The organism is Stutzerimonas chloritidismutans (assembly GCF_038562055.1).
GTDB classification, from domain to species: Bacteria; Pseudomonadota; Gammaproteobacteria; order Pseudomonadales; family Pseudomonadaceae; genus Stutzerimonas; species Stutzerimonas chloritidismutans_A.
In genome coordinates, this window is the sequence record NZ_JBCFXD010000016.1 from 1 (window position 1) to 87,696 (window position 87,696).

General features: G+C 61.9%; 80 protein-coding genes and 2 pseudogenes. 43 read left to right on the top strand and 39 right to left on the bottom strand.

What is annotated here, in order from left to right; genetic code table 11:
• Positions 1 to 608: 608 nt before the first annotated feature.
• Entirely contained in the window at positions 609 to 1,256 is a 648-nt protein-coding gene (locus tag AAGW23_RS19035; RefSeq protein ID WP_342407864.1) for a serine hydrolase domain-containing protein, read from the bottom strand.
• Positions 1,257 to 1,406: 150 nt separating this feature from the next.
• A complete protein-coding gene (locus tag AAGW23_RS19040; RefSeq protein WP_342407865.1) occupies positions 1,407 to 1,853 on the bottom strand; it encodes a DUF2147 domain-containing protein in 447 nt (148 codons plus the stop codon).
• A gap of 198 nt (positions 1,854 to 2,051) precedes the next feature.
• On the opposite strand from AAGW23_RS19040, the gene AAGW23_RS19045 reads away from it, so the two are divergent.
• Positions 2,052 to 2,510 carry a DUF3859 domain-containing protein gene (locus AAGW23_RS19045; protein WP_342407866.1) on the top strand — a complete coding sequence of 153 codons (459 nt, stop codon included), beginning with the start codon at positions 2,052 to 2,054 and terminating at the stop codon, positions 2,508 to 2,510.
• Between the two features lie 6 nt (positions 2,511 to 2,516).
• Here AAGW23_RS19045 and AAGW23_RS19050 read toward each other — a convergent pair whose 3' ends face one another.
• The 3 genes from AAGW23_RS19050 to AAGW23_RS19060 are packed head-to-tail and all read right to left on the bottom strand — an operon-like array spanning position 2,517 to position 5,966.
• Positions 2,517 to 3,440 (bottom strand): alpha/beta hydrolase, encoded by a 924-nt coding sequence (locus AAGW23_RS19050; protein ID WP_342407867.1) that lies wholly within the window; start codon positions 3,438 to 3,440, stop codon positions 2,517 to 2,519.
• Positions 3,437 to 3,754, bottom strand: coding sequence for a DUF2218 domain-containing protein (locus tag AAGW23_RS19055; protein WP_342407868.1), 318 nt, complete (start codon positions 3,752 to 3,754; stop codon positions 3,437 to 3,439). The genes AAGW23_RS19050 and AAGW23_RS19055 overlap by 4 nt, the downstream gene beginning before the upstream one ends.
• 46 nt (positions 3,755 to 3,800) lie before the next feature.
• Positions 3,801 to 5,966, bottom strand: a complete 2,166-nt coding sequence (locus AAGW23_RS19060; RefSeq protein WP_342407869.1) for a TonB-dependent siderophore receptor — start codon at positions 5,964 to 5,966, stop codon at positions 3,801 to 3,803.
• A gap of 167 nt (positions 5,967 to 6,133) precedes the next feature.
• Here AAGW23_RS19060 and AAGW23_RS19065 point away from each other — a divergent pair, with 167 nt between their 5' ends.
• The 4 genes and pseudogenes from AAGW23_RS19065 to AAGW23_RS19080 all read left to right on the top strand — a co-directional run bounded on the left by AAGW23_RS19065 (position 6,134) and on the right by AAGW23_RS19080 (position 10,284).
• Positions 6,134 to 7,102 carry an AraC family transcriptional regulator gene (locus AAGW23_RS19065; RefSeq protein WP_342407870.1) on the top strand — a complete coding sequence of 323 codons (969 nt, stop codon included), beginning with the start codon at positions 6,134 to 6,136 and terminating at the stop codon, positions 7,100 to 7,102.
• Positions 7,103 to 7,432: 330 nt separating this feature from the next.
• Positions 7,433 to 8,199 (top strand): annotated as a pseudogene (locus AAGW23_RS19070) (substrate-binding periplasmic protein).
• A complete protein-coding gene (locus AAGW23_RS19075; protein ID WP_342407871.1) occupies positions 8,196 to 9,539 on the top strand; it encodes a diguanylate cyclase in 1,344 nt (447 codons plus the stop codon). Before AAGW23_RS19070 ends, AAGW23_RS19075 begins: the two are co-directional and overlap by 4 nt.
• A gap of 16 nt (positions 9,540 to 9,555) precedes the next feature.
• Entirely contained in the window at positions 9,556 to 10,284 is a 729-nt protein-coding gene (locus AAGW23_RS19080) for a transporter substrate-binding domain-containing protein (protein ID WP_342407872.1), read from the top strand.
• 26 nt (positions 10,285 to 10,310) lie between these two features.
• Here AAGW23_RS19080 and AAGW23_RS19085 read toward each other — a convergent pair whose 3' ends face one another.
• The 3 genes from AAGW23_RS19085 to AAGW23_RS19095 all read right to left on the bottom strand — a co-directional run bounded on the left by AAGW23_RS19085 (position 10,311) and on the right by AAGW23_RS19095 (position 15,875).
• Entirely contained in the window at positions 10,311 to 13,121 is a 2,811-nt protein-coding gene (locus AAGW23_RS19085; RefSeq protein ID WP_342407873.1) for an AsmA family protein, read from the bottom strand.
• Between the two features lie 236 nt (positions 13,122 to 13,357).
• Entirely contained in the window at positions 13,358 to 14,977 is a 1,620-nt protein-coding gene (locus AAGW23_RS19090; RefSeq protein ID WP_342407874.1) for an NAD(P)/FAD-dependent oxidoreductase, read from the bottom strand.
• A gap of 166 nt (positions 14,978 to 15,143) precedes the next feature.
• Positions 15,144 to 15,875 carry a carbonic anhydrase family protein gene (locus AAGW23_RS19095; protein WP_342407875.1) on the bottom strand — a complete coding sequence of 244 codons (732 nt, stop codon included), beginning with the start codon at positions 15,873 to 15,875 and terminating at the stop codon, positions 15,144 to 15,146.
• 270 nt (positions 15,876 to 16,145) lie between these two features.
• Here AAGW23_RS19095 and AAGW23_RS19100 point away from each other — a divergent pair, with 270 nt between their 5' ends.
• Positions 16,146 to 16,604, top strand: a complete 459-nt coding sequence (locus AAGW23_RS19100; RefSeq protein ID WP_148923984.1) for a DUF1456 family protein — start codon at positions 16,146 to 16,148, stop codon at positions 16,602 to 16,604.
• Between the two features lie 68 nt (positions 16,605 to 16,672).
• On the opposite strand, the gene AAGW23_RS19105 is transcribed toward AAGW23_RS19100, so the two are convergent.
• Positions 16,673 to 17,056, bottom strand: coding sequence for a DUF4168 domain-containing protein (locus AAGW23_RS19105; protein WP_342407876.1), 384 nt, complete (start codon positions 17,054 to 17,056; stop codon positions 16,673 to 16,675).
• Between the two features lie 151 nt (positions 17,057 to 17,207).
• Between AAGW23_RS19105 and AAGW23_RS19110 the strand changes: the two genes are divergently transcribed.
• Entirely contained in the window at positions 17,208 to 18,695 is a 1,488-nt protein-coding gene (locus AAGW23_RS19110; RefSeq protein ID WP_342407877.1) for an ATP-binding protein, read from the top strand.
• On the top strand, positions 18,682 to 20,085 hold the full coding sequence (locus AAGW23_RS19115) for a sigma-54 dependent transcriptional regulator (protein WP_342407878.1): 1,404 nt from the start codon (positions 18,682 to 18,684) through the stop codon (positions 20,083 to 20,085). The genes AAGW23_RS19110 and AAGW23_RS19115 overlap by 14 nt, the downstream gene beginning before the upstream one ends.
• A gap of 82 nt (positions 20,086 to 20,167) precedes the next feature.
• Here the strand turns inward: AAGW23_RS19115 and AAGW23_RS19120 are convergent, their stop codons facing one another.
• The 3 genes from AAGW23_RS19120 to AAGW23_RS19130 form a co-directional block, all read right to left on the bottom strand.
• On the bottom strand, positions 20,168 to 22,540 hold the full coding sequence (locus AAGW23_RS19120; protein ID WP_342407879.1) for a putative bifunctional diguanylate cyclase/phosphodiesterase: 2,373 nt from the start codon (positions 22,538 to 22,540) through the stop codon (positions 20,168 to 20,170).
• Positions 22,527 to 23,606: an ABC transporter substrate-binding protein gene (locus AAGW23_RS19125; protein ID WP_425540840.1), complete on the bottom strand. Its 1,080-nt coding sequence runs from the start codon at positions 23,604 to 23,606 to the stop codon at positions 22,527 to 22,529. The genes AAGW23_RS19120 and AAGW23_RS19125 overlap by 14 nt, the downstream gene beginning before the upstream one ends.
• Positions 23,607 to 23,819: 213 nt before the next feature.
• Positions 23,820 to 24,395: an antibiotic biosynthesis monooxygenase gene (locus AAGW23_RS19130; protein ID WP_342407881.1), complete on the bottom strand. Its 576-nt coding sequence runs from the start codon at positions 24,393 to 24,395 to the stop codon at positions 23,820 to 23,822.
• Positions 24,396 to 24,863: 468 nt separating this feature from the next.
• Between AAGW23_RS19130 and AAGW23_RS19135 the strand changes: the two are divergent.
• The 15 genes and pseudogenes from AAGW23_RS19135 to AAGW23_RS19205 all read left to right on the top strand — a co-directional run bounded on the left by AAGW23_RS19135 (position 24,864) and on the right by AAGW23_RS19205 (position 39,895).
• A pseudogene (locus AAGW23_RS19135) lies at positions 24,864 to 26,415 on the top strand (phospholipase effector Tle1 domain-containing protein).
• Positions 26,415 to 27,074 carry a DUF2931 family protein gene (locus AAGW23_RS19140; RefSeq protein ID WP_342407936.1) on the top strand — a complete coding sequence of 220 codons (660 nt, stop codon included), beginning with the start codon at positions 26,415 to 26,417 and terminating at the stop codon, positions 27,072 to 27,074. The pseudogene AAGW23_RS19135 and the gene AAGW23_RS19140 overlap by 1 nt, the downstream one beginning before the upstream one ends.
• A 196-nt stretch (positions 27,075 to 27,270) precedes the next feature.
• Positions 27,271 to 27,843: a CDP-alcohol phosphatidyltransferase family protein gene (locus AAGW23_RS19145; RefSeq protein WP_342407882.1), complete on the top strand. Its 573-nt coding sequence runs from the start codon at positions 27,271 to 27,273 to the stop codon at positions 27,841 to 27,843.
• Positions 27,843 to 28,442 (top strand): lysophospholipid acyltransferase family protein, encoded by a 600-nt coding sequence (locus tag AAGW23_RS19150; protein ID WP_342407883.1) that lies wholly within the window; start codon positions 27,843 to 27,845, stop codon positions 28,440 to 28,442. Before AAGW23_RS19145 ends, AAGW23_RS19150 begins: the two co-directional genes overlap by 1 nt.
• On the top strand, positions 28,439 to 29,383 hold the full coding sequence (locus tag AAGW23_RS19155; protein WP_342407884.1) for a phosphatidate cytidylyltransferase: 945 nt from the start codon (positions 28,439 to 28,441) through the stop codon (positions 29,381 to 29,383). The genes AAGW23_RS19150 and AAGW23_RS19155 overlap by 4 nt, the downstream gene beginning before the upstream one ends.
• Positions 29,384 to 29,636: 253 nt before the next feature.
• Positions 29,637 to 30,596 carry a PfkB family carbohydrate kinase gene (locus AAGW23_RS19160; protein ID WP_342407885.1) on the top strand — a complete coding sequence of 320 codons (960 nt, stop codon included), beginning with the start codon at positions 29,637 to 29,639 and terminating at the stop codon, positions 30,594 to 30,596.
• Positions 30,589 to 32,988 carry a glycoside hydrolase family 65 protein gene (locus AAGW23_RS19165; protein WP_342407886.1) on the top strand — a complete coding sequence of 800 codons (2,400 nt, stop codon included), beginning with the start codon at positions 30,589 to 30,591 and terminating at the stop codon, positions 32,986 to 32,988. The genes AAGW23_RS19160 and AAGW23_RS19165 overlap by 8 nt, the downstream gene beginning before the upstream one ends.
• A 103-nt stretch (positions 32,989 to 33,091) precedes the next feature.
• Positions 33,092 to 33,583 (top strand): Na+/H+ antiporter subunit E, encoded by a 492-nt coding sequence (locus tag AAGW23_RS19170; RefSeq protein ID WP_342407887.1) that lies wholly within the window; start codon positions 33,092 to 33,094, stop codon positions 33,581 to 33,583.
• Entirely contained in the window at positions 33,583 to 33,834 is a 252-nt protein-coding gene (locus AAGW23_RS19175) for a monovalent cation/H+ antiporter complex subunit F (protein WP_342407888.1), read from the top strand. Before AAGW23_RS19170 ends, AAGW23_RS19175 begins: the two co-directional genes overlap by 1 nt.
• Positions 33,827 to 34,123, top strand: a complete 297-nt coding sequence (locus tag AAGW23_RS19180) for a monovalent cation/H(+) antiporter subunit G (RefSeq protein WP_342407889.1) — start codon at positions 33,827 to 33,829, stop codon at positions 34,121 to 34,123. Before AAGW23_RS19175 ends, AAGW23_RS19180 begins: the two co-directional genes overlap by 8 nt.
• Positions 34,116 to 35,027 (top strand): hydrogenase subunit MbhD domain-containing protein, encoded by a 912-nt coding sequence (locus AAGW23_RS19185; RefSeq protein WP_342407890.1) that lies wholly within the window; start codon positions 34,116 to 34,118, stop codon positions 35,025 to 35,027. Before AAGW23_RS19180 ends, AAGW23_RS19185 begins: the two co-directional genes overlap by 8 nt.
• Positions 35,024 to 35,329: an NADH-quinone oxidoreductase subunit K gene (locus tag AAGW23_RS19190; protein WP_342407891.1), complete on the top strand. Its 306-nt coding sequence runs from the start codon at positions 35,024 to 35,026 to the stop codon at positions 35,327 to 35,329. The genes AAGW23_RS19185 and AAGW23_RS19190 overlap by 4 nt, the downstream gene beginning before the upstream one ends.
• Positions 35,326 to 36,750: a complex I subunit 5 family protein gene (locus AAGW23_RS19195; RefSeq protein WP_342407892.1), complete on the top strand. Its 1,425-nt coding sequence runs from the start codon at positions 35,326 to 35,328 to the stop codon at positions 36,748 to 36,750. The genes AAGW23_RS19190 and AAGW23_RS19195 overlap by 4 nt, the downstream gene beginning before the upstream one ends.
• Entirely contained in the window at positions 36,747 to 38,243 is a 1,497-nt protein-coding gene (locus AAGW23_RS19200; protein ID WP_342407893.1) for a complex I subunit 5 family protein, read from the top strand. The genes AAGW23_RS19195 and AAGW23_RS19200 overlap by 4 nt, the downstream gene beginning before the upstream one ends.
• A complete protein-coding gene (locus AAGW23_RS19205; RefSeq protein ID WP_342407894.1) occupies positions 38,240 to 39,895 on the top strand; it encodes a proton-conducting transporter membrane subunit in 1,656 nt (551 codons plus the stop codon). The genes AAGW23_RS19200 and AAGW23_RS19205 overlap by 4 nt, the downstream gene beginning before the upstream one ends.
• Before the next feature lie 88 nt (positions 39,896 to 39,983).
• Here the strand turns inward: AAGW23_RS19205 and AAGW23_RS19210 are convergent, their stop codons facing one another.
• The 8 genes from AAGW23_RS19210 to AAGW23_RS19245 form a co-directional block, all read right to left on the bottom strand.
• Positions 39,984 to 41,627 carry a methyl-accepting chemotaxis protein gene (locus tag AAGW23_RS19210; protein WP_342407895.1) on the bottom strand — a complete coding sequence of 548 codons (1,644 nt, stop codon included), beginning with the start codon at positions 41,625 to 41,627 and terminating at the stop codon, positions 39,984 to 39,986.
• A 309-nt stretch (positions 41,628 to 41,936) separates the two neighbouring features.
• A complete protein-coding gene (locus tag AAGW23_RS19215; RefSeq protein WP_342407896.1) occupies positions 41,937 to 42,428 on the bottom strand; it encodes a hypothetical protein in 492 nt (163 codons plus the stop codon).
• 40 nt (positions 42,429 to 42,468) lie between these two features.
• Positions 42,469 to 43,122, bottom strand: coding sequence for a DUF2238 domain-containing protein (locus AAGW23_RS19220; RefSeq protein ID WP_342407897.1), 654 nt, complete (start codon positions 43,120 to 43,122; stop codon positions 42,469 to 42,471).
• Positions 43,123 to 43,224: 102 nt separating this feature from the next.
• Positions 43,225 to 43,668 (bottom strand): ketosteroid isomerase-related protein, encoded by a 444-nt coding sequence (locus tag AAGW23_RS19225; protein ID WP_342407898.1) that lies wholly within the window; start codon positions 43,666 to 43,668, stop codon positions 43,225 to 43,227.
• A gap of 85 nt (positions 43,669 to 43,753) precedes the next feature.
• Positions 43,754 to 45,151 (bottom strand): ATP-binding protein, encoded by a 1,398-nt coding sequence (locus AAGW23_RS19230; RefSeq protein ID WP_342407899.1) that lies wholly within the window; start codon positions 45,149 to 45,151, stop codon positions 43,754 to 43,756.
• A complete protein-coding gene (locus AAGW23_RS19235; protein WP_342407900.1) occupies positions 45,148 to 45,825 on the bottom strand; it encodes a response regulator in 678 nt (225 codons plus the stop codon). Before AAGW23_RS19235 ends, AAGW23_RS19230 begins: the two co-directional genes overlap by 4 nt.
• Positions 45,826 to 45,907: 82 nt before the next feature.
• Positions 45,908 to 46,513: an outer membrane beta-barrel protein gene (locus tag AAGW23_RS19240; protein WP_342407901.1), complete on the bottom strand. Its 606-nt coding sequence runs from the start codon at positions 46,511 to 46,513 to the stop codon at positions 45,908 to 45,910.
• Positions 46,514 to 46,648: 135 nt separating this feature from the next.
• Complete coding sequence (locus AAGW23_RS19245; RefSeq protein ID WP_342407902.1) at positions 46,649 to 47,659, bottom strand: SDR family oxidoreductase; 1,011 nt, start codon at positions 47,657 to 47,659, stop codon at positions 46,649 to 46,651.
• A 341-nt stretch (positions 47,660 to 48,000) separates the two neighbouring features.
• On the opposite strand from AAGW23_RS19245, the gene AAGW23_RS19250 reads away from it, so the two are divergent.
• Positions 48,001 to 49,152, top strand: a complete 1,152-nt coding sequence (locus AAGW23_RS19250) for an acyltransferase (RefSeq protein ID WP_342407903.1) — start codon at positions 48,001 to 48,003, stop codon at positions 49,150 to 49,152.
• On the opposite strand, the gene csgH is transcribed toward AAGW23_RS19250, so the two are convergent.
• From csgH to AAGW23_RS19275, 5 genes are all read right to left on the bottom strand, one after another.
• Entirely contained in the window at positions 49,138 to 49,563 is a 426-nt protein-coding gene (csgH, locus tag AAGW23_RS19255) for a curli-like amyloid fiber formation chaperone CsgH (RefSeq protein WP_342407904.1), read from the bottom strand. The two genes, AAGW23_RS19250 and csgH, sit on opposite strands and share 15 nt — an antisense overlap.
• 22 nt (positions 49,564 to 49,585) lie before the next feature.
• Positions 49,586 to 50,515: a hypothetical protein gene (locus AAGW23_RS19260; RefSeq protein ID WP_342407905.1), complete on the bottom strand. Its 930-nt coding sequence runs from the start codon at positions 50,513 to 50,515 to the stop codon at positions 49,586 to 49,588.
• Positions 50,516 to 50,546: 31 nt separating this feature from the next.
• Positions 50,547 to 51,032, bottom strand: a complete 486-nt coding sequence (locus AAGW23_RS19265; RefSeq protein WP_342407906.1) for a curli production assembly protein CsgB — start codon at positions 51,030 to 51,032, stop codon at positions 50,547 to 50,549.
• A 116-nt stretch (positions 51,033 to 51,148) separates the two neighbouring features.
• Positions 51,149 to 51,559 (bottom strand): CsgE family curli-type amyloid fiber assembly protein, encoded by a 411-nt coding sequence (locus AAGW23_RS19270; RefSeq protein WP_342407907.1) that lies wholly within the window; start codon positions 51,557 to 51,559, stop codon positions 51,149 to 51,151.
• On the bottom strand, positions 51,547 to 52,131 hold the full coding sequence (locus AAGW23_RS19275; protein WP_102837838.1) for a helix-turn-helix transcriptional regulator: 585 nt from the start codon (positions 52,129 to 52,131) through the stop codon (positions 51,547 to 51,549). The genes AAGW23_RS19270 and AAGW23_RS19275 overlap by 13 nt, the downstream gene beginning before the upstream one ends.
• A gap of 761 nt (positions 52,132 to 52,892) precedes the next feature.
• Here AAGW23_RS19275 and AAGW23_RS19280 point away from each other — a divergent pair.
• Positions 52,893 to 53,222: a hypothetical protein gene (locus AAGW23_RS19280; protein ID WP_342407908.1), complete on the top strand. Its 330-nt coding sequence runs from the start codon at positions 52,893 to 52,895 to the stop codon at positions 53,220 to 53,222.
• Between the two features lie 483 nt (positions 53,223 to 53,705).
• On the opposite strand, the gene serA is transcribed toward AAGW23_RS19280, so the two are convergent.
• Positions 53,706 to 54,935, bottom strand: a complete 1,230-nt coding sequence (gene serA / locus AAGW23_RS19285; RefSeq protein WP_342407909.1) for a phosphoglycerate dehydrogenase — start codon at positions 54,933 to 54,935, stop codon at positions 53,706 to 53,708.
• 196 nt (positions 54,936 to 55,131) lie between these two features.
• Here serA and AAGW23_RS19290 point away from each other — a divergent pair, with 196 nt between their 5' ends.
• The 3 genes from AAGW23_RS19290 (at position 55,132) to AAGW23_RS19300 (ending at position 58,223) form a co-directional block, all read left to right on the top strand.
• Entirely contained in the window at positions 55,132 to 56,526 is a 1,395-nt protein-coding gene (locus AAGW23_RS19290; RefSeq protein ID WP_342407937.1) for an FAD-binding oxidoreductase, read from the top strand.
• 17 nt (positions 56,527 to 56,543) lie between these two features.
• Positions 56,544 to 57,209, top strand: coding sequence for a fumarylacetoacetate hydrolase family protein (locus AAGW23_RS19295; RefSeq protein WP_342407910.1), 666 nt, complete (start codon positions 56,544 to 56,546; stop codon positions 57,207 to 57,209).
• 102 nt (positions 57,210 to 57,311) lie between these two features.
• Positions 57,312 to 58,223 carry an SdiA-regulated domain-containing protein gene (locus AAGW23_RS19300; RefSeq protein ID WP_342407911.1) on the top strand — a complete coding sequence of 304 codons (912 nt, stop codon included), beginning with the start codon at positions 57,312 to 57,314 and terminating at the stop codon, positions 58,221 to 58,223.
• 122 nt (positions 58,224 to 58,345) lie between these two features.
• Here AAGW23_RS19300 and rpiA read toward each other — a convergent pair whose 3' ends face one another.
• On the bottom strand, positions 58,346 to 59,017 hold the full coding sequence (gene rpiA, locus AAGW23_RS19305) for a ribose-5-phosphate isomerase RpiA (RefSeq protein WP_342407938.1): 672 nt from the start codon (positions 59,015 to 59,017) through the stop codon (positions 58,346 to 58,348).
• 174 nt (positions 59,018 to 59,191) lie between these two features.
• Between rpiA and ilvA the strand changes: the two genes are divergently transcribed.
• Together ilvA and AAGW23_RS19315 are read left to right on the top strand one after the other, a co-directional pair.
• Positions 59,192 to 60,706: a threonine ammonia-lyase, biosynthetic gene (ilvA, locus tag AAGW23_RS19310; protein ID WP_342407912.1), complete on the top strand. Its 1,515-nt coding sequence runs from the start codon at positions 59,192 to 59,194 to the stop codon at positions 60,704 to 60,706.
• 21 nt (positions 60,707 to 60,727) lie between these two features.
• On the top strand, positions 60,728 to 61,168 hold the full coding sequence (locus AAGW23_RS19315; protein ID WP_342407913.1) for a DUF2269 family protein: 441 nt from the start codon (positions 60,728 to 60,730) through the stop codon (positions 61,166 to 61,168).
• Between the two features lie 8 nt (positions 61,169 to 61,176).
• On the opposite strand, the gene AAGW23_RS19320 is transcribed toward AAGW23_RS19315, so the two are convergent.
• Positions 61,177 to 61,830, bottom strand: a complete 654-nt coding sequence (locus tag AAGW23_RS19320) for an HAD family hydrolase (protein WP_319297558.1) — start codon at positions 61,828 to 61,830, stop codon at positions 61,177 to 61,179.
• Between the two features lie 180 nt (positions 61,831 to 62,010).
• Between AAGW23_RS19320 and AAGW23_RS19325 the strand changes: the two genes are divergently transcribed.
• Both AAGW23_RS19325 and ptsP read left to right on the top strand, forming a co-directional pair.
• On the top strand, positions 62,011 to 62,490 hold the full coding sequence (locus tag AAGW23_RS19325) for an RNA pyrophosphohydrolase (protein ID WP_102837835.1): 480 nt from the start codon (positions 62,011 to 62,013) through the stop codon (positions 62,488 to 62,490).
• Between the two features lie 19 nt (positions 62,491 to 62,509).
• Positions 62,510 to 64,783, top strand: a complete 2,274-nt coding sequence (gene ptsP, locus AAGW23_RS19330; RefSeq protein WP_342407914.1) for a phosphoenolpyruvate--protein phosphotransferase — start codon at positions 62,510 to 62,512, stop codon at positions 64,781 to 64,783.
• Here the strand turns inward: ptsP and AAGW23_RS19335 are convergent.
• Positions 64,780 to 65,559 (bottom strand): NRDE family protein, encoded by a 780-nt coding sequence (locus AAGW23_RS19335; protein ID WP_342407915.1) that lies wholly within the window; start codon positions 65,557 to 65,559, stop codon positions 64,780 to 64,782. The genes ptsP and AAGW23_RS19335 overlap by 4 nt on opposite strands.
• A gap of 159 nt (positions 65,560 to 65,718) precedes the next feature.
• Between AAGW23_RS19335 and AAGW23_RS19340 the strand changes: the two genes are divergently transcribed.
• From AAGW23_RS19340 to AAGW23_RS19350, 3 genes are all read left to right on the top strand, one after another.
• Positions 65,719 to 66,501, top strand: a complete 783-nt coding sequence (locus tag AAGW23_RS19340) for a sulfite exporter TauE/SafE family protein (protein ID WP_342407916.1) — start codon at positions 65,719 to 65,721, stop codon at positions 66,499 to 66,501.
• Between the two features lie 11 nt (positions 66,502 to 66,512).
• Positions 66,513 to 67,313, top strand: a complete 801-nt coding sequence (gene lgt / locus AAGW23_RS19345) for a prolipoprotein diacylglyceryl transferase (RefSeq protein ID WP_342407917.1) — start codon at positions 66,513 to 66,515, stop codon at positions 67,311 to 67,313.
• Positions 67,314 to 67,421: 108 nt separating this feature from the next.
• Positions 67,422 to 68,216, top strand: coding sequence for a thymidylate synthase (locus AAGW23_RS19350; RefSeq protein WP_342407918.1), 795 nt, complete (start codon positions 67,422 to 67,424; stop codon positions 68,214 to 68,216).
• A gap of 12 nt (positions 68,217 to 68,228) precedes the next feature.
• On the opposite strand, the gene AAGW23_RS19355 is transcribed toward AAGW23_RS19350, so the two are convergent.
• A complete protein-coding gene (locus tag AAGW23_RS19355; protein ID WP_342407919.1) occupies positions 68,229 to 69,293 on the bottom strand; it encodes a transporter substrate-binding domain-containing protein in 1,065 nt (354 codons plus the stop codon).
• A 139-nt stretch (positions 69,294 to 69,432) separates the two neighbouring features.
• Between AAGW23_RS19355 and AAGW23_RS19360 the strand changes: the two genes are divergently transcribed.
• A complete protein-coding gene (locus tag AAGW23_RS19360; protein WP_342407920.1) occupies positions 69,433 to 70,206 on the top strand; it encodes a ParA family protein in 774 nt (257 codons plus the stop codon).
• 168 nt (positions 70,207 to 70,374) lie between these two features.
• On the opposite strand, the gene AAGW23_RS19365 is transcribed toward AAGW23_RS19360, so the two are convergent.
• Positions 70,375 to 71,169: a universal stress protein gene (locus AAGW23_RS19365; protein ID WP_342407921.1), complete on the bottom strand. Its 795-nt coding sequence runs from the start codon at positions 71,167 to 71,169 to the stop codon at positions 70,375 to 70,377.
• Between the two features lie 183 nt (positions 71,170 to 71,352).
• Here AAGW23_RS19365 and AAGW23_RS19370 point away from each other — a divergent pair, with 183 nt between their 5' ends.
• On the top strand, positions 71,353 to 72,267 hold the full coding sequence (locus AAGW23_RS19370) for a response regulator (RefSeq protein WP_342407922.1): 915 nt from the start codon (positions 71,353 to 71,355) through the stop codon (positions 72,265 to 72,267).
• A 164-nt stretch (positions 72,268 to 72,431) separates the two neighbouring features.
• On the top strand, positions 72,432 to 73,328 hold the full coding sequence (locus tag AAGW23_RS19375; RefSeq protein ID WP_102837776.1) for a peptidoglycan DD-metalloendopeptidase family protein: 897 nt from the start codon (positions 72,432 to 72,434) through the stop codon (positions 73,326 to 73,328).
• A gap of 82 nt (positions 73,329 to 73,410) precedes the next feature.
• Here the strand turns inward: AAGW23_RS19375 and AAGW23_RS19380 are convergent, their stop codons facing one another.
• From AAGW23_RS19380 to glcC, 8 genes are all read right to left on the bottom strand, one after another.
• A complete protein-coding gene (locus AAGW23_RS19380) occupies positions 73,411 to 74,754 on the bottom strand; it encodes a hemolysin family protein (RefSeq protein ID WP_342407923.1) in 1,344 nt (447 codons plus the stop codon).
• Between the two features lie 98 nt (positions 74,755 to 74,852).
• A complete protein-coding gene (gene phoR / locus AAGW23_RS19385) occupies positions 74,853 to 76,154 on the bottom strand; it encodes a phosphate regulon sensor histidine kinase PhoR (RefSeq protein WP_342407924.1) in 1,302 nt (433 codons plus the stop codon).
• Positions 76,155 to 76,234: 80 nt separating this feature from the next.
• Positions 76,235 to 76,924: a phosphate regulon transcriptional regulator PhoB gene (gene phoB, locus AAGW23_RS19390; protein ID WP_342407925.1), complete on the bottom strand. Its 690-nt coding sequence runs from the start codon at positions 76,922 to 76,924 to the stop codon at positions 76,235 to 76,237.
• 161 nt (positions 76,925 to 77,085) lie between these two features.
• On the bottom strand, positions 77,086 to 77,982 hold the full coding sequence (ubiA, locus tag AAGW23_RS19395; RefSeq protein WP_342407926.1) for a 4-hydroxybenzoate octaprenyltransferase: 897 nt from the start codon (positions 77,980 to 77,982) through the stop codon (positions 77,086 to 77,088).
• A gap of 50 nt (positions 77,983 to 78,032) precedes the next feature.
• Complete coding sequence (locus tag AAGW23_RS19400) at positions 78,033 to 78,572, bottom strand: chorismate--pyruvate lyase family protein (RefSeq protein WP_342407927.1); 540 nt, start codon at positions 78,570 to 78,572, stop codon at positions 78,033 to 78,035.
• Positions 78,573 to 78,824: 252 nt separating this feature from the next.
• On the bottom strand, positions 78,825 to 79,562 hold the full coding sequence (locus AAGW23_RS19405) for a hypothetical protein (RefSeq protein WP_342407928.1): 738 nt from the start codon (positions 79,560 to 79,562) through the stop codon (positions 78,825 to 78,827).
• 161 nt (positions 79,563 to 79,723) lie between these two features.
• Positions 79,724 to 79,945: a hypothetical protein gene (locus tag AAGW23_RS19410; protein WP_342407929.1), complete on the bottom strand. Its 222-nt coding sequence runs from the start codon at positions 79,943 to 79,945 to the stop codon at positions 79,724 to 79,726.
• Positions 79,946 to 80,215: 270 nt separating this feature from the next.
• Positions 80,216 to 80,983 carry a transcriptional regulator GlcC gene (gene glcC, locus AAGW23_RS19415; protein WP_342407930.1) on the bottom strand — a complete coding sequence of 256 codons (768 nt, stop codon included), beginning with the start codon at positions 80,981 to 80,983 and terminating at the stop codon, positions 80,216 to 80,218.
• Between the two features lie 235 nt (positions 80,984 to 81,218).
• On the opposite strand from glcC, the gene glcD reads away from it, so the two are divergent.
• Genes glcD through AAGW23_RS19440 form a run of 5 tightly spaced genes read left to right on the top strand, consistent with a single transcriptional unit; the run spans position 81,219 to position 87,650 of the window.
• The gene (glcD, locus tag AAGW23_RS19420) at positions 81,219 to 82,718 is read left to right on the top strand and encodes a glycolate oxidase subunit GlcD (protein ID WP_342407931.1); all 1,500 of its coding nucleotides are present in this window, start codon (positions 81,219 to 81,221) and stop codon (positions 82,716 to 82,718) included.
• The gene (gene glcE, locus AAGW23_RS19425; protein WP_342407932.1) at positions 82,718 to 83,776 is read left to right on the top strand and encodes a glycolate oxidase subunit GlcE; all 1,059 of its coding nucleotides are present in this window, start codon (positions 82,718 to 82,720) and stop codon (positions 83,774 to 83,776) included. The genes glcD and glcE overlap by 1 nt, the downstream gene beginning before the upstream one ends.
• Before the next feature lies 1 nt (position 83,777).
• Positions 83,778 to 84,995: a glycolate oxidase subunit GlcF gene (gene glcF / locus AAGW23_RS19430; protein ID WP_342407933.1), complete on the top strand. Its 1,218-nt coding sequence runs from the start codon at positions 83,778 to 83,780 to the stop codon at positions 84,993 to 84,995.
• A gap of 53 nt (positions 84,996 to 85,048) precedes the next feature.
• Positions 85,049 to 85,453: a heme-binding protein gene (locus tag AAGW23_RS19435; RefSeq protein WP_342407934.1), complete on the top strand. Its 405-nt coding sequence runs from the start codon at positions 85,049 to 85,051 to the stop codon at positions 85,451 to 85,453.
• A gap of 16 nt (positions 85,454 to 85,469) precedes the next feature.
• Positions 85,470 to 87,650, top strand: coding sequence for a malate synthase G (locus AAGW23_RS19440; RefSeq protein WP_342407935.1), 2,181 nt, complete (start codon positions 85,470 to 85,472; stop codon positions 87,648 to 87,650).
• Positions 87,651 to 87,696: the final 46 nt, after the last annotated feature.

Consider the following 87,696-nt stretch of genomic DNA (forward strand, 5'->3'; position numbering starts at 1 on the left):
CCATGTGAGAGTAGGTCATCGTCAAGCTTCTACACCAAACCCCCGATCTTCGTAAGAGGATCGGGGGTTTGTCTTTGAATGCAAGAAAAAATGACGTCTCTTCTGCGTTGAGCATGGCGCCCGCAAACTCTGCGTCCAGCTGGCGCACAGTTTAAGTTGAGCTAGTTAAAGGGACTGACCTAAATGCTCTGAGCCGCTTGCAAAGGCCCGCTCATAGCAACCAAAGCCCTGTTGGCAAGTGCCTTTACAGTTATGTTGAACGGCGTTGGTTGCGCTGTAGCTACCTCGACGCTTCCGTTTTCTGGCGCTCTAACTGTCGGAGCGCACCGCCTCAATGATGTCACCGAGAAGCTGATGGAGGGCGTCGCGGTGGCCTGAGGCTCCACCGGAAGGTTGTGTATCAGAAGTCATAACGACGGACATATCGAGCCCCGGAACCACGTAAAGCATCTGCCCGCCGAAGCCCCAGCCGTAACGGATATCTTCGCCGCTCAACTTGGTAATGAACCAGCCATAACCATAGCCATGACCGGTGTACCGCGAGTGGGTGCTGGGCGTCCAGGGCGCTTCGATCCAGTCCTTGGACAGCAGCCTATCCTCAGATGCTGTTATGCCTCCGCGTCGATATAACTCGGCAAAAGCCAACGCGAGCGAGGGGTCATCGCCATCTCGTTACCGCCCAGGTAGATGCCTTGCGGGTCGCGAGTCCAAGCGCTGATATCAAAGCCGTCGAGCGGTGCCAGCCACTCGCGCGCAAGCTGGAGCGTGGATTTGCCGGTGCTGCGGGTGAGTATTGCTGAGAGTAGGTGGCTTGATCCGGTGGAGTAAACCATTGCCTCACCAGGCTCTTCTTCAAAAGGTCGCGCCAGTGCTGCACGTACCCAGTTCGGACTGGCTACCCAAGCCCCATAGTTAGCCCCTGAGGTTGAACCTAGGCCGGCCTGCATTGATAAGAGATTGCCTACGGTGACCTGCTGGAGTCGAGGATCCGGCTTCGCTGGGAAATCACTTCCAATCAGATCAGCGATCGGCTGTTCAGTCCCTATAAGAACATCTCTTTCGATGGCAATCCCAACCAAGGCTGAGAGTATCGTCTTGGAAGCCGACCTTATGTTGGTCGGAGAGCTCGTTTTGTGGCCGCGGTATCCCCGTTCGGCAAGTACCTTGCCATGCCGGGCCCCTATTAACGTCTCAAGTTGCTCCAGGCGTTCAGCTTGATTGGCGATTGCGTCAAGGTTCTCGGCTGCGATGGTCACTGGACCAATGCAGAGCAGGCATATGGTGCACAAGGCACGATACAGCGGCAGCTGGTTCTTATTCAGGGACACGAGAGGAAATTAAGGCATAGCAAATGTGACAGCGGATTAGCTATGCCGTGCAGCGCACTGCCGGGCGTTTGTTAGTCGCTATTGTCGAATCCAGGTCTGGGTGCGTCCCAAGGCTTCGATGCCAATATAGCCACGCATCTCAAGTTTTTCTCCGCCTTGAAGCAGCGTGACCTTAGCGCTATAGGTTTTGCCTTTGGCGGGGTCCAGAATAGTCCCGCCGCTCCAAACGTTCTCACCGTCCGGTTTCAGGCCCCATAAGATCGTCATGCCTGTAATTGGCTGATCTTTTCGCTCACCTTCGCAGGCGCTACAGACCGGGTTGGCGCCATGCTCGGACTGGAGAATCTCCGCGACTTCGCCGCTTAGCAAACCGCCACCGGTCTGCCGAATCTCGACGATAGATTTAGGTTTGCCTGTGTCATCATCAATGGTCTGCCAGCATCCAACAGGGGACTCGGCGGCAAAGGACGCTGAGCTAAAGGCCATCGGCAACGCCAGTAACACGGCTGTAAACAATGCGCGCATGGTTTCTCCTTCTTTAGTTATCAAGGGTTGCGACCCTATCACCGCATGGGACCCACAGCAGCCGAACGAGTTTGCGCCGTTAATGCCAAGTTCTAGGACCTTTCGACCCAAGCTTTAGTCATCTCGCCGAAGTTGGCTGTCACGAGGTTGTCACGCCATGGTCATAGGCTGTGCTCATTTGCTGCCAGGAAACTCGTAATGCCCATAGGTCGTCCGCTGCTGTTCGCGATGTTATTAACCGGCTTAGCACATGCAGATGTGCACGTAACCGGCCCGATTGAAGTGGGTGTGTTTGAAAGCCGATATCAGAACCAGCAGCCCGGTGAGCGCGTTCTCTTTACTGGAGAGCAACGCATAACTAAGACTGAGCAGGTTCCCCTGAAGATTGGTACCAAGTTCGGTCTGCGCTATCGGCTTGAGGGCAAGCATGCCGACGACACGCCGCTGACTTTGCTATACCTCACCCCTGGCGTCATCGATCCGAGTGGTCAGCGGCACGATCGCTACGAAGTCGTACAAAAGCTTGTGCCGGACGCAACGCAGGACGTCATGGCATTCGAATTCACTGAATCACACGAACTGGTGCCAGGTGAGTGGCATTTCATAGTCTTTCAGGGTGATCGAAAGCTTGCCGAGCAGCGCTTCCAGGTTCGCTAATCGCGCTTAGCGCGTGGGCACCTCAGGCTGCAGTGCGAAACTGATCGCGCCTGCTGCCGTAAGCGTAGCGTTCTCGCTGTGACCGGCGTTGGGATAAATGATAAGGATGCGCTTAAGGCCTTGGCGCTCCAGCGGCTTCAGGCGCTCGTACAACGCCTGCACGTTGCTGCGCATTCGGCGCTCGGTCAGGTGTCGCTCACGCTCCGATGTAGGAGCAGTGCCGATCTCGGGCTCCTCATTACCGCCCACGGTCAGCGATAGCTGCTTCAGGTGTGGGGATGAAGCTGAAAGCACTTCAAAGCTTTGTTCGAGCAGCTGACCATCGTTCCACCAGATCGAAGGGCTGGCCGCCAGGTAGTTCTGAAAGGCGTCAGGCTGTGTCATCAGCGCATACAGCGTGAGAAGCCCACCGTGTGAGTGCCCGAATAGCGTCTGTCGGTGAGGGTTAATCGGATATCGGGCTTCGATCAGAGGTTTCAGCTCGGTTCGCACGAATGCCAGAAACTGGTCGGCTCCACCGTAGCGAGCATCTTCCCTGTCATGTTTCGCCGCTTTGGCTGGGGGGGTGTAGTCTCTGGCTCGTCTGTCGACGTCATACAGCGCGTCGCCGGGATAGCCTATACCCACCACTACCACCGAGGCGCGTGTTGCGGGATCCGGGCGGCTTTCACGCGCGTTGGCTTGCACTGCCAGCATTGGAAATAAAGCATTGCCATCAAGCACGTACAGCACTGGATAGCCACCCGGTGGCGCCGGCTGCTGCGGCTGGGAAATGAAGATCCTGTAGTCGTCGCCCGTGTTGTGCGAATGGATGTCGCGCTGTTCCGTCTGTGGCAGCACTACCGATGTCCATTCATCCGCCTTGGCGGTTTGGGCCGAGGCAATGGTGAGCCCTAGACTCGCGATCAGCAGCGCCATCGACGCATTCATGCAGGCTGCTCGCCTGATGCGTCTGGTAGCGGGCCTTCCTGCCATTCGACCTGCAATGCCTCGTCACCGGAAAAACGGGTGAGATGGTCCGCGATCACAAAGCGCAGGCGTTTTTCGGATTCGCCGGCTTCTGCCTGGCAGTCGATCAACAGCTGCTCTGTTCCGGCAAACATACGGCACTCGCCAAAGCCGAATACGACCTCCGCTTGTTGCTCGTCGATTCGGACTTCGCCTTTGTGGGCAAAATGCTTGAACAGGCGGTTCATGTTGCGTGATGCGCGTGGCGTTACGACGCGTGCGTGAAATCTGGGCATGAATGTCTCCTTTAAGTGCCGCCGACCCCGGCCGGCGGCGAGGGGATCAGAACTCGTAGCGCGCACCGATGGTGAAATTGCGCGACGGGCCTTGGAAATTAAAGGTTGAGGTGCTGCCAACGCGCGACACGTAGTCGCGGTCGAGCAGGTTGTTTACGTCGAGCGTGGCCGTGAGCTGCTCAGTGATGGGGAACGACACCTTGGCATCGACCACGGCATACCCCGGTGCGCTGACGGTGATCCCTTGGCGCTCGTAAGAAAAGTCGCTCATGGCGCTGATGCCTGCGCCCAGCGCCAGCCCACGCAACGCTCCGTCCGCGAGGGTGTACTTGCTCCACAAAGAGGCCTGGTGCGTAGGCATGAGCACGAACAAGACGTTATCGTCACCCGCCAGGTTGTCAGTCTCCATGTAGGTGTAGCCTGCAATCAGCTCCCACTGAGGCGTGAGGTAGCCGCTGACCTCAAATTCACCACCGCGGATACGCGCCTTCCCGGCCGCTGCGTAATCGGCCGTGCCGGACAATCCGTCGGCATCGGTGGCGCGGTTCTCGTCGGTCAGTTGAAAGGCCGTGATTCGGGCGTTCAGGTCGCTACCGTAATAGCTGCCCTTGACGCCAACTTCGTATTGTTCGCCTTCGCGTGGCTCGATGAGCTGGCCGTTAGCGTCGGTCTCGGACTGAGGCTTGAAGACCTGCGAATAGCTGGCATACAGCGAGTGCCGATCGTCGAGGTCGAAGACCACGCCGCCGTAAGGCGTGACGTGACCGTTTTCATGCTGCTCATCCGAGGCCTCGACGCCTGTTTTAAGGTTCGTTGAGGTCGCGTCACCTTCATACCAGCTGACACGGGCACCACCGATGAGCGCCAACCTTTCGATCGGGCGGAACGTCAGCTTGGCGTAGAGACCGGCTTCCTGATCGTCGCTACTAACGCGTGTTGAATAGCTCAGGTCCGGTTTGGCAAAGCGCGTGGGCTGATAGCCAAAAATATTGACCGTGCCGAGGACAGCACTGCCGTTGCGATAGTCACTGTCGTAGCGTTTGAAATCGCTGCCGACCACGAACTCGCTGACCTGCCCCAGCAGCTCGAACGGCTGGCTGTAGCTGGCATCGACGGCCAGTGCGTCTTGCTGAAAATCACGCCCGGCGGCGACCATTCGCGTGTTGCCATTGGCTGCTACAGCGCTGCCGGTATAGGCGTACAGATAGTCTGTGTCACGCGTGGAGGCCCGCACGGCCAGTCGGCCATAGCCGCCAGTATCGAAACGGTGAGTCAGCTCGGCGATAGCATCGGTGGTGCGACCGTTGAAGTCGTTCCAGTCGGCGCCCAGGTAGGTCGAGTGGCTCCAGTCCAGTAAATTTCCAGCCGCATTGGTTGGGTAGCCGTTATGGGGAGCGATGTTCTTGGATTGGTGAATCAGTCCTAGCGAAAGCGAGGTTGTGTCGCTCAGGTCAATGTCCAGCGCGCCGTAAAAGCTTTCGCTGGTGTTCTCGTTGTAGTCCACCTCGCCATTGCTGTCGGCGCGCGAAATGACTGCGCGTCCGCGTATGTGACCGGCTTCATCGAGCGGACCGGAGAGGTCGGCTTCCAGATAGTTCTGGTCCCAACTGCCGTAGCGGCCAGTCAGGCTGCCCTGGAACTCGCTGGTTGGGCGCTTGCGTACCATGTTGACGACGCCGCCCATTTCGCTGGTACTGCTGAACAGGCCCGAAGGGCCGCGCATGATCTCGACCCGGTCGAACGGCGAAAGCGACGGAACCGTGCCGTGGATGCTGGCCATGGGTGCAGGGAGACCGTCGATATTGAATTCATCGTACTCATAGCCGCGGGCATAGATCGATGAGCGACCGCTGTCGTTGGTCAGGGTGCGTAGGCCCGCAGTGTACTTGGCCAGGTCGTCGAGGTTCACGAACTGGCGGTCCCTGATGTAATCGTCGGTGTAGACCGTGATCGACTGCGGGATATCGCGCAGCTCGGCCGGCGTCTTGGTCCCCACCGTCGCCGCTTGCACCGTGTAGCCGCCGGTCTGCTCCGACGACGGCATGTCGTACAGGCGGTTGCCCTCGACCGTGATGCTTTCCAATTCGACCGGCTCGTTCTGCACGGAAACGCTTTGCGCCAGCGCGCTTAACGGGAAAGGCGCAAGCAAGCCGGCCAGCAGCAGGCGCCGCGAACGTTGTCCGAGGCTGAGGGTGCGAGGGGTTCTGTCCATGGGTCGGCTCCTGTCGCGGGCATTGCGTAAATGGCAAAGATTCGCGGCGCTTAATGATAACGATTTGCATCAAAAGATGTCGGGGCGTAGTCTGCCACGCGTCCGGGTCGCGAACCTTTGCGCGGCCGAGTATTTGCTTTGCAATCGCGTGCGAGGAGCAGCGCTCCATGAACCAACCCGATCACATCATCCGTGGCGACGAGCTGCCGGCGACTAGCCGGACGGGCCTGCACTTGCCTGACGGCGGAGATGACCGCCTGTTCTATGGCCGGGTGAAATGGGCACAGCTGCGTGACGGTCTTTCGCTGCACTGGTCCGATTGCGAGGAGCTACAGGACTTTGTTACCGAAAACACCGTGGGCCCGCGAGTGTCCTTTGTGCTCTTTCTTCAGGGGCAGAGTCAGGTCAGCTATGGCGACTTGTCGCTGACGCTCGGTCATCCTTCAAGCCGGCGCATGCCCGATGGCGTCGCAGTCTCGATGAACGAGCCGGTGCAGTTCCGCCGTCAGGCACGCCGTGGTAGTCATATTCGGAAGTTGGTGGTGAGCCTGACGCCCGACTGGTTTGAAGGTCGTGGCGAAGGCGTGGGTGCGACAGACGGCGCAATTCGACGCTTCATGGGCAGTCACCTGACGCCTCGTCTCTGGAAACCCTCGTCGCGCCTGCTGACATTGGCTGACCAGATGCTCAACCCACCCGGTTACGACGCCTTGCTTGCCAGCCTGTACCTGGAAAGCCGGGCGCTGGACATTGCCTGCGAAGCACTTGCCAGCCTTGGCGAGGCCGCGACCCCGGTAGAACCCGGTTTGAGGCCCCAGGAATACCGCCGGCTGCAGCGCCTCGTCGAGATGCTTGATAGCGGCGAAGCCGACAGTTGGAGCCTTGATCACATTGCACGCGAAACGGGTGTCAACGCGACGACGTTGCAGCGCCAGTTCCGTTCGCTCAAGGGCATGACGGTATTCGAATACCAGCGCGGGCGGCGTCTGAATAGCGCACGCGAGGCACTGGAGCGAGAAGGCGCAACCGTCACTGAAGCGGCCTGGCGCGCCGGTTACAACAGCCCAGCCAACTTTGCCACAGCCTTCAAGCGGCAGTTCGGCATCAGTCCGCGGCAGGTGCGTTCGCGGGTTTGAGTGCTGAGCGGAGTTGCCACTCCGTTGCGACGACGGATGAGCCTGGATGCCGACCTTCGTGACGTCGGTACAGCATACATTGCGGTAAGCAAAGGCGACTGGCCGAGCAGTCCATGAAGTTGTGTAGAAAAGCCCCTCGGGGCGCTCTTTCCAGATCGTTCGAACAATCACACCTCCCGCCCGTCACCGGGCTTGAAGTAGAGACGTCCCTGCGTTCAAGTCAGCCCCGCTTGTGCCGACTAAAGAGTGCTCAGCTGCCGTTTGAATGATGCCATTATGATGGCTCTCTCCTGTTGCTCGCCGGACGTCAGTCGTCCGGGAGGTCGCCCGATGCTTCGAACTTCGCTCCGCCGCCTGACACTAGCCTCGTGGCTAGTCGGATCGCTATTTGGCGTCCAGGCCGCCTGTGCACACGGTGTCACGGTCGTCACGGAGGAGCTGCCACCCTATAACATGACGGTCGACGGCAAGCTCACCGGTATGGGGACCGAGGTGGTTCAGGCTGTTCTGGACGAAGTGGGGGAGGCTGCGCGCATCCAGTCGATGCCGTGGGCACGCGCGTACGACATCGCGCTGAACTCGGAGAATGTGCTTATCTATTCCATTGCCCGCACCCACAGCGCGAGAATCTGTTCAAGTGGGTGGGCGTGATCGCGCCGACGCGCTGGTTTCTGTTCTCGCTGCCTGGCACCGAGTTCAACCTCAAGAGCCTCGACGACGCCCGCCAGTACCAGATCGCCACCGTGAAAGAAGATGTCGGTGAGCAGTATCTGATCGATAAGGGATTCGCCATCGGCCGCAACCTGCAGTCGAGCAACAAGTACGAGCACAACTACGAAAAGCTCAAGGCCGGGCGAGTAGACTTGTGGATCTCCAACGAGCTGAATGCTCACTATCTGGTCCGTCAGGCCAGTGGCAGCCCTGACGATACGACTGTCCCTCAACTGAATCTGGACGACCTCGGCGGCGCGAACGGCTTGTGCATGGCCTTCAGCCGCAACACGCCAGATGAGGTGGTCGAGCGCTTTCGCCAAGCGCTCGACCGTGTCCGTGCCGATGGACGCTATGACGCCATCGCTGCCCGATGGCTGAAATGAACGTCAATACATCGGCCCCCGCTACCTCAGCGAGCGCGCAGCGGCCCAGCAGCTCGCTCGGGCGTCGGCTGGTGCTGGCGACGCTCGGCTTCTGCCTGTTGTTTACCGCCGCGACTGTGGGTTTGCGGACCTGGCTGGCCTGGGAGGATGGCCGCTCGGCCATGAATGCCGAGTTGGTGCTGATCGACCAGGTATTCCAGAGCAATCTGGCCAAAGCGATCTGGGAAATGGACAGCGATGCACTGGAAACGCAGCTGGATAGCGTGGCCATGGCTGAGCCGGTTGGCCGCGTCGAACTGCGGATCTTCCGCGCCGGTCGCGCACCGGAAGTCATCCAACGCCAACGCCCGCAGCAGCAGCCTCAGCACCGCGCGCCGGTGCTGCAGCGTCGTCTCACCTACGAAGCCTACGCCGGGGCCCGCGAGACGGTGGGCGAGCTCAGGCTCGAAGGCGACGAAGGGCTGCTGTGGAAACGGCTCGTTGACGACGTGACCAATATCATCATCACCCAGGTCATCCAGTCGCTTCTGCTGGCCGGGTTGATCATGTGGATGTTCAACAGCACGGTCACGCTGCACGTGCGTCGGATCGCCCAGCACCTAACCCGCCTGAGTCCGGAAAATCTCGACCAGACCCTGCGCCTCGATCGGTCGGTAAAACGCCAGGATGAGCTGAGCCTGCTGGAGGCGGGCATCAACAGTGTCCAGCTAAAACTGTCGGCTTACCTCGAACGGCAGCATCAGGACGAGCTGGCACTGGCCGCGCACCGCGACCGCCTCGCCGAACTGGTCGAGGAACGTACTGCTGAATTGCGGACTGCCAACGTGTTGCTGGAAGAACTCTCACGTAGCGATCCGCTGACCGGCTTGGCCAATCGCCGGCATTTCGACGAAATCAAGGAAGTCGAATTCCGCCGCGCAATGCGTCTTGCGCAACCGCTGACCGTGCTGATGTGCGATGTGGATTTCTTCAAACGTTACAACGACCACTACGGCCATGCGCAGGGCGACCAGTGCTTGCAATGGGTAGCCGATACGCTCAAGTACGTATTTGCCCGTGCCGGCGAGCTGGTCGCACGGCTCGGCGGTGAGGAATTCGTCGTACTGTTGCCCGGCGTGGATGCCGAGTCCGCGTATCGTTCAGCTGTGCGACTGCAGCAACGGCTGGCCGAGCGGGCGCTGCCGCATGCAGCCTCGGCCGTTTCGCCCCAGGTCACGCTGAGTATTGGCCTCGCCGGCTTCGACGCGGACAGCATGGACCAATTCGAACAATTGCTGCGCCGCGCCGACGAGGCTCTCTACCGAGCCAAGACGCAGGGCCGCAACCGTATTTCCGACTGATGATCGCGAGGACCGCATGATGCGCCCGATTGCCTGGATCGCTGTTTCCCTGGGGTTACTTGGCGCGGTGGCACATGCCGGGCCATTGCGGGTGGTGACCGAGGAGACGGCCTACAGCTACCTGCAAGCGGGCAAGGTCAGCGGCCCGGCCACCGAAGTGGTCGAAGCAACCTTGCAGCGGGCAGGGCTGGATGACTACCAGATCGGCCTGTATCCCTGGGCGCGTGCCTACGACATGGCGCTGCAGGAGCCCGGCGTACTGATCTACCTCATCGCGCGCACCTCGGAGCGCGAGGCGTTGTTCCGCTGGGTGGGGGAGATCATGCGCATCGACTATCACTTCTACAGATTACGCGAGCGAGACGATATCGAGGTGCCCGACCTGGAAGCGGCGAAAGCCTATCGGGTCGGTGTGCTGCGCGACGATGTGCGCCATCAGTATCTGCAGGCCAACGGTTTCAAGAAGATCGTGGTGACGGCGCACAACAGCGACAATTTCAAACGGCTGCTCAATGGTCAGGTTGATCTGGTGCCGATGCCCGAGCAAGACATGCTTGCGCAATGCAAAGAGGCCGGCCTGGACCCGAACGAGGTAGAGCGCACCCTCACCCTCGGAGATTCGACACAGCTGTATATGGCGTTCAGTCTTCAAACCGACGATGCCACCGTCCTGCGCACGCAGGCCGCGTTCGAAACGCTGCAGGCAGACGGTACGCTCGCTCGCCTCATGGGCGGTTCGCATTGACCGCCGCTACCTGTCGTCTGGCGGATTCAGTTACCGCTCTGCTCGAATTCACTGAGCGCCTTGCGACAGCCAATGCCGGAGCCCTCGCCGAGGCCCGCTTCCAGCCACGGCAAGATGGCCAACGGTGGCGCGACCAGTGCGCCGACCACACTGGCAATGGCACGGGCGGCTAGCTCGCCGGTCACAACGCTGACCTGCGGATCGCTGAGCGTGCCCTGCAGTTCTACGGGTGAGTTGCCGGACAGCAGGCTGAAGTCCTTGGCGCGAGCTTCGAACGCAAGGTCCAGCCGTTCACTGTCGAGCTTGATGGTGCCGCCGCCGGTGATGTTGCTGTCGGCTGTGCTGATAAAGAATTGCTCCAGGTTCGCGGTGCCGGCAGTCGAGTCGAAGCGCAGGTAGGTGCAGTTCATCTCCACCTGATCCGCATTGGCTAGGGCAGCGAGTGCCGCTTCGCCTGCATCCAGGCCAAGCAACTCCACCGCCAGCATGTCGAGCTTGCCTCCGGACATGGCGAGCTCCAGTTTGCCGTCGAGGTTGGCTGCCATCTCGCCCAGCGACTGCCCCTCGAGCGTGACGTCCAGCTGCCCACCGATGGTGCCTGCGGAGTCTTGTGCGACCTTGGACAGGTCGGCCTCGCGCAGAATCGGGGAGAGGTTGACGCTGGTGATATCCAGACGCAGCTCGCCCGTGGGTTGCTGCGGGCGAACGTCCAGTCGCAGCCGGCCATTGGCTTTCCCTTTGCCTATCGAGAGGGTCAGGGGTTCGGCGACCAAGACACCGTTGTCCAGTTCGGCTTTGAAGTCGACCGCATTCAACGGAATTGCTTCTGCCAGTACCTGGTCGGCCTCGTAGCGAATAATGGCATCGCGGTCGCGAAGGGCATCCAGTCCCAGCGGCTCGCTGGAAAATACCTGGCCGTCATTCGGGTCGGTCGGCGTACCGGGCGCCTTCAGATCCGAGGTCTCAAGCGTGTCCGAGTGCAGGTTGGCCCAAAGCATCGGGCGGCCACGAAGGCTAAGGCGAAGGTCGCCGCTCACGTCGCTATCGCCCCAGTTGGCGCGCAGATCCTGCAGCCGCAGTTGCTGGTCTTCCCACAGTAGCTGACCGTTCAGCTGGTAACCGGTCAGCGACGGCAGGCTCCATCCGGTCAGAGGGTTGAGGTTGGCCGGGTTCGGCCCCTCAAGCGAGATCGCAAGGTCCGCCGCCTCCAGCTGCAAGGGGTCGGTAACCGTGCCCTTCACCGTCAGTTGGCTTTCGCGCGAGGTGACCGAGCCTTCGACGGGGTAGGGTTCATCAACGAACAGCTTCTCCAGCGCGCCGACATCGATCTCGAACTGCAACGGTACGTCGTTGCGCCAGGCATCGCCCGTCAGTTGCAGGCCGGCGTCGGTGGAAGTCGCGTCGGCCTCGACCCGCAGATCGCGTGTCGGGTTTTCATAGCGCAGGTGCGTGTCGCTGAGACGGGCCGCGTTCTGCGCCAGCCGGGTGTGCAGTTCCCCGTCTAGCGTACCGAGCCTGGGATAGCCCAAGGGGGCGAGGGCACGGCCCAAGTCCAGCTGTTCAACGGTCAGGTCGACCGTTCCGCTCAGCGAATTCTTGGTCAGATCAAGCGAGCCGCTGGCATCTACAGCCCCTTCGCCTTGGGCTGCGTGCAGGCGTTCGATGTTCAACTGCTGTTCGGCCAGGGTGGCCTTGAGCACGATGTCGCTCAGTGCGGCATCGCCATACAGGAGCTGCTCCAGGTTGAGGTCGAGCTCACCGCGATAGCGGCGCAAAGGCTGCAGCAGGTTCTGAGCGCGTTGTTGCGGCGACTCGTCGTTGTTGGCTTGCGACTGCGTGCCGCTCGGTTCCGATTCGATTAAGCGCATCACGCCCCAACGATTGAGGTCGAGTCTGTTGCCCTGCAGCTGTGCGGTCAGTTCGGGCGTATCGCCACGCGCCAGGACGAGTGAGCCGGTGAGGTGGCTTTCGCCCGTGTTGAGGTCCATGTCCTGCAACGCCCAACGCTGCCCATCACGCTTGAGCTGGGCGTTGAGGTGGAAGGCCGGCACGTCGATGGCTGGGCTCTCAAAGCTCATCAGTTCGGCTGAGTCAGGCGCGCTCACCGTCAGTTTGCCCTGCAGGGCGTCGAGTGAGGGAAGCTGCTTGGCTTCACCCTTGAAGCTCGCCTGAATCTTGCCCAGTTGCGCATCGAGCGATACCGCATAGGGTGCGCCGCTGGCCAATGCCTGGGACGGGGGCTCGCCCGTCAGGCTCAGGGTCAGTGGCTTGCCTTGTACAGTACCGGAGCCTTCGATAGACAACCGGCGTTCATTCGGATCGTTATCGGTCGTCTCGATGTCGAGTGCAACCTGTGCGTCCAGTTTGGCGTCGCGATAGGTCAGCTGGCCGTTTTGGATGCGGATCGTCTCCGGTTGGATGGGAGGCTCGCTGCTGTCGCTTTCGCTGCCGGTCAAGGCGGCCCAGTTGGAGCGCCCGTCTTGCTGCCGTGCGAGATGAACCTCGGGATTGTCGAGCTCCAGCAGTTGCAGACTGAGGTCACCCGTCAACAGTGCGCCCACATCGATTTCTGCCTGCATGGCCTCAAGCTTGAGCATATAGGGGTGTTCGGCCCACTCGGGATTGGCGACCTGCACATCGCCAACGCTGATTCCCAGCGGGAAGCCCCAATCGATGTCGAGGCTGCCGATTTCAACGGCGCGCCCATCCAGGCGCTCGCTAAGTTGGGCTTCGATCTTTTCGCGGGCCCACTGGGTTTGTACCAGCACTGCCGCGATCACTACCAGCAGCACCAGGGCCGCCAGCACGATGCCAATGATTTTTGCTGCCTTCGCCACCCTTGCCTCCTGATCCGGTCCGCTCGCGCATGAGAGAGGGACAGCTGCATCGGGAGCAGCCTTATAAAGGTGTCGACCTCGCACGGGCCGAAAAAGGTCACTGCCAATTTGCCGTGCGGTTACTCGACGTGCAGCGGTTAGCGCCGCAAACGCAGGCAGCGAAAGGGTGTGATGGCCAGGAAGCAGTGTGAGGAACACGGACGAACGGCATCGCCGTTGTCCGTGGTGAACGGTGTTCAGCCTTGAAGGTCGGCCATCATCGCGGTGGCGACCGCTTCGGCAACCTTGATGCCGTCTACACCCGCTGAGAGGATGCCCCCGGCGTATCCAGCCCCTTCACCGGCGGGATACAGACCACGGGTGTTGATGCTCTGCAGGGACTCGTTGTCGCGCTTGATCCGCACCGGCGAAGAGGTGCGGGTCTCGATGCCGGTAAGCACCGCATCGGCGCGGTCGAAGCCGCGGATCTGCTTGCCGAAAGCCGGCAGTGCTTCGCGGATGGCCCCGATCACGTAGTCGGGCAGCGAGGGCGCCAGGTCGCCCAGCTTTACGCCGGGCTTGTAGGACGGCTCGACCTCGCCGAATGCGCTCGACGGCTTGCCTCGAATGAAATCGCCCACCAACTGCCCCGGCGCGCAGTAATCGCGACCGCCCAGCTCGAAGGCGCGCGATTCAAGCCGCTCCTGCAATTCGACGCCGGCCAGCGGGCCGCCAGGGAAATCCTCGTCCGGATTGATGCCGACGACGATACCGGCATTGGCGTTGCGCTCGTTGCGCGAATACTGGCTCATGCCGTTGGTTACCACACGCTCGGGCTCGGAGGTGGCCGCCACCACCGTGCCGCCCGGGCACATGCAAAAGCTGTAGACCGCGCGGCCGTTCTTGGCGTGGTAGACCAGTTTGTAGTCGGCCGCGCCGAGTTCCGGGTGGCCGGCGTACTTGCCCAGCCGCGCGTTGTCGATCAGCGACTGCGGGTGCTCGATGCGAAAGCCCACGGCGAAGGGCTTGGCCTCGATATAGACGCCGCGTTCGTGGAGCATGCGGAAGGTGTCGCGCGAGCTGTGACCCAGGGCGAGCACCACGTAGCGGCTACGCAGCTCTTCGCCATCGGCCATGCGCACGCCCTGAATGCGCCCGTCCTCGATGATGAAATCGACCACACGGCTGTCGAACCGTACCTCGCCGCCGAGCGCCTTGATCTCCTCGCGCATCGTTGAAACCACGCCGGTCAGACGAAAGGTGCCGATGTGCGGCTTGCTGACAAACATGATCTCTTCCGGCGCGCCGGCGCGGACGAACTCGTGCATCACCTTGCGGCCGTAGAACTTCGGGTCCTTGATCTGGCTGTAGAGCTTGCCGTCGGAGAACAGTCCCGCGCCGCCTTCACCGAACTGCACGTTGGACTCAGGGCTCAACACCTTCTTGCGCCACAGCGCCCAGGTGTCCTTGGTTCGGCTGCGCACATCGCGGCCGCGCTCCAGCACGATTGGGCGAAAGCCCATCTGCGCCAGGGTCAGCGCCGCGAAAAGGCCACAGGGGCCAAAGCCGATCACCAGCGGGCGCTCGCTCAGCCCTTCCGGCGCCTGGCCGACCGGGTAGTAGCCGGTGTCCGGCGAGACGCGAATGTTGCGGTCATCGGCCAGGCGCGCCAGCACCTTCGGCTCGTCCACCACGCTGGCATCGATGATGTAGACGAAGGTGATCTCGCTGTTCTTCTTGCGCGCGTCGTAGCTGCGCTTGAACACCGTGAAGTCGAGCAGCTCGGTATCGCTGATTCCCAGGCGCGCCACAATGGCGTGGCGAAGGGCCTCGGCGGGATGGTCGAGCGGCAGTTGCAGTTCGTTGATGCGAATCATGACAGGTCCTGGCCGGTGGCCCCGGCAGAGGTGAGGTGGCGACGCGGCGAAACCGGGTGGCTCGCGCGGCGCGCAGTTTAGCGGCGGTGAGGCAGGCTGTCATGAGCGAGGATTGAGTGCGACGCACCGGCCGCCGCGGAGGCGATGGCCGGTCGGTCAATCGGGCTTACTGCAGGATTATCCGGGCGTTGACCGGCTGCAGTGGGCGGTTGTTGGCATGCCCCACGGCCTCGGTCAGGGCTTGGATTTGCGCGCTTGAGGCGACGATGGGCTGCTTGAGTACCAGCCAGCGAACCCCTTCCGAGCAGGGCGGTGTGGTCAACGAGCCGTTGAAGCGGTAGTAATCCAGATCAGCTGGCAGCATGTTGCGGATGTTCACCTGTTGCGCCACCGGCTGTTTCGTACCGCCTGTCGGTGGAGTGTTCCAGAGATCGGCAAGCACAGCGTTCTGCTGGCCTTCCTTGAACATCACCGCCACGACCGCCAGCTTGCCGTTTTCGTCGGCATGCACCAGATGACCTTCCAGCGGATAGGACTGGCCTTTGATGTGGTTTTCACTGGGCATGTGAAAGTGAAACTGGATGAGCTGGAACGTCTCGCCATCCAGCGTGAGCGAGCTGCCCGGCTTGTAGGCCACTTGCACCGTATGGCCGTTGTTAGCGACCTCGCTGGCGCCGGCCTTGTAGTCGACTGTCAGGGGTTTCAATTCCGCTTCCACGAAGCCCTGCAAATTGACAGGCGACTGATTTTCGCCGGCGCAAGTGTTGAATTCAGGAGTGAGCGTCGCCCAGTTCTCTGGCCCTTTTTCGCCTGAATAGCCCCACTGCGTGCCGGGGGTGATGGCGAGCGCGCTGGTGCAAAACAGCAGGGTGGCCAACGAAGGGGTGATTGTTTTCATGTCGATTCTCCTCGGCTGGGGTATCTGCGCCGCCATCTCCGGCCTGGCAATATTTGACGGCGGCGGGTGTTAACCACAGCCTCAATGGCTTTAAGGCGCAGGTGCTGCAGCTTTTTCACTGCTTTCTATATTTGTCGACCAAAGCCCGGCCCTGTTCGCCTGATCCGACGGGGTGTGGCAGTTATTTGGCTGGCGAGCTTTTCGCTTCCCTTTCTGGTTCACGAACTTCACCATGCGGGCCTTGTTTAGGTTCTGAAGTCGGAGCGACTCATGATCAATAACGATGTGATGCGCAGCGTGCGCTACATCCTCAACGTCAACGACGCCAAGATCGCCGAGATCACTCGGCTTACGGGTTGCGAGATTCCCGACAGCGAAGCGGTGGCCTATCTGAAGAAGGAAGACGAGGACGGTTTCAAACCCTGTCCCGATCGGATCATGGCGCACTTCCTCGATGGCCTTGTGATTTACAAGCGCGGCAAGGACGAAAGCCGGCCGACGCCGCCTATCGAGCTGCCGGTGACCAACAACATGGTACTGAAAAAGTTACGCGTCGCCTTCGAACTGAAGGAAGACGACATGCATGCGATCCTCCAGTCGGTTGACTTCCCGGTATCCAAACCGGAACTCAATGCACTGTTCCGCAAGGCCGGGCACAGCAACTACCGGGTCTGTGGCGACCAGTTGCTGCGTAACTTCCTCAAGGGCCTGGCGCAGCGGGCCAACTGAACGCCCGTGGAGCGCCCATGTAAAAGCCCCGCTCTGATGAGCGGGGCTTCTGGTCACGCTGACAAGCTTTAGCTCTGAATCATCGAAATGACCTTGTCACGCAGCTGAGGGTTGTTCTGCACTGCCTGGTTGATGGCGTTGTATTCCTCGATGCTCAGCTCATTGTTCTGCACCGTCTCCAGCATTTTCTCGTTGGCCTGCTGCTGCAGCTGTTGGGCTTCGGCCGGGTCACCGGTTTTCTCCAGCTTGGCCGTGAAGTCCTGGCGGATCTCCATGATCTGATCGAGAGACTCGGCGAATTTCTCCAGTTTCTTATCGCTGATGTCCGAGGCTTGCATGGCCGGTGCGGCCTGCGGCTCGCTGGCCTGCTGGGCCAACACCTGTGAGCTGCCTGCTGCCATGAGCAGGGCAAGAAGGCTGGCGGAAACGACGCGAGAGTTGAACATGGTCATGAGCTTGGTCCTGGTTCTGAGAAAGACGATCAGGACTTTGCATCAGCTATGCCAGTTCGCGCTTTTATTTATAAGCTATTGATTTATAGCTGTTTTAACCGTCGGTCTCCTGTGCCTCGACAGGTTTTTGCGCGCTCTGTATCGTGCCAAAATGGCACATGTAGCAGTTTGGCAAAGAACTTCAACCCTGCGCGGCGCGCTGTTGTTGAAGGTGGTGATTCCCCTGGTCGCGATCATGCTCGGCTTCAGTTATCTGCTGCTGTGGACGGTCGAGCGCAACAGCGAGCGGCGTCTGCAGGAAGAAGTCGAACTGGTGGCGCGGGCGGTTCGGCTGCCGCTGAGTGACAGTCTGGAGAAGAAGCACGAGCGCACCTCGCAGCAGGTGCTGGAGTCCGTGCTCGGCGTTGGTCGTGTCTACGGTGCCTACCTTTACGACGATCAGGGCGAGCTGGTGGCCTTCGCCGGCGCCATCGAGCCGGATCAGGACCAGACTTCGATTCAGGAACTCACTGCCGACGGCAAACGCCGCGGAGGCTATCAACGCATCCGCGGGCGCGAGGTGTATTCCTACTTTCTGCCATTGGAGCAGAGCGGGGGTCGCATCAACGGGCTGCTGCAGGTGACCCGCCGCTGGAACGACTTCGAGCGTGACACTCGCAGGCTGAGGTTTATCGCCGGTATATCGGCGGCGGTGCTGGCGCTGGCAGCTGTCTGCATCGTCTTGCTCGGGCACTGGTCGGCCATTGGTCGCCATTTGCAGCAACTGACCCAGAGCATGGCCCGTGTCGCTGACGGCGACCGCCAACACCGCGCCCCGCGCAGTGGGCCGCAGGAAATCGCGGTGCTTGGCCAGGCGCTCAATCAGATGCTCGACAGCATCGCCGATGCCGAGCAGCGCATGGCCGAACAGAAAGCGCGCGAAGCGGAGCTCGAAGCACGCTTGCGGCGTTCCCAGCAACTCGCCGCCGTGGGTCGGCTGGCGGCAGGCGTTGCCCATGAGCTGGGCAGTCCCTTGAGTGTGATCGACGGCAAGGCCCAACGCGTGCTGCGCAGTGAGACGCTGGACGATGGCCAGCGCAAAGGGTTGTTACAGATCCGCAGTCAGGTTCAGCGTCTGAGCGAGATTGTTCGCCAGCTCCTCGACTTTGGTCGTGCTGCCGGCCGACCTGTTCGACGCATGCCCGCCGAGGTGCTGGCGCATTCATCGGCTGCCGCGGTGGCGGACGAGTTGGCCGTCCTGAACGTGACCCTGCAGTTGGCGGCAGCGCCCGAACCCTTGTTCTGCGACGTCGATCCGCCGCGTTTCGAGCAGGCGCTGACCAACCTGCTGCGCAATGCTGCCCAGGCCAGCCCCGGCGGGCAGGTGCTGCTGCGCTGGTGGCGCGAAGACGACTGTTTGCTGTTCCAGGTCGAGGATGACGGTACTGGGGTCGCCGAGCAGCATCAGGCGGCGCTGTTCGAGCCGTTCTTTACCACCAAACCGGTGGGCCAGGGCAGCGGGCTCGGCCTGGCTGTGGCTCACGGCGTGGTCGCTGAATGCGGTGGGCGGATCGAATTGGTCGAGAGCTCGCTCGGTGGTGCGGCATTTCGTATTTCGTTGGCGCTGGCCGGTGAGGAGGATGGCGATGCAAAGGGATGACAGCACACCGCAGCGGGTATTAGTGGTGGAAGACGATGATGGCCTGCGCCAGCTGCTGGTCGAGGAGCTGGAGGATCGCAAACTCAGCGTAAGAGCCGTGGCCAGTGCCGAGGAGGCGGTGCCGTTGCTGGAGGGCTGGGAGCCGGATCTGGTCGTCAGCGATCTGCGCCTGCCGGGTGCCGATGGCATGGCGCTGCTGCGACGGGTCAAGTCGATGCAGGCCGCCCCGGCTTTTTTGGTGATCACCGCGTTCGGCAGCATCCAGCAGGCGGTGGCCGCACTCAAGGAAGGCGCTGATGAGTTCCTGACCAAGCCGCTGGATCTCGATCATCTCGGCCTCGCGGTGTCGCGCGCCCTGGAAACGCGACATTTACGTGATGAGGTACGGCGCTTTCAGCAGTTGCTCAGTGACGACCGCTTTCACGGCATGCTTGGGCGCAGCCGGGTGATGCGCGGGCTGTTCGATCAGATCCGCCAATTGGCCCGTGCCGCCGGGCCGGTGCTGGTGATTGGCGAAAGTGGCACAGGTAAAGAGCTGGTGGCGCGCGCCGTGCACGCCGAAAGCGAGCGGGCCGGGCGCCCGTTCCTCGCGATCAACTGCGCCGGGCTGCCGGCCGAACTGCTGGAAAGCGAATTCTTTGGTCATGCCGCGGGTGCTTTCACCGGAGCCAGCCGCGCCCACAAGGGGCTGTTTCAGCAGGCCGATGGCGGCACCCTGTTTCTCGACGAGATTGGCGAGATGCCGCTGCCGCTGCAGGCCAAGCTGCTGCGCGTGCTGCAGGAGGGCACCATCCGGCCGGTGGGAGGCGAGCGCGAATTGAGCGTCGATGTGCGCATCATTGCTGCCAGTAACCGGCCGCTGGAGACCGCCGCCGGGCGGGAGTCCTTTCGCGAAGACCTGTTCTTTCGCTTGGAGACGTTCATCCTGCAGGTGCCGCCGCTGCGTGATCGCGAAGAAGACCGCGAATTGCTTGCTGCCGGTTTCGTTGCGCACTTCGCCGCACGCGACGGCCGCCCGGTGCGAGGCCTGTCTCCCGCCGCGCTGGAGCAGCTCCGGCGCTATCCCTTCCCCGGTAACGTACGCGAGCTGCAGAACGCCATGGAGCGCGCGGTGACCTTTTGCCACGGCCGCAGTATCGAGCTGGAGCACCTGCCGGCGCGCATCGGCAACTTTCAGGACAACCCGCCCGAGCGCCAGGCTGACGAACTGCTCGGCTTGATGATCGACGGCCCCTTGCTACCGACCCTCGAGGAGCTGGAGTTGCGCTACATTCAGCACGTGTTGGAGCGGGTCGAGGGCAACAAGCGCCGCGCTGCAGCCTTGCTCGGCATCGGCCGGCGCACCCTGTACCGGCGCCTGGGCGAAAAGGAGCAGGACGACAATGGCTGATCCGCGCCGGGGTCTTGGAGGGCAGCCCATGCGCTGGCTGAGAACAGCCGCCCGAGACGAGTCGCTCGCAGCGAGGCACCGGTTAGCTGGGCTGCACCGCCGTGCGCGGCGGCAACCGTTCTAGGCGCAACTCGACCTGTGGCTGAGTACGCACCGCTACCCACTCCGCCAGCGCCGCTACCGTACGCGGCGGCGAGATCAGGTAGCCCTGGAACAGGTCGCAGCCGGCCCGCAGCAACGCAGATTGCTTTTCCAGGCTGTCGACACCCTCGGCATTGACCCGTTTGCCCTGGGCCTGACAGAACGCGACGATCGCGGTGAGGCTTTGCTGCATCTCCGGGCGGGTCAGTCGCTCGACGATCGCCATGTCCAGCTTGATGGTATCGGCCGGGTATTCGAGCAATTGCTGGATCGAGGTGTAGCCCACACCGAAATCATCGATGGCGACACGGAAGCCGGCCATCCGAATCGCATTCACCGCCGCCATGGTGCTGCTGCTGAGTTCCGCGGCGAAGGTCTCGGTGAGCTCGATTTCGATGAGGCTGGTGCAGATACCATGATGCGCGGCGCGTTCAGTCAGGTAGCTGCACAGGCGGTCATCGTCCAGTTGCGCCGACGACACATTGATCGCCAGGATGACGCCCTCGCCGAACAGGCTGACCAGTTGCGGGTAACTGGCCAGCGCGTGGTCGATCACCCAGCTGTCGATCTTCGGGAACAGCCCTGCACGCTCGGCGATGGGAATGAATTCGCCTGGTGAGACCGTGCCCAGCAGCGGCGAGTGCCAGCGCAGCAATGCCTCGCAGCTGACCACCGCACCTTCACGGTCCACCGCCGGCATGTACACCAGACGGAATTGGTCGTCGCCGTTGAGGCTGCGCAACTGCTCCTCGATCAGGCGGATGCGCTGATCGCGTTGCTCCAGCTCTGCCGAGAATGCCACCGCAAAGTTCTTGCCCATGGCCTTGGCCTGGTACATCGCGCTGTCGGCCCGCGTCAGCAACTGAGTGACCGAGGTGGCATCGTCGGGATAGCGGGCGGTGCCGATGCTGACGCTGACCTGATAGAGGCGGTCCTCCACCCGGAAGCCGCCTCGGCACAAGCCAAGCAAGGCGTCAGTGAGTTCGGCCAGGCTGTCGTTTGCGGCCGGCGACAGCAGCAGGACGGCGAACTCGTCACCTGAGAGCCGGGCAAAGGCCGTTTCGGTCTCAGGATGGGATTCGCAATGCCGCTCAAGCGCGCGCTGTGCACGCAGGGCGAAAATCCGCAGCAGCGCATCGCCGGCATCATGGCCGTGTTGATCGTTGACCTGTTTGAAGTTGTCCAGGTCGAGAAACAGCAGCGCCAGATGTTGTCCACCTTGCTCGCACTTCGCATGCATGGCCGCCGCCAGGATGCCGAAGTGGGCGCGGTTGCTGATGTGGGTCAGGCTGTCGGTCCAGGAGATCTCCTGGATGCGCTGCAGTGCTTCTGTGTTGCGCTCGTGGAGCGTCTTCATGTTCAGCGTCAGGCGGCCGATTTCACCGCCGTCAGTGGGCTCGTCGAGTGCCGTCCGTTTGCACAGCAGCAGGTCGGTGAGCTGCTTGTCCAAGTGGCTGATGGGGGCGGTGACGTAGCGGCGGATCAGCAGCAACAACAACCCGCTGGTGATCAGGCAGATCAGCGAACCGCCGATGAGAAAGGCGAGGCTGAGCTTGCGCAAGCGCTCGGCGAGGTAGTGCGGCGGAGGCGTCAGGCGTGCCTGCACTGATGCCGACAGTTTGACGTCTGCGGACAGGCGTGACGTCTCGGCGTCCAGCGTCGGAGCGATCTCGACCGCCGCATCGTAGTCGGCCTCGAGCTGGTTCTTCAGGGCGATGAACCGCTCCGGCCGTACGGCCAGTTGCAAGGTAAACGCCTCCTCGCGCTGGCTGGGCAGGGGGCGGGTGGCCGAGGCCGGCAGGATGAAACCGGTGGCCAGCAGCAGTGGTCCGCCTTCAGCGTTCTCTACATAGACCATTTCGTCGGTGTCGGCGGCCTGCTTGGCCTCCCTCACGATCCGCTGCTGGGTGGCATTCATCCTGGCGAACGGCGACAGGCTGCTTTCGAAGTAATAGGCGACGTCGTCATCCGGCTCGACGATGGCAAAGGAGACGAACGACAGCCGCGCACTGGACAGTGAGCGGATGCTCTGCTGGATGCGCAAGCCGAGGGTTTCGTTGCGGTAGGCGATGTCCGACTCCCGCAGGAATGCCAGCAGCGCCTCGCTATCGGTGATCGAATAAAGCGCGCTGCGATTGAACGCCTGGTAATCCAGATAAGCCGATTTCAAGGCCGACAGCCGTTGCGCCAGGCGTGCCTGTTCGAGGCCCAGCAGCGATGCTCGCTGGGTCATGTAGGCCATCGTGGCGGCCAGCAGCTGGACGATCAGGATGACCGGAAAGATCACCAGCAGTGCGCGCTTACCGAGCGTCATGAGCGTTGATCAGAGCGCTGATGATGCGTCGCCGTGTCTGCGTCGCTTCCAGCGGCCGCGTCTCGTATACCTGGCTGTTTTGCAGCACCGCTTCGGGTGGGTAGATGGTCGGGTCCTGGCGTATCGCCTCAGGCAGCAGCGCCTTGGCGGCGACGTTGGTGGTGGCGACGCCGAGCTCAGCGCTGTTCAGCGCCGCAGTTTGCGGGTTGTTAAGGAAATTCAGGAAGCGATAGGCCAATGCCTTCTGCGCGCCCTTGGCCGGAACGGAGAGGCAATCCACCCATAGCAGCGTGCCTTCCTCGGGCACCATGTAACGCCAGGGTTCGCCGTCGATGCCTTCCACTGCGTTGAGTACTTGCTGATCACCGCTGTAGGCCAGCGCCATGTCGGCCTTGTCGAGGTAGCGCTGACTGCGCAACGAGGTGATCACGTACTCGTAGGTCAGCACCGCAGGCGATTGCGCCTGCAGCAACCTGAAGGCTGCCTTCAGTTCGTCAGTATCTGCAGTGTTGATGGAGCGTTGTTGATAGAGCAGCGGACCGGCGAGGATGTCTTCATGGTCCTCCATCATGATGATGTGCGGCTCGTCGCGGTTGGCCGGCTCAAGCAGGTCCGCCCAGGACTGTGGCGCCTTGGACAGGCGGTCAGCCCGATAGGCGATGCCCAGTGTGCCCCAGAGGTAGGGAATACCGTGCACGCCGCAGCTATCGCGCCAACGCTTTGGAATGTGCTTGAGATTGGGCAGCGCTTGCTCATCGAGCTGATCAAGCAGCCCGCGTTGGCCGAACCGCGAGGCACTGATCCGCTCGGTCAGGGCGATGTCGATCAGATGGTCGGGTTTGGCCAGGACTTCGTCGCGTTTGTCACCGCTATCGAAGTACACCTGCTCGATCTTCACGCCGGTTTTGGCTTCCCAACGCTCTATCACCGCTTCGCTGAGATATTCCTCCCAATTGAGCAGGTGCAGGGTCTGGGCCGCGTGTGGGGCCGTCGACGGAAACAGCACGCAGGCCAGGGTCAGCAGAGCGGCGGGGGCTCGGAATAGTAGTTTCAGGTTGTTCATCAGGCTGTCCATCCGCTGCGGCATGTCCTTATCGACCCGTTGCGGTAACCCCTATTGTCGCGGGGCGTCTCGACTGGGTTTCGTGCTCTGCGGTGCGCCGGGCGGGCGCACTCAGGCGCGACCGTCCAGTCATATTATCGACAGGCATTGATGGCACTTTAATGGCGCCAGGCGAATGACGGCAACAAGTTTGTCATGTTGCCGCAGCTGTTCCGATCAGCGGGCCGTGATTGGTTGTTTAGCGGGCATTGCCCGTGGACGTGGCGAGCTTTGCAGCCAGGGTGCGAGCAGCTTCGTGGAAAGCGGGATGAACAGGTAGGTCATCAACGGCGTCAGCGCCAGAGTGCTCAGCAGTATCCGCATCACCAGACTCAGCTCGGCGAGCATGCCGCCGAACATCAGGTTGAACAGCAGCGAGACCGGGAAGAATGCCAGCCAAATCGCAATGCTCTGCTTCCAGCGCGGCGGCGGCGGGCTGTCGGCGCCGCCAAACCAGGCGTCGATGCCACGCGCACGCTGCTCGTGCGGCTGGCCGAAGAGTTCACTGCCACGCTGCAGCCAGGCCCGACGCGAAGCCGAATGTTCCCAGGAGTCCAGGGTTTGCTCGTCGGCGAAGCGAAAGACGATCTGAAATTCATCGTCACCAGGCGGGGGCGCCAATACGCCGGAGCCAAGGTAGCCGGGAAAGTCAGCGGCCAGTTGTTCGCCTTCGTGCAGCCAGGCGAGGAGGTCGTGGTAGCGGCCATCGCGCACGCGGCGGGCCACCATCAGAGTGACGGGTTCGGTAGACATTGTGTATCTCCAGCATCAGGCCGGCCACCCGGGTAGGGCATTCGGCAAACGCAGCGCCGGGATGGTGGGCTGCGAAACAGTTCAGGCAAGGATCATGCCCGAGTCTTCCGGCCGCGGCGGACCCGGTAAGGTCGGTAGGGGCGGAAGACGACAGCGCACTATACGGAGATTCTGTGCACTTGAAAGGGGCAATCGCCCGCTGTTGGGCTTGGCAGGTTTAACCAGGTCGAGCTGACTGGCTCAATCGGTTCTGCGTTGATCATTCCAGGAAATGGCATCGTCACCTTTCCGGCCTGCTGGTTACTGCACAGATCCGCAACGCTGGCTACGCACAGTGTGAACGATGCGCTTGAAACAACCCCGGCGCTCGGCCCTACTAGCACACCATGGCGTGGCGCCTGATTCATCGTGACCGCGTCCAGTTCGCCTACACACGGCCACAGACTTCCAACCATGGACGGTGGAACAATGAGCGGTTACGTACCCAATATCCCCAGAGCCAAGCGCGAAGCCGAGTTGAAGGGCGTCCAGCCCGTCGATATCCATGCCGAGCGCTGGGCTGAATACGAGAAACACGGCAGCCAACCGGCCACACCTCCCGAGAAGGTCAAGCTGGCCTTGCGTATCGGCATGTTCTTCGATGGCACCCTCAACAACGCCACCAACGCCGCGCTCGGTCTGGCCTGCGGCGCTCACCACCCCATAGCCGTCGAGGACCTGGATTCGAACTGCAAGCCCTATATGGCCGAGCCGGATAGCAGTTATGGAAAATGATGTGACTAATGTGCGGAAGTTGATGAGCCTCCATGTCGACCGGATCGAAGCCGAAGGTTCAGGCCCGCAAAAGCATGTTTCGCTGAGAATCTATGTTGAGGGTATCGGTACGCAAAGTGGTGAGGAGGACAGTGCGTTGGGTTATGCCATGGGGCGGGGCGCTACTGGCGTTCGCAACTGCGTTCAGCGAGCATTCACCATGATCGGTGCAGCTATAGGGCGCGCCAAGGCTGGGAATCCCAGCGGCGAAATTACCTCCCTGACCTTTGATGTGTTCGGTTTTAGTCGCGGTGCTGCAGCGGCGAGGCATTTCGCCAATGAGGTGGTCAAGGGCAAGCAAGGCCCTCTTGGTGCGGTTTTGCAAGGCAACGCGAGCGCGTTTGATAAAGGCTTCGTCGACCGCTACGGGCGGGATATCACTGTCGGCTTTATTGGCCTGTTCGATACGGTCGCTTCGGTGGGTGGCCTGGCTAATCTGGGCAATGTCAGAAGCGCTACCGCACCGGGATTGAACCTGTATCTGCCGCGCAAGTACTTTGCGAATGTGGTCCAGTTGGTCGCGCGCGACGAGATACGTGCCAACTTTCCGCTAAGCGAGGTCAGCCCGGATCATCCGGAAATCATCCTTCCAGGCGTGCACTCGGACATCGGCGGTGGCTATCTGGACGAGGCCGAGGAGCGGGTGTTGGTCTGCCCCATGCAGGCTCTGGTGGTGGGTCAGCGCGTTGATGTGACCACAACCGCTATCTACCAGGATGCGGCCGACGCCCGGCAGCGAATGATTGACGCGGGTTGGCCTGCAGACATGTTAGAAATCGTCACGCCAGAGCCGCAACTCCTGCCTACCGATCCGCTTGATCGTCTGGCGCCTCGGCAGAAGCGGGTGTATGCGGGCCTGCAACTCAAACGGCGGGTGAGTAATGGGCTATCGCGTGTCTATCTTCGCGTCATGCATGAATTGGCTAGAAGGAATGGCGTTATGCTCGACGATATTCCCGATGAGCCATCTTATTATCATCCTAATGAACTCCAGTCCTTATGCGATCGCTTCGTTCGCGGAGAATATATGCTTACTGATAACGAAGAGGCTCTTCTAAAAAATAGATATATACATTTTTCAGCAAACTGGAATAACCCGTTCAGCAAGAATAAGTCCGGTGGGCTTAGCTTGATCTACTTTAATGCACCCAATGCTAGTGGAGTGCGTCAACTTCATCCTCACCTCGCCGAGTGGTCGTCATTGTGATTAAGCTTGTTTTCGCTCTGGTAGGGCTGTTCTTTTTTTCCGGTTGCCAGTCAGCGGACCCATTATCAGGTGAGCATGATCCAAAAGATCCATGGTGGAGCCTGGAGTTTCTTGCGCCGCTCTATATGACTGGCTGGGTTGAGGCGAGCTGGGTAGAAGATGTCCACGGCAAGCTGTTCAATCATGGCAGTGGTGGAGTTATCGGTACCGGGAATTATGGATATGACCATGAGCTGGCAAGAGGTTGGCCCAGAGGCAAGTCAGGGGGCATTCATGGCGTTGCCGGCGCGGACTTGCCTAGGCGTGTGTTTGTTCGTTGGCAATCCATAGTGGAGCCCCAAACCTATCGGGTATGGATCGATATTCCTGAGGAAACTCGGCAGCTCATGCACAGGTCCACTCATCGGCGATGCCCGGAAACACCAGATCAGCCGGCCCTTTATATAGCGGCTCTTCATTTGGGATTGTCTCCGGGCGGTATTGTGCAGGTATGGACGAGGGATGAGTGCAATAGGCCGGTCGAAGTGGCCCGTGCTCAAGCCGAAATCGAACCGCTCGGCCCTTCGCAAGGAAAGACCGATGGGCGCTACGCTTACAAAATTAATGAGAACACCAAGCGTTACATAGACAAGTACGGCATTCCCTACGGAAGTTGGTAAATCCTAGCGGCTATGCGTAATAAATATACGTGCCAATCGGTTCAAATAACGAACCGGGCAGGGCGTAAGCCGTTATTAAAAAAGAATCCAGGATATAGCCTTGGTGCTAGTTTGAAACACGGATAATCAAAAGGTAAGGGAACACCTAATGCAAGACAACCGAAGACCCGTTACATCCCGATCTAAACGTTGGGTGATGAAACTCGCCAATGTCCTGATCAACCATGACATTTCTCCCAATAAAATTTCAGCTGCCAGTATCGGATTTGCGGCCGCGGCGGCTGCAATTATGGCAACCGCTACCGGGGTATTCGCCACGCTTGCAGCTATTCTGCTCATTCAGCTCAGGCTGATTTGCAACCTGCTCGACGGCATGGTTGCCATCGAAGGCGGGAAGCAATCGGAGTTAGGCAGCCTGTACAACGAGTTCCCGGATCGCATCGCAGACAGCCTGTTAATCGTGACGCTTGGTTATGCGGCAGGTGATGCGACTCTTGGTTGGTTCGCAACGCTCGCCGCGGCGTTGACCGCCTATGTGCGAGTCTTCGGCGGATCACTTGGGCTTAAGCAAACCTTCGTTGGACCCATGGCCAAGCAACATCGGATGGCAGTCATGACGGCAGGACTGGCGCTGAACATTCCCGAGTCGCTGCTGTTCGCCACGCACCATGCGCTGTACGTCGCGCTGATCATCATTGCGGCAGGGTCCGTCGTGACCTGTATTACCCGCACCCGGATAATTGCCGGTCAGTTGAAGGCGGCCCAGTGATGTGGATCTCCACCTTGTTGATCTCGATTCTGCGATTACTGCTGGGGGCCAGCGCTCGTTTCGAAAGCACGCCTGACCTGTCCGGTCAGCGCATCTATTTCGCCAACCACACCAGCCATATCGACACCCTGGCGATCATGGCAGCCTTGCCTCGGGAGGCGAGGCTCAACACCAGGCCCCTTGCCGCAGCCGATTATTGGGGCAAAAACCGATTCCTGAGATATATCGCCACGCGTGGGCTCAACTCGGTGCTGATTGATCGGAACTCCAGAGCAGGTGGAAACCCTCTGGAACCTGTGCATCGAGTGATGGAACAGGGCTGTTCGGTCATCATCTTTCCGGAAGGGACACGCAGGTTTCAGGCGCTTCCCGGTGAGTTCAAGTCAGGGCTTTATCGTCTCCACCAGGCGTTTCCGCAGGCGCTGCTGGTCCCCGTCTACTTGGACAACCTCTATCGCTCGATGCCGAAAGGCAAGCATGTGCCGCTGCCAATCATCTGTACCATTCGGATTGGCGATCCGCTTTCGGTGGTTGAGAACGAAGCGATCGGCGACTTCTTGAGCCGGGCTCGTGAAGCTGTCGTGAGGCTCGCCAAATGATGATCGAAAACAAGTTCTATCTATTGATGGCCGGGGTGGTTTCCTTACTGGCGGTCGCCACCATCACCGGGCTGATTCTGAAGCGCTTCGTCAAAACGGAGGGCGCTATTGCGACGGTCGACAACCTGAATCTGCGGGTCAATGCTTGGTGGTCGATGATCGCTGTCTTCGTCGCCTCGTACCTATTGGGTAACACGGCCACTGTGGTGCTGTTTGCGTTCGTTTCGCTGTTCGCGCTACGAGAGTTCATCACACTGACCCCTACCCGGCTGGGCGATCACAATGCGCTGTTTGCGGCCTTCTTCATACTCATTCCCTTGCAGTACATCTTCATCGGCATCCACTGGTATTCGATGGTCACGTTACTGATTCCGGTTTATGCATTCCTGTTCCTGCCTTCGATTGCGGTGCTGTCACAGGAGACCGATGGATTCTTAGAGCGGACGGCCAAGATTCAGTGGGGTGTCATGATCACGGTGTACTGCATCAGCCACGCACCGGCGTTACTCATTCTCGATCTGCAAGGGTTTGAAGGGCAGAACGCCTTGCTACTGTTCTACCTGATGTTCGTCGTTCAGATCAGCGACGTGCTGCAGTACGTATTCGGCAAGCTGTTCGGAAAGACCAAAGTCGCGCCTATCGTCAGTCCGTCCAAAACAGTCGAAGGGTTGGTGGGTGGCGGGCTGGCGGCGGTGCTGGCTGGTGGTGGTATGTACTGGCTTACGCCGTTCAATTTTTATCAGTCGTTGGCCATGTCATTCGTGATTGTGGTGATGGGGTTTCTTGGTGGGCTGACGCTGTCGGCGATCAAGCGCAGCCTGCAAGCGAAGGACTGGGGCACCATGATCAAAGGTCACGGAGGCATGCTGGATAGAATGGACTCGGTGTGCTTTGCCGCGCCGGTATTCTTTCATCTGACCCGTTATTTCTTCTCGGCCTGATGCTCCGGCGGCCATTTCACGATATGACCGGGTTTGATTGGCGGAACAGCCAGCTCGCAGGGTGGTTTCTGTAATGCAGGCGCCGCAGCTTTGAGCTGTCGCGGGTCGACAGGGGCAGTAGATGCGTGAGGGGAGTGGCTGAGCCGTTCCTTGACCTGCCTCTGCATCAAGCGAATCGGGGCAGCCGAACGGCGAACCCTCGCCGCCGGTTCAGGTCCGTTGAAGAACGAACCTGAGCCGTCGGAGCATGCCTATGCAACGCCTCACCCTGCTGTCGCTTGGCAGCATCAACGCAGATTTTCAGGTACGGGTCGACGAACCTGCCGGCAGTCGGGAAACCCAGCTAGCCCATGACCTGTGTCGCCTGTCCGGAGGCAAAGCGAGCAACACGGCCTTTCTTGGCGCGCGTTTCGGTCACCGCAGCCTGCTGCTTGGCCGCGTCGGCGACGATGAGCTGGCCGAACAAGCGCTCGCCCCGCTGCGCCAGGCCGGCGTCGAGGTCGATCACGTGGGGCGCGCTGCCGGTCAGTCCACCGGTGTATCGATGATCATGGTGCCGCCGGATGCGAAGAAGAACATCGTCCTGGCGACCAACGCCAACGACTGCTGGGACGAGGCGGCCGTCGACGCCATGGTGGCCGTGATCGACGGCTGCGAAACCCCCGCGTGCCTGGTGCTCGACTATGAAGTGCCGGCGCGAGTGGTAAACAAGGCGCTGGAGGCGGCCACTCGAAAGGACATTCCGGCGGTGCTCGATCCATCCTTCCCTGACCGGGTCGACGAGGAGCTGTTGCCCAAGCTGCATGCAATCACACCAAACGTCTCGGAAGCCGAGGGGCTGGTCGGCCACTCGCTCGGCTCTATGGACAAACTCGCCGATGCTGCTCGCCAGCTGCAACGCGACGGGCCCGCGCTGGTGTGCATCAAACTGGGCGATGGCGGTTGCGTACTGGCGACAACTGAGCTGACCCTGCACATCCCGCCGAGTGAAGTGGAGCCGGTCGATACCACCGGTGCAGGCGATGCCTTTACCGGCGTGTTCGCCGTGGCCTTGCTCGAAGGGCTTGAGCCACCCGAGGCCGCTGCCTGGGGCGTGGCCGCCGCGAATCTGGCCGTTACCGGTTATGGCTCGCAGCCTGCGTATCCTGATCGGCAGCAGGTGGTCGAGCTGGCGCGGACGCTGCTCGATAAGGCGACGGTTCTCGATGGCTGAATCGAACTCGGCGCCCCATATCGTCTTCGAGCATTACGACCGCGATGACGAACGGCGTCGCGAGGCCTTGCTGGCCTTGGGCAACGGAGTCTTGTCGTGGCGAGCCAGTGCCCCGGAAGGATCGGTTAAACCCCGTGCGGATGACAGCAAGCACTACGCCGGCTTCTACCGCGCCGGCTGGTACGACGAGGCAACGCGCGAGGTCAATGGCGATTCGGTGCACATGGCCGCTCTGGTGAACTTGCCGGATCCGTTCGGTCTTAGCGTTGCGCTGGAGGATGGCAATTGGTTCAGCCCCGATGAGGTCGACTTGCAGCGCTATCGGCAGGCGCTGAATCTGAACGATGGCGTGCTCGAGCGGCAACTCAGCTTCGAGCTGGCGGGGCATCGGGTGGAGCTGCTGGAACGTCGTCTGGTCAGCATGGCGACACCCAATCTCGCTGGGTTGCGCTGGGAATTGCACCTGCCGCCCGGTCTCGTGGTGCGTCTGCGCTCAGTGCTCGACGGTGGCGTATGTAACGCCGGGGTGGAGCGCAACCGCGCCTATGAAGGACGGCGCCTCCAGCACCTGGCGTTCGACCACGATGGCAATGGCACGGCGGCCCTCAGTGCCCGCTTGCATGATCATCGTCAGCGCCTGGCAATGGCCGTGCAGCTCCGGACGCCTGGGCGACAGCTGCAGTGGCGCAGCACCACGCACGAACAGCGTCTGGTTCAGGAGGCCCGATGCGCGGTGCCGGACAGCGGTCGGTTGATCATGGAAAAGCGGGTAGTGGTACTGATCGACGAGGAGTGCCCGGTTGCCGACAAGGATGCTCGTCTTGAGGCGCGGCGGCAGCTGCCCTGCGACGAATATGAGCACCTGGAGCAGACGAGCGCCGAGGCGTGGCGAACCTTGTGGCAGGGGCTTGCACTTGCCTCGGACGATCCCGAGTTGCGGCGCAACTTGCATTTTCACGCGTTTCATCTGCTGCAAACGGTGTCGCCACACAGCATTGGGCGCGACCTTGGCTTTCCGCCGAGAGGCTGGATGGAAGGCTATTACGGCCAGGTGTTCTGGGATGAGCTGTTTGCGTTTCCGGTGCTCGCGACCCATTGGCCGGAGCTGGCCAGAAGCCTTCTGGATTACCGCTACGCTCGCCTCGACAAGGCGCGCGAACGTGCCCGCCGTGCCGGGCTGCGTGGCGCCATGTTTCCCTGGCGCAGCGCCCGAACCGGCAAGGAGGAGACGCCGCCCTGGCAGCTCAACCCGATGTCGGGGCGCTGGATGGCCGACCACACACGTCTGCAGCGGCACATCGGTTCCGCCGTAGCCTACGATGCCTGGCAGCTCTACCTGGCAACCGCTGACGAGGCGCTGTTGGCCGGCCCCGTTGGCGAGCTGATCATCGACGTGGCGCGGTTCTGGGCCAGCATTGCGCAGTTCGATGCGTCGCGACAGCGCTACCTGATTTGCGGCGTGATCGGCCCGGACGAGTACCACAACGGCTACCCCGACGCGGCAGAGCCCGGGTTGAACAACAACACCTACACCAATCTGATGGCCGCCTGGACGCTGGACCGTGCGCGGCAGGTGCTGGCCTTGCTCAGCGAAGCGGATGCCAATGGCCTTTGTCAGCGTCTGGGGCTGGCGCCAGACGAGCCTGAACATTGGCAGGCGGTCGCAGAGGGCCTCTACCTGCCGTTTGTCGATGACCTGCTGCTCAGTCAGTTCGAGGGGTTCGACCAGCTGGAACCCCCGCCGCAGGAATGGTTGCATGGTGATCGTCCGCGGTTGGACTGGATGCTCGAGGCGCGGCACGACAGCTGCGACCGTTACCAGCTGACCAAGCAGGCCGATGTGCTGATGGCCTACTACTTGGTACCTCAACAGACCCTGCAGCAGATTCTCCGGCGTCTGGGTTATCCCCATGATGCCGCCAGTGCACGCCGCACCCTGGCCTATCACTTGGCGCGTATCACCCACGAGTCGAGTCTGTCCAAAGTGGTGTGTGCCGGTGCGCTCGCCGACATCGACCTCGAGGCGTCCTGGTCCTACTACCAGCAGGCGCTGGCCACCGACCTGGGCTCGCCAGGCAATCGCGGCACGCAAGAGGGCGTGCACCTTGGCGCCATGAGCGGCTCTTTGGACGTGCTGCAGCGTCACTACCTGGGCGTCCGTCTGGAGCTCGATGGGCTGCACCTGTTTCCGTCACCGCCGGCGTCGCTGCCGCCGGTTTCATTGTCGCTGCTGTTTCGACAGTCGCGCCTGCATTTGCGACTGGCCCATGGCGCGTTGGTGGTAAGGGCCGATTCCGGTAACGTCGCCCCGGTGCCGCTGCACTACGCTGAAGGAAAGCGCCAGCTCGCGCCGGGTGAATCGCTTGAGATCCGCTGCCGGTCGACGAGCTGACCTGATGGCAACGCATTGAAACAAGCCTGAGCGACGGGACAGCGGAACGCCGCAGCGCCAGCCATGTTCAATACAGAACGTGGTCAAACAAGGAGATACAGCGATGAGCGAACTCGGAGGGCAGCGACGCTGGCTCGACGGGCTGGGCTGGGTGGCGCTGTATGCGTTGATCTGGGCGTTGTTCACCGAAGGAGCCGGCTGGACCCTGGGGGTACCGAGCATCCTGCTCGCTGCCGGGCTGTCGCTTTGGCTGGGTCTGCGGCCCTGGCATCCCTCGCTGGCTGCGCTGCCGGGTTTTCTCGGGTTCTTTCTCGGCAAGATGGCCGCAGGCGCCTGGGATGTGGCATTGCGCGCGCTGCATCCCAAACGGCCGCTGCAGCCGGCCTGGCTGGATTACACCCTCACGTCCTCTTCATCGCAGGTAAGGCTGGTGCTTTCGGCGCTGGTGGGCCTGCTGCCGGGCACTCTGGCGTCGCAGGTAGAGGGCGACCGGATGCGCGTGCACGTGCTCGATGAGCGACAGCCTTGGGAGACCACCGTACACAGCCTCGAACGGCGACTGGAGCAGTTGCTTGCGCCCGGAGACAGGCCTTGATGGCGTTGTATTCCGCATTGTTGCTGCTGACCATCATGATTGGGCTCGGGCGCGTGGTGCTGGGACCGGCACGGGTAGACCGGCTGCTGGCCGTTCAACTGTTCGGCACCACTGGCACGGCCTTGCTGCTGGTACTGGCGCAATGGCAACAGCAGCCGGCGTTGCGTGATGTGGCGCTGCTGCTGGGCTTGCTCGCTGCAGTCGCGAGCGCCGCGCTGGTGCAGTTGCTGCGCAGGAGTCGACATGACTGAGCCGTTGTTGAATGGCCTCAGCTGGCTGCTGCTGATCGGTGGCCTGTTGTTCTTCGTGGCAGGCAGCATCGGTCTGCTGCGTTTTCCCGATACGGTGAGCCGTCTGCATGCCCTGACCAAGGCCGACACCCTGGGCCTCGGGCTGGTCATCGCCGGTCTGTCGCTGCGTGCCGACAGCCTCTGGGAGGTCGGGCAGATGCTGCTGATCTGGCTGTTGCTGCTGGCCTCCAGCGCCACGGCGTGCCAATTGCTGGCACGACAGGCCGGTGAGGAACCGCACGATGACTGAGTGGCTGTTCGACGGGGTACTCGGCTTGCTGGTGCTCGGCCTTGCCTTCGGCGCGCTGCATGGCCGCAACCTTTACGCCAGCGTGTTGCTGTTCATTGCCTTCGGCTTGGCGCTTGCGTTGATCTGGGCGCGTCTCGGCGCGGCAGACCTGGCGTTGGCCGAAGCAGCCATCGGCGCGGGGCTTACTGGCGTTCTGTTGTTCACCGCACTGTCGCGCCAGCCTGGGTCGGCAGATCTGCCGGAGGCCACTGGCATGCGATTGCGCCTCGGCGCGGCGGCCGTGGTGCTGCCGATGCTGATCCTGCTGGTGCAAGGGCTTGCGCCGCTGAGTGAGGTCGAGCCGCGTCTGCCGATATTGATCGCTCGACATCTGGACGAAAGCGGCGTGAGCCATCCGGTGACGGCGGTGCTGCTGAACTACCGCGCCTGGGACACCTTGCTCGAACTGGCCGTCCTGCTGCTGGCGCTGCTCGGCGCCCGGCAACTCGGGCCGCGACCGCTGGATCTGGCCGAACCCTGGCCGCTGCTGCGGGCCTGGGCGCGGGTGCTGGCGCCGCTGCTGGTGCTGGCCGCCGGCTACATTCTCTGGCGGGGCGCGAGCGCGCCGGGTGGCGCCTTTCAGGCCGGTGCGCTGTTGGCGTCTGGCGTGGTGCTGCTGCGGTTATCGGGTCTGCTGCCCCGCTTGCGCTGGTCATTCATGCCGTTGCGCTTGCTGGTGCTGGGTGGCCTGCTGGTGTTCGTCGGTGTTGCAGTGGCGACGGCCTGGCTGGGTGACGGTTGGCTGACGTACCCGGGCGGAACGGCCAAACTGGTCATCCTGATGATCGAGGCTGTCGCGACGCTGTCGATCGCGGCGAGCCTCAGCCTGCTGGTGGTGGGCGAAGGGGAGGAAGTCTCCTCATGACCAGCAGCTTGTTCTGGATGGTCATCGGGGCCGCGCTGTGGTTGCTTGGGCTGCATGGGCTGCTGACCCTGCGCCAGGCGCTGCGTCGGATCATCGCCTTCAACCTGATGGGCAGCGGTGTATTCCTGGTGATGATTGCCCTGGCCACGCGCAGCCAGCCGAGCGATCCGCTGCTGGTCGCGCTGGTGGTGACCGGGCTGGTGGTGGCGATCAGTGCGACTGCCCTGGCGCTGAGGTTGGCCAGTGTGGCGCATGGCAGTCAGCCTCAATCGCAGGAACAACAGCAGAAGCCGCGGCCATGAATGCGGCATTGCTGAGCCTGGCATTACCGCTGGTGGCGGGTCTGCTGCTGGTGTTGCTGCGGCCCGGTCGCAGTGGCCTCTGCGTGATCGGGGTGAGTGCTGCCAGCCTGATCGCCGCGGCGTTTGCCTTGCAGCAGGCGATGCAGCTCGGGCCACAACTGTTGCAGATCGGCGGCTGGGAAACGCCGCTGGCGATCCGGTTTCAGCTGACGCCACTGACGGCGCTTTTGATGGTGTTTACTGCAGGGTTGCATCTACTGGTTGCCTTGTACGCGGCACGCAGTCCCCACGCCACCGGCAGCGAGGATTACTGGCCATTGTCCTGTCTGCTGCATGGCTCGCTGGCCGCACTGTGGCTGTCGGCGGACCTGTTCAATCTGTATGTGACGCTCGAGTTGCTCAGTCTCAGTGCCGTGGCGTTGGTGGCCTTGGCCGGACGCCGGGCTTACCGGCCGGCCTTCAACTACCTGATGCTGTCGCTGGCCGGCTCGCTCGCCTACCTGTTTGGCGTCGCGCTGTTTTATGGCCGCTACGGCGTGCTGGACGTGCTGGTGCTGGCCGAGTTGGCCGAGGCCGACCAGACGACCCGGCTGGCGCTGCTGCTGATGAGCATCGGGCTGATGCTCAAGGCTGCACTGTGGCCGCTGCACCTGTGGCTGCCACCGGCGCATTCGGGCGCACCGACAGCGGTCAGCGCCTTGCTCTCGGCGCTGGTGGTGAAGGGGCCGATCTACATTCTCTGGCTGATCTGGAGCGAGATCGCGCCACCGGAGCTCGGGCGCCAGGCTGGATTGCTGTTCGCCGGGGCCGGCATTCTCGCGCTGATATCCGGCGGCTGGTCGGCGCTTCGGGCGCCGCGCCTGAAGGTGCTGGTGGCCTATTCGACGGTTGCCCAGCTGGGCTATGCGCTGCTGGCGCTCGGCCTGTTGCTGCACTGGCAGGAGCCGCGCATGGAAGCGGCGCTGTGGCTGTTCATCCTCGCCCACGGCTTGGCCAAGGTGTCGATGTTCCTCGCCGCTGGCGAGCTGCAGCGGGTGCTGGGTACGCGTCGGGTGCGGGCGCTGAAAGGCGCCAGCCAGAACATGCCGGTGGCCATGGCGACCTTTGCCGTCGCGGGTGGCAGCCTGATCGGCCTGCCGCCCAGCGGAGGCTTTCTCGCCAAATGGTTGCTGTTGCAGCCGTTGTTCGAGCAGCCACAGCACTGGCCCTGGGCCTTTGGTGTGCTGCTCGGCACGCTGATGTCAGCGGCTTATGTATTCCGTGTGGTTGCGCTGGGGTTCGATCGTGCACGGCCCAATCCGCCCAGCATCAAACCTGATTCCGTCGCGCAATGGCTGGCGATGCTGCCAGCGCTGCTGGTACTCGGCTTGGCGCTGATCAGCGAACCGCTGCTGCTGTGGATCGGCGGGGTGGCGCGATGAACTGGACCCATTGGTTGCCGCTGGCCATCGTGCTCAGCTCGCTGGTGCCAGGCCTCCTGATTTTCACCCTGCACGAAGATCAGCGTCGCTTGCGGGTCACGCTCAATCTTGCCGGCGTGGTGATCAAGCTGTTGCTGGTATCGGCAATGATCTACGGCGTCAGCCGCGGGCTGGAGTTTCGCTTCAGCTTGCCGTTCCTGCCCGGTGCGCCGCTGGTGCTGCAGGGCGATGCGCTGTCGCTGTTGTTCGTCGCGCTGTCATCGGTGCTGTGGTTGGCCACGACCATCTATGCCATTGGCTACCTGGAAAAGTCCCCGCTGCAATCGCGCTTTTTTGGCTATTTCAGCCTGTGTGTGAGTGCCACCGTAGGGCTTGCACTGGCGGGCAATCTGGTCAGCTTTCTGTTGTTCTATGAAATGCTGACCCTGGCTACCTTCCCGCTGGTGGTGCATCGCGGTACGGCCGAAGCGCTGCGCGCCGGGCGTGTCTATCTGGCCTATACCGTTGGCGGTGGGGCGTTGGTATTGATGGGCTTGGCGCTGCTGCATGGCTTGGCCGGCGGGCAGGACTTCCAGCCGGGCGGCTACCTGTTGCCGGCGGTGGGCGAGCATGACCTGGCCTTGCGCGTGGCGTTCGTCCTGCTGGTGGCCGGGCTTGGGGTCAAAGCCGCGTTGATCCCGCTGCATGGCTGGCTGCCGAAGGCGATGGTGGCGCCGGCGCCGGTCAGCGCGCTGTTGCATGCGGTGGCTGTGGTCAAGGCCGGTGCGTTCGGGATTATCCGGGTGGTCTATGACGTCTATGGCGCCGAGGCGATGGATCAGCTGGACATGGCCGGCCCGCTGCTCTGGCTGGCCGCGGCAACCATTCTTTACGGTTCGGTGCGCGCCCTGCAGCAGCAAGAGCTGAAGAAGCGCCTGGCCTATTCGACAATCAGTCAGGTGTCGTACGTGACGCTCGGGGTCGCGTTGCTCGGCCCCATCGCGGCGGTTGGCGGGCTGGCGCACCTGGTTCACCAGGGGCTGATGAAGGTCACCTTGTTCTACTGTGCGGGCAACTTCGCCGAAACCCTGGGCATTCATCGTATTCGTGAAATGGACGGTGTTGGTCGGCGTATGCCGCTGACCATGACCGCATTCAGCATCGGTGCGTTGGGCATGATCGGCATCCCGCCGATCGCGGGCTTCGTCAGCAAATGGGCCTTGGGTATGGGTGCGCTGGAGGTCGGCCAGGACTGGGTGCTGCTGGTGCTGATGGGCTCGGCACTGCTCAACGCCGGCTATTTTCTGCCATTGCTGTGGCGTGGCTGGTTCTCCCCGCCCGCCGACTGGCACGATGACAACTGGCGCGAGGAGCGCTGGGAAACGCACTGGATGCTGCTCTTGCCTGCGCTGTTCACGGCCATGCTGTCGGTACTGGTGGGTGTGCTGGCCGGGACGGCCTTGAGCCCGCTGGGCTGGGCGCAACTGATCGTCAGCCGGGAGTTCGCGCTATGAGTGGTGCCGGGCTCTGGTTGCTGGTGCCGCTGGCGCCGCTGTTGGCGGCAGTCAGCCTGGCGATCTGGCGCGAGCGCGCCATTGGCTGGCTGTGGCTGGCTTGCGTTCCGGCGCTGGCGATGGTCGTCCAGCCAGTGGCGCTGCTGGATCTGCCGATGTTATGGGAGGGCGTGCGCTGGGGTGCGAGTGACGACCTCAGCCGTGCCTGGCTGGGGTTTACCGCCCTGCTGTGGGGATGCGCGGGTGCCTTCGCCAGCAGCAGCCAGCACGACGACCCGCGAAGGCTGCGCTTCTGGGCGTTCTGGTTACTGGCCCTGGCGGGCAACCTGCTGCTGATCATCGCCACCGATGCCTTGAGCTTCTATCTCGGCTTCAGTGCCATGAGTCTGGCCGCCTACGGGTTGATCGTGCATCAGGGCGGACCTGGACCGCGGCGTGCCGGGCGTCTGTATCTGCAGCTGGCGATCACCGGCGAGATGGCTTTATTGGCCGGCCTGATGCTGCGCAGCCATGCGGCGGACGGCGATTTCTCGTTCGCCGCATGGCAAGCGCTGCCCATGGACGGTCTGACGCTGCTCTTACTGCTGACCGGTCTGGGTTTGAAAGCCGGGTTCTGGCCGCTGCATGTCTGGCTACCGCTGGCTCATCCGGCCGCGCCAGCGCCGGCCAGCGCGGTGTTGTCCGGTGCGATGCTAAAGGCCGGACTGCTGGGTATCTGGCGATGCCTGCCGGAAAGCGATCCGCTGCTGTCGAGCTGGGCGGACGTGTTGCTCGCCGTGGGTATCTTTGGCGCCGTCTATCCGGCCCTGCTCGGGCTCGTTGCGGGAGAGGCCAAAGCGGTGCTCGCCTACTCCTCGGTCAGTCAGATGGGGTATCTGGTGATGCTGTTTGCGTTGGCGTGGCGGCATCCCGAGCAATTGCCGGCGATGACCGTCGTACTGATGCTCTACGGCGTCCATCACGGCCTGGCCAAGGGGGCGTTGTTTCTGGCAGCCGGGTTGATCCACGCCGGTCGCTTGCCGCCTATTGGCTGGGCACTGCTGGCGCTGCCGGCGCTGGCGATTGTGGGGTTGCCCCTGACCAGCGGCGGGGCCGTCAAAACGGCTTTGAAAGACGCCTGGCATGGCGGTGAATTCGAAGGCTGGCTGGTCTGGCTGAGCCTCAGCAGCCTGACCACTTCGCTGCTGTTGATCCGCGCGCTGTGGTTGTTACGTCGGGCTGCCCGCGACGCCCCGGCGATCCGCCCGCCGTTAGCTCAACTATTGCCCTGGGCGCTGCTCAGCAGTTGTGCGTTGCTGTTGCCCTGGCTCTGGCCCGCCCTGCGCGAGCCGATGCTGCACGGCCTCTATCCGGGTGGGATCTGGGCGGCACTGTGGCCGCTGCTACTGGCGCTGGGCTTGGCTGGCGTGGTGCTCAAGCGCGGCTGGACGGTTCCGACACGCCTGACCAAACTGCCCAACCCGGCGCTGACGCTGTCGCTGCGACTGCGGCGTCTGACCCTGCGCCCTCCCATGCCCGTACCGACCGTCCACCCCGATGAATCGCGCTGGCGCCAACGGGAACGCCGTTGGAACCGCTTCTGGAACGCCAGCGCGCTGACCCTGAGCGCCTGGCTGCTGGCCGCCTTGCTGTGGTTGGGCTGGTTATGGTGACAGCCGGGGGCGTCGTTCTGGTCAGGCCCTGCAACTCAAGCAACGTCAGCCTCACTGCTGTACTCACTGATTCGTGACAGCTCCGGGGTCAGACCTCGAAGCGCCGAACTTGCTGGCTTAGCATGCCGCCGAGCCGGGCGAGCTCCACACTGGAGGCGGCCGTTTGTTCGGTTGAGGTGGCCGACTGGTCGGCGATATCGCGCACTCGGGTCACGCTGCGGCTGATTTCTTCCGCCACGGCGCTTTGCTCTTCGGCGGCCGTTGCGATCTGCTGCATCATCTGCTGGATGGCGGCGATCATGAGGGTGATGTCCGCCACCGCAGTGCCTGTGTCGTTGACCCCAGCCACCGTGCGCTCTGTCAGATCGCTGCAGCCCTGCATGGTAGTGGCGGATTCCGAGGCGATCCGCTGCAGCCCCTCGATCAATGGCTGGATTTCCACCGTCGCGTCCTGGGTTCGGCGTGCCAGCGTACGCACTTCGTCCGCGACCACGGCGAAACCGCGTCCGGCATCGCCCGCGCGAGCCGCCTCGATAGCGGCATTGAGGGCAAGCAAGTTGGTCTGATCGGCCACCGACTTGATGACATCCAGCACGCCGCCGATCCGCTCACTTTCGCTTTTCAAACGCGCCATCGCCGCGGTTGACTTACCCACTTCGTCGGCAAGCTGCTTGATCTGCACGACTGCCTGGCGTGCCGTCGCTTCGCCATTTTGCGCTTGCTGGTCAGCCGAGAGCGCCGCGCTGGCCGCTTCCTCGGAATTGCGCGCAACCTCAAGCACCGTTGCAGCCATCTCGTGAATCGCAGTGGCAACCTGATCGACTTCCAATTTCTGTGTCACCACGCCAGCGCTCGCTTGCTCAGTCGAGTGAGACAGCTCTTCGGCGGCGGACGAGATGGTTTCAGCAGACCGGCGTACCTGTCCGATCAGCTCACCAAGGCTACGCTGCATCTCGCCAAGCGACGCCATGACACTTCCCGCAGGCGCCTGCTCGATACCCGGCATGTTGCGCATGTCGCCAGAAGCGACTCGGCGGGCGGCAGCGGAAAGGTCGAGCGGCTCGGCACCGAGTGTGCGCAGCAGGCTACGCACGTTGCCGATGCCCAGACCGAGCGCGAGCAGTACGGCAATCAGGGAGGCCACAACCATCAGGTTGCGCTGGGTTTCGTATTCGCTGCGCTCGGCCGCCACCTCGGCGTTTGCGGCGCTTCGGCTGTGCGTCATATAGCGCTCGCCTGCGGCCAGCAACTGGCGCAGCAGCGGTATGCAATCTTGGTTGATCCGCACGATAGCTTCTTCGCGCTGCCCGGCTACGGCGCGCTCAACAATGTCCAGCGCCACCGGACCATAAAGGCTTTCTACGCGAGCAATCTCTGCAAACAGCTGTTTTTCTGCGCTGGCCTCGGCGCTCGTTGATCGAGATACGGCCGCGTTGAGGTCACGCAGATGGGTCTGAACATCGCGGTGTGCTTCTAGCACGGCGGCGTGCTCGAGTTTCAGATCTGCTTCTGAGGTGACCAGCACCAGGTTGCGGGCCGCAACAGCGCGACGTTGAGCCGCTATGAGCAGCGCGGAGGCCAACTCCTCGCGAGCGTTCACGCCCTCGACGTAGTCGGAAAAGGCCCGGTTGAACTTTGCAAGCTCAACGATGGCCAGGGCGGAGACCAGCAGGACGATGAGGGTAAGCGCTGCAAAGCTCAGGCCGAGCTTTAGTTTTACGGTTAGGTTCATGGCGTGCTCGCAGGGTGTGTGAGGCTCGTCCATGAACTGACTGTGCAAGCAGTGTGATGGCATTAAGGTATCATTGATACTGTACCTTGGTAGTAGGGTGTATAAGTCTCGTATAGGAGGGCTCGGCGTCGCTCACTAGGGTGAACGGCCTTTCGACGGATCGTGCTATCGAACTGCAGATTGCATTTATCAGTTGGTCATAAAGGGTTAAAAGAACATTGAGGCATTTGGCCTGATACACATAAAAAGGGTTGGAATACTATTGGCTATAAAAAGGCGCCGACGGCGCCTTGATTTGAAGCATTAACTTCAGACCGTGCCGAGTCCGGTGCGGTCGCTGCCGTCTTCGGCCACCAGTTGCCCGAGTGGAGTACGGTCGAAACCATCGTCTGCAACTTGATCGCTGAGCGGCGTGTAGTCGAAACCGTCTTCTGCAATCTGATCGCTTAGCGGAGTGAAATCGAAACCATCTTCTGCCAAATGCTCACTGATCGGCGTGCGATCGAAGCCGTTTTCTGAAACGACGCGGTCGGTGATGACGTGCTTGCGCACGGTTTCGGCGCCCTGCGCTTCACCCAAGATAGGTTGAGGATGGCTTGGCGGAATCGCAAAGGCAGTGGAAGCGACGCTGGCCAGAATCATACTTGCAACTAACGTTTTCATGAGAGTGTCCTCGGTAGTAATGGGTACAGGACCTATGCTACGAGCGAGGAAGCACGCGACAAACGTGAGCGTATCAATAGTACAAATCGACGGATGTGATACGTGGGAAACAGCCGCTTTATTAATTAACTCGGCCAATAATTAGTTTCGATTAAATCGATTGGTATGAGCTATTTATTTATCTCGCAGTCTGCCCTTGGATGGACGAGTGTATCGGTTGAGGCTTACCGATGGCGGCCATGCTGCGGTCGTGCAGATGCACCAACAGCGTCATGGCAGTCAGGCTGCCGAGCAGTGCGCAGAACATGTCGGCCTGGGTGTCCCACTGATCACCCTGCATGCCGAGAAAGGCTTCTGCCCCCTGACCAAGCGCCAGGGCCGCCGCCCATTCGACCAGTTCGTAAACGGCGCTGAGCATCATGGCCATGCTCACGCATACAAACGGCAACAGGTGCTTGCCATGAACCCGGTCCTTGCGCACCAGCAGTTCCCGTGCAATCAGGGCAGGCACAACGCCTTGAAAGAAATGCCCTATACGGTCGTAGTGGTTGCGACTGAGGTCCAGCCAGTCCTGCAGCCAGAAGCCCACGGGCACCCGGGCGAAGGTGTAATGGCCGCCCGCAATCAGTCCCAGCGCCTGAACTGCCAGCAACAGATACAGCAGGGACGAGAGCGGAAATCGTTGGTGGTTGTACACCAGCGCCGGCAGCAAGACGGCAACTGGTAGCACTTCCAGCAGCCAGGTGGTGCGGTCGTGCGGATCGATCGCCGATGCCAGCAAGGCCAGTACAACGAGACAAACCAGGGCTTTGAGCAACAGCGGGCGGTGCATTCAACCTGCCTTTTTCGGAATCGGGGCCTGTGCAATGGACCGCGAAACCGGGGCGATGACTGCTGAAGACTTGAACGGCCCCGTCCTGGCAGATCATTGCCGTCAGGGCAGGGCTTTCTCGGCGTAGGTGCGGGTCGCCAGCCCTAGCTGGGAGCGGAAGCTTTCCATGTCGAACATGGTGCAGATTTCGCGGATCTGCTGCCCGGGCGTCAGGGTCCAGAACGCCATGGCCGAAATGCTCAGGACTTTGTCGCTGGGCGGATAGCCGAGCGCGGGTGTTTCGATGGTGCCGATCAAGGTGCTCCAGGTAACCACCTTGTCGCCTTCGGCAACGCAGTCTTCGACGACCACTTCAAGATCCGGCATGGCAGTGCGGATTTGGGTGACCATCGCGGCAAAGGCGGGGCTGGCCATCGCGTGGCCAACGAAGGAGCTTTTGTAGAGGAAATCCTTGCTGTGCAGCTTCTCGGCCAGGGCCAGGTGTCCGCGGTTCCAGCTCAGGTCGATGTGCTGACGGACCAGCCGTTTGTTGTCGTCCAGTGACATCTGTCGCATCCGGTAGGTGGCTTGGCCAGGAACTGTAGCAGCGAGTACCCGCCGCTGGCATCCATCGTCAGGTCCCTTCGTCGGGTCAGTCGAGCGGCAGGTGTAGCCGGAACGCCGCGCCGCCCAAATCGGAATCATCCAGCCTGAGTTCTCCGCCGTAGCTGTCGATGATGTCCTTCACCACCGCCAGGCCGATGCCCTGGCCGGGATGCTGGGCGTCCAGTCGCTCACCACGACGCAAAATGCGCGCACGCTGGTCGACCGGGACGCCGGGCCCGTCGTCCTCGACACTCAGGACCAGATGCTTGCCGCTGTGGAGCAGGCTGATGCTTACGCGATGGAGGCAGAGCCGATAGGCGTTTTCCAGCAGGTTGCCGAGCAGCTCCATCAGCGCGCCCTGCTCCAGTGGCAGGGTGGCCTTGGCCGGAAGGTGCAGCTCGACCTGCACACGCTTGTCCTGATAGACCTTGTCCAGGGTGCTGCACAGTCTCACCAGCACAGGCTCCAGCGTCACCCGGTGGCGCACCAGGCCGCTTTGGCCGAGGCTTGCGCGTTGCAGCTGATAGCCGATCTGCTGGCTCATGCGCTCGATCTGGGCACGCATGACACGGGATTGTTCGCGGTTGTGAGGTTGGGTGCTGATCACTTCACCAACGCTCTGCAGCACCGTCAGGGGCGTTTTCAGGCTGTGGGCCAAATCCCCGAGCGAATTGCGGTATTGCTCTCGCTGGCGCCGCTCGCCATCGAGCAAGCGGTTCAGCGAGCGGGTCAGACGCAGCAGTTCTCGCGGGTGTTGGTCACTGAGCCGGTCCAGCCGGCCCGTCTCGACCTGGTCCAGCTCGTGGCTCAGGCGCTTGAGCGAACGAAAACCCCATGTCAGCCCCAGCCAGAGCAGCGCGAGCAATACCAGCAGGCCGCCGCCGAGCCACAGGTAGAGCTGTTGCCGGAATTCCTCGAACAGGCTGCGGTATTCACGGGTGGGCTGCATGGTGACGAAGCTGAATGCCTTGCGTTGGTCGTTGTTCAGCCGCAGCTCGACGTCGTAGACGAAGTATTCGGCGCCTTCAGCGTCGCGTGCCCGCAGGAATTCGGTGACATCGCCTTTCAGGCGTGGCTGATAATCGATGGACTCATCCTCGGCCGAGCGTGACTGCCAGAGCCGCTTGCCTTGCGGGTCGTAGATGTAGCCCAGCAGCCTGGCATCGGGCAGATCGAACTCTTCGTCGGGCAGCCGCTCCGGCATCAGCAGCTGGCCGGCTTCGATACGCGACGCGGTGATCAACGTATTGGCATCGGCGGCCAACCGCTCTTCGATAACGCGTTCAAAGGCGAGGCTGAAGGCCGCCTGCAGCACTGGCAGCAGGGCAAGCATGAACAGGATGGCAAGGCAGGTGGCACCCAGCATCAGGCGCAGGCGCAACGACAGGCTGCCGTTGCGGGTGGCCCGAGCCAGTACGCGCCAGTGACGCCAGCGCAAGCTCATCGGCAGCGCTCGGTGAACAGATAACCCAGGCCTCGCACGGTATCGATGGGTTTGATCCCGCCATGGGCTTCAAGCTTGCGCCGCAAACGCCCGACCAGCACTTCGATGACGTTGGCGTCGCGCTCGTTGTCATCCGGGTAGAGCTGCTCCATCAATCGCTCCTTGGCCACTACTTGCTGCTGATGACGCATCAGGTATTCAAGAATGCGGTACTCGAAGGCGGTCAGCGGCATGGGCTCGTCATTGACCAGCGCCTGCTTGCGGTTGAGGTCGAGCTTTAGCGGGCCGGCCTCGATATTTGCCTGGGTAAAACCTGACGAGCGTCGCAGCAACGCGTTGAGCCGCGCCTCCAGCTCCTCGAATTGAAAGGGTTTGACGACGTAGTCGTCGGCGCCGGCAGCCAGTCCTTCCACCTTGTCCTGCCAGTTGCCGCGCGCGGTGAGGATGAGAATGGGGAAGCGCTCGCCATTGCTGCGCAGCTGCCGAATCAGATCCAGGCCGGAGATGCCCGGCAGGCCGAGATCCACCACCGCCAGGTCATGATTGAATTCGCGGGTCTGGTACAGCGCCCCTTCGGCATCGGCTACCGCATCGACCACGTGCCCGCTTTCGCTAAGGCGAGTCAGTAGGTGGTGGCGCAGCAGCGCCTCGTCTTCCACCACCAGCACTTTCATGTGCGGCTCCTATCATGCAAACGGCCGGGACGATCCCGGCCGTGTTCCTGTTGGTGCTAGCCTGCGGCTAGGTACCGTCTGCTTAGAACTTGTAGTTCACGCCCAGGTAGGCCTGCTTGGTGCTATGCAGGTCGATGGAACCAACCTTGCCTGCGCCTCGCTCGGCGACTTCGGTACCGGCGTTGCTGCGCAGGTAGCGGTAGCCCGCTTCGATCGATGTGTTGTGGCCGACGTCTTGCAATACACCGGCTTGCAGACCGACGAGATAGCCGATATCGCTGTCGCGGCTGTAACCGCTGGACTCGTTCTCGAGCTTGGTCAGACCGGCGCTGGCCCCACCGAACAGACGGGTTGTTTCGCCGACCGGGAAGAACAGGTCGTAGCTGCCGATCAGGTTCTGCTGACGCAGCTTGAGCGAGCTGCCGTAGTCGTCTGAGACGTTTTCGTAGGTCGCATAGTAGCGCGCCTCTTCAGTCATCTGACCGGCACGGATGCCCCAGGTGCCACTGTTCTTGATGGTGTCATCGAAACGATTCGCGCCCGGCATATTCTGCTTCAGGGTGCTGGAGCGGTCGATGTTGACGGTGCTTTTACCCCAGGTAAGGCCGGCAAAATTGTCGGCGGCTTGGGCGCCGAGGCTGAAGACGCTGAGGGTGGCGGCGATGGCCAGGGAATGCAGCTTGTTCATGTGTCGCTCCTTTGCAGGCGTGGAAAATTCACGTCTTCATCCTGCCTGCGCCCCACTGAACGGCGCCTGAACCCTGGCTGAACCTGAGCTGAACGATCATGCATTTGGCGCAGCCTGGGCTGCGCCAGCGATTGGCTAGCGTCCCCTGCGGCCCAATAGCGCGACCAGTGCGGCCGCGCTTACCGCCACGGCGGCGGTGGTCGCGACCGGATGCTGCGAGGCGCGGGTGTACAGGCTGCGAGCCAGCGTCCTGCCTGGGTAGTTGCCGCTGGCGCTGCCGTCGCCTGCACGGCCGACATCGCTGTCATGCAATGCGCCGCGAGGATGTCGATCCGGGCGGCCGCTCTTGAGGCTGTCGTAGACAAAGGTGCGGTTCACCCAGTCAGCCAGGCGCGGTGCGTTTTGCGCGAGCCGCGAGAGCAGTTTGGCATTGCCGATGTAGACGTCGCGCTGCGGATGTTCGGCAGCATGGAGAATCGCGTGGGCGACTACCTCGGGTGCATAGACCGGTGGCGGAAACACCGGCGCGCTGGGCAGGTAGTTCTTGGAATGGTCCATGAACTGGGTGTCGGTCGAAGAGGGGCGTACCAGGGTCACCGATACCGGTGTGCGCGACTTCTGCAGCTCGACGCGCAGCACCTCGGTCATCGCTTTGATCGCGTGCTTGCTGGCGCTGTAGCTGCTGTGGAGGGGCAGGGCATTGGCCGACTCGACACTGCCGATGTTGATCAGCGCACCGCCTTTGTCGCGCAGGTGCTTCACGGCGATGGAGGAACCATAGTGCGTGCCCCAGAAGTTGGTCTGCATCACCTGATGGTGATCTTCGTCGCTGACCTCGTCGAAGCGGCCCCAGACCGAGCTGCCGGCGTTGTTGATCCAGGTATCAAAGCCACCGAAGCGCGAGATCGTCTCGCTGGCGACGCGTTCCAGCTGCGCCCGCTCGCCGACGTCGGCCATGACGTGAAGGACGCGATTACCCGCATTAAGCTCACGCTCGATTTCGAACAGCGCTGCTTCGTTACGCGCCACCAGCACCACGCGTGCGCCCTTTTCGATGGCGAGGCGGGCCGTGGCCAGGCCGATACCGCTCGAAGCGCCGGTAATAACGATGACCTGCTCATGCAAGGGTTTAAGAGAAATGCGCATCGGGTCTCCTCGAATAGCGGCGATGGGGGTGGGCTCGGTAGAAGCCTCGGCCCCGCTTCCGGTTCCGGGCAGGCGATGGATGGCAGCACGGGTGGGGGCTGGAAGCAGACCGTCGCAGCGGGTTGAGCGAGAGGCAGGACGCTGACCGGATTACTTCCGGTCTCTCCGATCGGCGATGGCTCGGAATAAATATGTACAAATGTTTCAAATCCCTCGGAACTCTTTTGATGGCCAATTGCTCTCAACTTCGCTTGGGAGATTCCTCCCGCATCCCCCATTGATCTAGACGCCGGCATTAGTATTGTGCAGCGGTGTGGCTCGATATCGAGCAAGGTGCAGGAATGAAACGCTTTGTTGTGCTGGATAGTTTTCGCGGTATCTGTGCGGTTGCGGTGGTGCTGTTCCATACCCAGATCTTGTTGAGTTTTTCTGAACTGAGTTTCTTCCGGCACGCCGACTTGTTCGTCGAGTTCTTTTTTGTTCTTAGCGGCTTTGTGATGTTTCACGCCTACGGCGGACGCGAGTTCGGCCCCGGTGTGCTCAGGCGATTCATTATCAGCCGCACCTTTCGGCTGTATCCGTTGCACCTGCTGATGCTGCTGGTCTTCATTGGCCTGGAGTTCGGCAAACTCTGGGCAGAGCACCACGGGTTCTCCTTCAACGATGCGGCCTTCACTGGCAAGACGGCGCCTGGCGAAATCCTGCCCAACGCCCTGCTGCTGCAGAGCTGGATCGGCGACTTCAACAGCCTGTCGTTCAATACGCCGGCCTGGAGCATCAGCATCGAGTACTACCTGTACATGGTGCTGGGAATGGTGCTGCTGGCAATGCCACGGTACTGCGGACAGATCCTGGCCCTGGCAGCGCTGGTGTCCTTCGCGGCGCTGTATGTCGAGCTGGACGTGATCAAACCCTTCATCTGGCGCGGCGCTTCCTGCTTCTTTGCCGGGGCGCTGACCTATCAGCTCTACCAGAAGCTGGAACCGGCCATCAGCCGCCTTGAAGACCGGCTGTTCTTCAGCGTGCTCGAGCTGCTTTGCCTGTTGCTGGTGTACCGCACTCTGACTCATGAAACGCCGCATCAGGGCATCATCGCCAGCTTACTGTTCTGTGGGGTGGTGCTGGTTTTCGCCGGCGAGCGCGGCGCGGTTTCGCAGTTGTTGCAGCGCCGCGGTTTCGCCCGACTGGGAGAGTTGTCCTTTTCGATCTACCTGACCCATGCCGCGGTCATCTTTGCTTTCACCAGTGCGGCGGTGGTGCTGTCAAAGCTTTCTGGCACCGAATACACCACGATTCTGCAGCAGCCAGGAAGCGAGCAGATCATGCGCTACATCAGCAGCGGTAGCGCCGTGGTTGACGACCTGCTCACTCTGCTCGAACTGGGAATAGTGTTGGCGATATCGAGCCTGACGTACCACTACGTGGAGCTGAAGGGCATTGAGCTGGGGCGACGGTTTGCACATCACGAGTCGCGACAGCTATCGCAGGTTTGAATCGGTCCTGGCGACCATGCTCTCCGCTGCCGGCGACTGGCGAGGGGCCGGCGTTGGTGAGCCGGCGGGTTCGGTGGACGGGTAGCTCTGGTGCAAGGGTGTTTGCTCTTCACCGTCGATGGTCCAGGTGACAGTTGCCTCGATATGGCTGTCAGGCGCCACGCCCAGCCAGTTGTTCAGCGGACATTGGGCTCGGGGGGCGCTGGTCAGCTCGCCTGATTGGCGGCTGCGACTGGTGCCGGCGCGACCTTGGGCGCGCACCTCCAGGTGATAGCTGAGCTTGTGGGCTTCGGCACTGCTGAAGCACAGCCGCAGGTTCAATCTGTCGGCCTCAGGCACTAGCTCCAGGCGAGCGTCAACCGGGACGGAGGCAGAGGCTAACAGCATGGAGGCGAGGGTCGCGGTGAGCATAAGCGAAGGCCAAGGGAGGGGATTACTGTTGGGTAACGGTGGCCATGTTGCCGGTCCCCGTCTGGGAGATGACTGCGTTCATGAGCTCAGCGTTCTGAGTGATCGAAGCCTGGTTTGCCATGCCGACCTGGTTGATGCGGGCCTCGCTGTAACCGGCTAGCTGGTTGATGGCTGCAATGTTGTCATCGCCTGACTGCACGACGCTCGCCTGGTTGCCGTCGTACCGTTGCACCACCTCGACACTGTTGCCGTTTCCGGTTGAGGATCCTCTGAACGCATTGCTACGCCCGCTCTGCTCAACTGTCAGCAGGTTGTCGTCGCCAACCTGATTGAACTCGACTTCCCCAAACAGGTTGTACTGCGAGATCGTCGCGGTGTTCAGGTTGCCGTTCTGGGCCAGCTTGATAGTGCCGGCATCGCCTTGCTCAATGCTCGCCAGGTTTTCATCACCTACTTGGTAAAGCGCCAGCGTGGTGCCATGGTAGATGCCGTACTGATCCAGGGTGACCGAATTGTTGTTGCCAATCTGATACGCCTCAGCCTGAGCAAGCCCCTGCTGGGTAGCGGAAATGAGGTTGTTATCACCAATACTGCTGAGCTGCAGGTCATTGGCATACCAGGTCTGCTCGACCTCGGCGCGATTGCCCGCGCCCTCTTGATAGATGCTCGCGGTGGCAAAATGACTGTCCGGTTCCTGATAGATCGTGGCCTCATTGCTGCTACCAATTTGCACGAGGCTTGCCTGGTTCGCCTCGGCCATATCGCGCTGAAAGATCGCGCCGCTGTTGGCCGTTCCGTTCTGCCGGATGGTTACCTCGTTCAGCACGCCCGCCTGATCAAGTGTGGCGTCATTGTCGTTGCCGGTCTGCACGAGTTTGGCGTTGTTGTCGGCATGGGCGCCAACGGCGACAGACAGCAGAGCGGCTGACGCGAGGAGATGCAGACTGCGCATAGGGTTACCTTTTAATTAGCGATGCTGGTGATTAGCGATGCTGGACGATCTGGACGCTTTGGCCGCTGCCGTATTGGGTGACACTGCTGCTCAGGCCGCTGCCGATCTGTTCGATGCTGGCAGCGTTGTCTGAGCCAATCTGAGCAATCGCGGCCTGGTTGTCGTTGCCGATCTGGCTGATGTCGGCCAGGTTGCCCTCACCGATCTGCAGAATGGCTGCGATCTGGTTTTCGCCCTGCTGAAGAATGAAGGCCTGCTGGTCGCTGCCTTGTTGCACGATGTTCGCCAGCTGAGCCGTGCCGGTCTGGCTTACGTCGGCCAGGTTGTCGCTGCCTGTTTGCAGCACCCGCGCGACCTGCATGTCGGGCCGCTGCCATGCGGCCCCCGCCGGACTGGCGAGGCTCAACGAGCCGTCTGCGAGATCCCCGTTGTCCATCAGGTCGGCCGCATGAGCCGCATGACCGGTGAGCAGAAAGGCGGCGAGAAAGCCGCGGCGCAATAGGGCTAGACGATCCATGCAGGCACCTCGAGGTAGTGCTTGGATTCTTGTCTGCAGGCCGGGTGCTGAACATCCATCGAACGGTGCAAAACAAGCGCTACGTGATGAGTGGGATGGATTAAGTCTTCGGCTGCTCACAACTCGCCCCGGTCCATGTCGAACGTGTCCTGGAGCAGGTTCTGCAGCTTGCTGCGGTTGACCTCTTCCAATATCAGCTGGGCGGCTTGGGTAGCGATGTCCTCTATCTCCGCTACGTTGGGCTGCAAAAATCGCCGATAGACGGTGAGCTGTCCGTATTCCACCCAGACCAAGCTGCCCCAGCGCGCCGAGGGGCGTTCGCGCACCACTAGATCGCCTTCAAGCGCGCTGGCGTCCTGCAATTGGAAGCTGAGGTAGCGGTGAAAATCATGGCCGAAGCGGGTGATGGTGTTGTCGATGATCAGCCCACTCAGCTCGGCCTCGCCCTGCGCCTGGCTGAGCGGCTCCTCGGCCTGGAGGGGGCCAGCCAGGCTCAGCAGCAACAGGCACAGCGTCAGGCGTGGCACGACTCGGACCAATCCAGCCGGCCGCGAAGCAGAAAGGCCGCCTCGGCCCGATTGGACGCGCCAATCTTGCGCAACAGGTTATGGATGTGGCTCTTGATGGTATGCGGGCTCAGGCACAGCTGTTCGGCGATCTCGGCATTCGACAGGCCTTTGCCGGCCAGGCTGAGAATTTCTCGCTCGCGCAACGTCAGCGACGGTTTGCTGCCAGCAAGTTGGCGCATGCGTCGCCATTGGCTGAGCAGCCGTTCGGTCAGAACCCGAGGAAGCCAGTCGCCACCGTCCAGCAGTACTTGAATGCCGTCGAGCAGGTGCTCGCGCGTGGCATGACTGTAAAACACGCCACGGATGGTGGGGTGCTTATCGACCAGCTGCTCGGCCTGTTCTGGCGCAATATTGACCAGCGCAACGGGCGTCTGCTCATCAAGCTGATCAAGCAGCGTTGAAAGTTGCTCGGTCTGGCTGTTTCCCGAGTCGAGTAGATAGAGATCGGTGCTGCCCGGAACGATTTTCTCGAGCCGCGCCAGGGCCACCTCTAGCTGAGCCTGCTCACCAAGAAAGTGTTTGAAGAACAGTCCCAGTAGTTCATTGCCAGTCAGCAGGGTGACAGTAGGCCGGTTACGTTCCCGGTGGGTGAAATCCGCTTCGTCCATGTTCAATCCTTGGTCTGGGGTGCCGTTATGCTGCATAGAAAAGTTACTAAACGACCGGCCAGAAATGACGAAGTTCAGCGTTCCCGTTGGGATTAGGCCGGCATCTGCGCGCTGAGGATGACAACCCGACAGACGGTTAGATAAGCGGCTTGGCGGACCGAATGATCCATGTCGAGTCAATCACCCGTTCGATGGAGCCTGCATCTGTCCCCTCGCACGAACCGCCAGTGCGCGCTTCGCTCACAGGTCTGCTGCTCCGGTGTGGTACGGATCCCTTTAAGATCTGCTATGGGGTGAAGATCAGCTGGTCGTTAAACCTGCGATCATGGCGCTGCCTATCAGCTTCGCCTTCTGGCACAGCCTGCTGCAGCTGTCTGGAAGGCCCGCCCCAATGCTGCATGAAGATGTCCAGCCGATCACCGGCTCGTCTGCAGCGTCATCGACCGTGAGTGGTAGTTCGCGACCACGTTCGCCATTACAAACCGCTGTGCAGCGGCCGAGGTGAGGACGAAAAGATGGCCGATGAACGGTTGTGTCCTAGCCTGGCGACCAATGGCGCTATGTCCGCGAGGCCCGCCGCACAAGGCCTCCAGCGCTTCTGAAAGATCCTGTCATGCGGCAAGTGAAATTTATTTCCACCGCCATTGCCGTAATAGGTGAACCCCTTGAACTGGAGAGCGATCATGCAAACGACCAAGCTCGCCGCGCTGACACTGGCCGGCCTGATGTCTGCCTCTGCTTTTGCTGGCACTACTGATAACGGCGCCATGCACGATAAGGACGCTTACGATTCGAAGAGCAGTGCCATGAAAAGTGGCACTCATGACGGCAAGATGGGTGGGGATCATGACGACACCATGATGGATGGTAAAACCACCGACGATACCGACCGCACCGGATTGACAACCGGTGCGGGCACCACGGTTGATGGTGAAACGGCAGGCCCTGGTACTGAGACAGGTACCGGTGTCGGCAATACCACCGCTACCGGAAACAGCGCCACTGGCAATTGACTTGCCGTCGCAGCTAGATGAAAAGCCCCGGCCCTGTCCGGGGCTTTTTCTTGCGCAGCCGCCAGCGCCCGCCGTCGCGGCTGGCCGCAACCTGCTACCGATTGGGCGACGATCATGTTCACACGCGTCTGGTTATGCGCTTCGCTACTGATGGCAGCGCCAATGGCGATCGCCGCCGGAACCGGCCCGACGCAGCCGGAAGGGCTCGCGAGCATCCGTTGCAATCACGTGAGCCACGCCAGGGCGTGATCGAGGGAGAATGGAGTCAGGGCCAGGCACGACCGCCAACGCTGGAGTCGCTGCCTGAGGCGCCTCCGGTTAGCCCTGTTGGGAGCCCGTCGCAACCCGTTCGGCCAGGCTCTCGCTGGAGCGAGAATCGCGACCCCGCCTCCAACTGATCAAACGATGCGGATCTGTTTCAGCCCATGCGGCAAACGAAAACGGGAGGCCTGAGCCTCCCGTTCGGTCCCGCGAGTGATGTGTTTAGAACAGTACGCGGCTGCGGATGGTGCCGTTGACGTGCTGGAGCTTTTCCAGCGCCAGGTCGGAGTATTCCTTGTCCACGTCGATCACCACGTAGCCGACCTTTTCGTTGGTCTGCAGGAACTGACCGCAGATGTTGATGCCGTTGTCGGCGAAGACCTTGTTGATCTCGCTCATCACGCCTGGGATGTTCTCGTGGATATGCAGCAGGCGGTGCTTGCCCGGATGCGAGGGCAGGGCGACTTCAGGGAAGTTGACCGAGGAAACCGAGGTACCGTTGTCGCTGTACTTGACCAGCTTCTCCGCGACTTCCAGGCCGATGTTGGCCTGTGCTTCGGCAGTCGAGCCGCCGATGTGCGGGGTCAGGATCACGCGATCAAGACCACGCAGGGGGCTCTCGAATTCGTCGTCATTGGACTTGGGCTCAACCGGGAACACGTCGATGGCAGCGCCGATCAGGTGCTCGTCCTTGATCGCGGCGGCCAGGTGATCCAGCTCGACCACGGTGCCGCGAGCCGCGTTGATCAGGATGCCGCCCTTCTTCATGGAGCGGATTTCCTTCTCGCCGATCATCCACTGGGTGGACGGCAGCTCGGGAACGTGCAGCGAAACGATGTCGCACATGCCCAGCAGCTCGTACAGCGAGCCAATCTGGGTAGCATTGCCCAGCGGCAGCTTGGTCACCACGTCATAGAAGAAGACCTGCATGCCGAGGCTCTCGGCGAGCACCGACAGCTGCGTGCCGATGGAGCCGTAACCGATGATGCCCAGCTTCTTGCCGCGAATCTCGAACGAGTTGGCCGCAGACTTAATCCAGCCGCCGCGGTGGCAGGAGGCATTCTTCTCGGGGATGCCGCGTAGCAGCAGAATGGCTTCGGCCAGCACCAGTTCGGCCACTGAACGGGTGTTGGAGTAGGGCGCGTTGAACACCGCGATCCCGCGCTCACGGGCGGCGTTGAGGTCGACCTGATTGGTGCCAATGCAGAAGCACCCTACGGCGATCAGCTTCTGCGCCGCGTCGAAGACTTCTTCGGTGAGCTGGGTGCGCGAACGGATGCCGATGAAATGGGCGTCGGCGATCTTCTCCTTCAGCTCCGCATCGGTCAGCGCGGTCTTGAGGTACTCGATGTTGGAGTAGCCGGCGGCCTTGAGGGTGTCGACAGCGTTCTGGTGCACGCCTTCGAGAAGAAGGAACTTGATCTTGCTCTTGTCGAGAGAGGTCTGGCTCATCTGCATTAAAACCTTAAGGCCGGAGGGTAGGACGAAGTGTCCAGCGAAGGCTGGCCGACCCGGTATCAGCGGTGTCGGGAGCTGCCGAGGCACGTTTCAAAAGGGTGCGTATGCTAGCATACAGCCCCCTCGAAACACCCCTGTCCTGAGCTGAAGCGTGCTCAGGGTGACCATGAATCGAATGAGAGTTCCCATGATGACCGATCTCGCCCTGATCGACGAGCTGAAGACCCTGGTCGAGCCTGGCAAGGTGCTGACCGATGCCGATTCGCTGAATACCTATGGCAAGGACTGGACCAAGCAATACGCCCCGGCACCCTCGGCCATCGTGTTTCCGAAGACCGTCGAGCAGGTGCAGGCGATCGTGCGCTGGGCCAATGAGCGCAAGGTCGCGCTGGTGCCATCTGGCGGCCGGACCGGTCTCTCTGCCGCGGCGGTCGCCGCCAACGGTGAGGTGGTGGTCTCCTTCGACTACATGAACCAGATTCTCGAATTCAACGAGATGGATCGCACCGCTGTCTGCCAGCCGGGCGTGGTTACCGCGCAGCTGCAGCAGTTTGCCGAAGACAAGGGACTCTACTACCCGGTAGATTTCGCCTCGGCCGGCTCCAGCCAGATCGGCGGCAACATCGGCACCAATGCCGGCGGTATCAAGGTGATTCGCTACGGCATGACCCGAAATTGGGTGGCGGGGCTTAAGGTGGTGACCGGCAAAGGCGATCTGCTTGAACTGAACAAGGACCTGATCAAGAACGCCACCGGCTATGACCTGCGCCAGCTCTTCATCGGTGCCGAAGGCACGCTGGGCTTCGTCGTCGAGGCGACCATGCGCCTGGAGCGCCAGCCGACCAACCTGACTGCGCTGGTGCTGGGCACGCCGGACTTCGAGTCGATCATGCCGGTGTTGCACGCTTTCCAGGACAAGCTGGACCTGACCGCCTTCGAATTTTTCTCCGACAAGGCACTGGCCAAGGTGCTCGCCCGTGGCGACGTGCCGGCACCGTTTGAAACCGATTGCCCGTTCTACGCGCTGCTGGAGTTCGAAGCCACCACCGACGAACGCGCCGATCAGGCGCTGGCGACCTTTGAGCACTGTGTCAACGAAGGCTGGGTGCTCGATGGCGTGATGAGCCAGAGCGAGCAGCAGCTGCAGAACCTATGGAAGCTGCGCGAGTACATTTCCGAGACCATCAGCCACTGGACGCCGTACAAGAACGACATCTCGGTGACCATCGCCAAGGTGCCGGCTTTCCTCAAGGAAATCGACGCCATCGTCGGTGAGCATTACCCGGATTTCGAGATCGTCTGGTTCGGTCATATTGGTGACGGCAATCTGCACCTGAACATCCTCAAGCCGGATGTGATGGACAAGGATGAGTTCTTCGGCAAGTGCGCCACCGTCAACAAGTGGGTGTTCGAAACCGTACAGAAGTACAACGGTTCGATCTCCGCGGAGCATGGCGTGGGCATGACCAAGCGCGACTACCTCGAGTACAGCCGCTCGCCGGTGGAAATCGAGTATATGAAGGCGGTCAAGGCTGCCTTCGATCCGAACGGCATCATGAATCCGGGCAAGATCTTCGCTGTTTGAACAGACAGGAACCCTCCATGACCTACAAGCATCAGTACACCGACGGCACGACCATCCACTACCCGCTGGGCAAGGTCGTCTGCATCGGCCGAAACTACGCCGAGCACGCTAAAGAACTGAATAACCCGGTGCCGACCGAGCCATTGCTGTTCATCAAGGCCGGCAGCTGCACAGTGCCGCTGGACAGTGGCTTCAGCATTCCAGCGGACCGTGGCGCTGTGCACTACGAGGCGGAAATTGCCGTGCTGATCGGCAAGCCGCTGTCGCGCAAACCCAACGAAGAGGAGGTTCGCGATGCGATCTCCGGTTTCGCTCCCGCCCTCGACCTGACCCTGCGCGATGTGCAGGCCAAGCTGAAGGAGAAGGGTCACCCGTGGGAGATCGCCAAGAGCTTTGACGGCGCCTGCGTGCTGGCACCCTTCGTGCCGGGCGATGCGGTGGGTGACCTCGGCGACATCGGTATCCGCCTGACCATCAACGGTGAAGTCCGTCAGGACGGCAACAGCAGCCAGATGCTCAATGCCATCCTGCCGCTGTTGCAGCACATTGCCGGGCACTTCAGCCTGCAGCCTGGCGATGTCGTGCTGACCGGCACGCCGGCGGGGGTCGGGCCTCTTAATCAGGGCGACGAGCTGGTAGTTGAGCTGGTCGGGTTGTCGCGCTTCGAGAGCCGCGTGCTTTAACTTGCGTAGGAGCCGGGTACGCCTGACGTATCCGGCCCGCAGCGCTCTATCCTCCCTGTGAAGGTCATGCTGTAATCGCACGCTCTTCCTGGGTCTGCCTACATGCCTGAGTCTGCCGTCCGACGTTCCCGCCTCCGCCTGTTTCTCTACCTTTCGCTATTTCTGACCATTGCAATGGCCTTGCTGACTGGCTGGATGCTGCATTGGAACGACCAATTGAAGCTCTACTGGCAGGAGCAAACTGTCGATGCCAGCGCCCGCGCGGCGAGCATCTGGTTGCCGGACTATGAACTGGCGCTGGAGACCACCTTGTCTGGCCTCGAGGAAGACGAAACCTCAGGCCTGACCTGGAACGCAGAGACCGGGACGCTGTTCACCGTCACCGGACAAAACCCCCAGCTCGTGGAATTCTCCCCCGGCGGCGTGGTGCTGCGGCGCATCACTCTGACCGGATTCTCTGATCCTGAGGCGGTCGAAGCCCTGAATAACGGACAGCTCGGTATCGTTGATGAGCGGCGCCGGCTGGTTGCGGTGTTCCGGCTGGCGCCGGGGGTGGAGAGCCTTGATCTCGAGGATCTTGCTACCTATGACCTGGGTTTCGACGGTGCCGGAAACAAAGGGTTTGAAGGACTGGCCTGGAATCCGCGCACTCAGCGCATGTTGCTGGCCAAGGAGCGCGATCCGCAGGGCTTGTTCGAACTGCCCTTCCCTGGAGAAGACGGCGCGGCAGGCGCCCTCGAGTCGCTCCCTGCTCAGCCGCTGCTGGTACGCGATATCTCGTCGGTAGCCATCGACCCGCGTACCGGGCATACCCTGATGCTTTCCGACGAATCGCGTCTGCTGGTCGAGCTTGATTTGCAGGGCCGGCCGCGCAGCTTCATCAGCCTGCTGGGCGGGCTCAATGGTCTGGTGGAGGGCATCGACCAGGCTGAAGGGGTCGCCATGGACGGGCAAGGCAACATCTACGTCGTAGCGGAGCCGAACCGCTTCTATGTGTTTAGTCGGCGACGCTGACCTTTGGTCCGGATCGCCGGAGCATGGCTACTCCCATCAAAAGTGATCGGCGATCACTAGCAGCGCCGGATGCGGGCTCTGGGTGGCGCGCACCGATCTGATCGATGCCTGCAGCGAAAGGGTCAGCGCTTGAGCGTCTGCACTCCGTCCTTTGTGCCCAGCAGCAGGACATCGGCCGGACGGGCGGCGAACAGCCCGTTGCTGACCACGCCCACGATGTTGTTTATCTGTGCTTCGACATCCGGGGCGAAGCCGATCATGAGGTTGTGCACGTCAAGGATGACGTTGCCGTTGTCGGTCACCACACCCTCGCGGTAGACAGGGTCCCCGCCCAGCTTGACCAGTTCGCGTGCGACGTGGCTGCGAGCCATCGGAATGACTTCCACCGGCAGGGGAAACTCGCCAAGGCGCTCGACCAGCTTGCTGCCATCGGCGATACAGATGAAGGTGCGGGCCACTGCCGCGACGATCTTCTCGCGGGTCAGGGCTGCGCCGCCGCCCTTGATCAACTCCAGATGGCTGTTGGTTTCGTCGGCACCGTCGACGTAGAACTCCAGGTCCGCTACGGAATTCAGGTCATAGACCGGAATGCCATGACTTTTCAGGCGCTCGGCGGTGGCGTCGGAACTGGCTACGGCGCCGTCGAAGAATCCTTTGTGCTTGGCCAGCAGATCGATGAAGAAGTTGGCGGTAGAGCCGGTGCCAACGCCGACGATGCTGCGGTCGGTGAGCTGCGGCACGATGAGGTCGACAGCGGCCTGGGCAACGGCCTGCTTGAGTTGATCCTGGGTCATGGCGTAAAGGTCCGGTCGGTAAGTAAGTCGTGGGGCGAGAGTATAGCGGGGGCTCATCAGCGGGTCTTGCCTGCCGAGACTGTACGGCTGTTTTGTGCGCGGATTGCCGGTGGTCGCGGCGTTTTTCGCGGAGTAGACTCGTCTGCCCCGCAATGCCCGCCAAGATAGCTCACGATGCTCGAACAGTACGTCAAGAAGATCCTCACCTCGCGCGTCTATGACGTTGCGGTGGAAACCCCGTTGCAGCCTGCCCGCCAGCTCTCTGAGCGGCTGGGTAATCAGATTTTGCTGAAGCGCGAAGATCTGCAGCCGGTGTTCTCCTTCAAGATTCGCGGTGCCTATAACAAGCTGGCACAACTGTCCCCCGAGGAGCTGGCGCGTGGTGTGGTTACTGCGTCTGCCGGCAACCATGCCCAGGGTTTGGCCCTGGCGGCGCGCGAACTGGGCATCAAGGCAACCATCGTCATGCCGCGCACCACACCGGAACTGAAGGTGCAGGGCGTGCGCGCGCGTGGCGGCAAGGTGGTACTTCACGGGGATGCCTTTCCCGAGGCGCTGGCCTACTCGCTGAAACTGGTCGAGGAGAAGGGCTACGTCTATATCCATCCCTATGATGACCCGCATGTGATTGCGGGGCAGGGCACGGTGGCGATGGAAATCCTGCGCCAGCATCAGGGCCAGCTTGATGCGGTCTTCGTGCCGGTGGGTGGGGGCGGCTTGATCGCCGGCGTCGCTGCGTACATCAAATACCTTAAGCCAGACATCAGGGTCATCGGCGTAGAGCCGGACGATTCCAATTGCCTACAGCAGGCGATGGCGGCGGGCGAGCGTGTGGTGCTGCCGCAGGTGGGCTTGTTCGCCGATGGGGTGGCGGTGGCGCAGATCGGTCAGTACACCTTCGACATCTGCCAGCACTACGTGGATGAAGTGATCACGGTCAGCACCGATGAAATCTGTGCCGCGATCAAGGACATCTACGACGATACCCGCTCCATCACCGAGCCAGCAGGTGCCTTGGCAGTGGCCGGTATCAAGCGCTATGTGGAGCGCGAGGGCATTGAACATCAGGTGCTGGTCGGCATTGATTCCGGCGCCAATGTGAACTTCGATCGCCTGCGCCATGTGGCCGAGCGCGCCGAGCTGGGCGAGAAACGTGAGGCGATCATCGCGGTGACCATCCCCGAAGAGCCTGGCAGCTTCAAGGCCTTCTGCGAGGCCATCGGCAAGCGCCAGATCACCGAATTCAATTATCGCTACCACGAGGATCGGGAGGCGCACATCTTCGTGGGTGTGCAGACCCATCCGGAAAATGACCCGCGGACGGCCTTGGTGGATGGGTTGCGGGCGAAAGGTTTCCCCGTGCTTGATCTCACTGACAACGAACTGGCGAAGCTGCACACCCGGCACATGGTCGGTGGGCACGCGTCCGGCGTCAGTGACGAGGTGGTCTATCGGTTCGAATTTCCGGAGCGTCCGGGGGCGCTGTTCAACTTCCTCAACAATCTCGGCGGGCGTTGGAACATTTCGATGTTCCACTATCGCAATCACGGCGCGGCTGACGGGCGCGTGGTTGCCGGCCTGCAGGTACCTGCCGAAGACCGTCACCTGTTACCAGCTGCACTGGACAAGATCGGCTATCGCTACTGGGACGAAACAGACAATCCGGCTTACCAACTTTTTCTCGGCTGACCAGCCGTACCGCGGGGATCGATGGAACATTATCAACTGCTGAGCATGACCCACGCCGCTCTGGCGATTCTCCTCACGCTGGGGCTGATTGCTCACATCATCATGCTGTGGAAAGCCTGGCGGCGAGCCGACCCGGTGGTGCTGCAGAACAAGCTGCGCCGCACCCGGTTGATGTCGCTGCCATTGCTGGCGGTGTTTGCCTTGTTGCTTCCGGTCACCGGCTGGTGGCTGGCGCACCTGGCCGGATTTCCGCTCGGCCAGCTGTGGTTGCTGGCCAGCTCGGTGCTGTTCCTTGTCCTGGTGCCGCTGGGGCTGCTGCTCGGCGGCCGCCTGCGTGCCTGGCAAGCGCTGGGCGATACCCCAGCGCCCGCGCGCCTGCCGCGCTTTGCCCTGGTTTACGCGGGTCTTATCCTGCTGATACTGATCGCCATCATGGGGCTGATGGGCGCCAAGCCGGTCTAGCGCCGAGTTCAGCGCAGGCTGATGATGCGCCAGCCGCGTTGCTCGGCAATGCCCCTCAAGGTGGGGTCCGGATCGACCGCTACCGGATGGCTAACGCGCTCCAGTAGCGGCAGGTCGTTGCGCGAGTCGCTGTAGAAATAGCTGTCATCCAGGCTCTGGTCATTTTCCATGAGCCAGCGTTCGATGCGCGTCACCTTGCCCTCCTGAAAACAGGGCACGTCGGTCAGCCGACCCGTGTAGCGTCCCTCTTGCATCTCACACTCGGTAGCCAGCAGCGTATCGACGCCCAGGCGCTTGGCGATTGGCCCGGTGATGAAGCGGTTGGTGGCGGTAATGATTACTACCCGGTCGCCTGCTTCATGATGCTGACGCACCAGTGCCTCGCCCTTGGCTAGGACGATCGGCTCGATGTGGTCGCGCATGAACTCGGCGTGCCACTGCTGCAGTTGCGGCATCTCGCTGCGGCCCAGCAACTCCTGGCAGAAGTTCTGATACTCCAAAACATCCAGCGCGCCGGCCAGGTAGTCTTGATAAAAGGCATCGTTGCGGGCGCGATACGCCTCGGCGTCGACCAGACCGCGCTGGCAGAGGAATTCGCCCCAGGCGTGGTCGCTGTCACCGGCCAGGAGGGTGTTATCAAGATCGAAAAGAGCCAGGCGCACGCTGCGTTCCTCGGGGGATAAAGGGAGGGTGAAGCATAGCGGGATCGTTCGATGGATGGCAGCCGGCAAGCGTTCGGATCGAGGATCGGAGCAGGTAGATCAATGGCTTCCATGCGCGCTTTCTGCTTTTCACGTTTTTGTGGAACAATGCCGCGATATGCGTTTGCGAGGTTGTATGCCGTGATCGACTCCGATGGTTTTCGCCCCAATGTCGGCATCATCCTGACCAATGATGTCGGGCAAGTGCTGTGGGCCCGGCGGATTAATCAGGATGCCTGGCAGTTTCCGCAAGGCGGAATCAACCCGCGAGAGACGCCGGAGGAGGCGCTCTTTCGTGAGCTGAACGAAGAGGTCGGCCTGGAAGAGCAGGACGTCAAGATTCTCGCCTGCACGCGTGGTTGGCTGCGCTATCGCTTGCCTCAGCGGCTGGTACGTACTCATAGTCAGCCGCTGTGTATCGGTCAGAAGCAGAAATGGTTCTTGCTGCGCCTTACCGGTGCCGAAGATCGGGTCCGTATGGATCTGACCGGCAAGCCCGAGTTCGACGGCTGGCGCTGGGTCAGTTACTGGTACCCGTTGGGGCAGGTGGTCACCTTCAAGCGCGAGGTTTACCGTCGCGCCTTAAAAGAACTCGCTCCGCGCCTCCTGGCGCGGGACTGACGGGAGAAAGCCCCTGAGCATGCTCGGCACGCTGCGCAAGATCGTCCAGGAAGTAAACGCTGCCAAGGACCTCAAGGCGGCCTTGGGCATTATCGTGCTGAGAGTTAGGGCGGCCATGGCCAGCCACGTCTGCTCGGTCTACCTGCTCGATCCCGAATCCGGGCGTTTCGTCCTGATGGCCACCGAGGGCCTGAACAAAAAGGCCATCGGCAAAGTCAGCATGGCCCCGAACGAGGGTCTGGTCGGTTTGGTTGGCACGCGCGAGGAGCCGCTCAACCTGGAGCATGCGTGTGAACATCCGCGCTATCGCTATTTCGCTGAAACCGGCGAAGAACGCTACGCCTCCTTTCTCGGCGCACCCATCATCCACCACCGGCGGGTGATGGGTGTTCTGGTCATTCAACAGAGAGAGCAGCGCCTGTTCGACGAGGGTGAAGAAGCCTTCCTCGTTACTATGAGTGCGCAGCTCGCCGGTGTTATCGCTCATGCCGAGGCGACCGGTTCTATCCGCGGCCTCGGCCGGCAGGGCAAGGGCATCCAGGAAACCCGCTTTATCGGTATCCCCGGTGCGCCTGGCGCGGCAGTGGGTACGGCGGTCGTCGTTCTGCCGCCCGCCGACCTCGATGTGGTGCCGGATAAGACGATTGAAGACATTCCGGCCGAGCTGGTGTTGTTCGAGGCTGCGCTCGAAGCGGTGCGAGCGGATATGCGTGCGCTGTCCGAAAAGCTTGCGACCCAGATGCGCAAGGAAGAGCGCGCGCTGTTCGACGTCTACCTGATGATGCTGGATGATTCGGCGCTCGGCGGCGAGGTGTCCAAGGTCATCCGCACGGGCCAGTGGGCCCAAGGCGCGCTGCGTCAGGTCGTCAGCGACCACGTCGGCCGTTTCGAAATGATGGACGATGCCTACCTGCGCGAGCGCGCCTCGGACGTCAAGGACATCGGCCGGCGCCTGCTGAGTTATCTGCAGCAGGCGCGCCAGCAGACCCTGACCTACCCGGACAACACCATCCTGGTCAGCGAGGAACTGTCTCCAGCGATGCTGGGCGAGGTGCCTGAAGGCAAGTTGATGGGCATGGTGTCGGTGCTGGGTTCGAGCAACTCACACGTGGCGATCCTGGCGCGGGCCATGGGTATCCCCACGGTGATGGGGGCGGTTGACCTGCCATATTCGAAGGTCGACGGCATCGAACTGATCATCGACGGCACCCGTGGCGAGATCATCACCAACCCGGCCAAGGTCCTGCGCGAGCAATACCTGGTTCTGGCCGAGCAGGAGCGGCAGCTGTCCGAAGGGCTCGACGTGCTGCGCGAGCTGCCTTGCGAGACCACCGATGGTTTGCGCATCCCGCTGTGGGTGAATACCGGCTTGCTCGCCGATGTGGTGCGCGCGCAGGAGCGCGGGGCCGAAGGCGTCGGTCTGTACCGCACCGAAGTGCCCTTCATGATCAAGGAGCGCTTCCCCAGCGAAAAGGAGCAGATGGCGATCTATCGCGAGCAGCTGCAAGCCTTCCACCCGCTGCCGGTGACCATGCGCAGCCTCGACATCGGCGGTGACAAAAGCCTGCCGTACTTCCCGATAAAGGAAGAAAATCCCTTCCTCGGCTGGCGCGGGATCCGCGTCACACTCGACCATCCGGAAATCTTTCTGCTGCAGACCCGCGCCATGCTCAAGGCAAGCGCCGGGCTGAACAACCTGCGCATTCTGCTGCCAATGATCTCCGGGACGCGCGAGCTGGAAGAGGCGCTGCACCTGATCCACCGCGCCTGGGGTGAGGTGCGTGATGAAGGCACCGACGTCGAAATGCCGCCCGTGGGGGTGATGATCGAAGTGCCGGCGGCGGTCTACCTGACCCGCGAGCTGGCGCGTCAGGTGGACTTCATCTCGGTGGGCTCCAACGACCTGACTCAGTATCTGCTGGCCGTAGACCGCAATAACCCTCGGGTTGCCGATCTGTACGATTACCTGCATCCCGCCGTGCTCGAAGCGCTGCAGCGGGTCGTCCGAGAGGCGCACGATGAAGGCAAGCCGGTCAGCATCTGCGGTGAAATGGCTGGCGATCCGGGCGCAGCCATCCTGCTGCTGGCGATGGGCTTCGACAGCCTGTCGATGAATGCCACCAACCTGCCCAAGGTGAAGTGGATGCTGCGTCAGATCAGTTCGGTCACGGCGCGTGAGCTGCTGGCCAAGGTGATGAAGATGGACAGCCCGCAGGTCATCCACGCCACGGTACAGCTGACCCTGCGCAATCTCGGTCTGGATCGCATGGTCAATCCGTCTGCGGCCATCTAATCCAACGTCTTCGCGGGCTGAGTTATCGTGGGCGGCAGGTTTATCTCTGTTTCACCGGTCGGGCCCTTCGCGTCGAAACGGCGCTCGGTCATGCTCGTGGAACCGTCCGCGCGGCGGACCAATACGGTGATGGCGCGGGTGCCATAGTCCGGACTGGCGATAAACGCGCTCGACAGCAGTTTCTCCATCTCATGCGAGATGCCAGTAGTGGGCAGTTCGGCATCCGCGGCGGGCCGAGCGTCGCTCATGATTTCTAGCAGCCGCTCGCGCTCCGGCGTGCCGAGGCAGGCCTCTAGCGCCGAGCGTGTGCTCAGCAGCTTTGGCCAGGGCGTATCCAGCGCTGCATTGGAAAGACCGTAGACGCCTGGCGTTAGAGGGCGAGGCGTTCCTTCCTTTGAATTGAGATACCAGAGCTCGCTGAGATTCCCGACCAGCAGGTTGAAGCCGGAATAGTGACCGAGACTGCGGGTCAGCTCCTCCAGATAGTCCGCCGGCGATTGCGCACCCCGCAGGAAGCGTTCGGGCAGTTCGCCTCGTGAGCGCTCGCCGAGAGGGGAGGCGGGCGCACGGATATTGGTCAGCGCAGCGAAGCGTCCATCCGTGGTTACACCCATCCAGGTGCCGCCTGCCTGCAGGTCGCGACCGGCTACGACCTGCGGCGCGTCGTCCCAATGCCCCAACGGCAGACTGGGGCGCACATGAAATTCGTCACGGTTGGCGGCGACGATCAACGGCTGTGCATGGCCTGGGCGCCAGGCGAATACGATCAAGCACATGAGAAACCGGGCTCGGTAGCAAGGACGCGTCGAGGCTAGTCGAAAACGCAGCGCCCACGCCACATCGGCAGGACGCTGGTTACGTTTCAGAGGATTGCTGCGTTCCGCCCCGCTTGCGTTTTTCCGCTAACATGCGGCTTTGTTTTTCAAGGTGGCTCGATGGAGTTCGCGCTTTATCTGCTTCTGGGCGGATTCGCTGGAGTACTGGCAGGGCTGTTCGGTGTCGGTGGTGGCCTGATCATCGTTCCGGTGCTGGTGTTCAGCTTTACAGCGCAGGGATTCGACCCGCAGATCCTTACCCATTTGGCCGTCGGCACCTCGCTGGCAACCATCGTCTTTACCTCGATGAACTCGATTCTGACGCACCATCGCAAGGGCGCCGTGCAATGGCCCGTGGTGCTCTGGATGACGCTTGGTATTCTGCTCGGCGCGGCGCTGGGAAGCCTGACGGCGGCGTCGATTCAAGGCCCGCTACTGCAGAGAATCATCGGTTTGTTCGCCATCGCCATGGCGGTGCAGATGGGCTTTTCACTGCAGCCCAAAGCCAGTGCCGGCGTACCCGGACGGCCAGTGCTGGCCGTTGCAGGCACAGTGATCGGGTGGGCATCGGCCATCTTCGGGATCGGCGGCGGTTCGTTGACCGTACCCTTTCTCAGCTGGCGCAGCGTACCAATGCAGCAAGCGGTGGGCACCTCGGCAGCTTGCGGTTTGCCGATTGCCATCGCCGGTGCATTGAGCTTCGCGGTTGTTGGCTGGCAGGATGCGCATCTGCCCGACTGGAGCGTCGGCTACGTCTATTTGCCAGCGCTGGTTGGCGTCGCCATCACCAGCATGTTCTTTGCCCGTATCGGCGCTAATCTGGCGCATCGATTGTCCGCTTCAATGCTGCGGCGCCTGTTCGCGCTGCTGCTGTTGGGCGTAGGTATCAATTTCTTGATCTGAGGAAAACCCGGATGCTGCCTTATCCGCAGATAGACCCTGTGGCCTTGTCGCTAGGCCCACTGCAAATCCACTGGTATGGCCTGATGTACCTGATCGGCATCGGCGGCGCCTGGCTGCTGGCATCGCGTCGGCTGCACCGTTTTGACCCCAGCTGGGACAAGGACAAACTTTCCGACCTGGTGTTCTGGGTGGCCATGGGCGTCATTGTCGGTGGGCGGCTGGGCTACGTGCTGTTCTATGACCTGGCGTCCTATATCAGCGATCCGACGCTGATCTTCCAGGTCTGGAAGGGTGGCATGTCGTTCCATGGCGGGCTGCTGGGCGTGCTGCTGTGCACCTGGATATTCGCCAGGCGCAACGGCAAGAAGTTTTTCGAGCTGATGGACTTCATCGCACCCTTCGTGCCGATTGGGTTGGGTGCCGGACGCATCGGTAACTTCATCAATGCCGAACTCTGGGGCAAAGCGACCGATGTGCCTTGGGCGATGGTCTTTCCAACCGATCCGCAACAGCTGGCGCGGCACCCGTCGCAGCTCTACCAGTTCGCCCTGGAAGGCGTGGCCCTGTTCGTCATTCTCTGGCTCTATTCGAGCAAACCGCGGCCGACCATGGCGGTGTCCGGCCTGTTCGCCGTGTGCTACGGCATCTTCCGCTTCATTGTCGAGTTCGTTCGCGTACCCGACGCCCAGCTCGGTTACCTGGCGTTTGGCTGGCTGACCATGGGGCAGGTGCTGTGTATCCCGATGATCCTGATCGGTCTTGGCATGATTGCCTGGGGCTACCGTCACGAGCCGGTGAAGGCGGCCGCCTGATCGCACACCGTCCGGCTTCGTCGTCAAAAGGGCGACAAGCCGGACGTCGGCTTTTACTATTTGCAGCATTCCGTTCACCGCGCCCCGGCGCCCGCTTCGAGCCCTTCGATGAAACAGTATCTCGACCTGATGCGCCATGTGCGCGAGCACGGCACCTTCAAGAGCGATCGCACTGGCACTGGCACCTACAGCGTATTTGGTTATCAGATGCGCTTCGACCTGGCGGAAGGTTTCCCGCTGGTGACGACCAAGAAGTGCCACCTGAAATCCATCATTCACGAGCTGCTGTGGTTCCTGCAGGGCGATACCAATATCAAGTACCTGCAGGAAAACGGGGTGCGGATCTGGGACGAGTGGGCCGACGAGAACGGTGAGCTCGGACCGGTCTATGGCTACCAATGGCGCAATTGGCCGGCGCTTAACGGTGAGTCGGTCGATCAGATCAGCAAACTGGTGGAGATGATCAAGAAGAACCCGGATTCGCGGCGGCTGATGGTGTCGGCGTGGAACCCGGCGCTGGTCGATCAGATGGCGCTGCCGCCTTGCCACGCGCTGTTCCAGTTCTATGTTGCGGACGGCAAGCTCAGCTGCCAGCTGTACCAGCGCTCGGCCGACATCTTCCTCGGCGTGCCCTTCAACATCGCCAGTTACGCCCTGCTGACGCTGATGGTGGCGCAGGTATGTGACCTGCAGCCCGGTGAGTTCATCTGGAGCGGCGGCGATTGCCACCTCTACGCCAATCACTTGGAGCAGGCCGACCTGCAGTTGACCCGCGAGCCGCTGTCGCCGCCGACCATGAAGCTCAACCCCGAGGTAAAGGATCTGTTCGCCTTCCGTTTTGAGGACTTTGAACTGGTCGGCTACGAAGCCCATCCGCACATCAAGGCCCCGGTCGCGGTCTGAGCGGTCCTTGCTTTATTGCCCGCCCAGGTAGCGTGCCTGCATGTCCTGCCAGCGAGGGCTGTTGGTGATGTCCAGAATTGCCTGGCTCAACCGCTCCCGGTACGGGCTGCCAGCGCTCACGGCGAACGCATAGGACTGGTCTTCAAAGGTGCCGGGCAGCAGCCGTAAGCCCCCGCCCTGCCGCTCGTTGTTTCGGTACTGGAGAATTGGCTGGTCGTAGACGACAGCGTCCGCCTCGCCATCCATAACCGCTTGAATCGCCTGACTCAGGTCGGAGAAGGCGGTGGCGCGCACGCGATGGTGCTGCAAATAGTCCGAGCTGACAGTACCGTCTACCGTCGCTACATGAGCGCTGCGCAGTTCGTCTGGCCCTTGCAGCCCGCTTTTCAGGCTGCCAACCGTCAGGGTGCTGGTCACGGCCGCGGTGAAGGTCGACACCATGATCAACGCAGCGAACATCCAGACAATGGCGATCAGGCGGCCTCCGAGGGTAACCGGCGCCTTGTCACCATAGCCGACGGTGGTCATGGTGACCGCTGCCCACCAGAAGCTGTTGCCGAGCCCCTCTACAGAGCTGCCTCCGAACTGTTCGCGGTTGCGCCGGCGCTCGAAGAGCCAGAGCAGTGCCCCGACCAGCAGCAATAATGCACCCAGGCCCAGCACCAGGCTCGCGAATTGCCAGGAGAACAGAGCTCGAACGGCAACCCAGCCACTGCCTTGCTGGGCCGACGGCACGCCGATCGCAAGCCCGGTGCGGTAGAACGGGTGGGTGAAGTCTACCAGCGCCTCGCGCTCGGCGGTCATGGTCAGCGCGCCGACCACCACATCCAGCTGATCCTCCTGCAGACCGGGCAGCAGTTGATCGAATGGCATGGGCTGCAACTCGTAGCGATATCCGGCTTGCTTGGCGATGGCTTGCCACAGATCGATGCTGATGCCGCTCCAGCGGCCATCGGCCTCCTGAATGACGAAGGGCGGCACCTCGGTGATGCCCACACGCAGCACGTCGCGTTGTGACTGGGCGGCGGCGTGCTGGCTGAATAAGGCGAACAGCAAAACGATTAGAAACCTCGGCACATGTCTTTCCTCGTTGTCGTTATGCGCCAAGGGTAGCAAAGCTGGGCGGCAGGACTGCGGCGCCTCTGGTTCAGGAAAGTCGCCAGAATGCCATCTGCGTTGTATAGACTCGGGTGAAACCATGATCAGAGGACGGAGCATGCGACGGGTCGTATTCAATCAAAAGGGCGGTGTCGGCAAGTCCAGCATTGCCTGCAACTTGGCCGCTGTCAGCGCAGCGCAAGGCTATCGGACGCTGCTGATTGATCTGGATGCGCAGGCTAATTCCAGTCATTACCTCACCGGCCTGACCGGCGACGAATTGCCGACGGGTATCGCGGACTACTTCAAGCAGATCCTGGCGGGAGGGCCCGCGGGTAAAAAGGCTCGCCCACCGATTACCGAAACCCGTTTCGAGCACTTGCACGTGATCACAGCCACCCCCGAATTGGCCGATCTGCAACCCAAGCTTGAAGCCAAGCACAAGATCAACAAGCTGCGAAAGCTGCTGGAAAGCCTCTCCGAAGAATATGAACGCATCTATCTGGATACGCCCCCAGCGCTGAATTTCTTCACCCTGTCGGCCCTGATAGCCGCGGACCGCTGCCTGATTCCCTTCGACTGCGACAGTTTCTCCCGTCAGGCGCTGTATAGCCTGCTCGAGGAAATCGAGGAACTGCAGGAAGACCACAATGAAGCGCTGCGAGTTGAAGGCATCGTCGTCAACCAATTCCAACCGCGCGCAGCCCTGCCGCAGCAGATGATCGACGAACTGTTGGCCGAGGGGCTACCCGTATTACCGGTGCATCTGATGAGTTCGGTGCGCATGCGCGAGTCGCACCAGGTCTGCACGCCGCTGATCCACCTCGATCCACGGCACAAGCTGACGCAGCAGTTCATCGAGTTGCACGCATACCTGGAGAGCGCGGTGTGATCGGATTTTACAGGCCACTTTTGCGCGCCCTCGATGCGGTGGCCAAGGCGCGCTGCTCTTGTTTGTAGCGCTAACGTCGCAAGGTTTTGTGCAGGCGCAACCGCAGCGCCCGGCAAGTCGGTTCCGTCAGCACTGGCCGCACGCAAAATCTATTCGTCCGCCCGGGCGTCAGTGAGCGATCAGAACGTCGCAGGGGGGCTGGTCGAGATACTCTCGTGTAAGACTGCCGAGCAGCGCTTCGCTCATCGCCCCACGGCTGTGGCTGCCCAGTGCCAGAAGTTGTGGTTGCACGGCCGCAATTGCCGAGCCTAGACAGTTGTTGCGCTCACCGTAGCGTAAGCACGATTGCAACTGGGCGCCGGTATCGGCCAAATGCCTGCGAAGATCCGCGACAAGTTGGTCGAACAGTTCGTGTTGCAGCGTCAGCTCGGCTGATTCCGGCGGGCACATTTCCGATGACTCGTAGACATTCAGGGCGGTGAGATCACTCCCGCCTGGCATCAGCTGCCACGCCGCCTGCAGTGCGCGGCTGGCGCAGCCGGAGTAATCCAGCGCAGCCAGCGCGCGTGAATAGGGGGCTGCCGGCTTGACCGCCAACAGCAGCGGCGCGGGGCAGCTCTGCAGGACCTGCTCCAGCGTGGTGCCGGCGAATCCTTGCGGCGACTGGCGGTGGTGGCGGCCCATTATGAGCAAGTCAATTTCCAGTCCGGCCGCCTGAGTGAGGATTTCCTCGGCAGCGCGGCCTTGCCGGATCCAGGGCTGTAGCTGAGCAAGGCCGTGGCGCTCAAGCGTGCTGTACAGATAAACCTGTGCATGCTGCTGCTCCTTCGCGTCCGGGTGGCCTGACAAAACGTGCAGCACGCTCAGTCTTGCTCCGGTCTGTCGCGCCAACTGCGTCGCGCGGCTCAAGGCCAGGTCGGCCTCGGGGCTGAGATCGTGGGCGACAAGAATATGCTGAACCATGGCGGCCTCGCGGATTGCTGAGCGAAATGGCTGCAGTATGCCGGGCAGATCCTGGCGTTGTCCTGATCAGGAGCATGCGTCATCTGTGCACGCAGATGGGAGCTGGTGGCTGCGTTAATCGGGAACGCTTTTTTCGTTGGGCTGCTGACGCTATGCTGGCGGCCATTCAAGCAGGAGCGAGTGATGAGCAAGGTCAGTGTGCTGGTGGTGGATGACGCGCCCTTCATTCGGGATTTGATCAAGAAAGGGTTGCGCAGTCATTTCCCTGGGATTCGTATCGAGGACGCTGTCAACGGGCGTAAGGCCCAGCAAATGCTCGATCGCGATTCCTTTGACCTGATCCTCTGCGATTGGGAAATGCCGGAAATGTCCGGCCTTGAGCTGCTCACCTGGTGCCGCGCTCAGGAAAAGCTCAAAACCACCCCCTTCATCATGGTCACCAGCCGTGGCGACAAGGAAAACGTGGTGCAGGCGATCCAGTCCGGTGTGTCCGACTTCATCGGTAAGCCATTCTCCAACGAACAATTGACCACCAAGGTCCGCAAGGCGCTAGGAAGAGCCGGCAAGCTCGGCGCGTTGGCGGCCAGCGCACCGGCACGGCCGACCAACACCGGCATGGCCAACGATTCTTTGGCTGCGTTGACGGGTGGTAAGGCTGAAGTAATCAAACCGGCATCCGCTGCGACGGCCGTGTCTCCGGTGCCCGGTTTCGCCGCGCCGCTCGTGCAGCCGGGTGCAGCCAAACCAACAGCGGCCAGTGGTGGTCGCGGCCAAGGCCAGCTGCGCCTGGCGAGCGAGACGCTTGCGTGCGTCATCAAGGCCCTCAGCCTTAAAGAGGCGCTGCTGGTGGTCAAGCGCGGCGAGACGCTACCGCAGGTGCTGGAGAGCGCAGTGCTCGATCTGGAGCAGGGCGAAGGCGGGGAGGTGGCACGCCTCAATGGCTATCTGCACGCGGTCGCAGCGCTGGAACCCAAGCCGGACAGTGAGTGGCTGCAATTGACCTTTCGCTTCGTCGATCGCGATCCGCAAAAGCTCGATTACCTGTCCCGGCTGATCGCTCGGGGCACCGCTCAGCGCCACTTCGTGCCGGGCGCTTAAGGGCCGCCTCGGTGGCTGATAAATGCGAGCAATGCGACCGGCTGTCTGGAAAATCCACTAGTGCGATGAACCATTTCACAGGCTGACAGTCGGTGGCTCGCGCTTACGCCGCTGCGCTGTTAGTCTGCAGCGCTCTGACACATAACCACATGAAGTCTGCCGTTATGTTGGGGCGCACCTTTCTTGCTCTTGGGTTGTTCTGGCTGGCCATGCCTGCCTCGGCCCTCACCATCTACAAGTACACCGATGCCAACGGCGTGGTCACCTACAGCGATCAGGCTGCCCCGGGCGCGCGCGTGTTCACCTTCAGTGATCGGATGGTCGAGAAGCTCGACACCCAGGTGAAGCTGGAAACCCGCAAGCATGCCGGCGGCGAAACCCTCGTGGTGCGCAACGACCTGTTCGCCCCGGTCGATGTGGAACTCAAGCTGACCGGCGTGCAAAACGCCGTCGGTGCACCGGACAAGCCGATCCGCTGGGTATTGCCGCCACGCAGCCAGATCCGCCTGGCGACCCTGGCCCCGCTGGATCCGAGCAAACCACTGAAGTACACCCCCAAACTTCGCCATGCGCTGGGCGACCCGCGTCTGCTGCCAAAACCCTACAAATATCCGCTGCCCTGGCGCGGCGGCCCGTTCCGCCTGACCCAGGGTGCCAACGGCAAGTACAGCCACTTCACGCCCAAAGGGCGCTACGCCGCCGACATCGCCATGCCCGAGGGCACACCGATCATCGCGGCGCGCGGTGGCATGGTGGTCAAGATCGAGAACGCCCAGAGCGGGCGAGGCAACAACCCTGCCGGTAATTTCGTCCGTGTGCTGCATGATGACGGCACCATGGGCGTCTACCTGCACCTGATGAAAGGCTCGGTCAGTGTCGGTGAAGGTCAGCGCATCGAAGCCGGTAGCCTGCTGGCGCGCTCGGGCAACACAGGCAACAGCACCGGCCCGCATCTGCATTTCGTGGTCCAGCGCAACGTCGGCCTGGCGGTTGAGTCGATCCCCTTCGACTTCGCCCAGCCGGTCAACAGCCTGCCGAATTTTGCGGTCGGTGGGGACTAAGGGTCGCCGCAAGCTCTGGTTCATGGACTGATAGCAAACCCCCGACGCTAACGCTCGAACCACATGCTGGCTTTCGGCTGGCTTATTCCTGCTTCAACACCTTCGCCAACACGATCTTCGGTCCGCGCATCTTCTTGACCACGATCTGCAGATCGTCCACCAGCAACTCTTCGTTCTCTTCCGGGACGCGCTTGAGTGTTTCGTAGATCAGCCCTGCCAGGGTATCGGCCTCGATATGGTCCAGGTCGATGCCGAGCAAGCGTTCGAGCTTGAACAGTGGGGTGTCGCCGCGCACCAGCAGTTTGCCAGGCTGATAGGCGAGGATGCCGCGCTCGGTCTTGCGGTGCTCGTCCTGAATGTCGCCGACCAGCACTTCCAGCACATCCTCCATGGTCAGGAAGCCCACCACCTTGTGGTCGCCTTCTTCAACCAGCACGAAGTGCGCCCCGCCTTGGCGGAATTGCTCAAGCAGCACGTTGAGCGGCAGATAGCGCGGCACGCGTTCCAGGGGACGCAGTATGTCGCTGAGCACGAAGTGCTGGGCCAACTGGTCGTCGCTGGCTAACGCCAGTAGCAAGTCCTTGATGTGCAGTAGACCGATGTAGTCACCCTGCTCGCTGTCATACACCGGGTAGCGGCTGTACTTGTGGCGGCGGATCACGTCGAGGATTTCTGCCAGCGAGGCACTGTGTTCCAGCTGAACCAGGTCCTCCCGGGAGTTGGCCCAGTCCGCCACCTCCAGTTCGCTCATTTCGACCGCCGAGGCGAGCACCTTGATGTCCTGGTTGGCCGGGTCTAGGGCCCGGTTCGAATGCAGGATCAGCTTCAGCTCTTCGCGGCTGTAGTGGTGTTCATGATGACTGCCGGGCTCACCCTGGCCGGCCACCCGAAGAATCGCGTTGGCGCTGGCGTTGAGCAGGTAGATGGCGGGGTACATCGCCCAGTAGAACAGGTACAGCGGCGCAGCCGTCCACAGTGACAGCAGCTCGGGCTTGCGGATCGCCCAGGACTTGGGTGCCAGCTCACCGATGACGATGTGCAGATAGGAAATGATGAAAAACGCCGTGAAAAAAGCGATGCCATGGACGATTGCCGGGGACTGAATGCCAGCGGCAGCCATGACCGGCTCCAGCAGGTGAGCAAAGGCCGGCTCACCGACCCAGCCGAGGCCCAGCGAGGCGAGGGTAATTCCCAGCTGGCAGGCCGAGAGGTAGGCATCCAGCTGGCTGTGCACTTTGCGCAGGATGTGCCCGCGCCAGCCGTGCTGCTTGGCAATGGCCTCGACCTTGGTGGCGCGCAGCTTGACCATGGCGAACTCGGCCGCCACGAAAAAGCCGTTGAGCAGAACCAGGAAAAGTGCAAACAGAATCATGCCGAAGTCGGCGAAATAGGATGAAGCGGCGTAACTAGCGGGGGAAGGGTCCATTAGGGTGTCGGGTAGTCGAAGACGGCCCAAGGATGGGGCCGTCCCGGGGTTATTTCAAGGCGTCGTTGGGCGTCAGGTTCCAGCCGGCTGTGCAGCGGTCACTGCACCGTAGCCTGGCTCAACGGGAAGTGGCAGGTGAAGGTGCTGCCCTTGCCGGGCGTGCTGTTGATGTCCAGGCGGCCTTGATGCCGCAGCAACACGTGCTTGACGATCGCCAAGCCGAGGCCGGTGCCACCGGTGTTGCTGGCGCGGCTGGAATCGACTCGGTAGAAGCGTTCGGTCAGGCGTGGCAGATGCTTGGATTCGATGCCGATGCCGGAATCCTGCACAGCCAGATGGGCGCCATGTTCGTTGCACCACCAGCGGATATGCACTTCGCCATGGTCTGGCGTGTATTTCACGGCATTGAACACAAGGTTGGAGAAGGCGCTGCGCAGTTCGCTTTCGCTGGCCTTGAGCAGCAGGGTTGGGTCTGCTTCCAGAACTATTTGATGGTTGCGGTCGGCCGACAGTGCTTGGGCGTCGCCCTTGATCGACTGCAGCAATGTTGCAACGGCTACCGGCTGTGAGTTGGTCGGTGGATTGGTAGCCTCCAGCTTGGCCAGCAGCAGCAGGTCGTTGAGCAGGTGCTGCATGCGCCCGGCCTGCTGATTCATCTGGTTCAGCGCACGCGGCCAGCGGGCCGGCATTTCGTCGGTGTGTTCGAGCATCGTTTCCAGATAGCCGGCGATCACCGTCAACGGCGTACGCAGCTCGTGGGATACGTTGGCCACGAAGTCCTTGCGCATTTGCTCCAGCAGATGCAACCGGGTGATGTCGCGCACCACCATCAGGTGCTCGCTGTTGCCGTAGCGGGTGATGGTGACCTGCAGCCAGAGCCTGTCGTTGACGGGGGAGGACAGTTCCAGTGGTTCCTCGTGGCGCCCTTTTTCGAAATATTCCTTGAAGCTCGGGTGGCGCACCAGATTGGTCACCGGGTGGCCGGTATCCTGCGGCTTCTTCAGGCCCAGCAGGCGCTCTGCAGCAGGGTTCCACCACTCCAGATTACCGTCGCTGTCGAGCATGATCACCGCATCCCTGAGTGCAGTGGTAGAACCCTGTACTCGGTCGATCACCGACTGCAATTGGGCGCGCAGACGAAGGTCGCGGCGCTGAAGCTGGTACAGGTTGTCGAAGATTTCGCCCCAGATGCCATGGCTGTCTGGTGGCGGCTGGTCGGTCTGATCGCTCTTCAGCCACAGCAGCAAACGGCGGATCTGATGCAGGGTCCACCCCAGGTAGCCGGTGAGGCCGATGACCAGCGCCCAGGCATATTCGCCTGTGACCAGGCCCACCAACAGGCATCCAGCCAATATCAGCAGCAGGCGGCGCACCAGGGCGCCTTGCCAGTCTTGATTCACCGCTAACGCTCCTTGAGGCAGCTTGGGGCCGGCCGGAATGGATCTACAACGCCAGCAAATGCCCGGCGGTTGCGGCTTGTTCAGCTCTTGGTGGAGAAACGGTACCCGGTGCCACGCACGGTTTGCACGAGGTTTTCATAGGTCTCGCCCAAGGCTTTGCGCAGGCGACGGATATGCACATCCACCGTGCGCTCCTCGACGTACACATTGCCGCCCCAGACCTGGTCGAGCAACTGTCCGCGGGTATAGGCACGTTCCTGGTGAGTCATGAAGAACTGCAGCAGACGGTACTCGGTCGGGCCCATGTCCGCCGGTGTGCCGTCGATGGTTACCCGATGGCTGACGGGGTCAAGCAGCAGACCGCCGATCTCGATAGGCGTTTCGTTGTCGCTGGTGCCTGCGCGGCGCAGCACAGCCTTCAGGCGCGCAACCAGCTCACGTGGCGAAAAGGGTTTGGTGATGTAGTCATCGGCGCCCACTTCAAGGCCCTGGATCTTGTTGTCCTCGGCGTCCTTGGCGGTAAGCATGATGATTGGTGTATTGGCCGTCATCTCGTCCCGCTTGAGTCGTCGTGCTAGCTCGATGCCGGAGGTGCCGGGCAGCATCCAGTCGAGCAGGATCAGGTCCGGTTGACGGTCGATGATCAGCGCGTGGGCCTGCTGAGTATTTTCCGCTTCGAGGCATTCGTAGCCGGCCATCTCCAGCGCGACCACGATCATTTCCCGAATCGGCGCTTCGTCATCGACGATCAGTATGCATTTGCCGTTCATGTCCGCTCTCGGTCCGTTTTATTGTCGCTCGGCATTAGATAACGGAAATGTTGCAGCCATGTGACAGGAAATGACCCGTCTGTACGAGGGGCTGGTGCCCGATCCGCTCTAGCGGGTCGTTTCCAGGCTGCGGCCTTTGGTCAGGCTGCGTGTCGCGGTGGTTAGGCCGCTCTCGTAGCGTAGTCGAACATGATTCCCGCAAGAATCGCCAGCCCCGCCCAATGGTTATGCAGAAAAGCCTTGAAGCACACCTGTGGCTTGCGCGAACGGGTTTTCCAGAACTCCCAGGCAAAGCAGGCGGCTGCGATGGTCAGCCCGAAGTGAAACCACTGCCCGAGCTCGAAGCGCAGCCCGGCGAGGATCAGGCAGAACAGGGCAAGCCCCTGTAGCGTCGCGATGATGATCCGATCCGCTTCGCCAAAGAGGATTGCCGTGGATTTGATGCCGATCTTCAAGTCGTCCTCGCGGTCGGCCATGGCGTAGTAGGTGTCGTAGCCGACTGTCCACAACACGTTGGCGATGAACAGTAACCAGGCTTCCGGCGGCAACTCGCCTCGCTCAGCCGTAAAGGCCATCAGCATGCCCCAGGAAAAGGCTGCGCCGAGCACGACCTGCGGGTAGTAGGTGTAGCGCTTCATGAAGGGGTAGAGCGATGCGACACCGAGCGCGCCGAAGGACAGGAAGACGGTCGCCGCATTGGTCAGCAGAACAAGGCCGAAACTCAGGGCGACGAGTACGGCAAACAGGATCCAAGCCTCCTTCGCGGTGACCCTGCCGGTCGCCAGCGGACGCCCCTTGGTGCGGCTGACATGCCCGTCCAGGTTGCGGTCGGCGAAGTCATTGATCACGCAGCCGGCAGCACGCATGAGGATGACGCCAAGCACGAAGATCACGATGTTCTTCGTGCTGGGCGAGCCCTCGCCAGCGATCCATAGCGCCCAGAGCGTGGGCCACAGCAGCAGATAGGTGCCAATCGGGCGATCCAGTCGCATCAGCTGGATAAAGTCCCAGGCGCGCGGATGAAGGCGATTGCTCGATTGCAGAAGCTTTTGATACATCGGCGGGGCTCCGATCGGTGAGGGCGGTTGCGGGGCAGTCTGTGCCGGGTTCAGGTCGTGATCCGTGCGGCCTGCCACAAGGCCGGAAGAAACACTTCAGCGACCAGCACACGCAGGTCTCCCTGGCTGAAACAGGAGCGGCGCGCCCAAAGCTGGGACTGGCGCACCTCCTGCGGCAACCAGGCAGCCGGATAGCGGCGGGCTTGCAGCGGTCCGCGGCTGAACGCCGGATCACTGAACAGCAGTTCGCCGAGCGAGCGGCTGCCCAGGTGTGGCAGATCCAGCCCGGACCGTTCCAGCGCGTGACGTGCAGCGACACTGCGGGCAAATACCCAGGGCTCGTGGTGGCCGCGCAGATAGACCTCGCGTACCCAGCCCTCACTCCCGTCGGCCACATCCAGCGCAGCGCATTCGTCGGCGCGCATGACCTGCCAACCTTCGTTCAGCGGCTCGACGCTGAACGCGCCGTTGGCGAGGTCGGTCAGGCGATGGGTGAGCGACCCTCTGTCGACGTAGAGCCAGTCGTGCAGATCAGGGGCGGGCGGGGTGGAAAGTTGGTCGGCAGGCAGCCAGGCGTGAGAATCGGGCACGGACGATAACGGGCAGCAGAAAGAAGCGGTGAGTCTAGCATGGGGGCTGTCAAGCGGCTTGGAGGCGCAGGGGCTGCTTTCAGATGCCCAGCGCCTAACTTGGTGAGATCAGGCGGTAAGCGGAAAAATACGTTCTGTTGTTTGAAGCGTCGCGGTCTGAGCGCATGTCGCAGTTTCACCGGTGGCGCGAGCCCCGCCTTGCAGCTTGTGCCGCAAACGGGGCCTGGTGCGAACCGAGTCCCTGGGGCGAGGTTAGCTCTGCTGGAACAGGCTTCGCAGGATTTGCGCCAGCTCGGTAATGTTTTTCTGAACGCCAGGTGTGAACTGATCACCAATAGCGTAAGGGCGCCACTCTTCTTCGGCCATCTCAGTCTGACGATCCAGCTCCTTCTCCATGACGTCCAGACGCTGCTGAGCTTTCTGAAGGTTCGCCTTGTTGACGCTCATGCCGTCCATACGCTCAAGCGCCTGAACAAGATCCTCGACCGTTTCCTGCAAGTCATCGACCTGATTCGCTACGTCGGCGCTGTCGATTTCCTGCATCTTCTGGCTATTCGCTCCGCCGAGCATCTTGGCCACTTCATCGAGATGGCTGGCAAGCTCATTGACCTGTTTGGTTACGCTGACTTTGTAATCTTCGTCGCGGATCCAGGTAACCCAGTCGTCATCGGTACGTTCGGCTTTCTCGTCCAGCCGATGTTCCATTTGTTGGTTGAGCTGCTGTTCCATCTTGGCCAGCTGAGGTTCGCTCTGTTGCCAGTTGCCTAGGCCCATGGATACACCGGAATAGCGCAGAGAACCGATTAGGTCGGCAACGTTTTCGCGCACATCGTCTACGGCATCAACGACATTATGGCCCACGCGAATGGAGGCACCTGCCTGCTGAGTCTGCATGCTCTTTTGTGTCTCTTGAGCGGTGGCGGGCAGCGCCAGGCTGGCGGCCATCAGGGCAGTGGCGAGTGCTAGTGGCTTCTTGTTCAATGCGTTCATTGTTCGTTCCTCACAGGTAATGGTCGGGGTTTTGCTGAGCAATCACGGTGTGGCCCTCAGCGCGCCTGATGGCTGCGGCTGGCGGGACAGGCGGTGACTGTTTCGCACGTTTCCTCCTTACTAAGGGCGCTATGCCAGGAGCTTCCTGGAGCTTCCAGGAGCTAGCGCTCGGTTTCGATGTCGACATCCGGAAGCGGCACGGACCGCTCTTCGATACCAACATCCACGTCCGCTTCTTTGACGTCATACTCAGGCATATTGCCGCCTTGAACATCAACGTCGGGCAACTGGCCGGACTCTTCCTTCTCGATCGTGCAACCGCCTGCACCCAGCATGAGTGCCAGCAGGCTGCCGCCGACGGCTAATTTGGCTGATCTGTTCATGCAAACGTCCTCCGAATGACTAGCAATGATGCGGGTTCGCCGAGACAGCAACGCCAGTGCGGCGCAACGGCAACGGTTCCTCCGCGCTTACTAAAGTCGACAGGGTGTGGCTTTTACAGTTCAGCGAATTGTTCGGTTTGGCCCGACCGGCGGATAGGACGGTATATCTCGCTTGCGGGCTGTCACGCGACCACGGTCTGGCGCAAACAGCTATGCCAGTGGGGGCGAGAAGGAGGTGATGGGCCGCTTGTGCTAAGGCGAAAAAAGCCGTTAACCCCAACCCTCCAGCCGCATGGTCGCCCGCACCAGTCGCTGCTCCTCCTGCTCGATTTCCTTGAGATTGTCGCGAATGCTGTGGATGTGATCGCGCGCCGCGCGCTGCGCTTGATCCGGCAGGCGCTCGGTGATGGCGTGGAACAGGCGAGAGTGCTGACGATCAATCTGCCGCTTCTGCATCGGCCGGTGGTAGAGGTTGTTCACCGAGGCGAACACGGTGGAGAGCATCAGGTCAGTCAACGACTGCAGCGTGTGCACCAGTACCGGGTTATGCGAGGCCTCGCTGACAGCCAGGTGAAAGGCGTGGTCGAGGCGCGCATGCTCGCGCGGGTCGGCCTCTTCGGCGATGTGCGCGGCGAGCATCTCTTCATAGCGGCGGCGCAACAGAACGAAGTCGGCATCGGTGCCCCGCAAGGCGGCCAGTCGCGCCGATTCGCCCTCCAGCAAGGCGCGGACTTCGAGCAGGTCGTACAGTGTGCGCGGCTGCGAATTGAACAGGTGCATCAGTGGGCTGGCGTCCTGTTCGCCGGACAGCTTGGCGACCTGGGAGCCGCGCCCCTGAGCTGTTGCGATAATACCGCGGCCGCGCAGTACGCGTAGCCCTTCACGCAGGGCCGAACGCGAGATGCCGAGCTTTTCGCACAGGCGACGTTCCGACGGCAGCGTTTGGCCCACCTTGAGCACACCGTCGACGATAAGCCGCTCGATACGCTCGGCCACCACGTCCGCCAGCTGGCGACGCTCCGTATTTTCGATCAACATGTTTCGCCTCCGTAACTGGTAGGACCAGTTCGGCGGAAGTTTATCTCATTGAGCGCTGTAGATGCATAAGGCCTTGGTATGCGGGACTTCTGGCTGTGTCGATTGAAAGGCTGCTGAAAGAAACTGGTAGGACCAGTGGTTTTCGAGATGGACGATGAGGGGCTGTCGGGCTAATGATGCGTCAAACCACCGCAGCTGGCCGTGTGCGGTGAACGCCAATAAGAGCCCGACTGCCATGAATATTCTCTACGACGAACGCGTCGACGGTGAGCTGCCCAAGGTCGACAAGGCGGCGCTGCTGGCCGAACTTCAGGCGCAACTGCCCGGCATGGACATCCTCCATCGCGGCGAAGACCTCAAGCCCTACGAGTGCGATGGCCTGTCGGCCTACCGCACAACGCCGATGCTGGTGGTATTGCCCGAGCGTGTGGAACAGGTCGAAACCCTGCTGAAAATCGCCCACAAGCGCGGCGTGCCGGTGGTGGCGCGTGGTGCCGGCACGGGGCTTTCCGGCGGCGCGCTGCCTCTGGAGCAGGGCATCTTGCTGGTCATGGCGCGCTTCAACAAGATTCTGGAAATCGACCCGGCCGGTCGCTTCGCCCGCGTCCAGCCCGGCGTGCGCAACCTGGCAATCTCCCAGGCCGCGGCGCCCCATGAGCTGTATTACGCCCCTGACCCGTCCTCACAGATTGCCTGTTCCATTGGCGGCAACGTCGCCGAGAACGCCGGTGGCGTGCACTGCCTGAAATACGGCCTGACCGTGCACAACCTGCTGAAGGTGGAAATTCTCACCGTCGAGGGCGAGCGCATGGTGCTGGGCTCCGACGCGCTGGATTCGCCGGGCTTCGACCTCTTGGCGCTGTTCACCGGCTCCGAGGGGATGCTTGGCATCGTCACGGAAGTCACTGTCAAGCTGCTGCCCAAGCCGCAGGTGGCCAAGGTGCTGCTGGCGGCGTTCGACTCGGTCGAGAAGGCCGGCCGTGCGGTGGGCGACATCATCGCCGCCGGCATCATTCCCGGTGGGCTGGAGATGATGGACAACCTGTCGATTCGCGCCGCTGAAGACTTCATTCACGCCGGTTACCCGGTGGATGCCGAGGCCATCTTGCTCTGCGAGCTGGATGGCGTCGAAGCCGATGTGCACGACGACTGCGCCCGCGTCGGCGAAGTGCTCAAGCTGGCCGGCGCCACCGAGGTGCGTCTGGCCAAGGACGAGGCCGAGCGCGTCAAGTTCTGGGCCGGGCGCAAGAACGCCTTCCCGGCGGTCGGGCGCATCTCGCCGGACTACTACTGCATGGATGGCACCATCCCGCGCCGCGAGCTGCCGGGCGTGCTCAAGGGTATCAGCGACCTGTCCGACGAGTACGGACTGCGCGTGGCCAATGTGTTCCACGCAGGGGACGGCAACATGCACCCGCTGATTCTCTTCGATGCCAACACCGAAGGCGAGCTGGAGCGCGCCGAAGCGCTGGGCGGCAAGATTCTCGAGCTGTGCGTGAAGGTGGGTGGCTCGATCACCGGCGAGCACGGCGTCGGCCGCGAAAAGATCAACCAGATGTGTTCGCAGTTCAACGCTGACGAACTGACGCTGTTCCATGCGGTAAAGGCGGCCTTCGACCCCAGCGGTCTGCTCAACCCAGGCAAGAACATCCCGACGCTGCATCGCTGCGCCGAATTCGGCGGCATGCACGTCCACGGTGGGCAGTTGCCCTTCCCTGAACTGGAGCGCTTCTGATGACGGTTTCCTTCGACGACAGCGGGCAGCTGCTCGATCAGGTCAACCAGGCGTTGGCCAGCAACACCCCGCTGCGTATTCACGGTGGCGGGAGCAAGGCGTTTCTCGGTCGCGAGGCCCAGGGCACGCCGCTTGATACGCGCGCCCATCGCGGCATCGTGACCTACGACCCGACCGAACTGGTGATCAGCGTTCGTGCCGGCACGCCGCTGGCCGAACTGGAGGCAGCGCTCGACGAGGCCAACCAGATGCTGCCCTGCGAACCGCCGCATTTGGGCGAGGGTGCCACCGTCGGCGGGATGATCGCGACCGGCCTGTCCGGCCCGCGGCGGCCATGGTCCGGCTCGGTGCGCGACTTCGTACTGGGCTCGCGGGTCATTACCGGGCACGGCAAGCATCTGCGTTTCGGCGGTGAGGTGATGAAGAACGTCGCCGGCTACGACCTGTCGCGCCTGATGGCCGGCAGCTTTGGTTGCCTCGGCGTGCTCACCGAAGTCTCGCTGAAAGTGCTGCCCAAGCCGCGCTTGTCGCGCAGCCTGCGAGTTGACATGCCGGTCGATCGCGCACTACTCAAACTGGCGGAATGGGGCCAGCAACCGGTGCCGATTACGGCCGCGAGCCATGACGGCCAGGCCCTGCATCTGCGCCTCGAAGGCGGCGAAGGGTCGGTCAATGCTGCCTGCGACCGTATCGGTGGCGAGACGCTGGATGCCGATTATTGGAGCGATCTACGCGAACAGCGCCTTGGCTTCTTCACTGACGCGCGGCCTCTGTGGCGGCTGTCGCTGCCGACCAATACCGGTGAACTGGCCTTGCCTGGCGAACAGCTGATCGACTGGGCCGGTGCCCAACGCTGGCTCAAGTCCGATGCCGACGCCGAGGCCATCCGCGCGGTCGTCAGCGAAGTGGGCGGTCATGCCACTTGCTTCACCGCTGGCGCAGCGGCGAGCCCGTTCCAGCCGTTGGCCGAGCCGTTGCTGCGTTACCACCGCCAGCTGAAAACGGCGCTCGACCCGCAGGGGATATTCAACCCCGGCCGCCTGTATTCCGAGGTCTGATATGCAAACGAATTTGAGTGAGGCCGCAAAGAAGCTGCCCCGTGCCGAAGAGGCCGAAAGCATCCTGCGCTCCTGCGTGCACTGCGGCTTCTGCAACGCCACCTGTCCGACCTATCAGCTGCTCGGCGACGAGCTGGACGGGCCGCGTGGGCGCATCTACCTGATGAAGCAGATGTTCGAGGGCGGTGAAGTGACCGAGGCCACCCAGACCCACCTGGACCGCTGCCTGACCTGCCGCAACTGCGAAACCACCTGCCCCTCCGGCGTGCAGTACCACAACCTGTTGGATATCGGCCGCGACTTCATGGAGCAGCAGGTGCCTCGTTCGGCTGGCGAGCGCCTGCTGCGCACCGGCCTGCGCACGGTGATTCCACGCCCGGGCCTGTTCAAGGCCCTGCTGGGTGCCGGCAATACACTGCGTCCGCTGATGCCGGCGACACTCAAGGCACACATGCCGCGCCAGGTCACCCCGGCCAAACAGCGGCCGCAGACCGTGCATGCGCGTCGCGTGCTGATTCTCGAGGGCTGCGTGCAGCCGAGTCTGTCGCCCAACACTAACGCGGCCACGGCGCGCGTACTCGATCGTCTGGGCATCAGCGTGATCACAGCGCGTGAAGCCGGCTGCTGCGGCGCGGTGGACTATCACCTCAATGCTCAGGAGGCCGGTCTGGACCGCGCACGGCGCAACATCGACGCCTGGTGGCCAGCCATCGAAGGCGGGGCTGAAGCCATCGTGCAGACCGCCAGCGGTTGCGGGGCCTTCATCAAGGACTACGGTCATCTGCTGCGAAACGACCCGGCCTATGCGACCAAAGCCGCGCGGGTCAGCGCCTTGACCAAGGATCTGGTGGAAGTGATGCGCAGCGCCGAACTGGAGCGGCTGAAGGTCGAGACGGACAAGCGCATGGCCTTTCATTGCCCTTGCACATTGCAGCACGCACAGAAACTCGGCGGCGCGGTCGAAGACGTGCTCACCCGCCTCGGCTTCCACCTCACCGCGGTGCCCGACGCGCATCTGTGCTGCGGTTCTGCGGGTAGCTATTCGATCACCCAGCCGGAGATTTCTCACCAGCTGCGCGACAACAAGCTCAACGCGTTGGAAAGCGGCAAACCGGAAGTCATCATCACCGCCAACATCGGTTGCCAGACGCACCTCGATGGCGCCGGCCGAACCCCGGTGCGGCACTGGATCGAGATCGTCGAAGAGGCGATGCACTAACCCCAAACCCAAACGCGCCGTGACGCACATCGAATCGATCGACAGGAGAGAACATGAAAACCAAAGCCATGCTGAGCCAGACCGAAGTGACCGCCATCCTCGCCGCCGCGCGTAGCGAAGCGCAGAACAACGGCTGGGCCGTGACCATCGTGGTCGCTGACGACGGCGGTCATCCGCTGGCGCTGGAACGTCTGGACGGCTGCGCGCCGATCGCCTCCTACATCGCCACCGAAAAGGCGCGTAGCGCTGCGGTAGGCCGTCGCGAAACCAAGGGCTATGAGGATATGGTCAACGGCGGGCGCAATGCCTTCCTGTCCGCCCCGGTGGTCTGCTCGCTGGAAGGCGGCGTGCCGGTGATTGTCGAGGGTCAGGTGATCGGCTCGGTCGGCGTCTCTGGCGTGACCGCTGCTCAGGATGCCCAGGTCGCCAAGGCCGGCGTCGCCGCTGTCGCCAACTGATTCGAAGGAGAACGATATGACCGAGCGCGTAACCCTTGGCCGCCTGCAAGTGGCAGCCAACCTGCAACGATTCATCGAAGACGAAGTTCTGCCGGGCACCGGTGTCGAAGCAGCCGCCTTCTGGAAGGGCTTTGACGAGCTGGTACATGACCTGGCGCCGAAGAACCGCGCCCTGCTGGCCGAGCGCGACCGCCTGCAGGTCGAATTGGACACCTGGCACCGCAGTAACCCCGGCCCGATCAGCGATATGCCGGCTTACCGCAGCTTCCTCGAGTCCATCGGCTACCTGCAGCCCGAGCCGGGCGAGGTGAAGATCAGCACCAGCAACGTCGACAGCGAAATCGCCACCCAGGCCGGCCCGCAGTTGGTCGTGCCAATCGGCAATGCGCGGTACGCGCTGAACGCTGCCAACGCGCGCTGGGGCTCGCTGTATGACGCGCTCTACGGCACCGACGCCATCAGCGAGGAGAACGGCGCGCAGAAGGGTCCGGGCTACAACGAAGTGCGCGGCGCCAAGGTCATCGCCTTTGCGCGCAACTTCCTCGATCAGGCCGCGCCGCTGGCAGAAGGCAGCCATGCCGAGTCGGTCAGCTACCGCGTGCAGGACGGCGGGCTCAAGGTCACCCTGGAGAACGGCAGCGTCACCGGGCTGCAGCAGCCCGAGAAGTTCGTCGGCTACCAGGGCGAGGCCGTCGAGCCGACTGCGATCCTGCTGAAAAACAATGGTCTGCATGTCGAAATTCAGATCGACCCGAATAGCCCCATCGGCCAGACCGATGCCGCCGGCGTCAAGGACTTGCTGGTCGAAGCCGCCGTCACCACCATCATGGACTGCGAGGATTCGACTGCCGCGGTCGATGCCGACGACAAGGTGCTGGTCTACCGCAACTGGCTGGGCCTGATGAAAGGCGATCTGGTCGAAGACCTGGACAAGGGCGGCAAGCGCATCACCCGCCGCCTGAACGAAGATCGCGAGTACACCGCCGCCGACGGCTCCAACCTTAAGCTGCACGGCCGCTCGCTGTTGTTCATCCGCAACGTCGGTCACCTGATGACCAACCCGGCGATCATCGACGGCGAAGGTCATGAAATCCCCGAAGGCATCATGGACGGCGTGGTCACCAGCCTGATCGCCAAGCATGACCAGCAGCGCCAGGGCAACTCGCGCACCGGCTCGATGTACATCGTCAAGCCGAAGATGCATGGCCCAGCTGAGGTGGCCTTCACCGACGAGCTGTTCGGTCGCGTCGAAGACCTGATCGGCCTGCCGCGTCACACCCTGAAGGTCGGCATCATGGACGAGGAGCGCCGCACCAGTATCAACCTCAAGGCCTGCATCGGCGCGGCGAAGAACCGCGTGGCCTTCATCAACACCGGTTTCCTCGACCGCACCGGCGATGAGATGCACAGCATCATGGAAGCCGGCGCCGTGCTGCGTAAGGGCGACATGAAGAGCACTGCCTGGATCCAGGCTTACGAGCGCAACAACGTGCTGGTCGGCCTGAACTGCGGCCTGCGTGGCAAGGCTCAGATCGGCAAGGGCATGTGGGCCATGCCGGACCTGATGGCCGCCATGCTCGAGCAGAAGATCGCCCATCCCAAGGCCGGTGCCAACACCGCCTGGGTACCGTCGCCGACCGGCGCTACGTTGCACGCGCTGCACTACCACCAGGTCGACGTGCAGGCCGTTCAGGCCGAGCTGGAAAAAATCGATCTCGCCGCCGAGCGCGACAAGCTGACCAATGACTTGCTGACCATTCCGGTCGCGCCGGAGCGCAACTGGTCGGCCGTGGAAGTCCAGCAGGAGCTGGATAACAACTGCCAGGGCATCCTCGGCTACGTGGTGCGTTGGGTCGAGCAGGGCGTTGGTTGCTCCAAGGTGCCGGACATTCATGACGTCGGCCTGATGGAAGACCGCGCCACGCTGCGAATCTCCAGCCAGCACCTGGCCAACTGGCTGCGGCACGGCGTGGTCGACGAGGCGCAGGTTCGCGAGACGCTCGAGCGCATGGCCAAGGTGGTCGATCAGCAGAACGCTGGCGATCCGGCCTACCGTCCTATGGCGGCTGACTATGCTGGCTCGGCGGCGTTCCAAGCGGCTTGCGACTTGGTGTTCAAGGGGCGCGAGCAGCCGAGCGGTTACACCGAGCCGCTGCTGCACGCCTGGCGTCAGCGCTTCAAGCAGCAGGTCGGTTGAGCGGTAGCTGTCCCGGGGGGGGGGGGGGGGGGGGGGGGGGGGGGGG

Coding starts and splice junctions, on each gene's coding strand:
- AAGW23_RS19220 (WP_342407897.1), bottom strand. CDS start 43,122: ATGCACCGCCCGCTGTTGCTCAAAGCCCTGGTTTGTCTCGTTGTACTG.
- AAGW23_RS19440 (WP_342407935.1), top strand. CDS start 85,470: ATGACCGAGCGCGTAACCCTTGGCCGCCTGCAAGTGGCAGCCAACCTG.
- ubiA (WP_342407926.1), bottom strand. CDS start 77,982: ATGTATCAAAAGCTTCTGCAATCGAGCAATCGCCTTCATCCGCGCGCC.
- AAGW23_RS19095 (WP_342407875.1), bottom strand. CDS start 15,875: ATGAAAACAATCACCCCTTCGTTGGCCACCCTGCTGTTTTGCACCAGC.
- AAGW23_RS19265 (WP_342407906.1), bottom strand. CDS start 51,032: ATGGATCGTCTAGCCCTATTGCGCCGCGGCTTTCTCGCCGCCTTTCTG.
- AAGW23_RS19055 (WP_342407868.1), bottom strand. CDS start 3,754: ATGCCCAGATTTCACGCACGCGTCGTAACGCCACGCGCATCACGCAAC.
- AAGW23_RS19060 (WP_342407869.1), bottom strand. CDS start 5,966: ATGGACAGAACCCCTCGCACCCTCAGCCTCGGACAACGTTCGCGGCGC.
- AAGW23_RS19190 (WP_342407891.1), top strand. CDS start 35,024: ATGACCAGCAGCTTGTTCTGGATGGTCATCGGGGCCGCGCTGTGGTTG.
- AAGW23_RS19180 (WP_342407889.1), top strand. CDS start 33,827: ATGACTGAGCCGTTGTTGAATGGCCTCAGCTGGCTGCTGCTGATCGGT.
- csgH (WP_342407904.1), bottom strand. CDS start 49,563: ATGCTCACCGCGACCCTCGCCTCCATGCTGTTAGCCTCTGCCTCCGTC.
- AAGW23_RS19260 (WP_342407905.1), bottom strand. CDS start 50,515: ATGCGCAGTCTGCATCTCCTCGCGTCAGCCGCTCTGCTGTCTGTCGCC.
- AAGW23_RS19350 (WP_342407918.1), top strand. CDS start 67,422: ATGAAACAGTATCTCGACCTGATGCGCCATGTGCGCGAGCACGGCACC.
- AAGW23_RS19105 (WP_342407876.1), bottom strand. CDS start 17,056: ATGACCATGTTCAACTCTCGCGTCGTTTCCGCCAGCCTTCTTGCCCTG.
- AAGW23_RS19205 (WP_342407894.1), top strand. CDS start 38,240: ATGAGTGGTGCCGGGCTCTGGTTGCTGGTGCCGCTGGCGCCGCTGTTG.
- AAGW23_RS19375 (WP_102837776.1), top strand. CDS start 72,432: ATGTTGGGGCGCACCTTTCTTGCTCTTGGGTTGTTCTGGCTGGCCATG.
- AAGW23_RS19410 (WP_342407929.1), bottom strand. CDS start 79,945: ATGAACAGATCAGCCAAATTAGCCGTCGGCGGCAGCCTGCTGGCACTC.
- AAGW23_RS19175 (WP_342407888.1), top strand. CDS start 33,583: ATGGCGTTGTATTCCGCATTGTTGCTGCTGACCATCATGATTGGGCTC.
- AAGW23_RS19195 (WP_342407892.1), top strand. CDS start 35,326: ATGAATGCGGCATTGCTGAGCCTGGCATTACCGCTGGTGGCGGGTCTG.
- AAGW23_RS19240 (WP_342407901.1), bottom strand. CDS start 46,513: ATGAACAAGCTGCATTCCCTGGCCATCGCCGCCACCCTCAGCGTCTTC.
- ptsP (WP_342407914.1), top strand. CDS start 62,510: ATGCTCGGCACGCTGCGCAAGATCGTCCAGGAAGTAAACGCTGCCAAG.
- AAGW23_RS19170 (WP_342407887.1), top strand. CDS start 33,092: ATGAGCGAACTCGGAGGGCAGCGACGCTGGCTCGACGGGCTGGGCTGG.
- AAGW23_RS19360 (WP_342407920.1), top strand. CDS start 69,433: ATGCGACGGGTCGTATTCAATCAAAAGGGCGGTGTCGGCAAGTCCAGC.
- AAGW23_RS19040 (WP_342407865.1), bottom strand. CDS start 1,853: ATGCGCGCATTGTTTACAGCCGTGTTACTGGCGTTGCCGATGGCCTTT.
- AAGW23_RS19075 (WP_342407871.1), top strand. CDS start 8,196: ATGAACGTCAATACATCGGCCCCCGCTACCTCAGCGAGCGCGCAGCGG.
- AAGW23_RS19295 (WP_342407910.1), top strand. CDS start 56,544: ATGACCTACAAGCATCAGTACACCGACGGCACGACCATCCACTACCCG.
- AAGW23_RS19185 (WP_342407890.1), top strand. CDS start 34,116: ATGACTGAGTGGCTGTTCGACGGGGTACTCGGCTTGCTGGTGCTCGGC.
- AAGW23_RS19380 (WP_342407923.1), bottom strand. CDS start 74,754: ATGGACCCTTCCCCCGCTAGTTACGCCGCTTCATCCTATTTCGCCGAC.
- glcE (WP_342407932.1), top strand. CDS start 82,718: ATGACGGTTTCCTTCGACGACAGCGGGCAGCTGCTCGATCAGGTCAAC.
- AAGW23_RS19145 (WP_342407882.1), top strand. CDS start 27,271: ATGAAACTCGCCAATGTCCTGATCAACCATGACATTTCTCCCAATAAA.
- AAGW23_RS19210 (WP_342407895.1), bottom strand. CDS start 41,627: ATGAACCTAACCGTAAAACTAAAGCTCGGCCTGAGCTTTGCAGCGCTT.
- AAGW23_RS19080 (WP_342407872.1), top strand. CDS start 9,556: ATGATGCGCCCGATTGCCTGGATCGCTGTTTCCCTGGGGTTACTTGGC.
- serA (WP_342407909.1), bottom strand. CDS start 54,935: ATGAGCCAGACCTCTCTCGACAAGAGCAAGATCAAGTTCCTTCTTCTC.
- glcD (WP_342407931.1), top strand. CDS start 81,219: ATGAATATTCTCTACGACGAACGCGTCGACGGTGAGCTGCCCAAGGTC.
- AAGW23_RS19065 (WP_342407870.1), top strand. CDS start 6,134: ATGAACCAACCCGATCACATCATCCGTGGCGACGAGCTGCCGGCGACT.
- AAGW23_RS19280 (WP_342407908.1), top strand. CDS start 52,893: ATGCAAACGACCAAGCTCGCCGCGCTGACACTGGCCGGCCTGATGTCT.
- AAGW23_RS19335 (WP_342407915.1), bottom strand. CDS start 65,559: ATGTGCTTGATCGTATTCGCCTGGCGCCCAGGCCATGCACAGCCGTTG.
- AAGW23_RS19300 (WP_342407911.1), top strand. CDS start 57,312: ATGCCTGAGTCTGCCGTCCGACGTTCCCGCCTCCGCCTGTTTCTCTAC.
- AAGW23_RS19130 (WP_342407881.1), bottom strand. CDS start 24,395: ATGTCTACCGAACCCGTCACTCTGATGGTGGCCCGCCGCGTGCGCGAT.
- AAGW23_RS19225 (WP_342407898.1), bottom strand. CDS start 43,668: ATGTCACTGGACGACAACAAACGGCTGGTCCGTCAGCACATCGACCTG.
- AAGW23_RS19150 (WP_342407883.1), top strand. CDS start 27,843: ATGTGGATCTCCACCTTGTTGATCTCGATTCTGCGATTACTGCTGGGG.
- AAGW23_RS19340 (WP_342407916.1), top strand. CDS start 65,719: ATGGAGTTCGCGCTTTATCTGCTTCTGGGCGGATTCGCTGGAGTACTG.
- lgt (WP_342407917.1), top strand. CDS start 66,513: ATGCTGCCTTATCCGCAGATAGACCCTGTGGCCTTGTCGCTAGGCCCA.
- AAGW23_RS19405 (WP_342407928.1), bottom strand. CDS start 79,562: ATGAACGCATTGAACAAGAAGCCACTAGCACTCGCCACTGCCCTGATG.
- rpiA (WP_342407938.1), bottom strand. CDS start 59,017: ATGACCCAGGATCAACTCAAGCAGGCCGTTGCCCAGGCCGCTGTCGAC.
- AAGW23_RS19230 (WP_342407899.1), bottom strand. CDS start 45,151: ATGAGCTTGCGCTGGCGTCACTGGCGCGTACTGGCTCGGGCCACCCGC.
- AAGW23_RS19100 (WP_148923984.1), top strand. CDS start 16,146: ATGATCAATAACGATGTGATGCGCAGCGTGCGCTACATCCTCAACGTC.
- glcF (WP_342407933.1), top strand. CDS start 83,778: ATGCAAACGAATTTGAGTGAGGCCGCAAAGAAGCTGCCCCGTGCCGAA.
- AAGW23_RS19045 (WP_342407866.1), top strand. CDS start 2,052: ATGCCCATAGGTCGTCCGCTGCTGTTCGCGATGTTATTAACCGGCTTA.
- AAGW23_RS19160 (WP_342407885.1), top strand. CDS start 29,637: ATGCAACGCCTCACCCTGCTGTCGCTTGGCAGCATCAACGCAGATTTT.
- AAGW23_RS19115 (WP_342407878.1), top strand. CDS start 18,682: ATGCAAAGGGATGACAGCACACCGCAGCGGGTATTAGTGGTGGAAGAC.
- AAGW23_RS19155 (WP_342407884.1), top strand. CDS start 28,439: ATGATGATCGAAAACAAGTTCTATCTATTGATGGCCGGGGTGGTTTCC.
- AAGW23_RS19365 (WP_342407921.1), bottom strand. CDS start 71,169: ATGGTTCAGCATATTCTTGTCGCCCACGATCTCAGCCCCGAGGCCGAC.
- phoB (WP_342407925.1), bottom strand. CDS start 76,924: ATGAACGGCAAATGCATACTGATCGTCGATGACGAAGCGCCGATTCGG.
- AAGW23_RS19090 (WP_342407874.1), bottom strand. CDS start 14,977: ATGATTCGCATCAACGAACTGCAACTGCCGCTCGACCATCCCGCCGAG.
- glcC (WP_342407930.1), bottom strand. CDS start 80,983: ATGTTGATCGAAAATACGGAGCGTCGCCAGCTGGCGGACGTGGTGGCC.
- AAGW23_RS19315 (WP_342407913.1), top strand. CDS start 60,728: ATGGAACATTATCAACTGCTGAGCATGACCCACGCCGCTCTGGCGATT.
- AAGW23_RS19120 (WP_342407879.1), bottom strand. CDS start 22,540: ATGACGCTCGGTAAGCGCGCACTGCTGGTGATCTTTCCGGTCATCCTG.
- AAGW23_RS19245 (WP_342407902.1), bottom strand. CDS start 47,659: ATGCGCATTTCTCTTAAACCCTTGCATGAGCAGGTCATCGTTATTACC.
- AAGW23_RS19290 (WP_342407937.1), top strand. CDS start 55,132: ATGACCGATCTCGCCCTGATCGACGAGCTGAAGACCCTGGTCGAGCCT.
- AAGW23_RS19165 (WP_342407886.1), top strand. CDS start 30,589: ATGGCTGAATCGAACTCGGCGCCCCATATCGTCTTCGAGCATTACGAC.
- AAGW23_RS19435 (WP_342407934.1), top strand. CDS start 85,049: ATGAAAACCAAAGCCATGCTGAGCCAGACCGAAGTGACCGCCATCCTC.
- AAGW23_RS19050 (WP_342407867.1), bottom strand. CDS start 3,440: ATGAATGCGTCGATGGCGCTGCTGATCGCGAGTCTAGGGCTCACCATT.
- AAGW23_RS19110 (WP_342407877.1), top strand. CDS start 17,208: ATGGCACATGTAGCAGTTTGGCAAAGAACTTCAACCCTGCGCGGCGCG.
- AAGW23_RS19250 (WP_342407903.1), top strand. CDS start 48,001: ATGAAACGCTTTGTTGTGCTGGATAGTTTTCGCGGTATCTGTGCGGTT.
- ilvA (WP_342407912.1), top strand. CDS start 59,192: ATGCTCGAACAGTACGTCAAGAAGATCCTCACCTCGCGCGTCTATGAC.
- AAGW23_RS19235 (WP_342407900.1), bottom strand. CDS start 45,825: ATGAAAGTGCTGGTGGTGGAAGACGAGGCGCTGCTGCGCCACCACCTA.
- AAGW23_RS19370 (WP_342407922.1), top strand. CDS start 71,353: ATGAGCAAGGTCAGTGTGCTGGTGGTGGATGACGCGCCCTTCATTCGG.
- AAGW23_RS19200 (WP_342407893.1), top strand. CDS start 36,747: ATGAACTGGACCCATTGGTTGCCGCTGGCCATCGTGCTCAGCTCGCTG.